Here is a 112,019-nt window from a genome sequence, read left to right as displayed (position 1 = left end):
GCCTATATATAAGGAGTGAAAACACGAAAACGGAGCGTTTCCCAAAAGTAGTGAATAAGGTATGATAACTCAGACTTATCATACCTTATCGAAAAAAGAGTTGGCTCGGTGTTGCGTGATAATTTTGGCATCTTAAGTAACAACTATGATGTCTCAACTTGCTGCCTACCCATTCATGTAGCCCCATGTGAGGATTAGACAGAAAGCGACTTGTCAGTACATTTACCAACCGCTACTCTGTCTTTTCCGCTGGCTTACTCTGTATGGTAAAACTCTACTTTCTGCAGTTCCTACTCCTTATTAGTACTGTTACCGCGCTAGCCCAGCGTCCCAAGCCGGCCGCGGTATCGCTTCCTCCAGCCGATACCGTCTACTTCGACCGGGACTGGGAGCGCACCGAAACTTTGGAGGAAGTGGCCTACGCGCGCATTGCCCGCCACGACGCCGCAGGCAAAACAGTGGGCACGGTGCGCGACTATTTCTACCCTTCCTGGCAAAAGCAGTGGGAAGGCAAGATGGTTAAAGAGCACCCCGACGTGCCTTCAGGGCTGTGCACGGGCTGGCACGAGAACGGAAAGCTGAGCTTTCGGGGTACCTACGTCAACGGCGCCCAGCAGGCTGATTTTCGCAGCTGGCACGAGGACGGGCGCGAAATCAAGTGCACGTATGCAGTGGAAGATGCCCTGCCGCTCAGCAGCGCGGAGATTCACTGCAGTAACTGCATGCACCTAAGCCGAAAGGTGTTTGAAGTCGACGTGCCCGAGGGCACGGTGGGTATCGTGTACAAGCTCGACATCCGCGACGGCCATCAGCCCGCTTCCTGGTCCACGGCCTTGAGCATGGCCGCGGCCCTGAGCAATCCGGCCACCGGTACGGTGGCCCTGTTGTCCATGGCCGCTTCCACTTTGTCGAAGCAGGACACCAAGCCGCCCACGACGTCCACCAAGTGCCACTGGTACATCACCACCAGTCCGGCGGCCATGGAGCAATTCCTGGCTACGAAAGGCTCAATAACCATTCCCAACTCGTGCTTGCGCATGGAAACCAACACGCCTCAGGAAACCCGGCCAATGTCGCTGCCCCCCGGGACACGCCGCTTCTTCGTATGCGTCAACAACGACAACTACACCACCGACGCCACGGCCACGCTCAGCGTGACCGCCCTGGTGAAGGCCTGCAATTAACGCTAAACCTCTGGGCGATTAATAGTGGAGCGTCAGGCCGGCGCCCCACTGGTAGTCACTGTCGTAGTTAGTGCTCAAGGACACGTACTTGCTGACCATGTAGCGGAAGGCGACATTGTATTCCCGGTCCGTGTTCACCAGCAGGTCGGCGAAGAAGTTATTGCTCAGCGGCAGGTCCGTGCGCTCCAGCTGCAGGCGCACCTTGCCGTTGCTGTCCAGGCGCAGCTCCGAGCGCACGAGCAGGGGCAGCAGGTAATACACGCCCACGTCGAACACCCGCCGGTTGTTTTTGGTGTTGCGCTCGCCCTCCGCCAGCAGCGTGCGGTTGTTACGGTAGTCAAAGCCGACGAAAGCGGCCAGAAACTGCCGGTTGTCGAGGTAGCGCAGCAGGTGGGTTTCGGTTTCGAAGTTGCCCTGGTAGTTCACGCGGCCCTCGAATTCGAGCGCGTTGCGGTTGTTGGACAGGGTGCTTTCCAGAAAAGCGCCCTGCGAGTGCGCCATCAGGTCGGCCCAGAGGTAAGGCTGGTTGTCTTCTTTTTTCAGCTCTTTGTAGTCGGTGCGGGCGTACTGGTTCTGCGGAGTGCCCTCGTAGCTCACGATGCGGGCCATGCCGGCCATCATGTGGTAGAGGATGTGGCAGTGGAAAAACCAGTCCTGCTCCTCGTTGGCGTCGAATTCGATGGTGACCTTGCCCATGGACTGAATGTCGAAGGTGTGCTTCATCGGCGAATAAGCACCCTGGGCATTCACGAGCCGGAAAAAGTGCCCGTGCAGGTGCAGCGGGTGGCGCATCATGGTGGTGTTGGTAAAGGTCATGCGCACGTTCTCGCCCTTGCGGATGGGAATCTTGTCGGCCTGCGAGAGGGTCTTGTTGTCAAACGACCACACGTAGCGCAGCATGTTGCCGGTCAGGGTCAGGTTGATTTCGCGCCACTGCTTGGTCGAATCCAGCGTAGTGGGGTTAAGGGCCCGCAACATGTTGTAGTTGAAGTCGCCGGCGCTGCCGCCCATGCCGCTCATCCCGGCCATGCCCGCCATACCGCCCATATCCTGCATGCTGCCCAGGCTTTTGCCGGCTTTTTCCTGGGCATTTTCGGGCCGGCTCTGCGGTGAGGGGGCCGTGGCAGCGGGCACGGCACTGTGCTGCATGTCCATGCCCGGCATCGACGAACCAGCAGCCGGACTGGCTGGCTTCGGGCCCTGGTGGCCCGCCATGTCCATGCCTTTCGTCTCCCCACTGCCCTGCTCTTTGGTCATGCCGGCGCCGCCCATGTCCATGCCGCTCATGCCTTCCATGCTGTTCATCTCCCGCATCATCTGGAAGTAGTTGATGCGGGGCAGGTCCGGGGCTTTCATCGGCTCGCCCTGCCCGATGAAGGTGGAGGTGTAGCCGGTGATGTCGTTGGCCGTGGCCCGAAACTCGGCCGCGCCCACAGCGGGCACCGTCACCAGCAGGTCGTAGGTTTCGGCCGTGGCTATTTCGAGCTTGTTGACGGGGAAGGGCTCCACGTTGATGCCGTCGGCGGCGATGACCTGCATGGGCCCGCCGGCGTACTGCAGGAAAAAGTAGGAGGAGGCGCTGCCGTTGATGATGCGCAGGCGCACCACTTCCCCGGGCTTGGCGTCCTTGAAATAACCCTTTTCCTGCCCGTTGGTGAGGAATTTGTTGTAGTAGATGTCGGTCAGGTCCATGGCCGGCATGCGCCCCCACTCCTGCTTGAGCTTGTCCTTGAAGTAGCCGGCGGCCAGGGCCTCCCCGTAGCTTTGGGTGGCCCCTTTCTGCACGGCGAACCACTCGCCGGTGCGCTTGAGGTAGCGCAGCACTTCCTTGGACTTGTGGTCGGTCCAGTCGGAGAGCACCAGCACGTACTCCTTCATCTCATACGGAATGCGCTTGGGGTGAATGACGATGGAGCCGTACACGCCGTCCTGCTCCTGCAGCATGGTGTGGGAGTGGTACCAGTAGGTGCCGCTTTGAATCAGGGGAAACGTAAACGTGTGGGTGCCACCGGGCTCGACCGGGGCCGTGTTGAGGTAGGGCACGCCGTCCTGCTCGTTGGGCAGCAGCAGGCCGTGCCAGTGGATGCTGGTTTCCATGTGCATCTGGTTGTGCACCCGAATCACGGCGGTGTCCCCCTCGTTGAAGGTGAGCGTGGGGGCCGGAATCTGGCCGTTGATGCCGATGGCCCGGCGGGTGCGGCCCGTGAAGTTGACCAGGCGCTCGTCCACGTACAGGTCGTACTCCACCCGCTTGCCCACGTAGCTCGTGCGAGGCGTCACGACCTTGCCCTGCAGCTGAGCAGCCGGGGGCGCAGACTGGGTCAGGTGAGGCTCGGCGCTTTTGCCCATGCGCATGCCCGGCGTGTGCTGCGCCCAGGCGGGCATGGCGGCCAGCAGGGCAGCCAGTAGAAAGAGTATTCGCATCGGTCGTTACTTGTCGCGTTTGGGGGTGCTGCGGGCCGGGTTGTTGTCCTCGAACCGGTACTTATCCATGGGGCTGCTGGGCATGGCCATTCCCGGCATGCCCGGCATGGCGCCCGTTCCGGGCTTCTCCATTCCCTTCATGTCGCCCATGCCGGGCATATCGTTCATCTGCTGGCGCGTTGTCGCGGGCTTTTGGCCGCCGGGGGGCTGCATGCCGGGCATGTTTCCCATGCCTTTCATAGTACCCATGGCGGGTTTGCTTGGGGAGGTGTTTTTCGAGCGGGCAGGACCCATGTCCATGCCGGGCATGTTGCCCATGTTCATCGGGGCGGGCGGCGCTTTGCGCGGGCTGCCTTGGCCGGAGGGGCGTTGCGTACGCATCCCGGGCATGTTCATCCCCGGCATATCGGCCATGGCTCCCGGCTGGGCGGCCCGTCCTGCCGGCTGCGGTTGGCCGCCGCGCCGTTGGGTGGGCATGTTCATGCCTTCCATTTGTTCCATGGGTTGACGGCGCTGGCCTGGCTGGGCGGCCTGCGGGCCGGGGCCCATGTTCATGCCTTCCATGCTGGCCGGGGAGGTACCTGGCGTAGCCACTGATGGTGGGCGAGTCCCGTCGCTTGGGCCAAGCTCCTCGTTGTGGGCGTCCGCTTCGGAAGCCGGCATGTCCATGCCGGGCATTGCATCCTCACCGCCGTGGCCGTGGCTTTTGTCGAGCAGGTTGCCCTTGGGACCCACGCCCTCCACGTACACCAGCTGCGCACCTCGGTGCCCGGCCACGGAAAGCGCGCCGGCCGCCGCCACGGCTGCCACCAGCACCAGCACTTCGTAAGCCCGGCGCTGAACCTTAAAATAAAACCCGATGCCGGCCAATAGCAGCGTGATGCCCGAGAGCCAGGTGGTGTAGCCGGCGAACTGCTCGTGGGCCGCGTACACGGCCGCTGCCCGGGGCGACAGGCCAATTGCCGCCGCATGAAACACGGTGCTGGCCGCCACCGCCCCGGCAAAGCCCCCAGCCATCACGGCCAAGGCAATCCAGCGCACCTGGGGCCAGTCCTTGAATACCAGCAGGGCCTGCAATGCCGCAGCCAGCAGTATCAGGACAATGGGCAAGTGCACCACCAGGGGGTGCAGATTGGGAAAATCTGAAAACATAGAGCCGAATGAGCCAAGGCCGGTACACGGAAAAACCCCGGCTGACCGCAAGCAGCAGTGCCGGGGCAAATCCCAATGGGTAATGGAGAGGCCGCGCTGACTACTGGTCCTAGCCAGGCGGTCGTTGCTTTCCCTGTTGGGTACCATACGTAGTCAAACCGCGACAATGTTTACACGCAAACGGCCGCACGGTTGCATAATTTCAAGCAACCTGGTCCTGACTACAGGCCGTCCCAGGAAACGCTAAAACGAAAAACGCCCGACCTACTGGGGCCGGGCGTTTTACACGAGCGTGGGCAGCTTACTTGGCCGCGCAGCAGCTAGGAGCTCCCGCCGTGCAGGCCGGAGTGCCGGCCTGGGCGCAGTTTTGCACCAGCGGGCAATCGGGGGTGCCCTTCAGTGGACAATCCGCCGCGGTCGGGGTTGGGCTGGTGAAGCCAAACAAGGCGCCGCCGGAGAGCAGCGCCGCGGCGCCGAACATCATCATCTTGCGTTTCATCGGTTCTGGTGGTTAAGATGGGCCCGCCGGGTACGGCCGCGGGGTAGTTCAAACAGCCACGGTCCGTACTCCGTGGGTGGCACTCACTAAAATGTCTAGGCCTTTTCAGCCTTGAAGCCGGCATCTTCTACGAGCGCCAGCACCTGCTCCTCGGTCACGTCGCCGGTCACGGTGAGCACCTTGTTGGGGTTGGCCGTGTCGACCTGCCAGGAGGCAATCGCCTTCTCGCCGTTGAGGGTGGGCGTTACGGCTTTGATGCAGCCGCCGCAGTTGATGTTGGTGTTGAATTGGAGCGTTTTCATGGGAGTAAATGCGTGGCGCCCGTGGTGGGCGGGTTCGGGATTAAAACACCCAAAAGTAGCGGCACGTGCCCGGGAAGGGGTACACAATTAGGCTTCAGGCTTGCATGATTTGTAGCCGCTAATCCACCCTTTGCCTGCCTGCCGCGTCGCACGCTTGCTTTAATGGTGGCCCATGCCCCCGCTTAGCAAGTGTTTGCCGATGACAAAGAGTAGGAGCAGCACCAGCCCGGCGATGAGCAAATAGCGTCCCCAGGGAGTTGGCAGAGCAGTTGCGTGGCCCGCGGCCACCGCTTGGGCATGCGCCTGCTTTTGCAGCCGCCATTTACCAATACGGCCCCAGGGCTTGTACACCGAAATGGCGGTGGCTGCCAGCAGCACGACCAGCGCGGCCGCGGCATCGGCCAGCAGCTGCAGGCGCAGCCCGCGCAGGTCAGTTGCCGAGAGGTCGGCTTTGGCGGCTACCTCGGCCAGGTAGGCGACGGGCTGCATGTGTAGCAGCAACAGCAGCGTGGCCCCTACCGTGAGCACCAGCTTGACCAGCACCCAGTAATGCTTGAACAAGCCCCAGGGCGTGCCCAGCGCCTGCACCACGCCGGTGGCCAGCGCGGCCAGGCTGGAGGGCACAATAACAAACTAGCCGCTCAGCCCCATGGCCAGGTAGGCCGTGCGCACCAGCAACGCATCAGAACTGGTCAGGCCGGTGATGGCCAGGGCCAGGAACACGGCCACGGCGCCGAGCCAGCCCACCGAGAACGTGATGTGGGCGGTGAGCATGAACTTGCGCAGGGCGGGAGCCATTGTCATCAGCGAGGCAGTTGGGGCGGGTGAAGGACCCCGCAAAAGTAGGGGTGTCGCCCAGGCCCGGCGTACAGAATTAGGCCGCGAACCAGCATAATTAACACACCGGGGCCCACGAAAAAGCCAGCCCGTACGCGACGAGCTGGCTTCCCATGGTATCGAGGATATTTAAGCAGCAATGCCCTGGCGGCAGGCCTGCTCGCAGCGGCGGCAGGCCTCGGCGCACTGGCGGCAGTGCTCGGAGTGAGCGCCGTGCTTCTCGCACTCGTCGGCGCAGGCCTTGCAGATTTCAGCGCACTCGCGTAGCAGATGGGCGGCGTGCTCCGAGCCGCGGGCAGTGAAGCGGGCGGTGAGGGCGCAGATGTCGGCACAGTCGCGGTCCAACAGCACGCAGCGGGCCATCATCTTCACGTTGTCTTCCTGCAGGCAGGCCGTAGCACAATGCTCACAGGCGGCGATACAGGCATTCAGGGCGTCGAGCAGGCTTTGGTTTTGTGTATGCATGGGAAAGGGGTGTAGGTGAACGAACAAGGCAACCCAACCGGGTCGCTGCCTAAGTATACCTTCTCTGTGGCCCAAGGTTTTACATATTAGTCTTCTTCCCTTGCATGATTTGGGGCCTCCTCCCCTACCACCGGAGCCCTTTCGGCCCGCAGCAGCCGACGATATGCGGAAGGCGAACAGCGGGCCAAGCGCCGGAATTGGCCGGAGAAGTGCGCCAGGCTGGTGTAGCCCAGGTGCCGGGCAATTAGGCCCACGCTCAGGGAGGAAGAAAGCAGCAGCTCCTGCGCATAAGCCAGGCGCTGACTCAGGATGTAGGCCGCCAGCGTCTTATCGCCCACCAAGCGGGCAAAGGCCGCGCTCAGCTGCCCGTACGTCAGGTCCAGCTCACGGGCCACCGCCGCCCCGAATGCCCGGTGCCGCAGGCTTTCGCCGGGCTCGCGCAACAGGCGGTTCACGGCCACGCTGACCCGTTCCACCAAGGTCTGGTGAAAGGTTTCGAGCAGCGCAAACCGGGCTGCTTCCAGCGTGGCCCGCAGGCGGGGCCAGTCCAGGTCTTCCGGCTCTCCGGCGACCGTGGCGGCCCCCAGGCGCACGTCGAGCACCTGCAAGCCCAGCCCTTCCAGCTCCTGCCGAACCACCCGGATACCGCGCGCGCACACCATGTGCTTGATGTAAAGCACAGTGGTGGGCGAAGCAGAAGCGGAGCGATTAGGCATCAGCAAGCGAGGTTAAGGCAGGTAAATGCCGCGCTGCCAGCATTCGGTGTAGTCCAGCACCATGTGCAGCAGGAAGCCCACGGCCCAGATGCGCGTGCGGGCGGGTAGCAGCAGTAGCACGTAGCCGCCGATGGCCCAGTAGGTGTGAAAGGTGTGGAAGTTGATGCTGCAGCGGCCCGGGTCGTAGAAGGGGGTGGCCCAGAGGTGGTCCAGGTCGAGCAGCAGGGCACTGGCCAGCACCAGCCACACCCGCCGCCAGTGGGGGCGGTGAAAGGCCAGGGCGTAGAGCCCTGGCACCGTGATATGCAGAAAGGCGTGCAGCATCGCCTAGCGGGTGGGCAGCACCGGATTCATATCCGAAGGCGGGGTGAGCGGCTGCGCGTCGAGTTCCTGCGGGTGGTCGTCCAAACCCGTTTCCTGGTGGGAGGCGAAGTACTGGGCCAGCGCTTTTTCGCCCACGAGCCAGAATACCACCGGCGTCACGATGATGTCGAGGAACGTGGACGAGAGCAAGCCGCCGAGGATGACGGTGGCTACCGGGTACAAAATTTCCTTGCCCGGCGCGTCCTTGGCCAGCGTGAGCGGCACCAAGGCCAGGGCGGCCACCAGGGCCGTCATCAGCACCGGCACCAAGCGTTCGAGCGAGCCGCGGATAATCATGGGGATGCCGAACTTCTCGCCCTCGTGCTCCACGAGGTGGATGTAGTGCGAAATCATCATGATGCCGTTGCGTGAGGCAATGCCGGTAAGGGTGATAAAGCCCACCAGCGAGGCAATGCTGAACGTGCCGCCCGTGAGCAGCACCGCCACCACGGAGCCGATGAGCGCCAGCGGGATGTTCAGCATAATCTGGCCCACCATGTAGGTGGACTTGAAGTGCGAGAACAGCACCAGGAAGATACCGGCCAGCGAAAACAGACTCAGCCACAGGATTTTCTGGGAGGCCGACTGCTGGCTCTCAAACTGCCCGCCGTAGGTGAGGTAATAGCCGGGGGGCAGCTTCACCTGCGAATTCACCTTGGCTTGAATCTCCTTGACCGTCGAGCCCAAATCGCGCTCGGCCACGTTCAGGGAGATGGTAATCCGGCGCTGGGTGTTTTCGTGGTTGACGGTGTTGGGGCCCGGCTCGTAGATGACCTCCGCCACCTGGCTGATCGGAATCATGGCGCCGGTGGGCGTTTCGATGCGCGTCTGGTTGATGGCGGCGATGTCGTTGCGCTGGGCTTCGGGCAGTTTCACCACCAGGTCGAAGCGCTTCTGGCCGTCGAGCATCTGCGAGACCACGGCGCCCTGGAACAGGGTTTCGAGGTCGCGCACCACTTCGCCGCGGGCCATGCCGTAGGCGCGCAGGGCCTCGTCCTTGGGCCGGATGAGCAGCTGGGGAATCTGGACCTGCTTTTCCACTTGTAAGTCGACCACGCCCGGCACGGTGCCGGCCACGGCACGCACTTCGTTGGCGTAGCGGCGCAGCTCCAGCAAATCGTTGCCAAATACCTTGATGGCGACCTGAGCCCGCACGCCGCTCAACAGGTGGTCGAGCCGGTGGGAGATGGGCTGGCCGATGTTCACGTTCACGCCGGTTATCAGGCTTAGCTTTTCCCTCATGTCGGCCAGAATCTCGTCGCGGCTGCGCATGGTTTTGCCTTCCTTCTCCAACTCCTCTTCCGTTTTGAAGGCCACTTCGATTTCCGAGTTGTTCACCGACTCGGCGTGCTCGTCCAATTCGGCGCGGCCGGTGCGGCGGGCGGTATAGGCCACTTCCGGAATCTTAAGCATCTGCTGCTCGCCCAGCGTGCCCAGGCGGTTCGACTCGGCCAGCGAGGTGCCGGCGGGCGCCGAGAAGTTGACCGTGAGCGAGCCTTCGTTGAAGGGCGGCAGAAACTCGGTGCCGAAGAACGGAATCAGCGCCATGGCCGCCACGAACAGCGCCCCGGTTACCCCAAGGATGGCCTTGGGATGCTGCAGGCCCCAACCCAACAGGCGAGTGTCTTTTTTCTTAAGCCAGCGCACCAGGCCCCCGTCGGTTTCGGGGTGGTCCATCTGCTTCATTTTGGGCAGCAGGTAGTAGCAGAGCACCGGCGTGACGGTGAGCGACACGAACAGCGAGGCCACGATGCTGGTGATGTAGGCAATGCCCAGCGGCGCAAAAATGCGGCCTTCCATGCCTTCCAGGGCAAACAGCGGCAGGAACACGAGCACCACGATGATGGTGGCGTACACAATGGAGTTGCGTACTTCGGAGCTGGCCTTATAAATAACCTTAAGCACCGGCTGCGGGTGTGGCAGCTGCTTGTTTTCCCGCAGGCGTCGGTACACGTTTTCCACGTCCACGATGGCGTCGTCGACCAGTTCGCCGATGGCAATGGCCAGGCCGCCGAGGGTCATGGTGTTGATGCTGATGCCGGCAAAGCGAAACACCAGCGCCGTGACCAGCAACGAGAGCGGGATGGCCACCAGGGAAATAAACGTGGTGCGCACGTTCAGTAGAAAGGCAAACAGGATGATGACCACCAATATGGCGCCGTCGCGCAAGGCTTCCTCGACGTTGCTGATAGATGACTCGATAAACTCCGACTGCTTGAACAAGCGCGTGTTCACCTGCACGTCCTTGGGCAAAGAAGGCTTCAGCTCCACCAGGGCTTTTTCCACGGCTGCTGTCAGGCCCACCGTGGCCGCGCCGGGCTGCTTCTCGATGCTCAGAATCACGGCGGGCCGGCCGTTCACGCTGCCGTCGCCCCGCTTGAAGCGGGCCCCGAACTCCACCTTGGCCACGTCGGCCACCCGGATGGGAGACTGCTCGCGGTAGCCGACAATGATGTTTTCGATGTCGGCCACCGAGCGCAGCCGGCCCAGGTTGCGGATGAGCACCTCCGAGCCGTTGCGGTCAAAGAAGTTGCCCGTCGTGTTCAGGTTGGACTGGCGCAGGGCTTCCTCCACCTGGTTTACCGTCAGGCCCGTGGCATTGAGCCGGGGCATATCGAGCAGGACTTGGTACTGCAAATTGTCGCCGCCGATGGGAATCACCTGGGCCACGCCGGGAATGCTGAGCAGGCGCTGGCGCACGGTGTAGTTGGCCAGCGTGCGCAAATCGGCGGCGTTGGTCTGTTTGCCGCCCGACAAGCCCACCAGCATAATCTGGCCCATGACCGAGGAAATGGGCCCCAGCACCGGCGTAATGCCCTGGGGCAGCTGCTCGCCCGTGGTCTGCAGCTTCTCGCTCACAATCTGGCGGGCCGTGAAGATGTCGGTGCCGTAGTCGAACTCCACGAACACCATGCCCAGGCCAATGGCCGAGTTGGACCGCACGGCCGACACGCCGGTGGCCCCGTTCAGGGCCGTTTCCACGGGCAGCGTCACCAGGGCCTCCACCTCCTCGGGCGCCATGCCGGGCGCTTCCAGAAACACGGTCACGCGCGGGCGGTCGAGGTCGGGCAGCACGTCCACCGGCAGCTGGCTGGCGGTGTAGGAACCGGCAATGATGAGGCCCACGGCGAAGGCCAGCATCAGCAGCCGGTTCTGCAGGGCAAAGCGAATTATCTTATCAAGCATGGGGTATTAGCGCAAAGTGGAAGGAGCCTCAAGGGCGACTTCGGTGTAGTCCGGCCGGTGGGCCAGTGGGGCGGACAGGGCACGCCCTGTTCGTCTTATTTCTTAACCCGGGGCGTGCGGGCCGAGGTGTGGGTGCTCATGATTTGCCACTGGCCGGCGGCGTTTTTGCGCAGTACCGACGTGGCCACCCCGCGGCGCACGATGGGCGCTTTGGCCTCTTTCTCCTTGGGGTCCTTCTTGAGGTTAATGGTATAGGTGTAGGTTTCCGTTGCGAAAGCATAAGGACCGTCTACCTGCACGGCGGCCTTGTAGTCGCTGAAGGTGAAGGCGCTGAACTCCTTGAGCTCCGGGGCCAGGTGGTGCTCGGCGTAGTGCCGGTAGGAGCCTTCCACTCCACCCGACTCGAACACCTGGGAGTTGGCCGTGAACAGGCGGTGCGTGCCCGTGGTATCGAGCTTTTGCACGGCCTGCTGGTACTTGCTTAGCACCGCCCGCACGGCCACCTCATCGGCGGAACCAGCCGCGGCAGTTGTCTGGGCTTGCGCCGTGGTGGCAGCAAAGGGAAGCGTGGCAGACAGCACCGCGAGAGCAAAAAGATTTTTCATGGGGAGGGAGAAAGAAGCCACCGCGGAGCGGGACTTATTGGTTGAGGTAAATGGATTTGAGCTGGTAGGTGCCGGCGGTGACCACCCGGTCGTTTTCGTTGATTTCGCCCTGCACCAGCACGGTCTGCTGGCCGTTCACGGCGCCGGGCTGCACGTAGCGAATCTTGAACCGCTCGGGCTCGGTGTGCACAAACACCACGGGCTTGCCGTTGAGGTCGGTGATGGCCGAGGTGGGCACCACCAGCTGGGGCTTGCCCCCGCCGGTCTGGCCCACGACCTGCACGTTCACGGCCTGGCCGGCGCGGTAGGCGCTGCCCTGCTGGGCGTCGAGCTCCAGCACCAGCTGGCGGGCCTGGTTCACCGGGTTCACCACGTTGCTGAACACCACCAGGCGGGCGGGCACGCCGGCCTGGCCCTGCAGGCCCTCCACCCGGAACACGGCCCCGGGCGTGACTTTGTCCAGGTCCTGGGCAAACACCTGGGCCTCCACGCGCAGCTTACCGGGGTTGATGACGCGAAACAGCTCGTCGCCCTGGTTGACTTGTTGACCGACAGCGAGATTAAACACGTCCACGGTGCCGCTCACGGGCGAGGTGATGCTCACGCGGCGCTGCTGGGCCTGGCCGTTGTAGATGCTGGCGTTCTGGCGGGCCTGGCGCAGGCGCAGCTCGGCGGCCACCACGTCCTTGCGGGCGGCGATGTCGGCGATGCTCTGCAGGCGGGCGTAGTCCTGCTGGGCGGCGCGCAGCTCGGCCTGGGCGTTGGCCCGCTCGGTGCTGAGCCCGATTTGCTGGGTGGCGTCCAGCGTTTGTTCGATGACGGCCAGGGTCTGCCCGGCCCGCACCGTTTTGCCTACCTGGGCCGCGAGGCTCACGATGCGCCCGGTCTGGGGAACCACGATGCGGCCCTCGCCCCCGGCCGCGGCCGACACCGTGCCGTAGAGCGTGGCCCGGCTGTAGGTGGTGGAGAAAGCAGCCAGGTTGGTGCGCACCTGAAACAGGAACTGGCTTTCCTTGGGCAGCAGTACCTCGTCGGAAAGGGCCACGCCGGTGCTGGCTTTAGCCGTGCCGCCGTGGTCTTCGCCACCGTGCGCCTGCACCAAACCCGGTGGAGGGAGCAGCACCGTCAGGACCAGTCCCGCGGCGGCCGTAGCGGCCAGGATTTTATGCTTGGTTTTCATATCGGGGTAGCATTAAGGGAAGGGGGTGCGGCGGCTGGCGGTCAACGCCTGCTCGGAAGTCTGGGGCTCGGGACGGCGGCGGCGCATGAGCAGGGCCGTGAGTACGATGCCGAGCACAAAGGCCCCGGCCAAGGCCAGGATGGTTTTCCAGGAGGAAAAAAGCCCGGTTGCCTCCGCGTGGGGAGCCGCGGCGACGGGCAGCTTCTCTCCTACTTTGATGCCTTCGAGCAAGAGCAAATCGGCTTTCTCACCCGCCACGATGTTGAGGGCGAAGCTGTAAGCCTTGTTGGCCGGAAACTGGCCTTCGACGAGGTACACGCCCGGCTCCTGCTCTTTCACGGCCCATTTCAGGTTGGCATCTTCCGGGTTGGTGAGCGTGAGCTTGGAGCCCTTAATCGGGGCGTTGGTAGCGTAATCGGAGAGGAACAGGCGCAAATCGGCGGGCTTACCCCCTTCCAGGGGCTCGTAGCGCAGCAAGGCCTCGAACTGTTCCGAGAGCGCGGCCACGGAGAAGGACGTGGCGCCCGCCGCCGTGCCGGCCTTGGGCCCGTCGCCGTGGTCCTCGCCCCCGTGGGCGTAGGCCGTGCCGCTCAGCACAAGCAGGCCCAGGAGCAAAATCAGGAGTTGTTTCATGTTATTCACCCCGCAGGTAGTTAAGTTCGATGAGGGCCTGGCGGTAGTCCCGAATGGTCGTCAGGTAGGTATTCTGGATGGCAAAGGCCTGGTTCAGGCTCAGGATGAGCTGCAGGTAGCTTACTTCGCCGGCCCGGAACAGGCGCTGCGACTGGCTGATGATGGCCCGCGACTGCGGCAGGCCGGTTTGCTCGTAGTAGCCCAGCGAGGCCGAGAACTTGCGCGTGTCGGCCAGGGCCTGCTGGTACTGACTACTCAACTCCAGGCGCTGGGCCTGCAGCTGGTAGCCGGCGGCCTGGGAGCGGGCCGTGGCCGCTTGCAGCTGGGAGCGGTAGGTCCAGAACCAGATGGGCACCGACAGGCCGAATTGAAAGCGGTATTTCAAGGCTGAATTCTCGAATGCCTGGTTCTGGTAGCCCACCGTGAGGGCCGGGGTGCGCCGGGCCCGCACCAGGCTGATGCCTGACTGGCTCAGGGCTACGTTTTGGGCAGCGGCGGCCAGCGTGGGGCTGCGCACCAGGGCCGTGCTGTCCTCGGTGGGCAGGCCCGCGAGCAGCGCCGTGCCCGTTTGGGCCAGCTCCGCGCCGCTGCGGCCCAGGTCGGTGCTGGTGGTCAGGGCTTCGCTGGGGCGGCCCAGCAGCAACGCCAGGCGGCGCTGGGCGGCCTGCCGGTCGGCGGTGGCTTGCTGCAGCAGCACGGTCACCTGCCGGGCTTCGGCGTCGGTGCTGATGCGCTGCAGCGAGGTGACTTCGCCGGCCGTAAACAAACGCTCGGTGGCCAGGCGCAGCACGCGAAACAAGCTGTCCTGGTAGGTGAGCTGCCGCACCTGGGCCTCGGCAAACTGCAGGGTCAGGTACGCTAGGCGGGTGTCGCGCAGCACGCTGGCCCGGCTCACGTCGCGGTTGCGCTCGGCCAGGGTAATGCCGGCCTGCGCCACGCGCCGCTGCTGGCGGTAGACGTTGGGCAGGTCGATGGTTTGCACCACGCCCGGGGCCCACATCTCGCCGGTAGGGGCCGAGAATAGAAAGTCCGGGTTGGCGGGCGCAAACGAGCCCCGCTTGAGGGCGCGCTGCTCCTCAATTTCCTGGGTTGACTGCCGCAGCCGGGGGTGCTGGCGCAGGGTCTGGGCTTCGGCGCTGTCCAGGCTGATGATGGTTTGGGCGCGCGCAGCTTCGAAACCGAATCCCAGCAAAAGGGCCAGAACCAGCAGGAAACGCACGCCACTTCTCAATTTCAGATACTTCATATAATCAGGTTAGAGCGAGCCAGCGGGCCGCCTACCGTTGCAGCGGCAGACGACCCGGACGAAGCGGGTCCGGACGCCCGGCGTCCGAAAAGCAGGCGACGTCTATGACTTTTTCACCAGGGCCATGCCGCACTTCGGGCAGCTGCCGGGCTTGTCGCTGGCCGAGCCTTCGCAGTTCATGGGGCAGGTGTAGGCGGCGGCCGTGGCCTTGCTGGCTTTGGCCGCCGCGTCGAGCTTTTCAAAGCGGGCGCTGAGCGAGCTGCCGTTGGCTTTCAGGCTCACGATGGCCGTGCGCAGGGTGGTGCCGGCGGGCACGGCGGCCACGAAATGGTCGCCGGTAGGGGTCAGCTTCACGCTGGTGGTTTTGCCCGCCGTGCTTAGCAGCATGGCCGTGCCGGTGGAACGGTCCAGCGGCATGGTTTTCTCGTTGGCGTCGAGCAGGTACACGTGCACCTCCCCGGCTTGCTGCACCAGTTCGAGGTGGTATTTGCCGGCCGTGCGGACCGTTCCGCCGTGGGGGGATTTGTGGGCGTGGGTTTCGCCGGCGGCTTTGTGGCCGTGGGCAGCGGTGCCGGGCTTGTGGCTGTGCTGAGCGGCAACGGTGAGCGGGGCGGCGAGCAACAGGGTGGCGGCGAGAATTTGCGAAATCTTCATGAGAGGGGGTTATGAGTAAAGTGGGTTGGAGTAGCCTTTGGGCTACATTTTGTCGGCGTTCTTATTGTGCCAGTCCTTGAAGGCCGCTATTTCCTTCTCCTGGGCATCTATTATCTGCTGGGCCATCTGCTTGAGCTTGGTGTCTTTGCCGTGGGCCAACTCCGCCTTGGCCATATCCACGGCGCTCTGGTGGTGCATGGTCATGAGCATGTTGAAGTTCATGTCCGGGTCTGCCACGCTTTTTGGCATCGGCATCATGGCGTCCATCGAGGCCTTCATCTTGCTGGTGAAGGGGTCCGTGGGGTCGTTGGGCTTGTAGTTGGTCGGGGCGTTATCGAGGCGGGTGGCCGCGGCTTCCAGCTCGGCGATTTCCTTTTGCTGGTCGGCTTTGATTTTCTCGGCCATCTGGCGCATGGTGGCGTCTTTGCCGTCGCGCAGCTGAATGTCAGCCATGACAACCGCGCCCTTGTGGTGCTCCAGCATGTGGTGGGCGAAGTCGTGGTCGGTGTTGCCCTTGGGCTTGCTGGCGTGCATCTTCTGCATCATCTCGTTCATGGCCACCAGCTGCGGCGAGTCGCCGGCCGCAGTGGCCCCGTCGTGGCCCATGGCCGAGTGGTCCATGCCGGCCATGTCACCGGAGGCGGTGCCCTCAGCGGTGGTCGTTTCGGTGGTAGTAGCCGTCGAATCGGCGGCCTTGTCGCTGTTGCAGCTGGCAACCAGCAGGGAGCCCGAGCAGAGGGCTGCGAGGAAAAAAGCTGACTTTTTCATGGGTGTGGTTGGGGAAAGTGGAAGAAAGAGAGAGGCAAGCTGGAAGGGGCCCAGCCCACACGCTAGGCCTTCACGTTGATGGTGAAGTCACCGGTGTGAATCTTACCGGCGTGGTTAAACTGCAGGAACACGCGGTAGAGGCCGGGCTTTTCGAAGTTGGTGTTGAAGCCGATGTTGGGGCCCTTGTCGGCCTGGTCGTTGGGGTGCACGTGCAGGTACTGCTCGGTGTCCTCGCTGATGACCACCACGTGGCCCAGCGCGCCGAGGTAGTTGGCGAGGTCAGTTACTGGCTGGCCGTCCTTGCTGATGTTGATTTTCATGCCCAGCAGCTGGCCCACTTTCAGGTCTTTGTCGAAGGCAAGGGTGGCCTGGTAGCCGTCCTTCTCCCACTGCATATCGTCGTTCTTGAACTTGACCGGCGCATACGCCGTGCCCTTCACCGTGAAGGGCTGGCGGCCGAGCTGGTGGCCTGAGCCCGTGGGCGTATAGTCCTGAAACAGCACGTAGTCGCCGCCCTTGGGGAAGGTGTACTTCACTTTGTAGTCGCCCTCAGCCGTGTACTCGGGGTGCTCGTGGTAGAACTGGCCCAGGTCCTTGCTGACGATGATGAGGTGAATCTTCTTCTCATGGACCACATCCAGGGGCACGGGAGCCGAGCCTTTGCCCGTTTCCACGGGCGTGAAAGCCAGCGTGGTGGGCTGCCCGGCCGTCACCTGCGTGGGCGTGGGCACCAGCTTCATTTCGTAGGTTTTGCCGTTGGCCACCTTGTCGTTGTGCTCCAGGTTCATGCCGCACTTGGGGCACTTGTCGCCCTCTTTGGTGCTGGTCACCTCGGGGTGCATGGGGCAGGCGTAGGTGTGGCCCCCGCCATGCTCGGCGGTGCCTTCGGCCGGGCCGTTGGTGGGCGTGGTCACGGTGTCGGTGGTTTTGCTGGACTCGGTTTCGGACGAGCAGCTGCTGGCGGTGAGCAGGCCAGCCAGGGCCAGCAGGGAAAGCGGTATGCGGTGCATAAAAGGGGAATGGGGTTGAACAGATGGGGAGACTATATCCAGTAGTCCGGGGCGCTGCTGCCGGGCGGCTAGGCCTGCCACTGCTGCCAGAGCACGAAGCCCAGCCCGGCAGCTACCGCGGCGTAGAGCAGGTAGGACAGCAGGCGGCGAACCGGGCCTTGGGGGGCGGGTGCGCCGGCTTCTTCGCAACAACTTTTCATTGTCAGGCGAGGGTAAAACCAGGAAGATGAAGGAGGGAGGGGGCAGCTAAGCGCCGGGCGGACACGACAATGCAAAGGCCCGCCCCGGACATAGCAGAGCTATGCCAGGGCGAGCCTTGGGCGCGTCAAATCAATCAGACCGTCAGGGACTGAATAAAGATGCGGATGTCGGGTATTTTGGGGGGCAGGTGCTCGCGGAGCACCAGAACGACCGAGTGGGTGCGGTCCCACTGTCCGGCAGCGGGCCGGAAAAAGAAGTCGCTGCTGGCCGGCAGCAAAGCCGGCGCAGACGTCATCAGCTGCTTTTCAGCCGGCGTGGTGAGCGACTTAAGGATAGCAGCCGAGTTGTCCTGGCAGCAGTCATCCTTGCCCGCGGGCTTGGAGTTGTGCTGGGCATTGTCCTGCTTGGTCTTGGTGGGTTGCTGCTTTGCCGTGGCATTGTCGTGACCGTGGCAGCCAGGGTGTGAAGGCTTCTGCGGCGGGGTGACCTTGGCCACCGGGGCCGCTTGCACTGGGTTAAGCGTGGCGCAGTAGCACTGGCCCACGAACACGTTGACGAAGACGAGCAGGAAGCTCGTCGCCAGCAAACGGCGGAAAGGGAACAGGCTACGGAACATGAGAGGCGTTAAGCAACCGCAAAAGTAGACTTCTCCACGAAAAGGCGGTACCGCCTATTTACCCCATTTCTAAATAAAGAGTTTCCGGCCTGTCCCCGCGGGTGGCCGCTCAATCTGAAAAAAAGGACCGCAAAGGGCCCCCGGGGCGTTTTAAGCGGCGGTTAAGCGAAAAGCCCCTGGTTGCTGACCGCAAAATTATGCAAGCCTGCGGCCGGATTATGTAAATCCATTACCGGCCCGCTACGTGCAAATTATGCAAGTTTCGGATGAGATTCCGTACTAACCCCGCCACGGGAGCGCCGTTCCTTTGTAAGGTGCTTTCTAGCCCGGGGAACATTGTGTTTCCCGGCCCAATGCAGCATCATAGCTGCTTATTTCTATGGAACCAACCACCAAGACCGAAACCCTCGACATTGAAGGCATGACCTGCGCCTCGTGCGCGTCCTTCGTTGAGAAGTCTCTGACCCGCACGCCCGGGGTGCAGCGGGCCGTGGTCAACTTCGCTACCGAAAAAGCGACGATTGAATACCTGCCCGCCCAGGCCACTCCTGCCACCCTAAAAGAGGCAGTTGTCAACGCCGGCTACGGCGTGACCGAGCGCGCGCCCGATACCAGCGCCGCCGACCGGCAGGCGGAAATTGACCAGCAGAAAGCCCTGGCTTACGTCAAGCTCAAGCGCCGCTTCTGGGTCGCCACGGTGCTGGCCATTATTATAATGCCGCTGAGCATGCTGATGCTCTGGCCGGCGATGATGGCCCGGGTGAACATGCAGGGGCTGAACTACGGGCTGCTGGTGCTGACGCTACCCGTGCTGCTGTACAGTGGCCGGGAGTTCTTCACCTCGGCTTGGAATGGCTTCAAGCACCGGGCCGCCAACATGGATACTTTGATTGCCGTGGGTACCGGCGCCGCGTTTCTGTATAGCCTCGCGGCCACCGTGGTGCCGGGCTGGTTTATGCGCCGGGGCATTATGCCCGAGGTGTACTACGACACGACGGCCACCATCATTGCCCTGATTCTGCTGGGCAAGGTGCTGGAGCTGCGGGCCAAAACCCAGACCTCGGCGGCCATCAAGGCCCTGATGGGCCTGCAGGCCAAAACCGCCCGCGTGGTACGCCCCGATGGGCAGGAAGTGGATGTGCCGATTGAACAGGTGCAGTTGAACGACCTCGTCGTGGTGCGGCCCGGCGAGAAGGTGGCCACCGACGGCGTTATTGAAGAAGGCCACTCGGCCGTGGACGAGGCCATGCTCACGGGCGAGAGCCTGCCCGTGGAAAAAAAGACCGGCGACCCCGTTTTCGGCGCCACCCTGAACAAGACCGGCTCCTTCCGCTTTCGGGTAACGAAAGTGGGCGCCGACACCATGCTCGCCCAGATTGTGAAGCTGGTGGAAGACGCCCAGGGCAGCCGCGCGCCTATCCAGCGGCTGGCCGATAAGGTTAGTGCCATCTTCGTGCCCACGGTAGTGGTCATTGCCATCCTCACCTTCGTGCTCTGGTTTGACCTGGCTCCGGTGGAAGCGCGCTTGCCGCTGGCCCTGGTCAACTTCGTGGCCGTGCTCATCATCGCCTGCCCCTGCGCGCTGGGCCTGGCCACGCCCACAGCCATCATGGTCAGCACCGGCAAGGGCGCCGAGCACGGCGTGCTGATTCGTAACGCTGAAGCCCTGGAAAAAGCCCACCAGGTCAACACCGTGCTGCTCGACAAAACCGGCACCATCACCCGCGGCGAGCCGGCCGTCACCGACTTCGTGCCCGCCGAAGGACAGGACGCTGCCCAGTTGCTACAGGTAGTGGCCGCCGTGGAGCGGCAGAGCGAGCACCCACTGGCCGAGGCCGTCGTGCGCTACGCCGACGCCCAGCAGGCTCCGGCCATTCCGGCCACGGGTTTCCAGGCCATTGAGGGCAAAGGCGCGCAGGCGTCCGTCAACGGGCAGGCCGTGCTCATCGGCAACTTTCGCCTGCTCAATGAGGCCGGTATTTCGCTCTCCCCCGCCGTGCGCCGGCAGGCCGACAAGCTGCTGGGCCAAGCCAAGACCGTGCTCTACGTCGCCGTGAACCAGCAGGCCGTGGGCCTCATCGGTGTGGCCGACACCGTGCGCGACACGTCGGCCGCCGCCATCAAGCGCCTGCAGGCCATGGGCATCGAGGTGGTGATGATGACGGGCGACAACCCCCAGACGGCGGCCCAGGTAGCCGCGCAGGTGGGCATCAAGCGCTACTTCGCCGAGGTGCTGCCCAGTGGCAAGGCCGGTAAAGTCAAGGAACTGCAGGCCGAGGGCCGCATCGTGGCCATGGTGGGCGACGGCATCAACGACGCGCCGGCCCTGGCCCAAGCCGACATCGGCCTGGCCATGGGCGGCGGCACCGACGTGGCCATGGAAGCGGCCGGCATCACCCTTATGCGCTCGGATTTACAGGGCGTGGTCACGGCCATCGAGCTCTCGCGCCAGACCATCCGCACCATCAAGCAAAACCTGTTTTTCGCCTTCATCTACAACACCCTGGGCATCCCCATCGCCGCTGGGCTGCTCTACCCCTTCTTCGGGCTGCTGCTCTCGCCCATGCTGGCAGCCGGGGCCATGGCCCTGAGCTCGGTGTCGGTGCTCACCAACTCGCTGCGTCTGCGCAGCTTCTCCCCCGCTAAAAACTAAGGTTATGGATACCGCCGAAATCATCGTGACGCTGACGGGCCTGGCCCTGTCAGCCTTCGTCATCTGGTACTTCTTCTTTTCCGCCCGCCAGACGGCCAGCGCCGTTTCCACCTCCAGCGGGGTGCAGGAAGTGGACATCACCGTCAAGGGTGGCTACTCCCCGGACGTGATTGAAGTCGAGCGCGGCAAGCCCGTGCAACTGAGCTTCTACCGGGATGAGGAAAACTCCTGCTCCGAAGAACTGCTCATGCCCGACTTCAGCATTCGCCGCGACCTGCCGGCTTTCAAGACGACTTTTGTGGAGCTGCTGCCCCAGCAGGCCGGTACCTTTACGTTCACCTGCGGCATGGGCATGCTGCGCGGTAGCCTGGTCGTAAAATAGATGCCGCTCATGAACTCCCAACTCCGCTCCGGCTTCTCCCTGCCAGCCCCCGGCACCCATCGGCTGCTGATTAAGAACATGGTCTGCCCCCAGTGCATCCGGGTGGTGAGAGAAGACCTGACGGCCCTGGGCCTGCAGGTGCACCGCGTGGTGCTGGGCGAGGCCGACGTGAGCACCGCCGACGGCCGGGAGCCGGACCTGGAGCCCGTGCGCACTACCCTGCTGGCCGCGGGCTTTGCCTTGCTCGAAGACCCGCGGGCCCAGCTGGTGGAGCAGATTAAGACCCTGCTGGTGACGCTCATTCATTACCCCGAGCCGGGGCCGCGCCTGCTCACCTACTCGGATTACCTGGTCCAGCACCTGGGGCGGGACTACCACTACCTGTCGCACCTGTTTTCGTCCGAGGAAGGCCTGACCATTGAGAAGTTTATCATCCGCCAGAAGGTGGAGCGGGCCAAGGAGCTCATCGGCTACGGAGAGCTGAGCATTGCCCAGGTGGCCGGGCAGTTGGGCTACAGCTCCCCGGCCCATCTCTCACGGCAGTTCGGGCAGGTGACGGGGCTTACCCCTACTGAGTTTCAGCGGCTCGGACCTGCCAGCCACGCCCGGCGCAGCCTGGACGCGCTGCTGTAGCCTGCGAAATTATGCAAGGAAAAAGGCCAGCGGTGTAAAAACCGGACGGGTAGGCCGGGCGTTTATAATGCTCACCATCAGACCCCACCGACCGTGCGCATGAACCGCTTATTCCGTTTGCCCATTTACTCCCTGCTTGTGCTGGTTTCCCTGTTTTCGGCCTGCAAAATGGACCACGACATGGACGACATGAAGCACGACAGTCCGCTGATGAAAATCATGATGGACATGATGACGCAGATGGACGCGCAGGCCAAGACCCAGGACCCCGACCACGACTTTGCCGCCCAGATGGTGCTGCACCACGACGCGGCCATCAAGATGAGCGAGGAAGAGCTCCGCGCGGGCAGCAACCAGGAGATGAAAACCATCGCCCAGGACGTCATCACCAAGCAACGCGCCGAAATCACGCAGTTCAACGCGTTCCTGAGCAGCCACCAGCCCATGCAGCCGCTGGTGCCGCAGTTCAACCAAATTCAGAAAACCAACATGGACCGCATGATGGCCGCCACCGACGCGCGCACCATGACCATGCGCACGGACGTGGACTACGCCGAGATGATGATAGACCACCACCAGGCGGCCATCGACAACTCGGAGGCGCTGCTCCAGCACGGCCGCAACGCCACGATGCGCCAGTTGGCCCAGGCCATCATCACCGACCAGCGCCAGGAGATTGCCACCCTGCAAAACTGGCTGACCCGGAACCGCTAGGCCTCGGCTTAGCGACGAAAAAAGGGCAGCTCTTGCGGGGCTGCCTTTTTGCTTTTAGGTGAGGATGGATGGCCGAGCGTATCACCCGGCGGTCCATGCCCAGGAAATGCGCTCGGTGGTCGGCCCCGTGGCAACAACATCCCTTATGCTCCCACCGGTTGTCTTTCACCTTCTACTATCCCTGTGCCTCGCGGCCAGCTTGGTGCTAACCGGGTGCCGCTCATCCGCTGTAGCCCCTCGGTTTGCCGCGGCCCCCGGGTACCGCCACCCGCTACCGGCCCAGCGCGTGGACACGGCGACGGTCGTCACGACCCCGGCGCGTCCCCCCGCCCCGCCGCGGCGGGTAGCACCGGAAGGGCGTCCTCCGGTCGCGGCCCCGTCGGACCAGGCGCCCAGAGCGAGCAAGGAGCCGGTGGGCCAACCAAGCCGGCGGTTCGCCCACGCCCCGGCCGGGGACACCGCACGCCGCGCCACCCAGCCGATGCCCCCGCGCGGGCTGCGCCGGCAATTCCCCACCAAGCTGTTCAGCGCCCAGACGCTGGTGCATTACAGCCTGCACTTTCTTTTCCCGGCCGTGCTGGCGCTGGTATTTTTCCCCGCGCTGTGGCAGGCCGCCTACCTGCTGATGCTGGCCACCATGCTCATGGACCTGGACCACCTGCTGGCCAAACCCATCTTTGACCCGCTGCGCTGCAGCGTGGGGTATCATCCGCTGCACTCTTTCTATGCCGTCCCGGTGTATGCGCTGCTGCTCCTGCTGCCGGCCCTGCAGCCGGTCGCCGTGGGCCTGCTTTTCCACCTGTTCACCGATACGGTGGATTGCCTGTGGAACTTCAGCCACTGCCACGAGTGCTACCTCAGCTCCCGTATTTACGCTTTGCGCAACCGGGTGAAGAAGCTACTGGGCCGTAAGGTGGCTGAGTGAACTGGGACGAGAAGATGTTGAATCGAAAACAACCTCAACTGACATCCTCTTTTTGCTTAACGGCGGAAGTCGCTTAGCACCGTAGGGTCCATTCGTGGGCCCACAAGCACCGCTAGCGGGTGTAAACCCAAGCCGAGGCGCAACACAAGCATGTCAGAACGCAGCACTGCCTGCTGGGGAGTGACATGGTACTGGCGTGCAGCGCGCCCTCGGCCAGAAATTCTACAATAGCTGGGGGCTCGTCCACTTGTCAAAAATGGGCATTGATAAGTGCTTCCGCAAGCTTCCGAAGCACTTAATTTTCTTGAATTGGTTGCTATAACATTCAATGGCAAAGGCAGCGCGACTAGATGGAATGGTGAGTTCACCGGTTTGCCGAAACCAGAACTAACTGGACCGCATTTAAGCCACACTTAGGATGAGCTACAATGTAAAGGTGTTGCACGAAGGCGCCGCGTCTGTCAACGTTAAACCTGCCGGGTGCAGGCTTTTAGGCCTGCCTGCGGCTCCTGGTGAAAATACGGCCGCAGCGAGGAAGGCAGCATCAGGGTTTGCATGGTTGCTGAAAGTACGGGTTTCGTAACCAAAATAACCGCACATGTAAGGAGCCAGCGCGGGAACTGCCTAGTCTTTCCGCGGACCGGGCCCGCCCCGTGGCGGGCAGGGCTTCCTCGACATCGACGTGCGCCCGCAACCCAAAGCCAGGGGCTGCGGCGTAGGTATCGTTGCCGTTCTAATATCTTCATCATGATGCGTTGTATTTGCGGGGTAGTATTCGTGCTGGGGCTCGGGTCAATGCGTGCCCAGGCCCAGCTACTCAGGGACAGCACCCGGGTCAGCGCGGACCGGCTGCTCGAATACTCGTTTGCCAACGACGCGTTTCTGCGCACGGATTACTACTACACCCAGGGCATGACGCTGCTGCTGGTAAGCCCGGCCCTGCAATACTCTCCCGTGAACCGGATTCTGGGGCCAGTGCCGGCCGGCAGCACCCTGCACCACGGCATTCGTCTGCACTACGACGGCTTTACGCCCTTGCGCATCCAAGACCCGTTTATCCGGGTCGGCGACCGGCCCTACGCCTCCTACATTTACGCCGACCTGCTGCGCGTGGCCACCCACCCCGGCCGGCGCCTGCGGCTGACCACGGCCCTGAACGTGGGCCTGCTGGGGCCGGGGGCGGGCGCCAAAGGCTTCCAAACCAAGTTTCACGAGCTGCTGGGCGCCCCCACGCCGCGCGGCTGGGACTACCAGGTGCAAACCGACGTGGTGCTGGGCTACGAGGCCCGGCTCGAAAAGCAGCTGCTGGCCCTGGGGCGGGTGGCCGAGCTTAACGGCGCGGCCAGTGCCTCGCTGGGCACCCTGCACACCTACGCGGCCGCGGGCACCACGCTGCGGGTGGGCTGGCGCCAGCCTACTTTTGAGGGGCTGGGCGTCGCCGGCCGGGCAGCCCGGGGCGGGCGCGGACGGGTGCAGGCCTACGCGCAGGCGCAGGCCGAGGGCCGGCTGGTGGGCTACAACGCCACGCTGCAGGGCGGGCTCTTTAATCGCCGCAACCCCTACGTGCTGCCCGCCTCGGCCGTGCGCCGGGCCGTGGCGCAGGGCACCGGCACCCTGGGGCTGGGCTACGCGGGCGTCCGCGTGGAAACGGCCCTGACCTGGGTTTCGCCCGAGTTCACGGGCGCCCGCACCCACCGCTGGAACACCATCAGCATCCGGGTTGCCTTTTAAAAGACACTCCTACCGCGGCCTTGGCCGGCGCAGCTTGATAAGTACTGCTGCTTTACGACAGCCCGCCCAGTGCCGCGCTGGCCGCCTGCTCATCCAGGTAGGGGGAGGAATAGCCGGCATCCGACTTGTTGATGAACAGGGCCGCGCCCCCTTGCAGGCTGTCGATGATGGACAGGTACTGGTCCAGGGGCAGGGCCGGGCATCCCTGGCTGCGGCCCAGCCGCCCGGTTTGCTTGATGACGGCCTCGCTGACGTAGCTGGCCCCGTGCACCACGATGGCGCGGGCGGCGGCGTTCGAGTTGAACCCCTCGTCCAAGCCCAGGAGGCGCAGCGAGCGGCCGTGCTTGCCCACGTAGGTGCTGCCCGTGACGTAAAAGCCCAGGCTGCTCATGTGGCTGTCCGGGGTGTTGGAAAACCGCGTGGCTTCGCGCTGCCCGGTTTGGTTGCCGTGGGCCACGAGCGTGCGAAACAGCACCTTGTTGGCCGCCAAATCCAGCACCCATAGCCGCTTTTCGGTAGAAGGCAAATCGAAGTCAATCACGGCCAGGCGCTGCGGTGCGGCCGGCGCCTGACCCTGCCGGCGCAGGTTCAGGTAGCCGGTGAGGGCCTGCTCGAACACGGAAAACCGCAGGCCCTGCTGCTGCGCGCCCAGGGCCGCGTAGCGCCGGCGAACGAGCGTGTCGTATGCCGCCACATGACCCGGGGATGCGCCCGTAGCTGCCACGGGAGCAGCAACGGGCGCACTCACCCGCAGCGGAGCCGGCGCCTGGCCGGCTCCCACCACCGAAGGAGTGATGGGGGCCGAGCAAGACGTAGTCAGCAGCAGTACGGTTAAAGCCGGCAGGGTCAGCCCGATCCAGCTAAACCATTGCTGCCGGCAATTGAGATTGATTTTCATACGAGTGGAAATGAAAGCAGGCAGGACAGCCAGTATCCAAAAAGCGCACCAATCTTATAGGCTTTGTCACGGTGCGAACGGCCTTGGGTTTCGCAATCCAGGCAAGTGCGTAGCTTGCGGCCTCCTGTGCCTTACTGCCCCGCCTTATGCCAACGCCCAGTCCGGACAAAACACCCGTTCAGCTTTTTGACTTGCTCGTGGAGCTATTGCTAACCACGGACATGCCGGAGGTGCTGGTGGCCAGTCGCCTCAAGCCTTTCGTGCAAGGAACGCGCCGGGAGCCGGAACGGCTGGGCCGCACCTACTTTATATGCAAGGGACCCTATTTCACGTTGACCGCCACGTTCGAGAAGCCTTCGTTCAGCCTCTACCAAATCACAGCCCGGCTCACGCCCCCAGCCTATGACCAGATAAAGGCGCATGCTCAAGCGCTGCCGTTGATGCCCCCAGCCGGGGCCGTCTGGAAAAACAGCTGGTTCGGCCTGTGGCCAAAACTGGACATGAGCCGGGGCGACGCCTTGCGGCCAGCAGTAACGGCCCGATTTATGGGACTGCTGCCAGGCCAGAAATTCATCGTCTTGACGCGGAGCTAGCCTCCGTCAGGGCATTTACTGCGCAGCATGACCACGGCGTTCAGGCCCTTGACCAGCACCCGCAACAAAGAACAGTTGGGCATACGGTCACGGGAGGGGTATCAAAAGATACGTCGCTGGCCTGGGTTGATGCCAACCTATTGACTGTACAACTGACCTAAAAGAACTAGCACGCCTACCACTAGGTAGATGCCCATGCGTTGCAGTTTGTGAGCGGGCTTATGGTGTTCACACATGCGGGCTGAACATGAAATACTGGGCTAGCGTTTCATCTTCCGTGCATCAGAATGGGAAAATACTTCCCCAAGTGCTGGTAAGTGGGAAAAATGTACTGCCCTGTCAAGGCTGCTTGGGCGTGGCCCTAGTTGCTTTTTGCCAAGTATCAAGTGCCTGCTGTTCGCGTTTCTGAGCTGCCAACCATTGTCTGGCCAGGGTTTTTTGCCTGGCTTCCCGACCGTACTGCAACTCGGCTTGGGCCAGTAGCGAACCACTTTTGTAGAACAAGGAGGTAAAGGCTGCAAATTCCTCATCTGCAGTACCTGCTTCTACGGACGTTGCCAGCGTGCGCCGTACTCGTTGTATGGCTTTTTGCAGCGCCCGTGTCTGGGAGGCCGAAGTTGCGCGGAAGTCCGCTCCTGGTCTATGCTGGCTTAAATCCAGCGCTTCAAGCTGCTTGAGGTTACGCTGACTGCGGTGCCGCAAGGTGTCAGCTGCCAGGCGTAGCCCCGCATCTTTGCCTTGGCGCAGCTGGGCCTGGGCCAGATCTAAGCCGCTGTGGTGATACACTTGCAGCAAGTGTGTGAAAATGTGGTCGGGGTTCTCGACCGCGCTATTGTTGAGCATCTCTTCTCGCAGGGCCACTACGATACTGCGGGCCGTCACGGGCTCTCCGGGCGGGTCGGAGTGAGTCACCAGTTCGCGGGCATCCCCATGTTGTGGAGCAGGAAGCGCAGCCGGCTTAGTCGTTTTCGGCGTCGGCTTTTGCTCACATTCGCTTAACGCCAGCGAGGTCAACAGCAGAAGGAAAGCAGGCAGTATGGAACGTAGGCGCATCATAAACGATACTGGTTGAAACTTTGGTAGAAGCAGCCATAACCTAAAAAAGCCCACCTCTTGAACGAGGCGGGCTCCTGTAGTAGGCTATTTTCTACTGCCCACCCTGCTCGTGGGCGTGCAGCGGCTCGTTGTGGCCGTGCTCGTGCGAGTGATGCAAGGCAGCCTCTTCGGCGTGCTTCTGCGCGTGGGAGGCAAATCCGTAGGCGGTGTAGCCGTGGTGGGCGGCTTTTTCGTGGTCGCCTTTTTTGAGGTGCTCAGCGGCGGCGCGGTGATTTTGCAGGGCGTGCTCAAAGTAATGGGCGGCCTTTTCATGGGCGGCAATGATTTTCTGGTGTTCTTCGGGATGGTCAGCCATGGGGGTAAGGACTAAGTGGAGGAATATGCAAATGCGCTTACGCGGTTGCGGAAGTAGCGTTGAGTTAGGCGTGAATATGCACCCAAGGGGAGAGAATGGCTCGGCTTTAAAAAAGGGTTGAGGTCAACCGTTAGGCCAACTCGTTTTTACCCCCGCCGGCGCCCCAGACTTAGTATAGTACCCCGTTATGGGGCTGCAGGGGCGCCGGCAGGTTCGTGTCGCCCAGCATCTGGCGCAGGTCGATTTCGATGGTGCGGCACAGCGCCGTCATGGGCACGTCGTTCATCTTATTTTCAAACGGGTTTTCGCTGATGTGGCCCACGAGCTCGATGGTGACGAACACCCAGGACACGAGCATGGAGAAGGGTACCGTGAGCCAATAATGGCCGTGGCCGAGCTTCTCGAACTCGCCCTGCACGCCCAGCGGTAACAGGGCGACAAACAGCCAGACGAAGACGATGCTGGAAAAGGCATACTGGCGCGGGAAGGGCGTGTTCTTTATTCGCTCGCAGCCGCCCTGCAGGTTGGTGAGCTCCCGGAGGTCTTCCACCAACGTGCGGTGCTGCAGCGGGTCGAACAGCCCCTCAGCGGCGCGCAGGGCCTGGGTTTGGAGCAGCAGCAGCTGGGCCGGTGGGTTGGCGGTAGCACGCAGGTAGTCGGATTCGGTCGGGTCCAGGAAGGGCGCTACGTCCTCGTCCCAGCGCTGGGGCTGGCGGCGCAGGTGCAGGCGCAGGGCGTTCACCCAGGCTATCTGCCGTCTTACCAGCTGGCGCTGGGTGTTTACCTGCTCCTGCGTGAGCGTACTGCGCGAGGGCTGCGTGTTGGCCAGCACCAGCATGGCCCAGCTGCGGCTGCGGTTGACGATGCCGCCCCACAGCTGCCGGGCCTCGTTGAAGCGGTTGTAGGAACTGCTGTTTTTAAAGCCCACGTAGAACGAGACGGCCACGCCCAAAATACTCACCAGCTGCCAGGGGACGTCCAGCCAGGTCATCTTGAGGGGCCCATGCAGAACGGCCAAACCTAAATCATAGACAAAGAAAATCAGCAGGTCCTTCCAAGAGTAGTCCCAGATAACACGCCAGTGAATGTGTTTTTGAACGTACATGCAAGCAGAAATTGAATGAATAAGGCAGTGGCTGGGGCATGGCGCCGGCAGCGAGCCCAACTATAGGATGCCCGCCAGCAGGTTGATGGTCAGGGCTACGATGCTGGTATTGAAGGCGAAAGCCAGCAGCCCGTGCAGCATGACCAGGCGGCGCATCCGCGTAGAGGAAACGGTCACGTCGGCGGTCTGCGCCGTCATGCCCACCACGAAAGCGAAGTAGGCAAAGTCCCAGTAGGAGGCCGGGGGCGCCCCCGCAAACTCCAGCCCGCCCAGGGTGTCGGGCGGGTCCGTGGCTTGGTTCTCGCTGAAGTAGATGTGCGCGTAACGCAGGGCGAACACCGAATGCACCAGCAGCCAGGCCCCTACGACCGCCCCGGCCGAAAGGGCCACGTGCACGGCCACTTCGCGCCCTTGCATGGTGGGTAAGTTCGTCAGCAGGAAGACCACGGCCAGCAGGGAGGCAGCACTGCCGACCAGCACCGCTACGAAGGTCCAAGTCCGGCCCGGGTCCTGGCGGGTGGCCATGCGCCGGATGTGAGCGGCATCGGCCCGGTGGGTGCCGGCCCACAGCAGGGCCAACGTCGCCAAACAAAACAAATTCCAGGCCGCCACCAGCCGGGTAGCCGGCAGCAGCGTTCCAGGCAGCAGGGCCCAACACAACCCCGCGGCCCCCGCCGCGAGCAGCAGGCGTTGGGGAGCCGTAAGGTTGAGCAGATGGTGCTGCAGGTGACGGTGGGCAAATAACCGGGCAAACGGCATGACGAAGAATCCGCCGGCCAACGTGCCGGTCAATGAAAGAAAGGGTTAGTAGTTGATGTGCACGCCGTAGCTCTCGTCCACCAAAACGTCTTTCCACTGAGCAATCAGGCGCTGGTAGGCCCGGCCCACAGGCCGCTGCTTGCGGTCAAGGTCATAGAGGCCCAGCGGGTTCACGCGGCCGTTGTTCTCGCGCAGGGCGGTGTCCCAGTCCACCTGGTCGAGCAGCGAGTACCACGTGAAGCCCACTAGCGGGATGCCGTCCTGTTTGAGGCGGTAGGCGTTGGCCCACTGCCGCCAGAGCCAGTTCACGGCGTCAGGCTCCCAAAGGTTGGTCTCGGTGTGCATCAGCGGCATGCGGTAGCGGTCGTAGTACTGCTTGGCAATTACGTAGTAGCCGAACACGTCCCCAGCGGGGTAGGTATGGCCGTCTGCGCGCACCATGCGCTCGTTGGTGCGGTAATAGTCCGTGCCCATGATGCACTTGGCCTTAATGTTCTGCTCGTCAAACCAGTGGTATTCGGCATCCGTCATGCCGTTTTTTAGCAGGAACTCGTGCATCACCACGCTCACCGGGTAGCCATAGGTTAAGTCCAGGCTCAGGAAGCGTTTCTGATTAAGGAAGTTGGCCAGGGGCCGGGCGGCCGGCGTTTCGGGGTGGAAGTACTCGGCTGACTCGCTCTGGATGAAGGTAGCCCCGGGCTGCACGGCCAGGATGGCCTGCATAGCCAGCACGTTGGCCCGACACACGTGCTTGAGCGCCGTCACGAAGGCCTGGTCGCTGGCCAGGCACTCGTTCCACCAGCCGTACTGGGCCGAAAACATGGTGGTGACGAAGATTTCATTGATGGGCGTGTAGAACTGCAGGTCCGGGAACCGGGTGGCAAAGGCTCCGGCGTAGGCGGCAAAGTGCTCCGGGAAGGCCGGGTTCTGGAAGTTGCCTAGCCAGTCGGGCAGGCCAAAGTGCAGCAGGTCGACCAAAGGCGTGATGCCCAACTCTTTCAGATGGGCAAACGTCTCGTCGGTGAAGGCCCAGTCGTACTGGTCGGGCCCCAGGTGCACGCGGTAGTACTGCGGGCCATAGCGCAGAAACTCAATGCCCATTTCCTTAACCAGGGCAAAATCCTCGCGCCAGCGCTCGTAATGACCGGTTTTTTCCAGCTCATCCACCCGCTGCATCGTGCCGTCGGGTAGTTTGATGGTGGGGTAGCTGTTCTCAATGCCGGTGGCAAACATGAAGGCGCTCATGGGTTTAGGATTACGGTTAACTGGAAAAGGAAGGGTGCGAAGTAAGGGGCGGTCAGGGACGGTTACAGAATGCTGAGCCGGCCGCCGTCCACCACCAGGGTGGTGCCGTTGATGTAGTGAGCCTCGGCCGAGGCCAGGTAGCAGATGGCGCCGGCAATGTCTTCGGGGTGGCCCACCTCCCCTTCAATTTTTTCCTTGCCGCTTTTCACGTTGGGATTGTTCCAGAGCATAGGCGTGTCCACGGCGCCGGGTGCCACGCAGTTGGTGCGCACGTGGCTGGAAGGGTACTCCTGGCTCATGCCCCGGGTAAAGGCTTCCAGGGCCCCCTTGCTGGCGGCATAGGGAATCACGTTGGCCGTGGTTTGCTGGCCGTGCACCGAGCTGATGTTGACGATTGCCCCGCCCCGCATGTGGGGCAGGCATAGCTTACTGAGCAGAAACACCGCCCGCAGGTTCACGGCCATGACCAGGTCCCACTCGTCTCCCGATAGCTCGGTAATCGACTTAAAAGTCATCATGGCCGCGTTGTTGACCAGCACGTCCACCCGGCCGTAGTCGGCTATTACTGTGCTCATGGCCGCTTCTATTTCGGCTGCCCGGCCTAAATCGACCCGGATGGCCCGGGCCTGGCCACCGCCTTTTGCAATGAGGGCCGCGGTGCCCTGGGCCGTTGCCTCGTCGCGGTCCAGGACCACAACGGTCCCGCCTTCCGCGGCTAGCTGCAGGCAGGCGGCCCGGCCGATGCCGGAGCCGCCCCCGGTCACGAGGCATATTTTGTTGGCAAAGCGCATGGCGTCAGCGTTTGGTGGAGATAGGATGGGCCAAAGTCCAGGCTTGCACCTGCCGCAGGTGGCGAAGCTGGTCGTGGTGGAAGTGGTGAACCAAGGCAATCAGGGGCGGGTCGCTGCCATAGGCGATGCCTACCTGCACCAGCAGCAGGCCGGTGCGAAGATGGGCGGAGAGGGCAGCGGCAAAGTCAGCGTCCGGGTTCCCCGTCGGTGGGCGGTAGTACCGGGTCGCTGAATCACCGGCGGCCTGCATGCCGCGGGAAAAATCCTGGTAGAGGAGAGTGTAGTCTTCGGAGGCATTGTAGTGGGTGCGCCCCGCCAGGCGGCCCAACGTCTGGCTTTCCTGCCGCCACTCCCGGCGCAGCGTATCGGCCAGCGCCCGCAAGTCCGGGTCCCGCCCCGTGGCTATTTCCACGGCCGCCAACTGCTGGGCACCGCGGTAGTGCTCCAGCAGCAGCGAGGCCACGTCGTGGTCGATGTTGCCCGAGCGGGCTACCGTACGCAGCCGCTGCTGTGCCCGGGCGGCTACGGCCGGGGCGGAGTTCAACGCTGGCTGAGCCGCGTCCGGCTGGCGCTGGTGCGTGTCGGCCGTGTGCTCCGGCTTATCCGGGGGCGCCTCCCGACACGCGCCCAGCAACAACAACATGAGCACACTCACAACGAAACGACGTATCATGCAGCGAGCGAATTAGCTTATCACAACCAAGGCACGAGCCAAGAAGTGACGGAAGCGTGAAAAAAGCGGGGACTTGGGTGCTACAGCGTCGTGCGCACGATGTTGCTGTGCCCCTCGTACACATCTTGCTGGTTGAAGTGCTGCACGTGATATTCCAGGGTGGTACCGGCCGGAAAAGCTTCCGCATCGATAAAGGGCGAGCGCGCGTTGGTCGCCATCTGCTGCCAGGCGTCCCCTTCCGTCCCTACCCGGCGATACACGTGCACCTTTTTCAGCATCTCCTTGGAAAAGGCGATGTGCCGGCCAGCCGGCACCAGGGTGAGTTCGATGAGAAGCTTATGCGAATCCATAGTAGGCAGGAAAAAAGGCCGGCTAGACGAGCATGCCCAGGATGAGAAACACTAGAAAGCCCAGGAAAAAAGTGGACGTAAGCCAGGGCGACTCCGGCTCCTCGTGGGCTTCGGTCAGCAGCTCTTCGGTCACCAGGAACAGCAGCGCGGCCAGGCCAAAGGAGAGCACCAGCTCCATGACGTTGTCGGAGGCACCCTGCAGTACGGTGATGCCGACGCCGGCCCCGACGACCAGTAGCCCCGACAGGGCGGCCACGACACTCACTGTCCGAATTTTAGTCTGCCCTTCCTGCTGTAGCTCCACGGCCGTGGCCAGCCCCAGCGACAGCACTTCAATGGTGAGGGCGATGGCCAGCAGCAGGCCTTCCTCGGCCCCGGCCGCGAAGCCGATGCCCAGCAGCAGGCCATCGATAAGGATGTCAATAGCCACGCCCGTGAGTAGGCCCATGGGCAGCGGGGCTCGGCGCTGGTCGGCGGCGCGCTCTTCTTCCGAGGTCCACATGACGTCCGGCGTGAAGTAGGGAATGGGATTGGCTTTCTGCTTGTCGGCCACTTTGCGGGTCCAGGAGCGCAGGGCCAGCATAACCCCCACGCCGACGGCAAAGCCCAGCCCCACTTCCAGCGGCCGGTGACGGGCTACAATGTCGGGCAGCAGCTCCACGGCCACCACGGAGAATACCACCCCGGCGGCAAAGTGCAGGATAGCGCTGCGTACAGCGGCCCCGGGCGGGCGGAGCACGGCCACCACGGCCCCGACTACCATGATGGCGGCGGGCACCAGGGAATATAGAAGCACCTGGGTCCAGGAGGGGGATACGTCCGGCGTAACGGCAAGCAGAAGGGCCCTTAACATGCCGACTACATGTTAAGGGCCCCGATGCCGGCCGCGTTCAGGCAGGCCTCCTTGAAGGCTTCGGCGTAGGTGGGGTGGGCGTGCGACATCAGGCCCACGTCTTCGGCCGCGCCGCGGAAGTGCATGACGCCCACGGCCTCGGCGATGATGTCGGCAATGCGCGCGCCAATCATGTGCACGCCCAGAATCTCGTCGGTCTGCGCATCGGTGAGCACCTTCACCAGCCCTTCGGTATCGGACCCGGCCACGGCCCGGCCGGAGGCGGAGTACGGGAAAGAGCCCACTTTGTACCCTTTGCCCTGCTCCTTGAGCTGCTCTTCGGTGTAGCCCACGCTGGCCACCTCCGGCCAGGTGTAGACCACCCCCGGGATGAGCAGGTAATTCACTTCCGGGTGCTTGCCGGCAATGAGCTCGGCCACGTACACACCCTCGTCGGAGGCTTTGTGGGCCAGCATGGCCCCGCGCACCACGTCGCCGATGGCCCAGATGCCGGGCACCGTCGTCTGCAGGTCGTCGTTGACTTTTACGCGGCCCTTCTCGTCCAGCTCCACGCCGGCCGCGGCCAGGTTCAGGCCGTCAGTATAAGGGCGGCGGCCTACTGAGACCAGGCAGTAGTCGCCTTCCAGCTGCAGGTCGGCGCCGCCGGCTGCCGGGCTGGCCGTGAGCTTCACCGCATCGCCCTCGCGCGTCACGGCCGTGACCTTGTGCGACAAATAAAACTCCAGGCCCTGCTTTTTCAGCGAGCGCAGCAGCTCCTTGCCCAGGGTCCGGTCCATGGTGGGAATGATGGCGTCGGTGTACTCGACCACCGACACCTTACTGCCCAGGCGGGCGTAGACGGAGCCCAGCTCCAGGCCAATCACCCCGCCGCCCACGATAATCAGGTGCTTCGGCAGCTCGCGCAGGGCCAGCGCCTCGGTGCTGGTGATGACGCGCTCCTTGTCGATTGTGATGAATGGCAGCGTGCTGGGCTTGGAGCCGGTGGCGATGATGATGTTCTTCGCCGTGAGTTGCTGTGCTTCCCCCCCGCCCCCTGCCGTGGGCATCACCTGCACGGTGGTCGCATCCACGAACGAGGCCACGCCATGAATGACGTTCACCTTGTTTTTCTTCATCAGGTACACCACCCCGTCGCAGACCTTCTTCACTACCTGGTCCTTGCGCTCCATCATGCGGGGCAGGTCGGCGCGTAGGTTGTCGGCGTCGATGCCGTGCTCGGCGAATTGGTGGGTGGCTTTTTGATAAAGCTCGGTGGACTCGAGCACCGCCTTGCTCGGGATGCAGCCCACGTTGAGGCAGGTGCCGCCCAGGGTGGGGTACTTTTCAATGATGGCCGTTTTCAGGCCCAGCTGCCCGCAGCGCACGGCGGCAATGTAGCCGCCCGGGCCGGAGCCGATAATGATAACATCGTAAGTGGTCATGGCGAAGAACGAGGTGGCAGGTCGATTAGAGGTGGGTTTCGTGCTTGGCGAAATCGCCGCGCTCCACCTGAATGGTGGCGTGCTGAATGGGGTGCTTGGTGGTGAGGTAGTCGTGGGTGCGGGTGAGCACGTCCTCGTGCAGAGCCTCGTCGGTAAGCACCACGTGGGCACTCAGGGCATTGACACCGGAGGTGAGCACCCAGGCGTGCAGGTCGTGCACAGCCGCCACGCCGGGCACCTGCAGTAGCCCTTGCCGCATGGCTTCCAGGTTCACGTCGGCAGGAGTGCCTTCCAGCAGCACGTTTACCGACTCCTTGAGCAGGGCCCAGGTGCGGGGCAGAATAAACAGGCCGATGCCAGCTGAGAGCAGTGGGTCGGCGTAGTACCACTTAGTGGCTATCATGATAGCGCCCGCAATCAGCACGCCCACCGACGTAAGCAGGTCGCTGAGCACCTCGAAGTAGGCACCCTTCATGTTCAGGCTCTCGCCCGAGCTTTTGCGCAGCAGGTATACCCCGTAGAGGTTGACCAACATGCCCACGCCGGCCACCCACATCATGGTGCCGCTCTCCACCTTGGGCGGGTTCAGAAACCGGAAATAGGCCTCGTAGAGGATGTAGATGGAAATCAGAATCAGCACCACCGCGTTGGTGAGGGCGGCCAGAATCTCGAAGCGGTAGTAGCCAAAGGTACGTTGCGGGGTGGCGGGCTTCTCACCGAAGCGAATGGCCAGCAGGGCCAGCCCCACGCCGGCCACGTCGGTGAGCATGTGGCCCGCGTCGGCCAGCAAGGCTAGGCTACCAGTCCACCAGCCGCCGATAACTTCGGCTATCAGGTAAGCCAGGGTCGTGAAGAAGACGATGGTCAGGGCGCGCTTGTTGCGCGAGGCGGCACTGCCGCTCATGCCGTGGGACCCGCTCATGCTTGGTCGCCGTTATGGTGGTGGGGGCCTTCGCGCAGCTCGCGGGGCATGGGCTCCACTACCGACAGGTTTTCTTTGGCTGCCGGGGTAGCGGGAACAGCGGGTAGTGTGCCGCCCGTGCCCGGTGTGGAATAGTCCATTCGCTGGATGCGCACGGCGTTGAGAATAGCGAGCAGCGCCACGCCCACGTCGGCAAATACGGCTTCCCACATGGTGGCCAAGCCACCGGCACCCAGGGCCAGCACGACACCCTTCACGATGAAGGCCAGCCAGATGTTCTGCCACACCACCGTGTGGGTAGCGCGGGCAATGCGGCGGGCGGTGGCAATCTTGCTGGGGTGGTCGGTCTGAATGACCACGTCGGCCGTTTCAATGGTGGCGTCGGAGCCCAGGCCGCCCATGGCAATGCCCACGTCGGCCAGGGCTACGACGGGGGCGTCGTTCACGCCGTCGCCCACGAAGGCCAGCTTGCGGCCTGCATCCTTATACTCCTGCACGTAGCGGGCCTTGTCTTCGGGCAGCAGCCCGCCGTGGGCTTCGTCAATGCCCAGTTCCTTAGCCACGCGTTGGGTAATGCTGTCCTTGTCACCCGACAGCATTACGATTTTGGTGATGCCGTCCGCCCGCAACTCCTGCACCGTGCGGGCGGCATCTTCCTTGGGGGCGTCGGCCACGGTCAGGTAGCCGGCGTATTTGCCATCCACGGCCGCTACCACGATGCTGTCCAGGATTTGGTCGACTTCGGGCGGGTAGGCTACGCTGAACTTGGTGAGCAGCTTCGTGTTGCCGGCTAGCACGTCGCGCCCGTCCACGCGGCCGCGCATGCCGTGCCCACTGATTTCCTCTACGTTCTCTACCGAGGCGCCCGCCGTAGCGGCGCCCGAGTGTAGCACCACGGCCTTGGCAATGGGGTGGGTGGACTTGGTTTCGAGCGCGCCGACCAGGCGCAGCAGCTGCGGGGCGTCGAGGCCCGGAGCGGGCTGCACCTGCTGCACCGCAAACACGCCCTGGGTGAGCGTGCCGGTCTTGTCCATCACCACCGTGTCAAGCTCCCGCATCAGGTCCAGGAAGTTGGAGCCCTTGAAGAGGATGCCCGCCTTGGAGGCCGCCCCAATGCCGCCGAAGTAACCCAGCGGGATGCTGATGACCAGCGCGCAGGGGCAGGAAATCACCAGGAACACCAGCGCCCGGTACAGCCAGGTGCGGAACACGTAGTCGTCGACCACGAAGTAGGGTACGACGATGAGCAGCACGGCCAGCACCACCACGATGGGCGTGTAGACTTTGGCGAACTTGGTGATGAACTGCTGGGTCTTGGCCTTGCGGCCCACTGCGTCCTGCACCATGGCCAGGATTTTGGCCAGCTTGGTGTCCTGGTAGCCGGCCGTCACGGCCACCTGAATCAGCGACTCCAGGTTGACCATGCCAGCCAGCACCACCTCGCCCATTTGCTTGGTCTGCGGCACGGACTCCCCCGTGAGGGCGGCGGTGTTGAAGCTGGCCGGTCCTTTGACCAGCGTGCCATCGAGGGCTACTTTTTCGCCGGGCTTGACCTCAATCGTGTCGCCGACCACTACTTGCTTGGGGTCGAGGACCACCGTTTGCCCGTTGCGGATGACCGTGACTTCGGTGGCCTGAATCTCTAGCAGGGCCCGGATGCTGCGCTTGGCCCGGTTCACGGCCGCATCCTGGAACAGCTCGCCCACGGTGTAAAACAGCATCACGGCTACTCCTTCCGGGTACTCGCCGATGGCAAAGGCCCCGATGGTGGCCAGGCTCATGAGCAGGAACTCGTTGAAGATGTTGCCCGAGGGGATGCTCTGAATGGCCGAGCGAATCACCTTCCAGCCCACCAGCAGGTAGGAAACGCTATACCAGGCTAGGCGCACGTAGCCGGTAAAAAAGCCCACCTTGTAGTAGTCAAGCGCGATGCCAGCCAGCAGCAGCGCGAAGCTGACGCCGGGCCACAGGTAGGGATTGGCTCCGGCGGGACCGTGGTCGTGGTCGTCCCCGCTGCCGTGGTCGTGGCCGGCGTGGTCATCGGCGGCCTTGCCGGCTAGGTCCACCACCTTTTTGCCGGCGGGGTGGTCGTGGCCGGCGTGGTCGTGACCCGGCACGTCGTGGCCTTCGGGGGCAGCGGCGGCTTCGGGCGTAAGCTGGTCGCGGTTGAGCGCGCCCACGTTTTCGAGCTTTACCTGCTTGGCGGTGTTGAGCTCTTCGTCGGTGTTGGGGGAGGTTGGGTCAGGCATATGAAAACAAGCGTCAGGTGAAAAAATAAGGCGGCCGATAGCTCAAGGCTACCAGTCCACGAAAAAGCCGGCCACGCCCACCAGTACGAGCACGGCGCCGGTGAAGCGGCGCTCGTAGCGGGCTAGGCTCGTCAAGTTGAAACGGCGCAGGCCGGTGTAGGCAACCGCTACCAACGCGCTCATGGCACCTATCGACACGACGAGGTAGGTAGTCATCAGAAGCGCCAGGGCCAGCGGGCCGCGCGTGCCGGCGGCCAGAAAAAAGGTCTGAATTTCCAGACAGGGCGCCAGAAACATCGTCGCGGCCAGCCCCAGCACCACCCGGCCCCGCGGGCGCACGAGCACAGGTCCTGCTCCCACGTCGGGGTGGGAGTGGCCGGCCCCGGAAAAAGCGTAGACCAAGCCGATGACCACCAGCAGCGCCGGGGCCGCTACCCCGGAAAACTGCGAGAACCGGGCCGAGAGGCGCCAGCCCAGCAGCCCCAGGCCCAGGCCCAGCAGCACCGTGCTCAGCACGTGGGCCGCCCCGGCTACCATCGTCACACCTACTGCCCGCCGCAGCGGCCAACGCTCGGCACGCGCCACGGCCAGCACCGGCGCCCAGTGGTTGGGAATCGCGGCGTGGAGCAGACTGAGTAGCAGAGCACCGGTGAGCAGGTTGAGCATGGGCAGCGTTTAGGAACGGGGCCAGAATAAGGTAATGGCAATGCCCAGCAAGGTGATAGCCCCGCCCAGCACATCGAACCGGTCGGGCCGGAAGCCGTCGAAGTACCAGGCCCAGGCGATGGACATCACGACGAAAATGCCCCCGTAGACAGCATAGGTTTTACCAAATGAGGTGGGCTGCCAGGTTGCTACCCAGCCGTAAGCCACCAGCAGCAGAGCGCCCAGCAGGCCCATCCAGCCGGGGCGGTCGGCTTTCAGCCACTGCCACAGCAGGTAGCCGCCCCCGATTTCGCAGAGGCCGGCCAGTACGAAGACGGTTAGTGGTTGCAGGTAAGACATCAGCAAGTAAGTGAGGCAACAGAGTTGAAGTAGGAGCCGGTATTGGCCTATTCCTCCTCTTCCGCGTTTTTCATCTTCGCCAGCAGCGAGTACGCGCCGTCGGTGACGAAAAGCGTCGTGGCCGGCACCGTATCGGGCAGCTTGATTTCGGTGTAGCCGTCTTCGCTGCGGCCCAGCGTAACGGGCACCATCCGGTAGCGCCCAGAGGCTTCTACGGCAAAGGCGTAGTTTTTTCCCTCGAAGCGCACCAGCGCCGCGTCGGGCAGGGTAGTCGCTTGGGTGCGGCCCGTTTCAATCGTTGCCCGCACGTAGAGGCCAGGCAGCAGCGCCGGGTCTTTTTCTTGGTCCAGGTGGCCGTGCACGCGCACGGTGCGGTCCTCCCCAATGGCTTTGCCCACCAGGTATACCCGGGCCGTGCGCTCGCGGCGGGTGCCGGTGGAGTCGCTGGCCAGCGTGAAGCGAATCAACTGCCCTTTCTGCACCCGGGCCACGTCGCGCTCAAACACGGTCAGCTCCACGTGCAGGTGCTCGGGGTCCACGATTTCAAACAAGGCGTCGGTGGCCGTCACGGCTTGGCCCACCGTTACGTTGACGGTGCGCACGAAGCCGGCGCGGGGCGCGCGCAGGACGGCCGTCGTCACTATCTTCCCACCTACCGGCAAGCCGGCCAGCCGAAGCCGGGCGGCTTGGGCTTGGGTTTGCACTTGCAGGGCCCGGTAGTCGGCCTGGGCCCGCTGGTAGTTTTTTTGCGGCGCTACTTCCTGCTCGTACAGCTCCTTCTGGCGAGCCAGCTCGGTGCGGGCGTATTCCAGGCGGCTGCGCGTTTCCAGGTAGTCCTGCTGCAGCGTCACAAACTCGGGGTTGCGGATGGTAGCCAGCACTTCGCCCTTGCGCACGCGGGCGCCCTGTAGCAACTCGGTATTCTCCACAAAGCCGCCGAGTGGGGCCGTGATGTTGACGGCGCTTTCCGGCGGCACGTCCAGCGTGCCCGTCACGGCCAGGCCCGCCCCCAAGGGTCGGTCAGCCAGGCGGGCCGTTTTCAGGCCGGCGGCCTGTTGCTCGGCGGCGGAAAGTGCCACTACATCGGAGGCTTCTTCGCCTTCCTCTTCGCCCGCTTCTTTAGCTTCGCCACCGGCTTCTTTAGCTTCGGAGTTGGGTGCGGCGTCTACGCCTTCTTTCTTATCGGCACCGCAGCCTGCCAGGGTCAGGCTGAGCAGCAGCACCAGGGATGCAATCTTATTCATGGGTTGAAATCAGGGAGATGAAGAATGCCTTACTGGGCAGCGGTGCCGAGCAGGTAGTCCAGGTCGATGGCGGTTTGGTTGTGCTGGAGCACGGCGTCGAGATAGGCCGTACGCACGCTCAGGGCGCGCTCCAGGTTGAGCAGCAGCTCAGAGTAAGTGGTTTCGCCGGCCTTGTAGGCCCGCTGGCTCAAACGCACAATGACGTCGGCCTGGGGCAGGCCGGTCTGCTCGTAGAACTGCACCCGGCGCTGCTGCTCGGCCAGGCGCAGGCGCAGCTCATCGAGCTGGGCGGCGGCTTCGGCCTGATAGCGCTGGTAGCTTGCCGTAGCCACCTGCTCCTGCAGCTTGGCGGCCTGCACCCGGGCTTTCTGAGGGCCGCGCAGCAGCGGGATGGCTAGGCCGGCCTGCACGCTCTGGAACCGGTCCCCGGCTCCGTAGGTCGTAGCTTGCCCGTCCATCTCGTAGGTGCCGCGCAAGGACTGGTTGGTGTAGCCCACCGTCACCTGGGGCAGGCCTTGGGCCTGTTCCAGGCGGGTTTCGGCACGGCGCTCGGCAATCTGCTGCTGCAATACCCGGGCCTGGGGCGTGGCGGCCAGTACCGCCGTGTCGGCCGTTCCCCCGGGGGCGGGCAGCAGGCGCAGGACGCTGTCGGCAATGGCCACGGGCCCGTTGGTTTGCAGCAAGGCCTGCAGCTGGCGCTGGGCAATGGCGTAGTCGGCCCGGGCCTGGGTGAGCAGGTTCTGGGTTTCGCCCTGCTGAATCAAGGCGTTGGCTGGCTCCAGGCGGGCCACTTCGCCGGTTTTGAAGCGCAACTGGGCGGCACGCAGAAACTCGGTGTAGATGCTGTCCTGCCCGCGCAGGGTGCGCAGGCGGTGGCGGGCGTGCACGGCCCGCTCGTAGCTCAGGCGCACCTGCCGGCGCAGCTCGGCCTGTACCTGGAAGAGCTGCTGCTCGCGGCCCCCAATCTGGGCTTGGCTCAGACCGGCCTGGGCCCGGTAGTAGCCGGGCAGGGCCAGTGTCTGGCCGATGCTCAGCACGTTATCCGATAGGGGCGAGTTGACCTGCCCGTAGGTGCTCAGGATGGTGGTGCGGCCCACGTCAAAGGCCGTGCGGCGCAAGGCCTGCTGGGCTTCCAGGGAACGTTGGGCCACCTGCACCGTACCATTGGCCTGCAGCGCCTGGCCCACGGCTTGGGTGGAGGTAAGCGGACCTTGGGCTCTTACCGGCGTGCTGCCCAGCACTAGTCCCGCCAGCACCAGCAGTAACACCACCGAAACCGGCACGGCGGTGGATGGTCGCGGCTTTTCTTCTCCCTTTGGTTCCGATTTTCGCTCCGACAGGGCGTAGAGCACCGGCAGCACCAGCAGCGTGAGCAGCGTGGCCGTGACCAGCCCGCCGATGACGACGGTGGCCAGGGGCCGCTGCACTTCGGCGCCGGCCGACTGCGACAGGGCCATGGGCAGGAAGCCCAGCGAGGCCACGGTGGCCGTCATCAGCACCGGGCGCAGGCGCACCTGGGTGCCCTCCAGTATCCGTTGATACAGGTCCGTTTGGCCTTCCGCTTTTAGCTGGTTGAAGTAGCCGATGAGCACGATGCCATTGAGCACGGCCACCCCAAACAGCGCAATAAAGCCCACGCCGGCCGAGATGCTGAAGGGCATGCCGCGCAGCCACAAGGCCAGCACCCCGCCGATGGCCGAGAGTGGAATGGCCGTGAAAATCAGCACCGACTGCTTCAAGGAACCGAAGGTGAAGAACAAGAGCACAAAAATCAGCAGCAGGGCCACCGGCACGGCAATGCTCAGCCGCTCCGAGGCCTGACGCAGGTTCTCGAACTGACCGCCGTAGGTGGTGTAGTAGCCGGGGGCGAACTTCAGCTGCTGGTCCACCTTGCCTTGCAGCTCGGTCACCACGCTTTCCACGTCGCGGCCCCGCACGTTGAAGGCCACCGTGATGCGGCGCTTGGCGTCGTCGCGCTGAATCTGGTTAGGGCCTTCCTGCAGGTCTACCGAGGCGACCTGCTCCAGGGGTATCTGTTCGCCGGCGGGCGTGGCAATGAGCAGCTGGCGCACTTGGTTGATGTTCTGGCGCAGCTCGGGGGCCAGGCGCAGCACCACGTCGAAGCGGCGCTCCTGCTCGAAAAGCTGGCCGGCGGTCTGGCCGGCGAAGGCAGTTTGCACGGTGCGGTTCACGTCGTCCGCGTTCAGGCCAAAGCGGGCCAGGCGGTTGCGGTCCAGCTTGACCACGATTTGCGGCAGGCCCGTCACCTGCTCTACGTACACGTCCTCGGCGCCCTCCACTTGCCGCACCAGGCGGGCGGCCCGCTCGGCGTAGGAAGCCAGCTGCTGCAAGTCTTCGCCGTAAATCTTGAGCACGACGTCCTGCTTTGCGCCGGAAATCAGTTCGTTGAAGCGCATCTGGATGGGCTGCTGGAAGCCGAAGGTAACACCCGGAATCACGCTCAGCGCTTCGGCCATCTTCTCGGCCAGCTCTTCCTGCGTTTTGGCGGAGGTCCACTTGCCTTTGTCTTTTTCCAGGATGACCATCACGTCAGCCGCTTCGACTGGCATGGGGTCGGTGGGGATTTCGGCCGCGCCGATTTTGGCCACTACTTCCTGCACTTCCGGGAACTGCTTTTTGAGAATGCCGCCCGCCTGCTGGCTTTTGTCGATAGTGTAGCTCAGCGATGAGCCGGTGAGCGTGCGCATCTCAATGGCAAAGTCTCCCTCCGAAAGCTGGGGAATGAACTCGCCGCCCAGGGTGCGAAACAAGAGCAGGGAACCGACAAACAAACCAACGGCCGCCGCCAGTACCACGGCTTTGCGGCGCAGGGCCCACTCCAATAGCGGGCGGTAGCCCTTCTCGAGCCAGCGCATCATCCGGTCCGAGAAGTTGGGCTTGTGCGCGGTGTTGCGGCTCAGGGCCAGCGCCGACATCATGGGCACATAGGTGAGCGATAGAATAAAGGCGCCGACAATGGCAAAGGCCACGGTCTGGGCCATGGGGCCGAACATCTTCCCTTCGATTCCGGCCAGGGCCAGCAGCGGCAGGTAGACAATCAGAATGATGATTTCGCCAAAGGCGGCCGAGGAGCGTATTTTCGAGGCCGCTTCGTACGTAGCCTCGTTCATCTGGTCCCGGGTCAGCTTGCCGTCCGCCCCTTCCGAGTGCGAAGCCAGGCCGACGTGGTTGTGCAGGCGGTGCACGATGGCTTCGACAATAATGACGGCTCCATCCACGACCAGGCCGAAGTCAATGGCCCCGAGCGAGAGCAGGTTGCCCGACACGCCGAACAAACGCATCATGGCAATAGCAAAGAGCATGGCCAGCGGAATGACTGAAGCCACCACGAGGCCCGCCCGCCAGTTGCCCAGAAAGAGCACCAGCACGAAGAGCACAATCAGGGCGCCTTCAATCAGGTTGGTTTTCACCGTGCCAATGGCCCGTCCCACCAGCTCGGAGCGGTCCAGGTACACATCAATGGTGACGCCCTCGGGCAGGGACTTGCGCACGGTTTCCATGCGCGTTTTCACGTCCTGGATAACGTCGTTGGCGTTGGCGCCCTTGAGCATGAGCACGATGCCGCCGGTCACCTCGCCCTCGTCGTTGCGGGTCATGGCCCCGTAGCGCACGGCCGAACCCAGGCGGATATCGGCCACGTCACGCACCAGCACTGGTAGACCACCTTCCGTGTTGCGCACGACAATGTTGCCCAGGTCGGCGGCATTCTCGGCCAGGCCCTCGGTGCGGATGAAGTAGGCCGTGGGCTTCTGGTCGAGGTAGGCGCCGCCGGCGTTCTGGTTGTTGGCGGCCACGGCGCGGTACACCTGGTCCACGGTTACATTAAGCGAACGGAGCCGGGCCGGGTCCAGGGCAATTTCGTACTGCTTGAGCAGGCCGCCGAAGCTGGCCACGTCGGCCACGCCGGGCGTGCCCAGCAGCTGCCGGCGTACTATCCAGTCCTGAATGGTGCGCAGTTCCCGGGCGTCATACTTCTTCTCGAAGCCGGGCTTGGCGCGCACCAGGTACTGGTAAATCTCGCCCAGGCCGGTGCTCACGGGAGCTAGCTCGGGCTGTCCCACGCCTTCGGGTATCTGGCTTTCGGCCTCCCGCAGGCGCTCGGCCACCTGCTGGCGGGCCCAGTAAATATCCACGCCGTCCTCGAAGACGATGGTAACCACGGAGAGGCCAAAGCGGGAAAACGAGCGCACTTCCTCACGGTTGGGGATGGTGGCCAGGCTCTGCTCGACGGGAAAGGAGACGAGCCGCTCAATGTCGCCGGCGGCCAGCGAGGGGGCCACCGTGTAGACGACGACCTGGTTGGTGGTAATATCCGGCACCGCGTCAATTGGCAGCCGGCTCAGGGAATAGCCGCCCCAGGCCACCAGGGCCAGGGTCAGAATCCCGATGATGAGCTTGTTGTGAATGGAAAAATGAATGAGCCGGTCAAACATACTGGCTGAGGGGTAAGGCTAGAAATCCAGAAAAAAGGCGGCCGGAGCCCAAGGGGCTCAACGACGGCAGGGTCCGGTGGGGCACAAAAAGGTGCGCAAGCGCCAAGGGGACCGGGCACAGCAGCGTGCCCGGTCCCGCGAGGGAACCGGAATCAATCGGATACTAGGCTTGAGGAGGCTGCCAGATGCTCCCCGCGCGCTCCCGGGCGGCAGGAGGCGCCAGCCGGGCAAACCGGCCCGGCGGAATAATGGTGGGGGAAGTCGCTGTCAGCACCATTACCGTGGCTGAGGGCAGCGAGGTGCCTGAGCAGCAGTTACACTGGCACAAGGGGGAACACCAGTCCAGGCGCGAGTGTGCTGCTGAATCGTGCTCCGAGGCCGTTACGTACGTTTCCGTGACGCTAGCCCGCACCGGTTCCGTGTCTGCGCAGGGCAGGCAAGCCAGAACGGCCAGGTAAAACGCAAAAAACACGGTGAACAAACGCATGCTAGCCAGAGGGGATGGTGCAAACCTACGGAATGTGCACCAATAAGGATACGGCCGGCGGCTAATTAGGCATTTGCCCGGACAAGGTCTGCGAAGCAATCAGCCACTGACCCTGTCGGCAGGTAAGCATCGAAACCGCCGTGTAGCAGCGCCGAGGGCGGCGCCGTGCTGTCCTAGAAACGGGCGCGGACAGACAATAAGTTTCCACCGCGAGCGCACGGGTCGAATCGCTCAACACGCTGACTTGATAGTCCTGCAGCAGCGGGCCGGGACGGCACCAGCCCCGGCAGCCGGTCAGCCGCACAAAGCGCGAGTGCACGGGCTTTTCGGCTTGGTCTACGGTCCAGGCCGAGGGCGTGAATGCTGTGAGGGCGGCCACGGAGTCGCCGTCCTGCCGGGCCTGGCGGTATGCGAGAAGGGTTTGTTGCACGTCGGCTTCCACCGAGCATAGCCGGCTTGGTTCTTGCGCGACCGGGGTGCCAGCAGCAGGGGCGCCGCTAGCGCCGGCAAGGCCAGCGCTAGAACCAGCAGAAAGGGAGTAGGAAAAGGCATGAATCAAGACGGATGGTAACGATAAGCACGGGCGTAGCCCGATAAGGTTTTCGCGAACCGGCAGGTGCACCTTCACCGGAGTGGTTCTAGCCACGACCGGCACAGGAAAACGAGATGTTGCCCCAGCTAAATTCCGGAAACCACAAGGACTAGTCCAACCGCATTCCGCCAGGTCACAGGGAGTCAGCCAAAGTTAGGCTCTGCGGAATCGGGCGCAGGACAGCCAAGCCTAGGTCACTGTCATTACCCGTGCCAACCTGTCCAGCCGCCAAGTGACCAATTATTTGCGAGATATTTACTGGACGAGCCCCCCGTTCGCCACTTTGTTTACTTTGGTCAGCTCTATGGCTCACTTCCCTTCTAATGACAACGCTTCTAGTCCCGGGCACCGCAGACCTGACAACCGGCTCCTTACTTCACAGCCTGGTTTGGGGGCGGACAGTCGCCAGGATTTCATCCTTAGCGTGGGCGTCCTCCTCCTCCTCATCTTGGTCATTGCCGAGGTGGTCGCTGGCTCCTGGGGAAATTCGGCTGCGCTGCTTGCCGACGCCGGCCGCAACCTCAGCAGCGGGGTCGGGCTGGGCTTAGCCTGGTGGTGCGGGCGCCCGGCCCAGCACCCGGGCCGGGAACGCTATCCGTATGGCTATAACCGCCTCCCTTTCCAAGTCTCACTCTACACGGCGTTGGGGCTATGTGCCCTGCTGGGCGTGCTGCTTCCCGAAACCATTGACCACCTGCGCCACCCCCGGCCGGTGAGCGGCCTGCTGGTCGGGCTGCTGGCCGGCGCAGGCGTGCTCCTCCACACCGCAACTGCCTGGCTGCTGGTACGGGGGCAGCACCGGGGGAACGGGCGCCGCGGCTACCAGTACCTGTTCACCGATGCCCTGGTCTCGTTGGGGGTAACGCTGGGCGGAGCCCTGCTTTATTTCACCGGCTGGCAGCGGGTGGACGCCTTCCTGGCCGTGGGGCTGCTGGGCGTCATTGCCTACGGCGCCTGGGGCCTGCTCAGCCCGACCCGGCTGCTGCGCGGCAGTGCCTTGGATGTGAATGCCGAGGAGGTGCGCGCCTTTTTGCTGGGGCAGCCCGGGGTGCGGAAAGTGAACAAGCTGCGCATCTGGTCCCTCAACCCGGTTGACACCGCCTTGAGCGTGCACCTGGTCCGGCCCCGCGGCGACGACAACGCCTTTGTCGAATACCTGCAGGAAGCCCTGCAGAAGGAGTTCAACATCAGCCGGAGCACGGTGCAGCTTGAACACGAGACCTACAGCTCGGACTCTCCCGGCGGGGAGTATTGACCGGCCTGGCGCATCAGGCGACGACGGTAATGAAGCAGCAGCCCTGACCTTTTTTATTTCTGGCTACCAGTGAGGGGCCTGACGCCAAGGACCTCGTCCGGCCCGGCGGCCGCCGGGTGCAGCTCCCGGCCGGTGCTTTTCGTTTGCTGGAATGCGGCCAAAGCCTCTTCCCAGCCCGGGGTTCCGTAGGCCCGCAGCAGCGGCACCAGGGCCGGGGCCAGGGCGAAGTGCAGCCGGGGGCTGGTGCAGGCCAGGGCGGGGTTGTCGGGGTTGCGCAAGACCAAGCCCGTGGCCACCAGCGGCAGCAGCACCTGCCCGCGCATGAGTTGAAACACGGATTCGTTGGCCGCCTCGCGCCAGCCGTACACCGTGCGCATGAAGTCGCGGATGCCGCGGGCCATGCCCTTGCGTTCGTCGCGGGCACTGGCCCAGGGGGTGTCCGGACCTATCCCGGCCAAGGCTAGCAGGGTCAGCCCCGCCAGCCTGCTGCGCAGCGGCGTGGGCAGCTCCAGGGCTTCCAGAATGCGCTGGGCTTCGGTGACGCGGGGATGATAGATTTCCATGGCTGGGCCTTGAAAGGCGGTGCAAGATTAGCGGCGGAAGCTGAAGCCCAGGAAATAGGTAGTGGGCGTGTCCTTGGTTAGGGCCAGGTTGATGCCCGTGTCGAGCTGCAGGTTCTCGCCCAGGCGCAGCACGGGCCCGCCGTTGAGCGTGGCGCTCCAGCCGCGGCCCCGGGTGTCCCAGGCCGTGGCAATCTCCACGAAGCCGCCCAGGGTCTTGTACAAATCGTGGCCCACGGTCAGCGTGGGGGCCAGCTCCAGGAAGTGCTCCCGGGCCTCGCCGTCGCGGTTGAGGGTGGCCTGAAACTGCGTGCCCAGGGTAAAATAGTGGGGCAGCTGCACCGAGAACGGGGTAACGATGCCGCCCTCCCAGGCCCCGTTGCCGCACTTGCGGCCCGTGGGCACCTTCACGAAGGGCATCAGGGCGAAAGCCATGGGACCGCCGTCGTTGCCCCACAGGTTGCGCTTGAGCCTCACGGTCACGTCGCCAAAGCCCGCCCGCCGGGTGCCGGCGTCACCCTCGCCCTCGGTCTGCACGGTATAGGATTCGACCACCACCTGCAGGTCCACGTTGTGGCTGAGCCCCATTTTCAGGTTGGCGTGGTTGAAGCCCAGTTCCTGCTGAGCCGACTGCTGCTCCACGAAGCGGGAACGACCCAGGCGCAGCACGTCGGTTTCCACCTGGAAGTGGCCGGCGTCAACCGAGTAAGCGCTTTCCGTGGCGTCGGGCCGGTCGGTGCTCAGCGGCCGCATTAGCGCCCGTGGCACGGGCTTGAACAGGGTGTAGACCCGCTTGCGGGCTCGCAGCGTGTCCACGCCGGCGGGGTCGGGGGCGGGCAGCCCGGTGGGGGCTTGCGCCAGCGCGGGCAGGCCGCTGGTCAGAAGCAGGCCTAGGCAGAGAAGTCGAAATGCACGCATAGAACACCGGAAAAAGAAGGCAAAGAGGGGGCAGCCGGGGACGGGTGCCCCAGAGAAATCAAACAGCAGCAGGCAATTAGCTTAGCCGAAGAAAGTCTGCACGAGCAGGTACACGTTCAGGGCGATGATGATGCCCGACACCGTCCACGCCGTGGCTTTGACCAGCGGCCCGTTGGCGAACACGCCCATTTTAAGCCGGCTGCTCGTGAAGAGCACCAGCGGCACCACGGCGAAGCTGAGCTGCAGCGAGAGGATGACTTGGCTGAGCACCAGCAGCTGGCCGGTGCCCTTCTCCCCGTAGATAAGCGTCACAATCAGAGCCGGCACCACGGCAATGCCGCGGGTGAGCAGGCGCCGCATCCAGGGCTTGAGCCGGAGGTTGAGGAAGCCCTCCATCACAATCTGCCCGGCCAGTGTGCCGGTGAGCGTGGAGTTCTGGCCGGCGGCCAGCAGGGCCACGGCGAAGAGCATGCTGGCGGCCCCGGCGCCGAGCACCGGCGTGAGCAGCTTGTGGGCGTCGTTGATGTCGGCCACGTTGTACATGCCCGTCTTGTGGAAGGTAGCAGCGGCCGTTACCAGAATAGCGGCATTGACGAAGAAAGCCAGAAACAAGGCCACCGTCGAGTCGATGGTGGCAAACTTGATGGCCATGCGCTTGCCGGGCTCGGTCTGCTCAATCTGCCGGGTTTGCACGATGCTGGAGTGCAGGTACAGGTTGTGGGGCATCACGGTGGCGCCCAGGATGCCGATGGCGATGTAGAGCATCTGCGGGTTGGTCACCACTTCGGGCCGGGGCACCAGCCCACCGAGCATGGCCATATAGTCGGGGTTCGAGACGATGATTTCGTACACGAAGCAGCCGAAAATGATGACGATGAGGCCGGCCACGATGCTTTCTATCACCCGAAAGCCCTTGTTCTGGAAGTAGAGCACCACCAGCACGTCGAGCACCGTGAGCACCACGCCCCACGTGAGGGGCAGACCAAAGAGCAGGTTCAGGGCGATGGCGGAGCCAATTACCTCGGCCAGGTCGCAGGCCGCGATGGCGATTTCGCAGAGCACCCAGAGCACCATGGCCACCGGCTTGGAGTAGTGGTCCCGGCAGGCCTGCGCCAGGTCGCGGCCCGTCACGATGCCCAGCTTGGCGGCCAGGTGCTGCAGCAGCATGGCGAACAAATTGGAAATTAAAATCACGGACAGCAGGGTGTAGCCGTAGCGGGAGCCGCCGGCAATGTCGGTGGCCCAGTTGCCGGGGTCCATGTAGCCCACGGCCACCATCAGGCCCGGCCCCCAGAAGGCAAACAGTTTGCGCCAGAACGAGGCGCTGGCCGGCGGCACCTTGATGGAAGCGTACACTTCGCGCAGCGAAGGCGCGTTGCGCGGCTTGCGCCAGCCGGGCTCCGCGGCTACTGGGGGCTGCAGGTCCGGCAGCGGCGCCGGGGGCACGAGTAATGTTTCCATAGCAGGAGGAGTAGGTTAAGGCCGCAAGGTAGGATATTTAGGATGCCCTAAAAATTTATTTAAGGTTCCCTAAATACTGTTTATGGCGTCGAATGGTTTGCCTCGCTACTTGGAAATCTTACATCATGGCTTTGCCATACTTACTATGAACAAAACTATCTGCTGTAGTAGGCAGTCATTCATGAAAGCCGGAGGAGTTTGACAACATCGAAATTCACCTTGTCCAGGCTACTTAGTGGGCCAGAAATTGCCAGTCCCAAACCGCTTAATATGTAGATGCACTGCTATTAAGGTGCTATGCTTAGTGTGACACTCTTTACGCAGGCATGTATAATCAGCTACACCATCTAAGGCTTAGCTCAATTATTTATAATCATTCCAGACAGAAATTATTCGTGTTATCTGTAATCATTCCAAATAAGATTCTACCTTTGCCTCGTCAACAACCCTAACGACAGGCTTCATGTCATTTAAACTCTTCCCTGTTGCGCTGCTTGCGCTCGCCTTTGGCTTTTCTTCCTGCGATAAAAACGAAACGGAAACGGCTCCCACCTTGCGTCCGAAGATGGACGCCAGCAGCCTGACCGCTTCCTCACGCTACACGGAGTCGTTCAAAGACGCCAGCGGTCAGTCGACGGTCGATTTGGGTACCGCGAACACGCGGCTGGACATGTTTACCGAGTTCAACACCTATATGTCGCAGGTGGCTGTAGCGCCGCCGGCAACTCCGGCTACGCTGGACGTGAACCGCCTCAACAGCTTGTACACCGGCAGCACCTTTACGGCACCGGCGCTCAACGCCTCCGGCCTGCAGCTGCGCAACGCCACGGCCGCTTCCTTCAGCGGCACGGATGCTGAACTGGTGCGTCGCTACGTCGACCAGCAGCTGGCCAAACTGGCCGTGGCCAGCCAGTCAGTCAACCAGGTTGCCACGCCCGGCTCGGCGGGCCGCCTGGGCCGCTATCTGGTCGATGAGAAGGGCGTAGAGGTCAACCAGGTTATTGCCAAGTCCCTTATCGGGGCGTTGCTGCTCGACCAGATTGACAACGTGCTGCTCACCGACAACGCGCTGAAAGCCAACAACAGCAAAGTGGTGGATGGCAAAGCTTACTCGGAACTGGAGCACAACTGGGACTTGGCCTATGGCTACCTGACCAGCAACGCCATCATGACCACGGACATTAACCTGACGCCCCGCGAACGGTTTCTGGCCGGCTACCTCAACGAAAAGAACGGTTCCGCCTCACCGGCTGTATACATGGCCTTGCTGAAGGGCCGCGCGGCTATCGTCAACAACGACGCGGCCGGCGTACAGGCCCAGGCAGCCATCATCCGCACCGAACTGGAAAAAACCATTGCCCTGTCGGCCGTCTCGTACCTGAGCAACTGGAAAGCGGCGGCGGACCCGGCTGTGAAAGCGCACGCCCTGGGCGAAGGGCTCGGCTTTATCTACTCGCTGCGCTTCTGCACCAAGTACGGCGCCACTGCAGCTTTTTCCGATGCCATTCTCAATCCGCTGACGGCTGGTACCAACGGGGCCTGGAGCCTGACCAATGCCCAGGCGGACGTGGCCATCAACGCCATCAAGACCAAGTTTAACCTACTGTAGTCCGGGGCCGCCTCACCAGCGGAACCGTTTGGCCAACCCGTCTGACAGCTCCGCTGCCAGGCGGGTTGGCCTTCGCTACGAAAATAGCATTCCATGAAAAAAACCCTTCTGTTCGCCCTGACCTTGCTGCTCCTTAGCGTGGGCATCTTCAGCTGCCAGAAAGACCCCGGTACCGATACGCCCGAGCCCGGCGCTGGTCCCGACCGCAAAGCCCTGCTCACGTACTGGGCCGACAGCCTGGTTAAGCCCGGCTACCAGCGTTTCAACACCAAGCTGACTACGCTCAAGGCCAAAACCACCGCCTTTACCGCCGCCCCCACGGCGGCAACACTGCTTGAGGCACGCCAGGCCTGGGCGTCCGCTTACGTGGAGTGGCAGAAGGTGGAGCTTTACGAGTTCGGACCCGCCGAGCAGGTCAGCCTGCGCAACCGCTTCAACATCTACCCGGCCGACGTGGCCGGCATCAACCGCAACATAAGCGCGGGAACCTACGACTTTGAGTTGTCCACGGCCATTCCCCAGCAGGGCTTTCCCGCCCTGGACTACCTGCTCAACGGCATCGCCACCAGCGACGCCGCCATCGCGCAACAGTACGCTACCTCGGCTGCGCACCGGCGCTACCTGACGGACGTGGTAGCCAAGATGGAGCAAACCTTCGGTACGGTCTACTCCCAGTGGAATGGCTCCTACCGCGACACCTTTGTGGGCAATACCGGCACCGACGCCAGTTCTTCGCTCTCGCGGGTGGTGAACGCCTACTCGCTGTACTTTGAGCGCTTCCTGCGGGCCGGTAAAATCGGCATCCCGGCCGGCACGATGAGCGGCACGCCGCTGCCCGAAAAGATGGAGGCCTACTACCACCGCGGCGCGCTGCCTCTGCAGCTGGCCACCACGGCCCACGCTACCGTGCAAGCTTTTTTCAACGGCCGCGCCGGGCAGCCCTCGCTGAAAAGCTACCTGGATGCCTTGGGCGCCAAAGACAGCCGCACGGGCCAGGGGCTGGCCGGCCTCATCAACACCCAGTTTGGCGTTTCCTTTCAGCAGCTCAGCTCCCTGGGCCCAGACCTGCACGCCACGTTTACCAGCCGCAACCCCGACGCCGTGGCGTCCTACAACGAGATGCAGAAGGCGGTGCGCCTGCTCAAGGTCGACATGACCTCGGCCCTGAGCGTCACGGTAACTTACGTGGACAACGACGGCGACTAATGCAGATCGCCCGGCTGCAACGCTACCTCCACGCCTACACCCCAGCCGCCCCGCTGGCTACGTTCCGGATGGCCTTTGGCCTACTGGTACTGGCCAGCGTGGTGCGTTTTTGGGCCAAGGGCTGGATAGCCGAGCTGTACCTGCAGCCCCGGTTCTTTTTCTCCTACTACGGCTTCGAGTGGGTGCGGCCGCTGGGCGTCTATACCTACGGGCTGTTTGCCTTCTGCGGGCTGTGCGCCCTGCTCATGGCCGTGGGCTATTGGTACCGCACGGCCGCGCTGGGGGTGTTTCTGAGCTTTACCTACATCGAGCTCATGGACAAAAGCACCTACCTGAACCATTACTATTTCGTGAGTTTGGCGGCGCTGCTGCTGGCGCTGCTGCCGGCCGGGCGCTACTTCGCTCTCGACACCCACCTCAACCCGGCCCGCTGGCGCAGCGAGGTGCCGCGCTGGACGGTGGACGCGCTGCGCCTGCTCATGGGCATCGTCTACGTGTACGCCGGGCTGGCCAAGCTCAACTCCGACTGGCTGCTGGAAGCCATGCCGCTGCGCATCTGGCTGCCGGCCAAAAACGACTTGCCCCTGATTGGCCCCCTGCTGGGGCAGGTGTGGGTGGCCTACGCCTTCAGCTGGTTTGGCGCGTTCTACGATTTGACGGTGCCCTTCTTTCTGCTCAACCGCCGTACCCGGCCCTGGGCCTACGCCACCGTGGTGGTGTTTCACGTGCTGACGGCGGTGCTCTTTCCCATCGGCATGTTTCCCTACGTGATGATGGTCGCCGCCCTGGTGTTCTTTCCCGCCGACTGGCACGAGCGGGTGCTGCAGCGCGTGCGCGGGCTGTTGCCCTTTTCCCCCACGGCCCCCTTGCTCTCCGCGCCGCTGCGCTACGGCCCGGCTCGCCGGCAGCTGCTGCTGCTGACCCTGGGCGTGTTCTTCGTGGTGCAGCTGGTCTTGCCCTTTCGCTACCTGCTTTATCCCCACGAGCTGTTCTGGACCGAGGAAGGGTACCGCTTCTCCTGGCGGGTGATGCTGATGGAGAAGATGGGCTACGTGCAGTTCAAGGTTGTGGACGGCGCGACGGGCCGCATCCGGCAGGTAGACAACCGCGCCCACCTGAGCGTGCTGCAGGAAAAGATGATGAGCACCCAGCCCGACATGCTGGTGCAGTTTGCCCACTACCTGCGCGACTACTACGCCGGCCAGGGAGTGACCAACCCCCAGGTGTACGCCGATGCCTACGTGAGCCTGAACGGGCGGCTGGGCAAAAGCTTTATCGACCCCACCGTGGATTTGGCCCGCGTCGAAGACGACCTGCGACCCAAGCCCTGGATTTTACCTTTCGACGATGAGATTACCGGTTTATAGCGCCGTGCTGGCGGTGAGTGTGCTTTCCGGCTTTACGGCCGTGGCCCAGCAGGTGAGCCTGCAGGGCCGCGTGCGGGAGGCGGGCACGGACCGCCCCGTGGTGGGCTGCGAGGTGTACGTGCGCGGCTCCCGCCAAATTGCCCGCACCGACTCGGCCGGCCTGTTCACGCTGGCCAGGCTGGCGCCCGGCCGGCAGCAGCTGCAGTTCTCGTCCATTGGACACGAGCCCTTCAAAGCCGTGGTTGAGGTCACTGCGGACGGCAGCGTGCAGGAGTTTACGCTGACCCGGCGCGAGCGGCAGCTCCAGGAGGTGGTGGTGGCGGCGCCCCAGTCGCGCTTCGGGCAGCAGCGCCTGCGCGAGGTGGAGGGCACGGCCATCTTCGCGGCCAAGAAAACCGAAGTCATCGTGCCCGACAACCTGGTGGCCAACCTGGCCACCAACAACGCCCGGCAGGTGTATTCGCGGGTGGCGGGGCTCAACATCTGGGAAAGCGACCAGGGCGGACTGCAACTGAGCATCGGGGGCCGCGGCCTGGACCCCAACCGCACCAGCAACTTCAACGTGCGGCAGAACGGCTACGACATCTCGGCCGACGCGCTGGGCTACCCCGAAAGCTACTACACGCCACCCGTGGAGGCCGTCAAGCGCATCCAGCTCGTACGCGGGGCCGCCTCGCTGCAGTACGGCACCCAGTTCGGCGGGCTGCTCAACTTCGAGCTGCGCGCGCCTGAGCCCGACAAGACCGTGGCGGTGGTGTCGCGGCAAACGGCGGGCTCGTTCGGCTTTTTCAACTCGTTCAACAGCGTTAGCGGCACGGTCAAGAAGCTGAGCTACTACGCCTTTGCCCAGTACAAGCGCGGCGACGGGTGGCGGCCCAACTCCGGCTTTGTCAGCAAAACTGCCTACGCCGACCTGCGCTACCAGTTCACGGAGAACTTCAAGGTCGGGGCCCAGGTCACGCACATGGACTACCTGGCCCAGCAGCCCGGGGGGCTCAGCGACCGGCAGTTTGCCGACAACCCGCGGCAAAGCAACCGGGCGCGCAACTGGTTTGAAGTCGATTGGAACCTGTTTAACCTCTCGGCCGACTGGAAGCTGAGCCCCCGGTCCAACCTGAATGTGACGACGTTCGGACTGCTGGCCTCGCGCAATGCCCTGGGCTTCCGGACCAACTTCGTGGAGCGGGCCGATGCCGACACCCAGCAGCGGGAGCTTATCACCGGCGACTTTCGCAACGTGGGCGCCGAAGCCCGCTACCTGACCCGCTACGGCCTGGGCGAAACCGCGAGCGGGGTATTGCTGGTGGGCACGCGCCTTTACCGCGGCTACAACCACAGCCTCCAGGGCGCCGGCCCGGCCGGCCGCCGGGCGGAATTTCGGTTCGAGGAGCCAGCGGCGGGGTTGAACGCGCCGTCGGCCTCGTCGGATTACCGCTTCCCGAACTACAACGCGGCCGTCTTTGCCGAGAACATCTTCTACTTTGGTGAGCATTTCTCGCTCACCCCCGGCGTGCGTGTGGAGTACATTCGTACCCGCGCCGACGGCTCCTACCAGACGGTGTCACGGGATTTGGCCGGCAACATCACCGACGTTCGAACCACCGACGAGCAGCGCACCAGCCCCCGCTCCTTCGTTATTGGCGGACTGGGGGCCTCTTACAAGCCGGTGGAGCAGCGCGAGTTCTACGCCAACGTGTCGCAGAACTACCGCTCCATCACCTTCGGCGACATGCAGATTGTCAACAACTCGCTCGTCATCAACCCCAATTTGCAGGACGAGCGCGGCTACTCCGCCGACCTGGGCTTGCGCGGCGAGCAGGGACAGTGGCTGACGTATGACGTGAGCTTGTTTGCCCTGGGTTATAACAACCGCATCGGCGAGGTGGGCACCTACGACCGGTTTGACCGCCCGTTCCGCTACCGCGACAACATCGGCCGGGCCCTGATTCTGGGCGTGGAGTCCTATGCCGAAGCCGACGTGCTGCGGGTGCTGCGTCCGAGCGCCGAGCCCGGTCGCTGGCGCTGGTCTACCTTCGGCAACGTGTCGGTGATTCGCAGCCGTTACACCCGGAGTCAGAACCAGGAAGTGGTGGGCAAGCAAGTGGAGTTTGTCCCCAACCTCAACCTGAAGGCCGGCATGCAGGGCGGCTTTGGCCCGGTGAAGGCATCGGTGCAGTTTACCTACCTCTCCGACCAGTTCTCGGAAGCCACCAACGCTCCCAATAGCCCGAACGATGCCCGCCCGGACCCCAGTCTGGCAGTCGTTGGCTTGGTACCGGCCTACCAGCTACTCGACGCCTCCGTGTCGTGGGAGCGGCGCTGGCTGAAACTGGAAGGCAGCGTGAATAACCTGACCGATACCCGCTACTTTACGCGCCGCGCCACGGGCTACCCCGGCCCCGGCATCCTGCCCTCGGATGGCCGCAGCTACTTTCTGACGGTGGCGGTCAAATGGTAGTGACGGACTAGCTTTAGCGCCATGCAAACGAAACAATCCCTTCCCCAATACGAACAGTTGCTGCGGGCCTGGCCGCAGCTGCGGGGTCACTTCCTGGGCCGTGCGCAGATTGCGGAAGCCGAGCTACAGGCCTTCTTTGACCGGGTCCTGCCCGCCCTGACGCCCGAGGTGTGGCCTGCTATCCGGCAGGGGCTGGTGCGCAGCCAGCTGCTGCATCTGGTAGCACCCGGCTTGGTGGCGTTTGGCGGTGCCCCAGCCCCAGCAGCATTTAAGCCCGAGGTGGCGCCGCAACATGTTGCGTTGTGGCAGCTGCTGCAAGCCCGGTTAGTCCTGCCACTTGGCAGCCTCTGGTCCACGCAGTGGTTGCGGCCAGCGTTGCCCGAGATTCCGGCGCGGCTGGTAGTGGAAGTCAATTGGGCCGAACTGCAATGGGCCACGCGGCTTATCCGTGATTCCGCCGAATTTCAGCTAACCGATGAAAGTAGCCCAGTAGATTCTGATGGCCGGGAATTTGTGCTGCTGCGGCCCGTGCAACGGGCTTCTCTCGTGCGCCGGGTGGCCGGCGTGACGACGGCGCGCCTGGAAAAGATGCTCGTAGACGTCGCCGAAACGCCCGGCTTGGTGCCTTCGGATGAAGCGTTGGTCCGGGCCGTTGCCGTGCTGGGCATGCGCTACCACCTGCACTCCGACCACCTGTTGCAATACGCCGCTCGCCGCAACGCGAGTCCTCGGTGGGAAGCCCTATTGGCCACTGCCGCGTAAGTCATGTGGATGCTGGCTTACCGCGTCCCAAGAACCAATCCAAATCGGATAGTTGACACGTAGTATAATTGGGCATCTTGCTCACCTTCTTGCTCACCTTCTTGCTCACCTCCCCGCCTTGGTCCGCTCCTACTTGGTTCTGCTTCTGCTACTGAACTACCTGCTGGTAGTGGGTGCTGGCTTGGTAGCACAGCCAGACCATGAGCCGGAGCGACCTTTTGCGTATGTGCACAGCCCGGACTGCCAAGTGAAAAACTGGTTGAAGGTAGGCTGTTTTGATGATTGCAACGGGGTGCAGTACCAGATGAAAAAGCAGGGGGAGCGACCGAGCCTAGTGGCGCTGCTGTCCACCCTGAAAGCAGTGGATGTGCATTGCCTGCCTCAATTTAAGGAACTGGTGGCTCCGGCCAGGTTTACGCGGCTTGTCGTCCCGGCCCGGAGCCGGGTGACGGGTGTGCCCGTGGGGCACCGGGGGCAGGTAGAATGGCCGCCTTGTTGGGGATAAGTCTTCTGTGGGTCTAAGGGGATAGCCAGCTGCCTATTAAGGAGCGGTCATTACCGTTTGCCCAAGGCCGGACTGCGGGGCCTTTGTGCCTCGTAACGGTTCCAATCAGGGGTTCTTTTCTCAACTTGCCGCATGTTGTGCTCTCGCCGGGCTTCCCGCGAGGCCCACCCGTGCGCTTCTCACTTGCACTTACCGGATGCCAAACTTTTCCTCGTTCGTTTCGCTGCGCCTGCCCCTAAGCCGGGCCGCGCTGCTTCTGTTTTTGCTCTTTCTGACCGTGGGGCGCGCGGGTGCCCAAGGCACTGCCACCCTGCGCGGCACGGTCACCGACTCCCTTTCCGGGCAGCCCCTGCCCGGGGTGAGCGTGGGCCTGGAAGGCCAGCCCGGCGGTACGGCCACCGACGCGCTGGGTCTGTTCAAGCTAACCAACTTGGCCGCCGGTACTTACCGGCTGCGCGTGGGCGCCCTGGGTTACCGGGGGCAGACCCTGCCGGTCACGCTGGCGGCGGGCGAAACCCGGACCCTTTCCCTGCCGCTGCCCACGGTGGTGCTCCGTCTGAGCGAAGTGACCGTGAGCCAGCCCCGCGACCCCAACCAGAGCCTGGCGGCCATCAGCCAGATTGACAAAGTGCTGCGGCCCGTGAACTCGGCCCAGGACCTGCTGCAGCTGGTGCCGGGCCTGTTCATTGCCCAGCACGCGGGCGGCGGCAAGGCCGAGCAGATTTTCCTGCGCGGCTTCGACGTGGACCACGGCACCGACTTCGCCGTGAGCATCGACGGCCTGCCGGTGAACATGCCCAGCCACGGCCACGGCTACGCCGACTTTCACTTCGTGATACCCGAAACGGTGGAGCAGCTCAAGGTCTACAAAGGGCCCTACACGGCGCGCTTCGGTGACTTTGCCACGGCCGGGGCGGGCGAGTTTCTGACCAAAACCCGCCTCGACGCCAGCCAGGTGAAAGTGGAAGTGGGCCAGTTCGACACCTACCGCGGCGTGGTCCTGCTCGACCTGCTGGGCAACGACAAGCGGCACTTGTTCTCCAAAAAGCCCGAAAGTGCCTACGTGGCGGCCGAATACATCTACACCAACGCCTACTTCGACCAGCCCCAGAACTTCAAGCGCTTCAACGGGCTGGCCAAGTACACCGGGCAGCTTTCGGACCGGACCTCGCTTACGCTGCTGGGCTCGCACTTCACCTCGAACTGGAACGCCAGCGGCCAGATTCCCGACCGGGGCGTGGAGCAGGGCATCATCTCGCGCTACGGCAGCATCGACCCGAGCGAGGGCGGGCAGACCGACCGCACCAACGCCTCGGTTATTCTCACTACGGGGCTGCCCGGCGACGCCGTGCTGCGCCAGCAGGCCTACTACTCGCGCTACAACTTCGGCCTGCATTCCAACTTCACGTTCTACCTCAACAACCCCGTGGACGGCGACGGCATCTACCAGACCGACAACCGCGACATCTACGGCTACACCGGCACCTACGAGCGCGAAACCCGGCTCGGGGCCCGCACCCTGCGCACCACGCTGGGCGTGGGCACGCGCATCGATGCCACCGACGTGACCCTGTTCAGCGCCGTGCAGCGCGTGGTGACCGACACCACCGTGAGCGGGCGCGTGAACCTGCAGAATTTTAACGCCTACCTCGACGAAACCCTGAACCTCACCGAGCGCCTGACCCTGAACGCGGCGTTGCGGCTGGACGTGTTCCGCTTCCGCTACCGCGACCAGCGCGACGCCGGCATTTCCGGGCGCACGGCCGCGGCCCGCGTATCGCCCAAGCTCAACCTCTACTACCAGCTCGGCGAGGGCGCGCAACTGTTCGTGCGCTCGGGCTTTGGCTTTCACTCCAACGACGCCCGCGCCGTGGTGCGCGACCCCGAGGCCAGCATTCTGCCCCGGGCCATCGGCTACGAGGCGGGCAGCACCTTCAAGCCCGTGCCCAGCCTGGTGGTGAACGTGGCCGCCTGGGCCCTGCACCTGCAGGACGAGCTGGTGTACGTGGGCGACGAGGGCGTGACGGAGAGCACGGGCCCCACCCGCCGGTTCGGTCTGGACCTGGCCGCCCGCTACCAGCTCACCACGCGCCTGTTTGCCGACCTGGACGTGAACTACAACCGCGGCCGGCAGGTGGACGCCCCCAAGGGGGCCAACTTCATTCCCCTGGCGCCCAGCCTCACCAGCATCGCCGGACTAACCTACAAGGCGGGCAAGGGCCTGAACGCCGGCCTGCGCTACCGCTACATCGACGACCGGCCCGCCAACGACGACGGCAGCATCACGGCCCGCGGCTACTTCCTGCTCGACGCGGTGGCCAACTACACCACCAAACGCTTTCAGGTCGGGGCCACCGCCGAAAACCTGCTCAACGTGGAGTGGAACCAGGCCCAGTTCGCCACGGAAACCCGGCTGCGCACCGAGCCCCTGGGCTCGTCGGTGGACGAGCTGCACTTCACCCCCGGCACGCCCTTTTTTCTGAAGCTCAACGCCAGCGTGTTCTTTTAGCCCCGGGCAGGGGCACTACGGCGCGGAACCCCGGGCTGCTTACCATCAAGAGCCGGCTCCTCCTGATTAGGAGCCGGCTCTTGATGGTAAGCCAGGCCCCGCTGGCACGGAGCAGTGGCTGTTCGAGGCCGGGTAGGTGCGGGGCCCGCGTGCGGGTGGCGTGGTTGAATTCGCGGTATCGGGAACCAGGGCATGATGCCGAAAAACGAGTCGGTAGTCAGCGCCCCGTTACTGCTTGCGGAATATCTTCTTGAAGAGGAGTACCAGTTTCTCGACCACGAACCCAATCAGCAATCCGCCCACCGCACAGGCCGAGGCCTTGGCCAGCCAGGCCACGATTGGGAGATGGGCCAGGGATTGTTGTAGGTTGTCCAGCAGATGACTGGTAAACGGGATGCCGTGGGCGATGATTTCGGCCCCCACCCAGAGCATGGCGGCCGTGCCCACGTAACTCAGGATGCTCAGGAAGCGCGGCATGAACTGCACGATGCCGCGCCCCAGCTTTTGCGCCGCGGGGTGGTACTTGTCCTGGGCCAGGTGCACGCCGAAATCGTCGGCTTTCACAATCAGTCCCACGAAGCCATACACGGCCACGGTGATAAAAATCGCCACCGCCACCATCACCACAATCTGGTTGACGACCGTCTGCCCGGTGACCTGGCTGTAGGCAATGGCCATGATTTCAGCCGACAGGATGATGTCGGTGCGCACGGCCCCCGCCACGCGCTGCTGTTCCAGCTCCTCGGGCGTAATCTGTTCCAGCTGCTCGCTTTCCGCAGCCACCGCGGCAGGTTTGCTGAATAGGGAATGCACCTTCTCGTACCCTTCGAAGCACAGATACGCCCCGCCGAGCATCAGAATGGGCGTAATGGCCCAGGGCGCAAAGTAGCCGAGCAGCAAGGCCGCCGGCGTGAGGATAAACAGTTTGTTGATGAGGGACTTTTTCGCAATCTGAAAAATGATGGCCAGCTCCCGGGAGGGGTCCAGGCCCACGACGTACTTGGGCGTCACCGCCGTGTCGTCGATGACAATGCCGGAAACCTTGCCGGTGGTTTTGGCGACTTGGGCCGGCACATCATCTAAACTGGCCGCGCTGGCTTTTACTAAGGCGGAAACGTCATCTAAGAGCGCAAAAAGACCTGATGCCATGAGTTATGTGTTCGTTACTTGAATCTCGTTTTCAGTGGGCTGTACATTGCTGCTTTGCTCGGCTTGCCAGCAAGCTATAGTTGTTTCGCTAGCGGTACAGACACTTCCCGGGCCGGGTGTAGTAGCTCCAAATCAGTTCGGCGGGCGGCTACCCTGCCCCGGGCCTCCTGCCCGCCGGGGAACTTACGTGGTTTGCGGGTTGGGGGCTGTCTTTGAAGTAGGCACCATTGCATCCAGTCGTGCTTGTTGCCCGCGGGAAGGAAGTATAGAAGTAATCCTCACGTGCTGCTTTGCCACTGTCATACACCAGTTCACGGACGGGAAGCTAATGTAATCTTTACGTGTCATTAACTGCCAAAACGGGGGTTAATGGCACGTAAAGATTACATTAATGGGGATTTGATTCGCTTGCAAATGCCCCGGTTAACGTTATCTTTACGTGTCATTAAGTGGGTAAAAGGCAGTTAATGCCACGTAAACGCATCATTATGGACTGGTACGCTTTGTCAGACGTGGCCGCAGTCAGGGAAATCGGCCGGAACCTGCAGCTTATGCGGCTGAATCAGGATATTTCCCAGCAGGAGCTGTCGGTTCAAACGGGCCTGAGCCGCTTCACCATCAGCCAGGTCGAAAACGGCCGGCCGGCCTCCACGCTCACGCTGGTGCAGCTGTTGCGCGCGTTGGGGCGGCTCGACGTGCTGGAAGTGCTGGAGGAGTCGGCCACCATCAGCCCCTTACAAGCGGCGCGCCTGGCACGCCAGCAGCGGCAGCGGGCCAGCCGCCGGGACGAGGACGCTTTAACAACCGAATTATGAGTGCGCTGATAACGGCCACGGTTTCCATTTGGGGCAAGCCCGTCGGGGCGGTGCTGTGGGACGAGAAACGGCGCCTGGGCGTTTTTGAGTACGAGCCAGCCTTTGTTCGCACGGGACTGGAACTGGCGCCGATTATCATGCCGCTGCCCGTGGGGCGTAAGTCGCGGAATTATGACTTTGCCACGCTTAACCGCGACACCTACCAGGGTCTGCCCGGCCTGCTGGCCGACAGCTTGCCCGACCGGTACGGGCGCCAGCTTATCGACGCCTGGCTGGCCGCCAAGGGGCGGGATGCGGCGTCCTTTACGCCCGTGGAGCATTTGTGCTACCTCGGCCACCGGGGTATGGGCGCGCTAGTGTACGAACCGGCCTCGCAGCCGGCGCTGGAAAAAGGCGCCTCGCTGGAAGTAGGCGAACTCGTCAAGTTTGCCCGGCAGGTGCTGACCAACCGGAAAGGCCTGCACACGTCGCTGGCCACCAACGCCGCCGAGGGCCTCGCGGAAATCATCAGCGTGGGCACTTCCGCCGGCGGCGCCCGGGCCAAGGCCGTGATTGCCTATAACGCCGACACCAAGGAAGTCCGTTCGGGGCAGGTGGACGCTCCCGAGGGCTTCGAGCACTGGCTGCTCAAACTCGACGGGGTGACCAACGCCAGCCTGGGCGACCCGGCCGGCTACGGGCGCATCGAGTACGCCTACCACCTGATGGCCCGGCAGGCGGGCCTGCAGATGACCGATTGCCAGTTGCTGGAAGAGAACGGCCGGGCGCACTTCATGACCCGGCGGTTCGACCGGGTAGATGGCAGCCAGCGGCTGCACATGCAAACGCTCTGCGGATTGGCGCACTTTGACTACAACAAGCCCGGGCTCTATACTTACGAGCAGGCCTTTCAGGTCATGCGCAAGCTCCAGTTGCCGCACCCGGCCGTGGAGGAGCTCTACCGGCGCATGGTGTTCAACGTGGTAGCGCGCAACCAGGACGACCACACCAAGAACATCTCCTTCCTGATGAACCCGGCCGGGGTGTGGAGTCTGGCTCCGGCCTACGACGTAACGTATGCCTACAACCCCGCGGGCGAATGGTCCAGCCACCACCAGATGTCGCTGGCGGGCAAGGTCGATGATTTTACGGAGGAGGATTTCCTGCAGCTGGCTAAGAACGTGCAGGTGAAAAAACCCCAGGAGATAATCCAGCGGGTGGTTGATGCGGTCGCCAGCTGGCCCACGTTTGCGGCCGAGGCGGAAGTGCCGAAAAAGCAGCAACAGGCTATTGCCAAGACCCACCGCTTGCAACTCTTTAACGGCTTTGCTCAGTTAAGCTCTTCGGCATCATAGAAGCTCGGTAGTTATTTTCTGAAGATGCCCGAGCAAGGACCGGGCAGGCACGCATCCCTTCCCGCTAACGGGCTCAGTGGGCTGAGTGCTGTACGCACAAGTCAGCTTTCAAATGCTTCGGAAACGCACTGCGGGGCATTCGTGCGTCATGGCACTGGGCTCAGCAAAAACACTAGGGCCAAAGACCAGCCCACCACCCGGCACTTGTTATGCCATCGTTTTCGCGTGTTGTACAGCAAATGAGGCAAAACTTCCGAAATAGAGAAGGGAGTCTATTTACGTGACAACTCTCAATTACTTAGCTCTCGTAAAAGTCGGGATAACAGGTTTCCTGTTGCCCCAACTTTTTTCTTCGTTACTTACCTTTCAATGGAGAGAGGCCCTCCTGGTGCAAGGTCTTGAGAACAAGTTTTTCACCCCAAACCCTCGTTATTATGTCTATCAAACCCGGACCAAAACCGAACAAGCAAGATGGCACCCCCGACGAAAGAAGGCGGGTTAGGCCGGAAAACGCCCCGAAGCATCCCGATTTGAAGCCTCACGAGCATAAGAAAGGCAAGTAGCAGGGGCACATCGGCAATCCGGTTAAAGCCCAATTATAAGGTTTCGACGCCCACCCTTTTCCGTCCACCATTTAAGAGCCCTGGCACCAATTCCTCAAAGGTTGGTGCCAGGGCTCTTGGCTTTTTGACTTTCGGGATGCCGACGTAATCCGCAAGAGCCGCCGCACGGCCAGCGTGTACTTCACCGACGGGGATACGCTGATGAAGTACCTGAATGAGAAAGACCAAGTGCAGGCGCGGGGCCTGGCCGAGGCGTTGCAGGTTGGCCCCTACCGCCCGGACCCGGACAGCCCCCATATGTATAGCCAGAACGTAGCGCTCTACCAGCGGCAGCGGGAATTGAGGGCCGAGCAGGTACAGGTAGCCCAGCCGGCCGAGTTTGGCGAAGGCCATACCCGTAACAATGTGCATTGGGGTGAGGGCGTCGGCAAGCAGGTCTTTATTGCCATTCCGCGTGACCAGCTGCTGGGCGGTGAGACTCCTTTGCTGAAGCCGAGCGGCATCATGCCGTGCATTGACCGGGAGCACCGCCTGGATTGGGTGAAGCAGGCCGAGCAGCAGCAGCAGCCCGACCAGGGCGTGAAAGAAGCCGTGGCCCGGGTCTTTGAGAGCCGCGTGGAGCACCTGCTGAAAGGCACTCTGGAGCGGCAGCAGCGCGGCCGGGAAATTGCCGAGTTGCTGAAGGTTCGCCGCTCCTTTGCTACGCCGGCCCTCGACCACCCCAGCTTGAAAAAGCTACCCACTCTCCCACTTCCTTCCATTACTTCCCCAGCAGGCAAACAGCGCCACCGAGGCCCCCGTTTCTAGCCCAGTTACGTATCTTGTAGTATGGAAAAGACCCCGTATTTCTCCGAAAACGAGCGAACCGAGCAGCAGCGCCGCGATGTGGTAAAGTTCGCCGTGGGGGTGTCCCTGAGCCAGAACCGGCACCCGTCGGCGCAACTCGTGGCGTTGCAGAACCGCTACATTGCCGGGGTGATTGACCTGGAGCAGTTGTCGGCCGTCCTTGATGCGGAGTACGCCCCCGCACCAGGCCCCGACCCCATGGCTAAGTACACGCCCGGCGAAGGACCCCAGGTTGAACCAGCGCACGAGTACAGCCCGTATTTGCACTTTGAGGAACGCATCGTTAGCCTCTAAGCACTCACCCTATCGAGCCTGGCCCCTTGCCGGGTTTTATGTGCTCTTTCCAGCCATAGGTTTCCAAGTATTTTCCCACCGAAAGCCATTCTACATCCCGATGCCAGACTACCAACCCGGAGATATCTGCAAATTCACTACTCCCGAGCAAGAAGCCCGTCATCCATTCGCAGTGATTGGAAAGCATGATAGCGACAACTATTTGGGATGCATGATTACGCATGGAGACCCCAGGATTTGGGTGGACAACATGCCAATGAGGCCCAGCTATTTTGTCGAGCGGGATGAGAACGGAAACGCTCATGAAGTCTTCTATTCCATAGAAAATGGCATTGGTTCACACTTTCTCAAGGTTGGCTTAGAAAAATGTACCGGCCTCGATGTGTATCGAGCCGGCCGACTAACGGAAGAAGGCCTTAGGGAGCTAACTGAAACCGTCAAAAAGACTGCCCCCGAGCTTTGGGAGGTGTACGTGCTATACTCTAGGGCTCAAAAGGAGCACAACATTCGAGTGGCTAAGAGCAAGGCTAGAAAGCTGAGAGAGAATAGGTAAGCACGCGAAGGGGAAGATGCCCGACAACCTGTGACCGGTTCGCGGAATCCGAAGGCAGGCCTGTATCTACCTCTTCAGTATGTCACCCATGAATCAGACAGTGAAGTAGAATGGCTGGCCACCTTCCAGTTCTATAGAATCAAGGTAGCCTAGCGGGAGCGGACAGGGAGAAGTACTATCTTCCTCTATCTATACCAGCCGAGAAACCAACGGACGGCCAACCGGCCTCCACGCGCCCGCACCGGGGGTAGGCCTTATCATGGAAAGGCAATCTGAGTAAGCTAAAAGCGCCCCGAACGACTGATACTCTTTAACAGCTGGTTCTGCAGCAGCTGGTCCCGATAGGCTCCTTCCACTGCCTGCCGCGCGGGGCCAGGCCGGCCCGCTTCGTGGATGAGGCGGTCGGCCTCCTGCCGCAGTTGCAGGGCTTTCACCATGTTGTCATTGGCCTGTCCCATGGCCCGGAGGCGCTCGGCCTCCGTCATGGAGTACCGTCCGGGGTTCTTCAGCGTGGCCATGAGCTCGACGCTTTGGGCCGTCATCTCGTCGGCAATCTTCTGGTAGTTGAAAGCCGTTTCAACGTTCTTTTTCTTGAGCACCTCCTCGTAAGCATAGGCCGACGCAAAAGCCTCTTCGCGCATGTTTTTATAGTCGCGGTAGGTGAAAGACTGACCCCCATTGCGGCCAATATCCAGCCCGGAGAAGGCCCGGTAAACGATTTCCACGTCCTGCTCCGTGCGGCCCTGCAAGGCCTGCCGGAGCCGGCGGGCCTTGCTCACCTGCGGCATGTAGTCCGCCTGAGCACCGGTGTTCATGGCCATTGCCCGCCCAAACAGCTCCAGCGGGTTGGCAAAGCGCAGGTCTTTCACCGACTGCACCTTGCGCAGGTCGGCCTGAATCTGCTGCTGAAGCATAAGCGTCTGGCCCGTGATGTTCTTGACTTCGCCGGTGATGTCGCGGGTAACGCCCGCAATCTGCCGGGCATCCTTGATGACCTGATAGTTCTTGATGGTCTCGGTCCACTGCTTAAGCTGCTTGGCAAACTGGCCGATGTGAATCCCCATGTGCGGAGGGTCGTTGACGACCATCTGAGCCGAGGCGAAGTAGGAGGTGGTGCCGGCCAGAACGGCTACCATCACGACAAACAATCCCTTTTTCATGGCTTAAGAGCTAAAATGAAGTTTAGTTGTTGGCCGTCGGCGCGCTGGCATCCGTCGCACCCGTGGTGATGAGCACGGGGTAGCCATCGGGCAGACGCACGTCGCGTAGCTTCTGACGGGGTGTCGACGCCCGGCCCACCATCGCGGCCGCCACCCGGCCCCCAACGCCCACTACCGAATTAGCAGCCGAGGCCGAGCGGTCAATAGCCAGGCCGACTTCCTGGGCGCCGATGGTACGGGCATCGTTGAGGGGATTGTCACCGGCCGGCAGGGGCTGGCGCTTCTGCGGGTCTATCATCAACCCAGGCAAGTAATGGTAGTCGTAGATGTCGGCGGCTACGCGGGTGGGGCCCAGCCGGGAGATGCGGATGGCCACGTGATTGGTCTCCACACTGGCCACGCCGGCAAACACCAGGTTTTTAGGAAAGGTCTGCCCGCTGATAACGGCATCTTCGACCAAGCGCAGCAGCACGACGGAACCGGTCCGAATCTTCTGCTCCCCGTTGATAACGGCCTTGTAGAAAATGTCCGGCAGCAGCTGCGCCTGGTTATCGGGAGCATACCGGAAGTTGCCGGCTTTAATGGTGCCGAAAGCATCGTATCCCGAAGCATTGCTTGCCGCGGCACTTGCTGCCCCGCCGGCCCGCAGGGCAGCCCGCCGGTCGAAGTAGCGTCGCCCGGTCATCTGTTCGTAGGAGGCGCGGGAGGCGGCAGGGGCCGCGTCGAGCATGTCCAGCACGTCGTCGTTTTGCTCGTAGGGCACCCCGTCGGGTGCCGTGCGGGGCCGGGCTCCGGTCCGCAAGCGCCGACGCGGGTCTGCACTGGCACTGCTACCCCGGTAACTGGCTTGCACCACCGGTATGCGTACGGCGCGGTAGGCACCGGTCTGCGCATCCACCGCCGTTACTTCCGTGGAATCAGGGGGCGGTAGCGCAGCGCGGTTGGCAGCGGCACGGGCCTGCCGCTCCGCGGCGGCCAAGGCCGTGCGGCGGCGCAGGGCGGCCTGCCCCACCGTATCGACCGCCATACCGCCAGCGAGCTGGTCGGGCGAGGGAACGGTGCCCGGCAGCAGCACCCCGGCCTGCCGTGCGGCCGCCTGCTTTTGCTCCAGCACATCCGTAGGCGCCGGGGCCGCTTCGGGCGTGGCCGGTGCAATCGTGGGCTCCAGATTTTGGGAGGTGGCCGCCACGGGGCTGGCCTGCTGGGCTACTTCCTGGGAAAGGGAGCGGGCGTAGAAAAACAGCGTCACCGCCGTCAGCAGGCCGATACCGACCAGCAGGGGCAACCAGTGCCGGCGGGCCAGCTCCCCCATCGAGGGGCGGGGCGTAGCGGGAGTAGCAGGTGCAGAAGCAGAGCCGGAAGCCGGCTGCGATTCAGTAGTGGAGTTGTCGCCGGCAGGATACACCGGCTGCATGTTGTGCTCGGACATGGGGGAAAGGATTAAATGGCAGCAGCCGTGTTGATGACTTTGCTCGGTACTTTCAGCACCAGCACCCGGGCCCCGAACTTCTCGCGGAGCGTGATTTCGAGGTGGCCCCGGTCGGTGGCCGCGTACAGCGGCACGGCGTAGAGCAGGTAGCCCGTGGCCCGGGCGGGGATGGTCTGGCTTTCGGCCCCGCCGGCAGGCGCCAGGGGCCGCCGGGCCTCGTTCTTTTTCTTGCCCAGAAACTTCTTGCGCGCGTTTTCCACCAGCTCGAAGTCGGTGAAGTCCACGGCGTAGTCAATGGTGGTGGTATTGCGCAGCTTCAGGCGCAGGTAGGTAAAGTCTTTGTCATTGCGCACGTTGGCCAGCGAGAGCACCAGGTCGTTGTCGGCCGTGCGCAGCCCGCTGGTATCGGCGTGCTTGGCGGTAGCCAGCTTGGCCAGGCGGGCCTCGGCCAGCTCCCGCTTTTCGTGGCCCTGGTCCAGGGCGAGCGCGTCGTCGACGCCGGCACCGTTGCGGGCCTTCCCACCAGCACTGACGCCCAGGGCCCCGCCGTCCTGAAAGTCGTAGAGCTGCAGCACCGGCCGGTGGGTGTACATCAGGTGTCCCATCCAATAGCGCGAGCCGTAGCGCACCAGAATGGGCGTGGGCGGCGGGTTGCGGCGCTTGGCCCGCACGAAGACGGCGTTGCTCTCAATCTTAACCAGGTAGTGTGGTGCCTGACCCACGTCGACCAGCGACACCGGCCCCGGAAAGACCAGGTACGTGGTGGAGGAGTCAGAAACGGCTATTTCCAGTTGCATTTTCGGCGCCACGTTCGCCGGATGCGGGGTCTGCACGCCGGCAGAACGTGTAGCAGTCGAAGCGAGGGTCTGCGCTTGTAATGTGACGGGTAACAGCGCCAGCAGCGCACAGGAAGCGAAGGAAAAGGGGAAACGCATAAGAAGTAGATGGAGGTAGCTTACTGAGCAGGTTGAGCCGCGGGGGCGGGCGTCGTCGGGGCTGGTTGCGTGAGGGGCACGCCGGCGGCTTCGGCTTCTTCGCGCAGCTTGCGCTGGCGGGCCTGCTCCTGGTCGCGCAGCTGGTCCTTTTCCTGCTGGGTGACGGGCGGGTTGTAGGCAATGAAGTCGAAGTCGGTGATGAGCAGCCCGAAGGGGTTGGCGTCGGAGCGGTCGGTTTCCACCAGGGCAAACTTGGCCCCCAGCGGCTTGCTCTGGCTTTGCTGGTCGCCGATAAACACCGTCTGCTTGATGTAGGCGCGGCCGGTGATGGGCCGGTGGTTCATGTCCAGGTGGATGCTGTCCACGGTCACGGCCTGGCGGGCGCCGTAGCGGATGTAATTCTGCAGCACCTGCCCGCGCTGGAAGCTCTCGAACAGAAAACGGCCGCCGCGCTCCTCAATCAGGGGCAGGCCCGCGTCAAGGTTGTGCTTGAAAGAGTACTGGTCGTGACCGAACATGGTCAGCAGAAACGTGCGGACCAGGTTGCGGGCCTCGAAAGAGGTGTGCCCCGTGCCGCGGCCCATCTGAGCTGAGAAGGAGCCGGTATCACTGACCACGTACACGCGCTGGCCGGTGGATTCGTAGGCGCGGTAGAGCAGCGCGCCGGAAGCTACCGTCACCACGCCCAGCAAGGCCAGCGCGGAGAGCGCCATCGTGCGCATCGTGATGAAAGTTTTGTTCAGGTCTTGGACTGAGTTCATGGGTAAGTCGAAGAAGTTGGAGGATGAAAGGGGCTTCGCCACTCGGCACTTTTTGCCCCACTGCCCCCTTAGAGGGGCAGGTAGACCATTTTGCGCGGGTCTGGCAGCCCCAATGGGTTTTGGTAGGGATAGAGGATTAGGCTTGGCTGCTGACTAGCGTTTGGGGTTGTTGCATAAGCGTACAGAACACCTCGAACAGTCACTCCCTGACCAGGCTTTACAAGTGTTTGAGCCTGCTGTGATTTCCCGGGAATGGCGGCTCCAGGCTCCAGTAGGGCGAAAGTGCCCAGCGTATCAGGTGCTGCAGGGGTGCGCAAGGCCAGGGCAGCAGGGATTTTCTCTCCCTTGGCATAGCCTGTTGGTCGCCATTCCAGTACTGCCTCGAAAGGCAGGCGGTAGCCAGGGGCTACGGTCGGGTAATCAGCTTTCACATGCCGCCAAAGGACCGGCAGCGCCATAATCCCAGGTTGTGCGGCTCCGGTTTGCTTGACCGATATCAGCTTCAGGTAGCCCTCTTTAGGCAACAGCTGCTCGACTGCGGGACGAAGATTAGCGGGTGACCCAAGAGGTAGTGCTGGTGGGCGCGTTGTGGCAAGATTCCAGGCTGCCTGCCGCGCTTTCGCTTCCGGTGAATTAGCCACTGCTTGGGCTACTTGCTGTAGGGTATCGGCGGCAGCTTCGTTGTCGGTTTTGCAAGCCGTAAGAAACGCCGAGGCGCTCAGCATGCTGAGGAGAAGGTATTTCATTGGAAAGAAGGGTTAGCGCCGACGGCGCGGGGGAGCCCCAGTGTCGGCTTGGGACATGGTGGGTAGGTCTGATGATGCGGATGGCGCTGAAGCGCTGGCCGAGGAGCCACTGGAATTGCTTCCACCCGATTTGTCTGGTCCGAAGCCCATTTTGCGACCTAGCGCGCCGCTTGCCCCACCGCCGTAGGCGCCGGGGAATGCTACGCCACTGACGGCCCCAGCCGCACCGGCCACAGCTCCGCTGAACATGCCCACGAATCCCTGCACCGCCGAGGAGCCAATCAGAAAACTCGTCAGCCAGGGCACCATGCAGTAGAGGATGACAAAGCCAATAGAGTTAACCAGGTAGGTTAAATCATCAGCATAAGCACTTGGGGTCAGGCCCGTGGGCATGAGCGCGTTGCCCGTGCCCGGACGCGTGGCCGCGTAATTAAAGTAGATAGTATCCAGCAGGGAGTAGGTCAGGGACCAGAATTGCACCGCCATGAAGTTTTGTAGCCACTGCTTGCCCAGCTGCGCAAAGGGGGGCAGGGCGGAGAGGCAAATGGCAATCGGGCCACCCACGTACAAAAAGGCGACGATGTACTGGCGAATCATGACCAGTAACTGCCGAATTAGCGCCACGGTACTGGTGGTAAATAATTCGGTAAGCAGGTTCATTAGCGAGAACCGCGTCAGCTTGTCGAAGGTGGAAGAGATGTTGCTTATCTGTTCGTTGACAAAGCCGGCCGTGTTGGTAGCTTGGTCAGGTTGAATAGCAGGGGAGCCAGCTGGATTTGTCAGGCTTCGCAACGACTGGGCAATAAACCCCGGCTCATCCGGCGCCACCAAGCTGGAAAAAGCCCCGATGGCCCCGCCAATCAAATCCATGAAGTCCCGGTAAAAGAATAGGATGAAGTACACGGACAGCGCCTTGAGCAGGGGCGAGAAGTCCATGCGTAGCTGCCCGCCCTGCAGGTAGCCCCGGCCCACGGTGTAGAGCAGCGCCACCGAGAGAAACGGCGGAATCAGGTAGTGCTGGCAGGCCTGCAGCACTTTGCGCAGGGCCCCGTCGGCGGCCGTGATAAAGTCGGTGTCCAGGTCCATCCCGACCAGCAGAAAAAGTGCACCACTCATGCCGACAGCGCCCCCTTGCGCTTCTGCTTTTCTTCCACGAACTGGTCGACGGCAAAGTCCAGTCGCTGCTCCGTGACCGTGGTATAAGTGGGCCGGCCGTCGGCGTCGCGCACCAGGTTGCCCAGCGCGTCGCGCACTTCCACGGGCCGCTGCCGCTGGTAGTGGCGCACGAGCTGGTTGAGGTAGTTGCGCTCGGCCGGCCGCGAGGTGAGCACGGCATCGAGTTGGGGCGAGGCTTCCAGCGCGTACACCTTGGCCTGGGCGCCCTGCTTGATGAAGAACTCCCGAAACGAGTCGGTGGAACGCACGGAGCGAATCAAATCCATCTCGTGGCCCGTGAGGCCCAGCGGCGCCTGCAGGCGGACGAGCGAAGCCTCGTTGGAGTGGCGCAGGATGATTTTGGTGCTGGAGTTGTCAATCAGCGTGTAGCCGATGGGCGAATCGATGATTTCCTGAATGCCCTGGGTGATGATGGTGATGCTGCCATTGGTTTTGCGGATGGTGCGGTACATCGAGACGATGAACTCCTCCAGCACGCCCGAGAGCAGCGCCCAGGCCTCGTCGAGGGCGATGTACTTCACGGCATCGGGGAACTGCCGGAACAGGTCCAGGCTCAGCTCGGTGATGAGCATGGCCACCACGGGATAGAGCGTGGGGTCAGTCTTCACCCGCGCTAGGTCAAAGCAGATAAGCGGGTACTGGCTCAGCTGGGCCTCGCGGGTGGAGTTGAGCACTTTGGCGTAGCGCCCGCCGGTCACGAATTCGCCGAGCACGAGGAAGAACTCGTGCATGTCGATGTACTTCATGTCGGTTTGGTACTGGGCCCGCTGCAGGGCCAGCACTGCCGTGCTTTCGTCGTTGGCTTCACCCTCCTCGGCTGTGGGCGTTTCCGCCTTCATCCACCGGTCAAAGCGCTGCACGTACTTATAAAAGCTTTCCATTCCCGGAAACTCCTCGTCCGACTGGCCCAGCCGCTCGTGCTGGTTTAAGTCGTGGTAGTAGCCGGTCAGAAAGCGCGAGAGGATGGTGCGCTCACTCTTGCTCAGGGCGCGGTCCTTGCCGCCCTTCCAGAGGGCCGCCAGCAGCGCCAGGTGAAAGTTGAGCTTCTCGTCCGAGTAGTGCCAGGGCCCGTTCTCCCCTTCGCGCGGCAGCAGAAAGGGGTTGAACTCAATCGGGTTCTGCGGGTCGTACTCGAAGTAGGTGTTCTCGAAGTCCGGCCCCATCAAACTCTGGAACACGTTGCGGTAGGTGCCGCCAATGTCGATGATAATCTGGCGGGCGCCGCGCTCGTAGCGCTGCACGATGAAGTTGCCGAAGGTGTAGCTCTTGCCCGAGCCGGAGGGCCCAATAACCAGGGCGTTTTGGTTGTCGAGGTCGGTGTTGAACAGGTTTACCTTGACCAGGTTGCGGAACCGGTCGCACAGATACTCCCCCGTGGGCTCCGGCCGGTAGGTGGTCGTCCAGTGGAAGTAGCAGGCGGCCCGGTCAGCCGAGGTGGTCAGCCAGCGGTCCGGCACTTGGTAGGCGTTGCCGGGCGCCAGGCCAAAGAACAGGGGCAGCGTCAGGTAGCTTTCCACCACGGCCTCGGCGCCGAAGATGGCCCGGAAGGCGGCCGTGGTCTTTTCCACGTGCTCGCGCCGGGCCTGGTCGTCCACGTCCCAAAGCAGCACGGACAGGTGCAGGCCCACGACCTGCTTGCTGCCCGAGCGCACTTCGGCCGTGAACTCGTCTATCTCCGCCGCTCGCAGGTGGTTGTCCTGCGTGGCCAGAAAGGAAAGCGAGTTGTTGATTTTCTTGTCGTTGTCGAGGCTCTTGAGCTCCGAGCGCGAGTCCTGAATCAGCATCGCCTGAGTGAGCACGTGCGGGCAGGACAGAAACGCCGTCAGCGGGTAGAGCATGGGCGAGGTGACCCCGTAGCCGTTGCGGACGGCGGGGTGAGCTTCACTCCCCTGCCCCACCAGCGAGACGATGCTCACCCGGTTTTCACCCACGGTGAAGGCGCCCGGCACGTTGCTGATTTCGCGGGTCAGGCCAGCGGGCTGCTGGTCGAACTCCAGGTTGAAGTACTGGGTGAAGACCTGCGGCAGCTGGGTCTGATTTAGCCGGCGGTAGTCCAGCCCCCCCAAGCCGCGCAAGCTCTGCAGCAGCTCGGTGGCGATGCGCTCGGCCGTGTCCAGGGTTTGCACGACCCCGGCAAAGGGGTTTTTGGCCAGCTTCTCGCCGGCGCGGTTCACCAGCGCGCTCAGCGCGTTGGGCCGTACCAGCTTGGTCTCGTCTGAGGGCGCGAAGGAGATGAACAGATACGCCCGGTGGAAGAGCACCAGCCGCTCGGCAAAGTGGGCGTTCATCTTGCCCTCGAAGTAGCCGGCGCGACTTTCGCCGCCGGTACTCTGGTAGGGCCGGTCGTAGTACACGTCGGTTTTCTGCACCACCGTGCCCACGGGCAGAGTGCGCAGGGCGCCGAGCAGGGCCGACTGGAAGTTGGCAAACTCTTCGGCCTGCCAGCTCTCCATTTCGGGGCATTCGAGCACGAAGCCAACGCCCACGCGGCCATCCCGGAAGATGACCTTGTCGTCCTGGTAGGCGTAGGCCGGGTGCAGGTCCGCGAAGTCAGCGGTGCGGTCCGGTGCTTTAGTGGTGGGAATGTTCATGCGGGGTGGGAAAGGCAGCAGAACCGGCCGCTGACAGCCCGGAGCGGGGCCGGCCCAGGGCGATGCGGCGCGGCTGCCGCCGGTGGAAGGATAGCCAGCTGAGCAAAAAACCCGGGGGCCGGTGCTTGGCCAGGTAGCGCAGGCCGTAGAGCAGCACGACGAGCACGACCAGAATCAGCAGGTAGAGAAAGCGGGGCACGGTAACCACCAGGCCCGCGACGCCGATGGCGAGGACAGCGGCCAGAAACAGGCCTACCACCAGCCCCAGGTCCGGCAGGTTCATGCCCAGCACCTGGGCCGGGCGCTCGATGCTTTTGAAGGAACGCATGGGCAGACGGGCTTAAGGGGTTACGCCACCTTCGCCGCCACCCATGGCGCTGGCCAGGTCTTCCTTGAAGTAGTTGAAGCCAAACCAGAGAATGACCCCGCCCATGAGCCAGCCCAGGGCCCCGAGCGCGTCCGGGGCGCCGCTGATAAACTTCTGCACGACGCGCACCAGGCCGATGGCCAGCACGATGATGAAAAGCACCTGCACGATGCTGATGACAATGGTCTGCACGCTGCGTAGGGCGCCCACGGCCCGGCCGCCGGCGCCGCTTTGCCCAAATACCAGGGTCGGGGAAGTGGCCAGCAGCAGGGCCATGGCCAGGCGTTCGGCACGGGATGGTTGATAGGTGTGGCCCGCGGCCAGCAGGCGCAGTCCGCCGGCTGCCGCTTGGGCTGCGCCCAGGTGCAGGCGCGTGAGCAAGGGAGTTTGCATGGAAAAGGAAGTAGGTGAATGGAAGGGAAAAGGATGAAAGGGAATGGTTGGGCCTCAGACCGTAGCCGGCGCGGTGCGGCGATTATCAAAGGCTTCGTTTATCAGGGCGCGCATTTTAGCGCGACGCTCGGCGGCGGTGAGCTCCACGCCCCGGTTGTGCTCATCGGTGGCCGTGGGCGCCGGCGCAGTGAGGTAGTTGTGCCGGGCACCCTCGGGTAAGCGGCCGGCTTCCGGCGTGGCTTCCTCCGCCTCGCTCGGGGCCTGAGACTGCGGAGCATCTTTTTCAGCTGCGGTTTCAGCGGTGGGCTCTACGGCATCAACTGGGCTCTCCGGGGCTACATCCTCTTCGGCAGCCGATGGCGCTACCAGGGGCGCCGGGTGAAAGTCAGCCAGTCGGTAGTGTCGGGTCCGGAGCGAGGGATGGTTGCCATCCAGGGGCGGCGGAACCACGGCGGCCCCGGCGCTGGCGGGCATGGCGAAGCGCCACCAGAGTACCCCCAGGGCCGCCATGAGCAGTAAGAGCAGCAACCACAGCATCGATTTCAAGCAGCGAGTCGAAGTTTTTTATGAGCAATTGCGGCAACTATACGGAGCACTTCCGTATAAGTTCTGCTTTAGGAGAAGTTTTGAAGAAGCTATGCCGAGGCTTTGGGGTTCTACCCCGTTCAGGTTCGGCATGGTTGAGTGCCCGCAGCAGCGGGGGGTAGTGCAGACGGCCGGACGGTTTGTTACCTTGCGCGCCCTCTAATTGCTGATGCATGACCACCTCTGTTCCCACTCCCCCGGCTGTCCCCCCAACAGAGCCGGTAAATGCGGGCTTTCCCGACCCCGCGCTCATTGTTTCCTATGCCACTGTCCTGCGCTATATCCGTCACCGCCTCAACGCCATGCTGCACGGGCAGCTCAAGCCCTGGGCCCAGCAGCACAAGTTCAACTACGCCCGGCTGATTGAAATAAAGAAGCTGGAGGAAGAAACCCAGGCCGTGCTATTGCAGCGCCTGATGACCCACTTCCAGTTTCCCACCGAGCTGCTGCGCATCATCGTGCACCAGTCGCGCCGCCACTTTTTTATGTTCACCTCGGCCGAAAACGTGACCCGCTTCAAAGCCGAGCTTAACCTCTTCGACAACCCTCCCTTCGACGCCCCGGCGTCAACACCCTCATCCCCTAACTAGCGGAAAGGCTCTGGAGCCCGACCGCTCCACGTTGCTCTTTTCCCTATGCCTGCTTCCGTTGCTTCCCGCCGCCCGGCGAAACCTGCGACTACCCCGGCCGCTCTGGGCCCCCAGCTGCCTAACCCGGCCCTGGCAATTGATTACGACGAGGCGCGGCGCTACGTGCAGCTGCGGCTGCGCAGCCTGCCCCACGGCGGCCTGCGCGCCACCTGTACCGCTTTTGGTTTTCCCTACACGACTAGCGTGGGCCTGAAAACCGGCAGCCTGCAGCGCGAAGAATACCGACTCGTGCAAAAGCACCTGCGCGTGTTCGGCTTCGAGACCGAATTGGTGCGCCTGTACGTGAGCGGCCAGCTCTGCGAGCACTACCTGTTTGCCGATGCAGCCCTGCTGGCCACCTTGCGCGAGCAGCTGGCTGCCCACGAGGAACTGGTCAGCTAGCTGCTCCTCCCCTACTGCTTTATGGATTTGATTCCCGCCCCGGCTTCCGGCGGCGCGGCTGGTTTGTACCCTTTCCTTTCTACTTCTATGCCCGCAACTCCTCCCCCGCACGACAACGACCCGCAGGAGCTCGACCGCTTCAAGCAATCCATTGACCTGGTGGACTACGCCACCCGCCGCCACGGCTATGACGTGAAAAAGGCCGGGCCCCGCGGCCACTGGCACCAGCTGGAAAAGGACGGCGAGATGCTCATCGTCTCCCGCAAGGGCGACCACCAGGTGTACCTGAACCCCGGCGACGACCGGGACTCCGGCTCCATCATTGACTTCGTGAAAACCCGCGAAAACCAGACGCTGGGCCAGGTCCGCCAGACCCTACGTCAATATCTGGGCGAGCCCGAGCAAGGTTGGCAAGGCGCCACTTCTCCCCCACTGCCCGCTCCTGCCGCCTACGCACCGAAGCCCACCGGGCCGGCCGAGATGGAAACGGAAGCCGAGCGTCGAGCCCGCCTCGTCGCGGCCGTGATGGGCACGCATGCTGCCCTGACGGACCGCAGCTACCTGCATAACCGCCACCTCTCGGATGAGACCATCGACAGCCCGGCCTTTCAGGGGCGCGTGTTCACCAGCCAGCAGGGGAACTTCCGTAACACGGCCTTTCCTCTCTACAACGAGCACGGCATTGCCACCGTGGAGCAACGCAACGATGACTACAAGCACCTGCTGCAGCTGCCTAAAACCGGGGTGTGGGTGTCGCATCCCACCGAGGGCAAGGACACGCCGGTGGAGCGCCTGGTGGTTTCGGAGAGCCCCGTGGACGCCATGAGCTACCACCAGCTACATCACCGTGGCGCGGAAGGCCAGCCTAACACGCTGTATGTGGCCACTAGCGGCACTGTCACCGAGCGGCAGGTGGAGCTGATTCAAAAGCTCATCGACAAGCAGGAGCCCCGGGAAGTGGTGCTGGCCAACGATAACGATGCCGCCGGCCGGCGCTTCAACATCAACTACCTCAACGAGCTGCAGGTACCGCGCCGGGCCCGCGAAGTTGCCGATGGCCAGGTCGCCTACGACGAGGCGCCCCGCCCGGTGGAGTGGCACGCCACGGCCGCCGGCAAGTACCACACTGCCCTGCGCGTGGAGTTTCACCACGCCACCCGCTCCGAGGGCACCGAGCACCTGAGCCAGCTCACCGCGCAGGTGCAGAGGCTAAAGCCGGCAGCAGATGATGCGGTAGCCTTGGAAGTGCAGCGGGCCACCCGGCAGGAAACCGTGGTGCGCCTGGTTGTGCCCAATGCCGACAGCCAAGCCCTCGAAGAGCTGGCCCGCACCCTGCACGCCCAGCGCGAAATGCAGCGGGGTCAGCTGGAGCACGGACCTCTGGAGCCCGGCCGCCAGCCCGAGAACTTCATTCGCACGGAGTACGCCATCAGCAAGGACTTTAACCGCGACCTGGAGCTGTTGAGCCAGGGCCTCTCCCGCGAGCAGGTTGACCAGCAGGCCCGTGCCGACGAGCTGACCAAGGAGCAGCAGCGCCAGGAAAAAGACCGTCAGCAGCAGGAGCAGCGCCAGCAAACTCAGCAGCGCGAGGCCGAGCGTGAGCAGGCGGCCAATTCCCCGGAGGCCCAGCGCCGGGAGGCCGAACAGCAGCGCCAGGCTGCTACGCTCGTAGCCGCGGCCACGGGCGACCCCGCCCTGCAGCGGGCCGTGCAGCTAACCGTAACTGAGCCCACCCCAGCAGACGAGGCTACTCCAAGCCAGGCTCGGCAAATGCGTGAGCTGCTGCGCAAGGCCGGCGCTGACGTGGAGCTGCGTGCCGAGACGGACCCCACCAGCGGCCAGCTGCGCAGTGAGCTTGATGTACGTTACCATCCCCACGCCACCCCTGGCGGTATGCGCCAGCTCAGCCAGACCCTGGATGCGCTGGATAATTCGCCGCTGGTTACGCTCACCGAGCCCGCCGAGGAGCAGACCGAGCGCCGTCGGCTGGCCGCTGCGCCACCGGAGCAGTCGGTTACCAAAACGGCCATCATCCGCATCGACGAGCCCGAGCCCCGGGCGGGTACTGCCGGAAAGGCGGAAGCCGTGGCCGAGCAGTTGCGCGAGGCAGGCCTTAATACTGGTTCGCTACGCAGCGCGACGGACCCGGCCACGCACCAGCGTCACAGCGAAGTAGAAGTGAGCTACCGGCTCGACCAACCCAACCTGGCCCGGGCCAGTGCCGCCCTCGACGACGTAGCCCGCCAGCCCGGCGTGCAGCTGCACGAACATTCCGGCGACCGGGCCGAGCGGCACCGTCTGGCGCCTACGGGCATTAGTGCCAGTGGCCTGGCCGAACGGACGGCCGGTCCGGAGCGGTAGAGATTGTTCGCCTAGACGAGCGAATTCTCTTGAAATACGGTCTGATTCTTTAGTTTTGCGGGCGAAGCAAGCTGCCTACCATGCTGGCGAAAACAGGTTATTCTTCTTTTCAAGCGCCATTCGGTCTGCTGCAAGCAGGCCGGACCCTGGCCCCGGCCGCCCTTTCCCCGCTGCCGATTTCCGAGCGCCCGGCCTTGTTCGTGGGTCCGCATCGAGGCTAATCCAACTTCCTGGTAAACACCCCCCGCAGCTGGCTGCGGTTGCCCGCGGCTTGCTTGTAGCCGGCGGGTCGGGCTGTCATTTTCCGGACGCTGCTGTCGCGGCTGTCCCGGAACCCTCGTTGCATCCTTTTCCACCCCATTACCCCGTTATGCTATTTACCGGTCACCGGCATTTTTCTGGTTTTTGCCCCGACATGAAGGGGATACTTTTAGAGCTCATCCGCGACACGTACACGCCCTTGCTGCAGCTGCCACCGCGCCTCCCTGAAGAATCCTGGATGCTGGCAGTCGGCAAGGCCGACCCCGTGTTTTTCTACCTTTATGATGGGGTAGGCCAATTACAGATTGGCGAAGCCTCCCGGGAAAGCCTGCTGCAATGTTTAAAGCAGGAACTCGGTGAGCCCGAATAAATCGGTTCTCCAACAAGCAGCAGTGCCCGACAGCCCCGTGCCTGTCGGGCACTGCTGTTTTTTATTCAAACGGCGGAACAGCAGCCTAAATCAGAGGGCAGGGGCAGTGGGGAAGAAATGTTTCAGTAAGGGCAAATAAATCGATAATTGTTGCTTAAATAGAAACAAAAAGGCTTTGTTTTGCGTTTAATAAGTAAGGAAACGGTTTTAAAGACAGTCACTTAACCCTTACTTAGCGATGAAAAAGCAAGCCCGCCCCACCGCCGAAAAGACCACCCGCCCCGACGTGTACCAGATTGTGACGGACCGCGTGATTGCCGCCCTCGAAGCGGGCCAGATTGCCTGGCGCAAGCCCTGGCACGCGGCCTACGGGTTGCCCCGCAATTACGTCAGCGGCCGGGCCTATACCGGCATCAATGCCTTTCTGCTGCATCTGGTGGGCGGCACGCCGTTCTTTCTCACTTTCCGGCAGGCCCGGGAGCTGGGCGGCAACATCCGCAAGGGCGCCAAAGGCATACCCGTGATTTACTACAACGTCACGACCCGCACCGACCAGCAAACCGGTGAGGAAGAGAAAACGCCCTTCATCAAGTACTACACCGTCTTTTCCGTCGACGATGTGGAAGGCGTGGAAATCACCCTGCCCGAGCAGCGCCAGGACCGTGCCCACCAGCCCCTGGCCGCTGCCGAAGCCCTGGTAGCCAATTGGACGAGCGGCCCCCGCATCGAGCACGGCGGCGCGCAGGCTTACTACGCCCCCGGTCCCGACCTGGTGAACCTACCCCGCCCGGAAACCTTCGTTAGCGGCGAAGCCTACTATTCGACCCTGTTTCACGAGCTGACCCACGCCACCGGCCACGCCAGCCGCCTGGACCGCCCCGACCTGGCCGAAGCCCTGCGCCACGGTGGCCGCCCCGGCTACGCCCGCGAGGAGCTGACCGCCGAGATGGGGGCCGCCTTTCTCTGCGGCCACGCCGGCCTGAACCTCAGCGCCACGCTCGAAAACACGGCCGCCTACTTGCAGTTTTGGCTGGAGCAGCTGCGGGGGGACAAAAAGCTGGTGGTGCAGGCCGCCAGCCGCGCCCAACGGGCCGCCGAGCTGATTCTGGGCAACGAAACCCCGGAGGATACTGAACCCGACCCCCAGCCAGGCCCCGCCGTCGCGGCAGGGGTGGCAGCCCGGGAGGAAGAAGCACCACAGCCCGCCCCCCGGGTGGAGGCCGGCGCCGTGGCGCCCCGCCCTACCCTGCCGGCCTTGCCGCCGGTGGTGCTGGGCCAGGAAACCCTGCCTTCCCTGACCACGGTGGTCGTGGCCACGCAGCGCATCGAACTGACCCGCCTGCTCGAGCATCCCGCTTTTACCGAGGAGCAGCGCCGCACGGCCACGGGCCGGATTCTGACCGAAACCGACCCCGCCCGCCTGGGCCGCTGGCTGACCAACATCATACAGTGGGTGGCCGACTGGGAAGAGCACACCCTGGCCGAGGAGGCACGGCAAAACCCGCGCCCCTACCCGGCCGATGACTGCTAACGCTCTGTAGTCACCCCCTTCCTTGTTTGCTTTTATCGGCGGGGCCGGGGGCGGTGGGGTACCGCCCTACCGGCGCTGGTCTGCCGTTTTACCTTCTTTTTGAATCTCATGCCTCCCTCCCCTCCCCCACTGCCCCCTGGTGCCGCCGCGCTTTCCCCACGGCGCTTTACGGACCTGCTGCGCCACGGACGCTACACCTTCACCGAGCGCGAGCTCATGGAGCACCTGCGCATGACCTACCGCACCATCAAGCAGCGCGAGGCCGACCCCTCCACCCTCACCATTGCCGAGCTGCTGCGCGTGGCCGACTTGCTCAACAAGCCCGTGCAGGATATTATCGCCGTGGTGCTGGCCGAAGTGCAGGCCCCTGCGGCTAGCCCGGCAGATGGAAACAGTGAGCCGTGAAAAGTGTCAAGTTTTTACATGTAAAAACTTGACACTTTTGCGTACTTGTGCTCCTGTTATTCCTTCCGCTATGACCGGTTCCATCATGCAGCGCGTCCGCCAGCAAGTCCAGGCCTTCGAGCCGGGCGAGCTGCTCACGTATGCGGATTTGAGCACCGACCCGGCTTCTTTCGGGGCCGTCGCGGCGGCCCTGAGTCGCCTGAGCCGGGAAGGCGTGCTCAAACGCTACGCCAAGGGCCAGTACTACCGGCCAACGCCCAGCCGGTTTGGCGCGCTGCAGCCGTCCGCAGCGGCCGTATTGCGGACCCTAACCGCCGCAGAAGGCTCCGTTTCGGCCTACCCGGTCGGGACGGCCCTCTACAACCAACTGGGCCTCACTACCCAGGTGCCGGCTGAATGAGTAGTTGCCTCTCCCAGGCTGCGGCGCACCCGGCCCCCGCGCGTTGCCTTTGTCGTGCGCCCGGCGCCGGAGCAGGCTAGCGACGTGCCGCTGCTGCAGTGGCTGGAGGTGCTGCGCGATTTGCGCCGCATTCCCGATGCCCGGCCCGACGAGGTTTTGGCCCGGGTGCAGCGCTTTGTCAAAGGCCTCTCCCCTGACCAGCGCCGCCGCCTCGTGGAATTGGCCCTGCGCCAGGCTCCGCCCCGCGCCCGCGCCGTGCTAGGGGCCGTGCTGGAGCAGCAGGCCGACAAAAAGGGCGCTGCCCGGCTGCGGGCTACGCTCAACCCCCTGACCACCTACCGTCTCGGCCTCAGCGCTGCCGCCTTACCCAACTGCGCCGCATGGAACATCCAATAAATCCTGACCGGTATCCACGGGCTTAGAAGGGGCTGATGCATGCATGTTGCTGCTTGCAAGCAGGCGTAATCAATTGTATGCGCGTCTGTCAATTTCTCGTGCCAAACGTTCGTTAATCGAAAATAAAAGCTGAAAATGTCGCTTTAACCGCAAATAATTAACATCATCAGCCTGCGGCAGCTCCTTAATGGAAAAAAATGCACAGTGGCCGTTACTGGTGTTCGGTAGGTCAGACCCGGCGCTAAACCGCCGGATTCGGCAGGCTCGGCTCGCCAGCGGGAGCAGCAGCTGGAAGCGTCGGACGCCTTTACCGAAGTGAGTTCGCAGCTGCGCTGGTAGCGGGCCGCTTGACGGTGCGCTCCTCCCCTCCCCTACCTGCCTTTGGCGGGCGGGCCGTGCTGCAGGTAGTAATTGACCGCCTCGTCCACCAATTCTTTCAGATACACCCGCCGGCTGTGATGCATGAGCTCCTCGTGGATGTAGGCCAGGGCGGCCCGCTGGGTTTCTCCTTCCAGGCGAATCAGGGACGGCTGCAGCCCCGAGTAACTGCCTTCCATGGAAGCGGGAGCCTGCACTTTTGGGGGCCGGCCCCTCCCCTTCCTGGGCGTGGCAGCAACCGCGGCCGGCTGCGGCCTGGCTGATGGCGCAGGTGCGAGCACCGGGGCTGCAGCAACTTCTGGAGCGGGAGCTACTGGCGGCGTAACCACCGGCGCTGGTTCCGGGGCCGCGACGGGCTCAGCAGCAGCCGGGGCGGCCGGCATGTGACCGGGCTGCCCCCGCAGCATGGACATCTTCTCGTCTGTGGAGATTTTCAGGCGTTGAATCTTGGCCATTACGCTACGAGTTCAGAGGTGAGTTGGGCACGGGCAATCAGTTCGTCGCACAAGGCGCGCACTTCGGCTTCCACGGAAGCATCGGCCCCCACTGCCCGCCGGTAGGCCGGGTTGAGGTAGCTGTAGCGGGTTGACAGACGCTTGTAGCAGCCGAGCTGGCGCAGAGACGCCTGCAGGCGTGGCAGGCCCAGGGCGTCGGTGAATTCGTCCATGTCCTTTTCCTCTTTCAGGTTGGTGCGGTGCGAATGCACGCCAAAGAACTGGAACTCTAGCCCCTGCTCCCGCGAGAGCCGGGAGATTTCCTGCAGCAGCTGCATAAAGGAAATCGTGGCCAGGCGCTCGGCGTCCGAGGCACCTACGGGCACCAGCACCACGTTCGCGCCGCTTAGCACGTCAATCATGGCCGTGTCGTCCGAGCGGCCGGGCACGTCAATGAACACCACGTCGTAGTCGTCGCCGACCTCGTCGAGTCGGTCATATACCTGGCCCATGCCCACGGATTCCAGCGTGTAGGGGAAAGCGGGCTCTGAGAGCGTGCCAGCGAGGCGCTCCTGCTCCACGCTGGGCTGGTCGTTAGTGAGGCGCACCCCGGCCAGGGTTTGCTGGGAGTCGGCATCGACCACGAGCACCCGGTAGCCGTAGTCGGCCGAGAGCGCGCCGGCAAGCACGGTGATGAGGGTACTCTTACCAATGCCGCCCTTCTGGTTGGCAACGCAGATGATTTTCATAAAGCAGGGGAACTAACGGGTAAAGCCACGGAGGGCGCAAGCAGCTTGCAAATAAAGCAGCTTGTTTCTCAATTTTCAAGCTTACTCGGAAACTTGTTTTTTTGTTTCCTAGAAAATAAGATTACAAATTAATAAGTAAACAAAATTTCTTATTTCCTTGATTTCTTACTTCCTTATTTTTAAATTTCCAAAAATTATAGTTTACAAACTTCTCAGTAAACATTAATCAAAAGCTCTTAAGAAACTTATTTCCTAAAATACTGAGAAACAAAGTGCCATACGGGGCGTAATGTTCCCAGGATGCGGGGTTTCTAGCTTTCCTGATTTACTTGTTTCTTAAGAAATAAAATATGCTTTTTGCAACTGTTCACTTTCCTCTTGGAAGCACTGAGCCGGATTTAGCTGCCCAGCAGACCGGAAAGGATTGGTCATGGGCAGTAGGGTTAAGAGGTTACTCTACATACCCACGTGACCCAAAGGAGAAAGCTTACCCAGGTCGTAAGGCGGTCAGCACCTGCGAAGGTTTGCCACCAACTCAATGAGGCCCTATCAGGGTAGTTAGCAATGAGGCCCTATCAGGGTAGTTAGCAAGAAGACTACCATTTAATTGTGCTAACGCACTGATTAAATGGTAGTTATTTATCAACAGAGTTGATAAATGTTAATCCTGGGAGGTATAACACTAAAAACCAGTCAGTAAGAATTAAAACAGTATGCACGACCACGAACAGCAGTCCATACCGCGAGTGTCCAGCGGCCCAGCGGTGAAGCACGTCACGGTCAGCGGCCCGGCGCACCGATTGGTAGGAGCGGAGTCAGCCCGGCTGGGTTTGACCCGCACGGAGTACGCCGACGCGGCCATTCGATACTTTGCCGAGAGGAGCCTGAACCCGGTGGAGGCGCAGGCCCGGGAAGGGCAGCTTATCATGGCGGAGGTGAAGCGGCTGGGCGACCGGGTGTTTTCTTACCTGCAGGAGCAGGAGCGGGGCTTGCTGCTGGAAATGGTGCGCTCCCAGCTCCGTCAGCAGGCCGTGCAGGAGCAAACTCTCCGGGTGGTGGAGAATTTATTAGCTCCGGAAGGTGGGGAAGCGTTGCTTAAAATTCAGCGGAAAAACCAGGAGCGCATCGCCGAAGCTACGGCTGCCGGCTTGGCTGCACTGGACATAAAGGCGTTAAATAAAGGGCGTAAAATCGGAAATTAAGGATATGCACGCCAAGCTAATTAACCCTAAAAGCAATGGTAAAAACGCCTATAATAATCAAGGCAGCGCGGCCCAGGCCTTGAATTACTTGACCCACGAAGCCCGGAAAGAGGGCCTGGAAGCTCGCTTCTTTGATGAGCAGCAGGACGAACTGGACCGCGATTCGGTGCTGGCGGCTCTGGACCACAACGTGAAAGGGCTAAGGGCTAACGAAGCCAAGTTCTACTCCCTGGTGCTTAGTCCTAGCCCGGAAGAGCTGGCGCACATCGGGGGCGGGGATGAAGCGAAGCTGCGCGCCTTTACCCGGGAAGTTATGGCGGCCTACGCGGCGGGCTTCCACCTGAAAGACGGTGGGGCAGTGGGGAAAGAGGACCTGGTATGGGGTGCCATCATTCACCACGAGCGCAGCCACCGCGGCACGGACCCGGCCGTGAGGGAGGGAGAGGCTAAGACGGGGCAGCCACGTCCCGGACTGCAGGCCCACATCCACGTGGTTGTATCAGCCCGGGACCGGGCCCAGCGCGTCACGCTCAACCCGGGCGGGCGCGTCAGCCGGTTCAGTCTGCGCGACTGGCAGGACGAGGCCCGGCAGGTATTTGAGCGGCAGTTCCAGTACAAGGGGCCCGCTCCCCAACAGAAAAAAGCTCCCGTTATTTCCGCGCCCGACCCGAAACGTAACGCACGGATAGCGCAGCGCGTCGACCAATTGAACCGGCAGGCGGACCCAAGCCAGCGCCTGGATGCGGAGCGGGTGCAGCGCATCGCGCAGGAGCGGGGTTACGACCCCATTTTCTACGACCGGCTACGCCGGCTGGAGGGGCGAGCCCGGCAGGGGCAGCCCCTGGACAACGCCTATCACCTGCTGGCCACGGGTCGCGAGGAGCCGGCTCGCCCGAATCCAGGGCACCAGGTACGACAGGCCCTGCATAGCCTGCAGCAGACGCTACGCGCCACCGCCGGGCCCGAACGTGTGGCCACCCAGGACATTGGGGAGCAGCCCCGCCGCGGGCGCCACCAGTGGGAAGCAGAACTGTAGTTCCCTAATGTGAATGCTTAAACCAACCCATCTATGAGCATGATGAGTGCCCCCCGGCAGCCGAGTAGCCACCGCCTGACCGGTCTGTATATCGCCCTTGCCTTTGTGCTGGTGTTGCTGGCCGGCGGCGAGTATTACCTGCTGTCTCACCCCTTGTTTTTTGCCGAGGCGGTAACCCCGGCTGCCCCACCGTCAGGGCTGGGCGCTTCCATTACCTCCCGCCTGCTCTTAGGCATGGCCACGTTTTACCAGCGTTTTGGCCTGCTCATCCGGGCCGGTGTGCTCTTGGCCGCAGGCCTGCTGGCGGTGCTGCTCAAAGCCCCGCCTGCGCGGCCCGGGCAGCAGCGCTGGCAACCCACGCAGCTGGAGCTGCGGCGCATTCAGCTGGCAGCTGCGGCACTGGTGGTGCTGAGTGGGGCCCTGTTGCTGTCCATGGCCACGTTTTCGGCCGGCACGGTGGCCTGGCTGTACCCCACGGCAGCCTTGCTGGCGTTGGGCGCTGGCCTGGCTGCCGGCATAGTGCGGGCCCTGCATAAAACGGAGCGGTTCGGGCTGCGCACCGAGCGCCGGCAGCAGGCTTCTGAGCACGGCTTTAGCCTGGCTACGACGGACGGGGGCTGGATTAACATTCCCAATCCGTTCCGGGGCACGCTGGTGCTCGGCGGGGCCGGGGCGGGCAAGTCGTACTCAATTGGGGAGCCCCTAATTGAGCAGTTCACCGAGAAGGGGTTTGCCGGCCTCATCTACGACTTTAAGTTTCCGGTGCTGGCCGAAGCCGCGCAGAAAGCCTTTGTGCTGGCCGACGCCAAAGCCGCGGCGGCAGGGGAGGAGCGAGCTGCAGTGCAGCTGCATATCATCAACTTTAAAGACCTGGAACGCAGCGAGCGGGTAAACCCGCTGCGGGCCGACAAGATGCCGGTGGTGGCCTATGCCAACGAGTACGCCCGCGCCATCATGGCCAACCTGAACCCGGAGAGCATCAAAAAGATGGACTTCTTTGACACCAGCGCCAACGCGTTTCTAACGGCCATCATCTGGTTTTACAAGAAGAACTTCCCCACGTTCTGCACCTTGCCTCACGTGGTGAACACGGCGCTGCACCCGGACTTTACCCACGTGCTGAGCATGCTCGACACCGACCCCGAATGCGGGGACATGGTGCGCTCCATCACCACGGCCGTAAAGCAGCGGGCCGAGAAGCAGGTGGCCGGCGTCATTGCCTCGCTGCAGATTGTGCTTACGCGCATCAACTCGCCGGAAATTGCCTGGGTGCTCACGCCCGACGAGGCGAGAGGGGAGGGGTTTTCGCTGGAGTTAAACGACCCGCAGGCGCCCAAGGTGCTGGTAGTGGGCAACGACCCCACGCTGAAGGAAACCTTCTCGCCGGTCATCAGCTGCATCGTGGCCGTGGCCCTGAAGCTGATGAACCAGCAGCACAAGCACCCGAGCTACGTGTTCCTCGACGAGGCGGCGACCATCTACGTGCCCAACCTGGAGGTGATACCGGCCACTGCGCGCAGCAACAAGGTGGCCATGATTTACATGACCCAGGATTTGAGCCAGATGATTGATGCCTACGGCCGGGACAAAATGCAGGTGATGGTGAGCAACCTCAACAACCAGTTTTTCGGCAAGGTCAACTCACTCGAAACGGCCAAGTTCGTCTCGGAGCTCGTGGGCAAGGAAGACCGGGAGATGGTGTCGGCCAGCCTAGGCCGGAGCCAGAGCGGGGGCAGCCGCGGCGCGGGCAGCAATGCCAGCCAGAGCGTGAGCTGGCAGGAGCGTAACTTGGTCCGTCTACAGGACACCATCACGCTTGAAACCGGGGAGTTCATCGGCCAGACGGTGGAAACGGAGCAGCCTTTCTTCCAAGGCAAGGTGGAGCGCCAGGCGACGCCCGGCTCGTACCCCCTGCACCCGCTTGCCACCTTCGAGGGAGGGCCAGCGCCACTACTGGGCGAGGCCTCGGTGGGGGAGGGGCGGGAGCAGGATTGGCTTAGCCAGCGGCGTGCGGCCCGCCAGGCAGGTAGCAGCCCCGTGACAGGCCCGGTGAATGCTCTTCAAGCGGTGATTCAAGCTAATTTTGAGCTTATCCGGGAGGACGTGGCCAGCATTGTGGGACAGTATGCCAACACGCTCAAACCTGGCCAGATGCCTGATAATGAACCCATGCTTTAAGGGCCGCCGGGGCACCATAATGCCGGCTTTTTTGTTTAATTTGTACTCTCGATTCCCCGTTTACGTACTGTCCTTTATGAACACGCAAGCTTCTCACATCCCGCAGTTTGGTCCCCGCGAACAGACCCGCGAGCAGCGGCAGTTTATCATAAACCAGTCGCTGGGCATCACCCGCAGCCAGGGCGCCTACCAGGAGCCCGAGTGGCTGGCCGAGCTGCACGCGCAGTACGTGGCCGGCCAGATTGATTTGGCTACCGTGGGCGCCCGTCATGACGAGCACCTGCGTCAGGTGCAGGCCCGCAACGTTGAGCATGCGCTGGCTCACGTAGCCTAACGGCGCATCTTTCTTACCTGAAACTGCATTAGCCCGGCCTCGGTCGGGCTAATTTTTTAGCCCTATTCCAGCGAGCAGCCCGGCTCTCGTATTTACAGGTACGATGGATAAGTTTACTGACCCCCACACCGGCGTCTTTTACAACAAGCTAGGCATAACAGATGCCGAAGAATTAGAGCAGGCGACCAAGGATGCCTCGCTGCGCCGCTTGCAGGAGTTGGCCGCCGGCTACGGGCCCCAAGGCGACACCTTTGACGCTCCGCGACTGCGGGCCGTGCACCAGCACTTGTTTCAGGACACGTTCGAATGGGCCGGCCAGACTCGCCGGGAAGCCGGCTTTCAGGGCGTCAAGGCAGCGGACCTGCCCGGCACTACCGCCGTGCCGATGCATTTTGCTCCATTCGAGCGCATTGACGAGCGGCTCAACGTGCTGGGCGAGCAGCTCAAGCTTGAAAATAACCTCAAGGGCCTACCTACGGCCGAGGCTTTTGCCGAGCGGGCTGCCTACTACTTCGACCACTACAACCACGTGCACGCCTTCCGCGAGGGCAACGGCCGCACCCTGCAGGCCACCTTCGCCGAAATAGCCTACCAAGCCGGCTACCAGGTCGACTTTAACCGGGAGCACACCCAGTTGAACCCCGCCCGGGACCAGGGCATCGTGAGTTTGCACGGCGCAGGGCACCGGGAAAAGGACTTGCAGGCGCTGCGTGACTTATTTGCCCGCAACACAACGCCGTTGCCCGGGCCGGAAGCCGAAGCGGCCCGTCATCCCAGCCAGGCTCGACTGTTGACGGAAGGGCCCACACCGGCTGTTCGGCAAATAGAGCAGCTACGCGAACTGGTGGCCGCTACCCCGGCCCTGCAGCAGTTGGTAGCCGGTGTAGACTACCGGCGCCCCCAGCGTGCGGACGCCCTGCTGAGCCAGGTGCTCGACATTGACCGCAATCCGCAGGCGGGCGTGGCCCGGCACGGGGCGGGCCTCCGGGAGCTGCTGCAGGAGGTTGTGCAGGATACACGATTTCAAGACCCGGAGTCGAAGCGCGAGGCCGCCCGCTTTGAGGCCGCGCTTTCTGTATTACACCCGCAGCAAATTAAGACCGTTGCGGCTACTCCGGCTGTGTCTTCCACCAATCCACCCCCAGCGGTGACGGCCGCATTCGTGCACGCCGCCAAAGCGCTAGTCGACGGATTGGAGGAGCAGGGCTACCCCGGGCCAGCTGATTCGCTGTTGCGGGCCGCTAAAGCCGTGGAGAAGTCTGCCTACCTGGGTGGCGCCAACCTGCAGGCCGTGGTCGAGGCATTAACCAGGGCGGAGAAGATACCGGCATTAGCCGAGGAGGCCGCTGCCCTTCGAGGAGTAGGACGCAGTTTGCAAGAAGTGCAGCGTTCGGTTGCCCCGGCTAAGCCCGGCCAAGAAAACGAAGGACCGGAACGGTAAGCAACTGCCAGGTCCGCATTCCACCCGAAGAACAGGCCATGAACTTATACATTGAAGCCGAGTACGAAGCTGCCAGCTGGGAGTTGGAACAGCTGCTCGACCAATGGCCCGCGCAGGCAGAGCGCACGCTCACTCTGCTGGCGGCTATTGAGGAGTTTTTTCGGCAGGGCGCTTGCCACTGGGCCACGCCAGTACCCCCGCAACTGCCCGCAGGGCCAATTAATGAAGCACGTCGGGCCAGGGCCTGGGCCCACCGCGAAAATCCTACGCTGGCCCGGCAGTACCTGCTCAACCTGGCCCAAGCCCAAGCGGCCCTGGCCACCCGGGAAAATCAGGCGGGCAGCCGGTAGTCCACAACCGACCGCCGCTAACTGCTACCTTGCCACGGATGAAGGACGATGAACTACAGTTCCTGCAGGAACAACTAGAGGCTACCGAATTGCTGCCTTGCGCTACCTGTAAGCAGGAAACGCTACACGCCCATCTGGAGGTCTTGGAGCGCTATGCTCACGCTACGGAGATGCTGATGGAATGCACCGTCTGCGGCACAAGGCGCACATGGATGCAGATGGAGAGGTGAAGTGTCGGAGCGCAGTTACCCGACCGGGTCGTGCTCGTGGATAATAGGTTCCAGCCGGGCTTCCAACTCGTCCAGGCTCAGTTCTCCGGTCTCGAACAGGCGCAGCTGGGCCCGCTCCCACGCCCCTGGTTCCAGCGGGGTTTTCTGCGTCAGGGCCAGGGCGAAGGCGACGGCTTTTTGCCGGCAGCCGGGGTCATTAAATGGAGTAGGGGCAAGCATTAGGCAAGCGGCGTGATTCTGTTGGAAAAACGATGCCCGGCCCGCGAGGGATTCAGCAAGAAATACGGGTTTTGGGCGGGAAACCACGGATGCCCGCACGCACGTAGCAACCTCGCCTGGCAAGGGGCGTAGCCTTTAGTATCTGCTGAATCCTTGCTGCCACCATGTCTAATAAACTATCAGTCCTGCTGCTGTTGGCGTGTCTGGCCCCGGGCAGCGTGGCGCAGGCATGCACCGTGTGCCGGCCGCAGGTGGAGGCGGGTATCTACAACGCCACCTATTCGGCCAACGCGCTGGTGCTGCTCTTGCCCGTGCTGCTGCTGGTGGCTGGCAGCCTGCTGCTCTTCTACTCCCCAACTCTTGCCTCATGGAAAACGTCTCCTCCCCGGCGCGGCACCACGCCCCACTCGTGGCCGCCGGCATCCTGATGGGGGCCGGTCTGGGCGGCTTCGTCGACGGCATCGTGCTGCACCAGATACTGCAGTGGCACAACATGCTATCCAATAAGCTGCCGCCCGACACCCTGGTCAACGCCAAGGTCAACATGTACTGGGACGGGGTATTTCACGCCGCCGTGTGGGTGATGACGGCCCTGGGCCTGCGTTTGCTCTGGAGCGTGGGCCACCGGCGCGACGTGCCCTGGTCGGGCCGCACATTCAGCGGCAGCCTGGTGCTGGGCTGGGGCTTGTTCAACGTCATTGAGGGGCTCATCGACCACACGCTGCTGGGCCTGCACCACGTCTACGAATACACGGCCGACCACCTGCCGGCCGACCTGGGTTTTCTGGCCTTTGGCCTGCTGCAGCTGCTCGTCGGCTGGCTGCTGATTCGCCGGGGTCAAGCCGATACCACGCCAGCCGCCCACGCGGTCGGCTAATTTCCCGTCACCACTAACCTGCTATCCGATGGAAACCTTCTTTCGCTTTATTGCTTCTCCCGCCGGCCGCTGGACCCGCGCCCTGGCCGGGGGCACCCTGCTCACCGCGGGTCTAATGCAGGGCCGCAAAGGCCTGCCGCTGGCCGCTGCTGGGTTGGTGCCGCTCGCGGCGGGCGCGTTTGACCTGTGCCTGCTGGCCCCGCTGACCGGGCTGCCGCTGCAGGGAGAAGCGTTGCGCCAGCAGCTGGACGACGCGGCGCCAGCGTCCTGGCGTTAGCGCCGGGCAGCTTCCCAGGCTTGCGCGGCGTCTTGTTTATCCACGCCGGTAAAGTCACCGCGCAGGGCTTTGAGGGCATACTTCTCTGCGTCGATTTCCTTGCGCGAGCGGTAGCCGAGCTTGCGGAAGATGGGCAGTGGCGGGCACCAGCCCTGCAGCGCGTGCCAGAGCAAAAACGAAGAAACCACCGCCGGCAGCACCAGCCAGCGGCGGTCGGCCGTGCGCCCGGCCGCAAACCCGAACAGTGAGAGCGTGGAGGCGTTGGCCATCAACGTGCGGTCGATGTCCCATTCTTTATCCAGCTCCTCAATGCGTCTATCGAGCGCGGCGGGCCCAGCCTGCGCGCAGGCCTGCACCCGGGCGCGGGCCTCGCGGTCCAGCTCGGCGTTGGTAGCGGCGGAAGTACTGCGGCGGCTGGGGTCGTGGCTGCTCATAGCGGATAGGTGAACGAGGTGGCGGATACCGGCTCTACGCCCCGCCTACCCCTTCTGTTGCCCCTAAGTGCTTGGCCTTACCAGCTGTCGGCTCTTCGCTACCGCCGCGCCTGCCGTACAGGCGCAGCGGGGTTGTAGTCGATGCCACCGAACAGGTAGAGCATGACCAGGCGCGAGTAGCGGAAGGTCAGCGGCATGAAGAGCACGATGGCCAGGGCGGCGCTAACGATGTATACCCAGGTGTCGGGGTCGTGGCCCAGCACATAGACAGCCAGGCCCACGGCCACCACGATGGCCACGGAAAAGGCGTAGCTCACGTACATGGCGCCCCAGAAAAAGCCGGGTTCCGGCTCGTAGTGCTGCCCGCACACGGGGCAGTAGTCGTGCATGTCCTGGAAATGCGCCAGGTTCAGGGCAGAGGTTTTAAATACGGGACCCTGGTGACAGCGCGGGCAGCGGCCCGCGGCGCAGGCCAGCAGGGAGGAAGAGCGAGAAGCCATAGCGAAATCGGGTAAAAAGGGTGAAACCAGTGGGCCGGGCACAGCCGCCGGTCAATTCCGTCGTGGGCGCTGCTTCCGGCAGGCAGTACATGCGGGCGCGGATAACCAGCGCCGAGAGCACCGTCAGGCCCCCGATGGCCACGAGCGGGGCGGCCAGGCCCAGCGTATCAGCCAGCACGCCGGTGAGCAGGGCGCCCACGGCGTAGCCCGCGTCGCGCCAGAGCCGGAAAATGCCCACGCTGTGAGCCCGCTGGGCGGTGGGGGCGTACTCGGCAATGGCCGCCAAAAAGGTGGGGTAGACCAGCGCCGTGCCCGCGCCGAGCAGGGCCGCCAACAGCACGAATACTGGGTAGGAGGAAGTGAAGAGCATGGCCAGCAGCACCGCGCCCTGCAGCAGCATGCCCCAGAAGAGCAGGTCTTTCTTGCAGTAGCGGTCGGCCAGCGGCCCGGTCACCAGCTGGCCCAGGCCCCACACGGCCGGGTACACGGCCGCCACCGTGCCAATCTGCGTCAGGGTAAAGCCCTTGGTGGCCAGCAGCAGCGGCAGCAGGCCCCAGACCATGCCGTCGTTGAGGTTATTAACCAGCCCGGCCTGCGTGACCGAGCCCAAGTTGGGGTGGCGCCAAGTTACGTCCCAGAACGAAAGGGGCGGACTCGTGGGTCCGGCCGGGGCCTGGGCCGCTTCCAGCGCGACGTGGTGGCGGGTATCACGCACCCATAGGGAGCTTAGCAGTCCCAGCACGGCCAGTGCAATGCCCAGGTAAAAGGGGTAGGGCCGCAGGCCGTACTCGGTGGCCAGCCAGCCCGAGGCGAAGGCCGTGGCGGCCACAGCCAGGTAGCCCGCCGACTCGTTCAGGCCCATGGCCAAGCCGCGCTGCTTGGGACCCACTAGGTCTATTTTCATGACCACCGTACTCGACCAGGCCAGGCCCTGATTGAACCCCAGCAGCACGTTGGCGGCAATCACCCAGCCCCAGGACGGGGCCCAGAGCAGCAGTAGCGGCACGGGAAGGCCAAACAACCAGCCGAGCAGCAGCAGGTTCTTGCGCCCCACCCGGCCCGCCCAGGCCCCGGCGTAGTAGTTGGCCGCGGCTTTGGTGAGGCCGAACACCACGATGAAAGAGAGAATGGCCGAGCGGGCCACCAAGTGAAACTCCTGCTCCGCCAGCTGGGGCAGAATGGAGCGTTCCAGTCCTACCATGCCGCCTACAAAGGCATTGACCAGCACCAGCAGGGCGAACTGGGGCCAGTTTTCGCGCAAGCCCAGGCGGGTCGGCGGGGTTGGGGTGGTTAGCGGAGTCATGGGGCGCAGCAGTTAAGCTAGATCGTAGGGCAGGTTGCGATGCTTCCAGTCGGGAAATCCTTCCTCCAGCCGCTGGGCCATGTACCCCCGCGCCGTCAGCAGCTGCACGGCCTCGTCTGCAAACACGCAGAAAGGACCGCGGCAATACGCGACAATGGGGCTGGTGCGCGGCAGCTCCTGCAGCCGGCCCAGCAACTCCTCCAGGGGCATGGACAGTGCCTGGGGGAGGTGGCCCTGGTTGTATTCCTCGCGGGGGCGCACATCCAGCAGCACCACGCCTTCGTCCGCGAGCTTGCCGAGCAACTCGTCGATGGTCACGGTTTGCAGCACGTCACGCTGCAGGCGAAAATCCTGGACCACGCGGGCAATGCTTGCTTGCCGGGTCAGGCCGTAGGTGCGTAGCAGCTGCCAGGCAGCGTACACGTCGGGGTTGGCGAGGCGGTAGCGCAGGTAGTGGCCGTCGCGTTGGGCGCTGACCAGCTGCACGCCCTTGAGCACCTGCAGGTGCTGGGACGCGTTGGCGACCGACAGGCCCGTTTCCCGGGCAATGTCTTCGACGGCAAACGCCCCTTGGGCCAGCAAATCGACGATTTCCAGTCGGCGGGGGTTGGCCAGGGCTTTGGTTAGGTCGGCTAGCTGGCCGTAAACCGAATCTTTGTACGCTCTTTTTTCCATGATTGCGAGAAGGCTGGCGGCAAAGCTAGCAGGCTTGTTCAATTATTCAATAAAGTTATTGAATAAACGGGCGTGCCCTCCTTATCCGTTTGCAAAACTTACATCTGCACATTAGTTCTGCACATTAGTGACCAGCGGGGAGAGCAGTCTAAAACCCGTAATCAACCGCCACGGTCAGGTGCTGTAAGTCTACTTTGTTGACGGCCCGCGCCGGCAGATAAGTGGCCCGGTCCGCCCCCCACTTGGCCGCGAGCAGCGTGCGTAGGCGTAGTCCCTGGGCCGCGCCGCTGAAGGCGTGGGTCATACTTAGGTTGAGCTGGTGGAAATCGGGTAGGCTGTACTTGTTGAGCCGGGCCTGCCGCGAGAGGTTGTAGTAGCCGTAGCCAGCTTCCAGCCGGGGCACATGCGGCCGCTGCCAGGCCACGGTGGTTCCAAAGGCGTGCACGTCGCCGGCGCCCTCGATGCGCTCCCGGGGCAGGGTGGTGTAGAAGGGCTCCCGCCCCCACTCGCGGGGAAAGAGGTAGCGCCCGTGGGCTGTCAGGCGAGTGTAGTGCGCGGCACCCTGCCAGGCCCGCCGCTGGTACGCCACACGCCCGCTCAGAGCCCGGGCCTGCTCCCCCGGGTTGAGGTAGCGCTGGCTTACCGGCTGGTCCCGGTCCTTGGCCAGGCCACGCTGCCAGAGCAGCAGGCTGCTGGCCGTCCAGGTGCCGGCCGGGCGGGGGAAGGCCACCGTGCTTTCCAGCAGGCTGGTGGCCAGCAGGTGGTCGGCGAAGTACTGCCAGGCCTGCACCGAGCCGCCGTGGCCCAGGGTGCGGCGCAGCCCCAGCACGGCCAGCCCGTGGGTGGGCACGTGCCCGAGATAATCGGCCCGGCTGCTGTCCGTGGACACGCCCATGGAATAGCGCCCCACCGCTTCGCCGAGCCGGTACCAGCGGTCAGTGGAGCGCGGGGCCACGTGGGTCAGCCAGCCGCCCTGTAGGGTGGTGGCCTTACCTGCCTTCCCCACGGCCCATAGGCCCTGCACGAAGTTGGGGCTCAGGCGCGAGTCCTGGGAGTTGAGCAAGGGCGTGTCCAGCTGCTGGCGGCCGTAGGTGAGCTGTAGGCCCGGCCGGGGCTGCCAGCGCACCCACAGCTCTTCCACCTGGTGCAGAATCTCGCGGTGGTGCGGGTGTTCCAGGTCGAAGAGGCTGAGCTCGTAGCGGCTTTCCGGGCGGCCCGGCTCGGCGGCCAGCGCACTGGAGTACAGGTTTTTCAAAAAGAACCCTTCCACGCCCAGCTGCAGGCCGTGCCAGGTTTTGGTTTCGTAGCCTAGTCCCGCCCCGACGCCGTGGGCGTAATAGTCCGGGGCAGCGCCGCGGTTGCGGGTGGCCATGAACACGGTGCGCACGTGGGCCCGGAACTCCCCCTTGCGCAAGGCCTGGGCCAGCGACCGGGCCGCTAGTGAATCGGCGGCTGCTTCCCCGGCCGGAGCGTGAGTTGTCGGGTGCAGCAGCGTATCGGGCCGTACGGATTGGGCAACAGCGGGCCGGGCGCCGGCCAGCAGCGCGGCTCCGAGCAGAAACCAGCGAATCATTGGAAACGGAAAAGGGAGCCGGAAGCCGGGCGGAGAACGGTTAGTGAGGCAGCTTTTCGCGCAGGGCACTGTAGGTCCAGGTGCCGGCCAGCGCGGCCAGAATCAGTACTGCGGCCGAGGCCACGCCGCTGCCCAGCTGGGCAAACAGGGGGCCCGGACACGCCCCGGTCAGGGCCCAGCCCAGCCCGAAGATGATGCCGCCAATCCAGGTACCGTGGTTGTATTGCTTGTCGGCGAGGGTGATAGTCTCGCCGTTAATGGATTTGACGTGGTTGCGTTTGATGAGCTGGATGGAAATCAGACCCACCACAATGGCCGAGCCGATGATGCCGTACATGTGGAACGACTGGAAGCGGAACATTTCCTGAATCCGGAACCAGCTGATGACTTCGCTTTTGGTCAGGATGATGCCGAACAACACGCCCAGCACCAGGTATTTGAGGTTTTTCATGGAGGGGGAGGTTAGAACATCAAGGGATAGAAGACCCAGGTCATGAGCAGGCCGCCGATGAAGAAGCCGATAACGGCCACCAGCGACACCCACTGCAGGTTCGAGAGGCCCGAAATGGCGTGGCCCGAGGTGCAGCCGCCGGCGTAGCGCGTGCCGAAGCCGACCAGGAAGCCGCCGAGTACCAGGAATACCCAGCCCTTCCAGTTGGAGAGGTTTTCGAGGGCAAACAATTCCTTGGGCAGGAGACCGGAGAAGTCGGTCAGGCCCATCTGCGCCTGCAGGTCGCGCACGGTTTCGGGCGAAATGGCAATGGTGTCGGGGTGGCCCAGCACTTGGTAGCCCAGGAAGCCGCCGATGCCGATGCCAAGCACAAAAAACAGGTTCCAGAGCTCGGCGCGCCAGTTATAGGTCAGGAAGGGAATGCCGGCGGGCACGCAGGCCGCGCAGACGTGGCGCAGCGAAGAGCTAATGCCCAGGGCCTTGTTGCCGATGAGCAGCAACGCGGGGACAGTCAGGCCGATGAGCGGGCCGGCCACGTACCAGGGCCAAGGCTGGCGAAGGAAGTCAAGCATGAATTAAGAAAGTCAAAGCGAAAAGGGAAGAAATAAGGGTGCCGGCCGACCGGCACAAGGGCCGGCCGGGAACATCACCCAGAAGCGGTAAAAAAGGGCCAGACGCTTAGCGTACCAGCTTTTCAGGCCAGTCGAGCACCCCGCCGAGCAGGTTGCTGACCTGGCCAAAGCCGGCTTTGGTGAGCTGGCTGGCCGCGGTGGCCGAGCGGGCCCCGCTGCGGCAGTACACGTAGGTGGGCTTGGTTTTGTCCAGGGCGGCCACGCGCCGGGCAAAGTCGGGGCTGGTGACGTCGATGTTCACGGCCCCGGGCAGGTGGCCGGCGGCAAACTCGTCGGGGCGGCGCACATCGAGCAGCACCGCGCCGCGCTCGCGCACGGCGGTCGAAAACTGGGCGGGGGTAAGGTTTTTATAGGCGGGCGCGGTGCCCTGAAACAGACCAAACATGGCAAAAAGGGAAAGCAGGAATGCGAAATGAGACATGGGTAAGGCGTAAGCGCTACCGGAGAGCTCCTTTTTAGGACCCTCTCCGGTTTTGCTGTTAGGGGTTAGTGGCCGGCCGCAGCCGACTGGAAGGATTTCACGGCCTCGCTCAGGTCGAGCACGTCCGTACCGGGCAGCGCGTCGGCCACGATACTGGAGCCTGCCGCCGAGCGGTAGCCACCGGCGCAGTGCACCACCACGGGCTTGCCCTGAGGAATTTCCTGGGCCCGCTCGCGCAGCTCGGGCAGCGGGATGCTCAGCGAGCCGGCGAAAATGGGCTCGTCGCGGTGCTCCGCCGCGTTGCGGATGTCCACGATGGTGTACTGCTCCGGGTGCTGACGGAAGGCGGCCACGTCCAGCTGTGGCATGGTCGCTTCGGCAGCGGGCGTGCCGACCAGCGCGCCCTTAATCAGCGCTTCGTAGCCGATTTTGGCGGTTTTCTGAATCAGGTCCTCCAGCGTTGCCTCATCGGCGGCTAGGAGGTAGAAGGACTCCTCCGGGCCCACAATGGAGCCCAGCCAAGTTTCGAACTTGCCGCCCTGCTGGATGTTGATGGCGCCGGCTACGTGACCTTTTTTAAACTCGGCCTCGGGGCGGGTGTCGATGATGACGGCCCCGGCTTCCAGGGTGGTGCCGGGCGCCAAGCGTTTAACCTCTTGCACGCTGGGCGCATAAGCGGGGGCGCCCTTCTTGTTCAGGTCCACGTCGTAGCCGAAGTACTTGGGGATAAAGGGCTGGTCGGCGAGCAGCTCTTTTACAAACGCCTCTTCGCTCAGATCGCGCAGCATGGGGTTGCCGAACTTCTCGTCGCCGATGGTGCTGCTGCTGCCCCCGGCCAGGGCCTTGCCGCAGAGCGAGCCCGCCCCGTGGGCCGGGTACACCAGGACCGTATTTGCGAGCTTCATGAGCTTATCGCGCAGCGAGTGGTACATCTGCTTGGCCAACTCCTCGCGCTTGGCCGTCATATTGCCGGCACTCTCGCGCAGGTCGGGGCGGCCCACGTCACCGATGAAGAGCGTGTCGCCGGTGAAGACGGCCTCGTCCTTGCCTTCGCGGCGGAGCACGATGCTCAGCGAGTCGGGCGAGTGGCCGGGCGTGTTCAGGGCCCGGAAGGTGAGCTGGCCTACGGTAAACTCCTGGCCCTCGTCGAAGGCTTCGTGGGCGTAATCCGCGCCCAGCAGCTTGCTTACCCGGATGACGGCGCCGGTGGCCTGGGCAATTTCCAGGTGGCTGCTCACGAAGTCGGCGTGGGGATGGGTTTCGATGACGCTCACGATTTTCGCGTCATTCGCCTTCGCGAAGTCGTAGTAGGGCTGCGGGTCACGGGCCGGGTCGATGAGCACAATCTGGCGGGCCGACTCGCTGAGGATGGCGTAGGAGAAATGGGCCAGGCCCTTGTCTTCAAACTGTTCGATTTTCATGGGAAAAGCGTTTAGGAGGTGGGGAAAGTCGATGGAAATGAGGGGTTATAAGAAGGCAGTGGGAAAGAGAATCAGGGGGTAAAGACCAGCTCGCGCAGCAGGATAAAGGTGCCCATGGCCAGCGTGAACCAGCCGAAGGCGGGCTTGAGCTTGGCGCCGGGAATGAAGCGGGCGAGGTAGGTTCCGAGTACGATGCCGCCGAGGGCAAAGGCCAGGAAGCCGGCCAGGAAGGTCCAGGCAATGGGGGTGCCGGCGCTTAAATCGCCGGTGAAGCCGATGAGCGAGTTCAGGGCGATAATGGCCAGTGAGGTGCCCACGGCCAGCTTCATGGGCAGGCGGGCGCCCAGTACTAGGGCGGGAATAATCAGGAAGCCCCCGCCGGCGCCTACGAAGCCCGTGAGGGTGCCCACCACCAGGCCAATGCCCAGAACAAGGGGGTAATTGAATGCGTGTTTGGTATGCAGTTCCTCGTCCAGCACCTCTTCGGCCTGCTTGCTGCGAATCATCGACACGGCCGCGACAACCATCAGCACCGCAAACGCCACCAGCACCAGCAGGTCTTTGGTAAAGACTAGGCTGCCCACGGTGAACAGCTCGTGGGGAATGGCGGGCATGAGCAGCTTGCGCACGGCAAACACGGCCGCCAGCGAGGGTAGCAGAAACACCAGCGCCGTTTTCAGCGACACCAGCCCCTTGCGGAAGTAGCCCCAGGCGCCGACTACGGAGGTCGAGCCCACCACGAACAGCGAGTAGGCCGTGCTCAAGACCGGGCTCACGCCCATTAGGTACACCAGCACGGGCACGGTGAGGATGGAGCCGCCCCCGCCCATGATGCCCAGGGAAAGGCCGATGAAGATTGCCGCGAAATAGCCGAAGTAGGGAAGCATGAGGTACGGGTGAACGTATGAATTTATGATAGGTTGTTCATGTGTTTGGCCAAAAAAAAGGCCGCCCGTCCTACAGGAAGGTGCACGCCGCTAGGCACTGAATCACGTCGATGACCTCGCGCATTTTCAGGGCGTAGTAGATGTTCTTGCCTTCGCGGTGCGAGCTCAGGATGCCCTTGAGCTTCATGCCCGACAGGTGATGCGAGAGCAGGCTTTGCTCCACGTTGAGCTTGTCGCTGATGTCGGTCACGGACAGGCTTTCGTGATTGGAAAGCAATTGCACGATGGCGATGCGGGTGGGGTGCGCCGTGGTCTTGAGAATGAACGCCACCTTCTCCATCTTCTCAGTGGTCAGGTTCAGTTCAGCGTCGGGGGCAGCGGGGAGTGTCATAACTGGGTGCAAACTTATGAACAGTTGTTCATTTATACAAGTGTCGTACCCCAGTTAGTTCCACTGCTTTCATTTTCCTTTCCCCAAGCCTGGTAAAAACCTGCTTTCCCAGCCCCTGTTAGCAGTTGTTGGCTTGTTTTCTTCAAGTTGTTAGTGAACTTAAGCCGGCAAATTTTTGGTTGGGAGGGGCGTTATCGGGCCCCTGCGGGCTGCAACCCCGCCGCTGATTCGGGGCCTTTGGGCTGCTACATCTGGCCTCGTATCATAATTGTGCGCACCTTTGCGCCCTGTAATTCGCACCCATGTCCCGTCTGTTGTCCCATTTGCTGTTGCTGATTTATGCGGGGGTCTACCTGCATTGCCAGCCGCTGTCCATGCGGACCCAGGGAGCCGAACCGGGGGCTGGTACGCGCCAGGAGCAGCCCCGCGCCGGGCTGTGCAAGAAGAAGCTGCAGACAGTGCAGGCCGACCCGCAGGCCGACCACGCGCCGGTAGTGAAAGCCAAGCTGCTGCCCTTGGACCTGGCGTTGGGCAATGACTTCCCGGCCCTGTACTTCGGGTTGCTGTTCCCGGCCGACAAGCCGACCCTTAACCCTGCCCGTGGCCCGAATGCTGGCCCCGAGCAGTCCTTTGCCAACCACCCCAATAAGGCTCCGCCCGTCCGCTTTTCTTAGGAAAATGCGCAGTGGAGCCGGGTTTGTACCCGGTTAATTGCCCCGTGATGTGGGGGCGATAACCGGGTTTTTTTATGCCCTAACTGGCCTGCCGCCTAGTGCGGCCCCCTTCTGCTGCTCCAGCCACCGGACAGCCCCGCCTTTTCCTGAGAGCCCCAGCAAATCTGCCTGTAAACTGGCCGGCTGCGCCCTAGTGCGCCCGGCCCGGATTTCTGTCCTGACTTCTCTCAGCCCATGTTTTTCCCTCTTGTACCACCTGCCCGGCTCCTGCCGCCGGGTAGCCGGCGGCTGGTCGTGGCCCTGCTGTTAGCGGGCCCGCTCAGCCAGGCGCAACCGGCCCCGGTACCCCCGGCCGCCGGCCGCCCCCTCACCTTACCCCAGGCCCTGGAGCTGGCCCGCACCCAAGCCCCGCACCTGCAGGCCAAAGCCTACCAGGTGCAGGCCGCCGAGGCCGACCTCACCCAAACCAAGACCCAACGCCTGCCCTCCGTGCGGCTTAGCGGGCAGGTGAGCTACGGCTCCACCAACTCCGTGGCCGGCACGATGCTGCCCGTCGGCACCATCATTCCCAGCAGCGGCTCGCTGAGTGGGGTCAACTCCTACAACGCCGTATTCGGCAGCATGGGCACGGCCCTGGCCGAGTGGAGCCCGGTCACCTTCGGGCAGTACCCGGCCCAGCGGGCCCGCGCCGAAGCGGCCCGCGGCTACGCCCAGGCCGATGCCGACAACGAACTCTTCACCCAGCAGCTGCGCGTAGCCCAGACCTACCTTGACTTGCTGGCCACCCAGAGTTTGCGCCGGGTGCGGGAGCAGGACGTGCGCCGGGTGGCCGTGCTCCACAAGACCATCACCCGGCTGACCCTTCATGGCCTGCGCCCCGGTGTGGACAGCACGCTGGCCCGCGCCACCGAGGCCCAGTCCCAGCTGGCGCTCCTAGCCGCCCGCGAGCAAGAATCCGACCGTCAGGCCCGCCTGTCCACCCTGCTGGGCCAGCCCGGTGCCACCTGGCAGCCCGATACGCTCTACAATCAAACGCTCCCGCCCGCGTTGGTGCCGCCGGCCGCCACCCACCCCACGCTGGGCCTGCAGCAGCGGGCCATCGGCCTGGGGCAGGCTCGCGAAACGGTCATTCGCCGTCAGTACCGGCCCCGGCTTTCGCTGCTGGGCGCCACCTGGGGCCGGGGCTCCGGCCTGGGCACTAACGGCCAGACCGACTACGGCTTGGGCGGGGCCGCACCCACCCGCTTCAACTACGCCGTGGGCGTGGGCGTGGTGTTCGACCTGCTCGACTGGCCCCACGTGCAGGCCCAGGCCAAAGCCGAAAACCTGCGCACCCAGGGCCTGCAAGCCGAGTACCGCCAGCAGCAGCTGGAGCTTAGCAACCAGGCCACCCTCGCTGAGCAGCGCCTGCAGCTGGCCGCCGAGCGCGCCCGCCAGGCGCCCTTGCAGCTCGCGGCCGCCCGCCAGGCCTACCGCCAGAAGCTGGCTCTTTACAACTCGGGGCTGGCCACCGTGGTCGACCTGACCCAGGCCCTGTACGCGCTGCAGCAAGCCGAGCAGGACCAGGTGCTCACGGCCAACGCCGCCTGGCAGGCCGTGCTGTTGCAAACCGCCGCCGCCGGCGACTTCTCTTTCTTTTTCACCCACGTAACGCCCTAGCCGCATGTACGAACTCATCCGGTCGGCCCTGCAGCGGCCCCTCACCGTGGTGGTGGCCATGCTGGCCATCCTCTTTTTCGCTTTCGCTGCCGTGCGCGACATTGCCGTGGACATCTTCCCGAGCATGGACGTGCCGGCCATCTACGTGGCCGAGCCCTACGGCGGCCTCTCGCCCGAGCAGCTCGACGGCTTCATGGCCAACCAGTTTCAGAACAACTTCCTGTTCGTGTCTGGGGTCAAGAAGATTGAAACCAAGAGCATCCAGGGGCTGACCCTCATCAAGCTCTCCTTCTATCCCGGCACCGACATGGCCCAGGCCGCGGCCGAGGTGGCTACCCAGGTGTCGCGGGCCACGGCGTTTATGCCCACCGGCACGCTTCCCCCGCAGGTGGTGCGCTTCGACGCCAGCTCCCTACCCGTGGGCCAGCTGGTGCTGGAAAGCGAGAAAAGCTCCCTGACCCAGCTCCAGGATCTGGCCGCCAGCCGCATCCGACCCATGTTCACCACCATTCCCGGCGTCACGTCCACGGCCCCGTTCGGCGGCAACATCCGCACCATCGTGGTCAAGGCCGACCCGGCCAAGCTGCGCGGCTACCAGCTTACGCCCGACGACGTGGTCAAGGCCATCGTCAGCAGCAACCAGCCCTCGGCGGCCGGCAACGTGAAGATGGGCGATTTGGCCTACATGGCCCCGGTGAACTCGCTGATTGAGAATCCGGCCGACTTTCTGGACGTGCCCCTGCGCACCGGCGCCGGGCCGGGGGTGTACCTGCGCGACGTGGCCACGGTAGAAGACGCCGCCGACGTGACGACGGGCTACGCCGTCATCAACGGAAAGCGCGCCATCTATATGCCCGTCATCAAAAAGGCTGACGCCTCGACCCTGAAGGTGGTGCAGCAGGTCAAGGACAAGCTGCCCACCCTGCGGGCCCTGCTGCCCGAGGACGTTAAGCTCAGCTACGCCTTCGACCAGTCCACCTACGTGGCCAACTCGCTCAAAAGCCTGGTGACGGAGGGAATTCTGGGGGCGGTGCTCACCGGCCTTATGGTGCTCTTGTTTCTGCGCGACTGGCGCAGCGTGCTCATCGTCGTAACCACCATTCCGCTCTCGGTGTTGTCGGCCGTGATTCTGCTCAAGCTGTTCGGGCAGACGCTCAACATCATGACCCTCTCGGGTCTGGCCCTGGCCATCGGCGTGCTGGTGGACGAGGCCACGGTGACCATCGAGAACATTCACCAGCACCTGGAGCGGGGCAAGCCCAAGGCCCAGGCCATCTGGGACGCGGCCCGCGAAATCGCCCTGCCCAAGCTGCTGATTCTGCTCTGCATCCTGGCCGTGTTCGCCCCGGCCCTCATCATGGAAGGCGTACCGCGGGCCATGTTCCTGCCCCTGTCGCTGGCCGTGGGCTTTGCCATGGTTGCCTCGTTCCTGCTCTCGCAAACGCTGGTGCCGGTCATGGCCAATTGGCTGATGAAGGACCACGCACCAGCCGCTGGCCACGACGACCCGGCTGGGAAACCCGGCTTTTTCGCTCGCTTTCAAGCCGGCTACCAGCGCCTGCTCGTGCGGGCTCAGGCCCGGCAGCGCGGCGTGGTGTTGGGCTATTTGGTCCTATCCGTGCTGGTGGTGGGCGCAGGGTTTGCCTTCATCGGTACCGACATTTTCCCCCAGGCCAACAGCGGGCAGTTCCAGCTGCGGCTGCGCGAGAAGGTGGGCACCCGCCTGGAGAAAACCGAACAGACGGTCGCGGCGGTGCAGGCGATTATCAACCAGGAAGTCGGCCCCGAAAACGTGGAAATCTCCTCCACCTTCGTGGGCACTCAGCCGGCCAGCTTCGCGGTTAACTCGGTGTTCGTCTTCACCGCCGGCCCCCACGAGGCGCTGATGCAGGTGGCCCTGAAAGAGGGCGTGCACGTGAATTTGAGCCAGCTCAAGGAGCGCCTGCGTGGGCGCATCCGGCAGGCCCACCCCGGCCTGCAGCTGAGCTTCGAGCCCATCGAGCTGGTGGAAAAGGTGATGAGCGACGGGGCGCCTACTCCCATCCAGGTAAACGTGGGGGGCAAAAACCTGAAGGAAGCCGCCGGCCACGCCCGCAAGGTGCTGGCCGAGCTGAAGCGGATTCCCTTCCTGCGCGACGTGCAGATTGCCCAGCCCCTGCAGTACCCGGCTTTGCGCATCGACGTGGACCGGGAGCGGGCCGCCCAGTTCGGGCTCACCAGCCAGGAAATCACCCAGTCGATAGTCGCGGCTACCTCGTCCTCCCGCTTCACCAGCAAAAACCTTTGGCTCGACCCCAAATCGGGCTTAGGCTACCAGGTGCAGGTGCAGCTGCCCGAGGACCAGCTCACCCAGCTCCAGGACTTAGAAGCGCTGCCCGTCAAGCCCGGCCAGGCCCGCCCCACCATTGGGGAGGTGGCCACGGTGTCGGCCCGCATGATGCCCGGCCAGATTGACCGCCAGGGCCCGTACCGCCTAGTCAGTATCACCGCCAACGTGCAGGACCGGGACCTGGGCACCGCCGCCCAGGCCGTGCGTAATGCCCTGCAACAAGTTGGGGAGCCCCCGCGGGGCGTCGTAGCCAACCTAGTGGGCCAGCCCCAGCTGCTGGCCGACACCATGAGCAGCCTGCAGACGGGCCTCGGCATGGCCATCGTGGTGATTTTCCTGCTGCTGGCGGCGAACTTCCAGTCGTTCCGCCTCTCGCTGGTGGTGCTCTCGGTGGTACCAGCCGTGGTGGCCGGCTCCCTGCTGCTGCTGCTGGCCACCGGGGCCACCCTCAACCTGCAGTCCTACATGGGCATGATTATGAGCGTGGGCGTTTCGGTGGCCAACGCCATCCTGCTCATCACCAGCGCCGACCACTTGCGGCACGAGCACCGCGACGTGGCGCTGGCCTCCCGCCTAGCCGCCGATACCCGCATCCGGCCTATTCTGATGACCAGCATTGCTATGATTGCCGGCATGTTGCCCATGGCCTCGGGCCTGGGCGAGGGCGGGGACCAAATTGCCCCGCTGGGCCAGGCCGTCATCGGCGGGCTCATCGCCTCCACGCTGGCCTCGTTGCTGGTCTTGCCCCACGTGTTTGGCTGGGCCATGCGCCGGGTGGGCTACGAATCCGGGTCCCTGCTGCCTGCCCGCACCCGGCAGGCCGCTTAATCTTCACTTTTTTGCCTTACTACCTATGAATGCCTTTTTGAAATTAATTGCCCAATCGCCCCGCTACACGTTCCTGCTGGCGGCGGGCCTGCTGCTGAGCGGAGCGCTCAATAGCTGCTCCTCCGGCGCTTCGGAGCCCACGGTCGAAAAGCCTGCGCCGGTCGCTCCGGCGGCCGTCACCACCTTCCGGCTCACTTCCGCTCCGGCCGTGCGCCGGCTGCGCTTGCCCGCCGAGCTCAAGCCCTTTGAGCAAGTGGATATCTTCCCCCGCGTGGGCGCCTTTGTGCAGCAGGTGCTGGTAGACCGCGGCTCGCGCGTCACCAAGGGCCAGACCCTGGCCGTGCTCGAAGCCCCGGAACTGGCTGCCCAGCTGGCCCGGGCCCGCTCACGCTGGCAGGCCGCCCAAGCCAAGCTCTCCGGTACCCGGGCCAGCTATGAGCGGCTGCTGCGCACCAGTCAGGAGCCGGGCACCATCTCGCCCAACGACCTGGAGCGGTCCCGCGCCGAGATGCAGGCTGACCAAGCCAATGTGCAGGCCGCCTATTCCGAGCTGCAGGCCAGCCGGGAACTGAGCAACTACCTGGTGGTGCGCGCCCCGTTCAGCGGCATCATCACGGCCCGCAACGTGTCGGCCGGGGCCCTGGTGGGGCCGGGTGGCGGCCAGCCGTCGGCACCCATGTTCTCGCTGGAAAACAGCCGCACCCTGCGCCTGGAGGTGGCTGTGCCCGAAGCGGCGGCTGGCCAGTGGCTACAGCCAGGCGCTAAGGTGCCCTTTACGGTGCCGGCTTTTCCCGGGCAGACTTTTACCGGTGTGTTCCGCCGCAACGCCAGCCGCCTGAGCCAGACCGTGCGCTCGGAGCTGGTGGAGATGGATGTGCCTAATGCCGACGGGCGCTTGAAACCCGGCATGTATGCCCAGGTGCTGGTATCCCTGCCCACCGAAGCGAAAGCCGTCGCCGTGCCGACCTCGGCCGTGTTTGCTACCCCGGACGCGCCCAAGCAGGCGCAGGTGGTGCGTGTACAGCAGGGCCGGGCCGAGTGGGTGTCCGTGCGCAAGGGCCAACTGCTGAGCCGGGATACGGTGGTCGTATTCGGCCCGCTGGCGGCCGGCGACGAGCTGGTGCGGGAGGCCGGCGAGCAGTTGCCGGATGGCCAGTCCGTTACGGTAGCCAAGGCCAAGCCCGCCGGGATATGATATATGAACGTTTTTTCATTTGTTTGTTGTTGCTGACGTAAATCCTCTGACTATGAATCGTAAATCCCTTTTCCAGTGGCTGCCTTTGGCCCTGTTCGCTCTTGTGTTGTTCACGGCCCTGCGTACTCCGGTACTGGGCGGCATTCAGCGCGGCCTGCTGGCCACGGGCCTGTGGAAGGCCGATGCGCCCGCCACTGATGCTGCACCGACTGCCACGCCCGTGTCATCCACCAGCGGTAGTGCCTACCTGCACAACCTGCCGCTGGTCACGCTCGACGGTAAGCAGTTTAATCTGAGCGATTTGAAGGGCAAGGTGGTGTTCGTGAACCTGTGGGCCAGTTGGTGCCCGCCCTGCGTGGCCGAGATGCCTGGTATTCACGCGTTGTACAAGAAGATGGACCCCAAGAAAGTGGCCTTCGTGATGCTGTCGCTGGATGAGAACCCGGCCAAGGCCCAGGCCATGCTCAAGCGCCAGGGCTACACCTTCCCGGTGTATTTCCCCGTCGGTTCGCTCGCCCCGCCGTTTGATTCCAACTCGATTCCCTCCACGGTGATATTAGGTCCGGATGGGCAGGTAGCCGCCCGCCACGACGGCATGGCTGAGTACGACACGCCGGAGTTTAAAGCCGCCCTGGAAAAGCTGGCGCGTTAATCTCAATTTCTTTCAAAGCCCTGACTGGTATCAGTCAGGGCTTTTTACTGGCCTAAAATCTATCAGGACGAGATGATGCTTTCAGAGCTGCCAGGCAAGCTTAAATGAAGAAGCGACCCTTAAAGTAAAGCTTCGTACGAGTGGCAAGGGCAAAACGGCCGCGGCGCTTAGCGCAGGCCCTGCATTTTCAGAAACAGACCACCCGGGTTTTTAGTGGCTTTGATTTTGTCGGTCTTCAGCTTGTAGATGAAAGCAAACAAAGCATCGACATGCTTGGCCGACTGCAGGATGTCCTGCACCAGCTTGGGTTCGGCAATACCGAGGGTCTCCAGGTGCTTGCGCGCCAGCTGCACCTTGGCATCGTCGGCCTCCAGCTCGAAGGGGATGGGCAACTGCTGGGGTACCTGGGTGTTGACGTAGAACTTGATGCTCTGGTAGGAGCGTCCTTTCTTGAGCAGCTCGTACTTGATGCGCAGGTCGGTGTGCTCGTTGATTTGATTGGTGGCCACGTCGAGCACGTACTTCTGCAGGGCCGAAATCTGGGAGTACTGCTCGGGCTCCTTGCCGGCGGGGTCCTTGAGCTTGAGCATGCCCTTGAACTCGTCCAGCGAATAGGTTTTGGTTTCCCCGATATCCTTCCACTGCGAGGCCAGCTGGTAGATGCGCTTGGCGTACTTGCTGCTCAGGCTGAAGGCAGCCTGCAGGCGGTAGGAAGTGAAGTTGCTTTTCAGGTCAATCAGGAAGGGTCGCATGCGCTCGGATATCTCCAGCTCAATGGTGCCCTCTCCCTTGCGGTACAGCGCTGAGGCCAGCAGACTCACCTGCAGCAGGGTCTTGCCGTTCTCGATGTGGTAGACGCGGCTGTTGAGGTTCTCAGTGGATTCGAGCAGCTGCTTGTAGTTCCAGGTGCGGCCAGTCATCTCCATCAGCTCCTGCACCCGGATTTCGTAGATGGTGCCGGCCTGGTCCTGCTTGGTGAGCTTGGAGAGCAGCGAGAAGACGATGTCCATCTCGCAGGCGCTCATCTCGTAGCGGGCCGTCGTCAGCGCGTTATGCTGCCGAATTTCTATCGGGACGGTGGATTCGGATGCGGCCATACGCAGCGAGTGTGGTGATACAAAGCAAACATACGGCTTAAATCGGAAACTAATAGAGCCAAATCCTGAATCTATGAGTAAGGGGAAACGCGGCAGCTTCGCCGGCTTATAAAAGCTATTAGTTAGACTTATGAAACCTATTAGTTAGCCCGCCGCGAGTTTTTGGCGAGGCTTATAAAAGCTATTAGTTAGACTTATAAAAGCTATTAGTTGGCGGCCTGCCAGCACAGCGCTCCAGAAGGCATGAATCACCTGCGACTTATAAAATCTATTAGTTCGCGAACAGCAGGCTTTATGATAGCCCTGCGATTTGACCCTATTAGTTAGCTTATGAATCCTATTAGTTTGGCTTATGAAAGCTATTAGTCAGCTTATGAAATCTATTACCCCACTTATAAAACCTATTAGTTGGCTTATGAAATCTATTACTAAAGCCACCTAAGATGCTGAGGTACAAAAAGTTGCGAGCCCTGCAAATACCTTAAATACTTAAAATACTCACAAGCTTGTTGAAGCTGGAGTACAAAAGCTTTTAAAGTGGTGGTTTAGGCCGATACCCGAACGAAAACAACAAAAAAGGGAGTCTAAATAAGCACAAAATCGCATTGCACTTTTTAAAGATTTTTTTACCTTTTTCTACTATTTAGAACATTCTTACTACCTCCAAAGGTACTTAAAAACTACGCTGAAAGCTCACGGAGGGCTCATTAATAGATTTTATAAGTCTCACAGATTTGCTTCGCCAGCATCTTCAGCGGCAACTGCAGCAGGCCAGCAGGGAGCAACTGACCAGGAAAATGGTGCCCACAAGACCCCCAGGGCTTATAAAATCTATTTTTTAGCTGGCCCAACAGCCTACCGTCGAGCTAAGCATTTTCGTGAACTAATAGGTTTTATAAGCCGGAAAGTGAGTTAGTAGCACCTGGCAGGCGGTTATTCAACGCGATACTAAGACCTTACTGAGGAGTTAACCCGGCGGCCCTAACCATAGCAGGTGTAGCGGCAAGGGCTAAAAAAGGGCTCCTGCGTACCCGAAAAGGGTATTAGGCCGTAGGTAGCATCGATTTGCCCTGTTTCATTTGCCTTAGAATTACCCTCTGTCACCGTCCTGGCCAGTTGCTTAAGCGCCTTTTGCTGCGAAGGCCCCAGGGCCTGTTATCAAAGCGTAGCTTCCTCTCTGCCGCATGCTCGTCGACCTGAACGCCCTGCACACCCTGCCCGATGTCATTCATGCCCTGCCGTTTCACCTCTACGATGATGTAAAGCGCCAGCCGGCCCGCTGCGAGCTGGTGGTACACCCGACCCACGGCTGGGCCGTGGCCACGGAGCTGGAGCAGGGAGCCGTCGGCAGCCTGCTGCAATGCCCGGTCACGCTCGCGGCCAAGGTGTGCCAGCAGTACAGCATTGCGCCCGGCGCGCTCTCGCTCTTTACCCGCTACGCTTATTCTTCAAGCTACGAAAACGTGTACGCCGTGCGCTTTGGCCACGGCGAGCGGGACTTGTTCAACGATGTCCGCTTCCTGGCCCCGCGGCGGGACATGCTCAGCCCGGAGGACGTCGTGGCCTTGGTGCAGGTCCTGCTGCAGGGCCAAGCCCCGGCACCTAACTGGCGGGCTCTGGCCATACCGGCTGCGTAGAGCAGGCCCGTGCTACTCAATAGCCCTTGAAATCATCCAGGCCAATTAACCTAGCTCAGCACCTTTACAATGGCTCCTGCACTCAGTAGGGCAGGGCCATAACCAAAACCTACCACCCATGAATGAAAAAGAAGAAGTAGCATGTGTGTCCGAAGCAGCTGCGCTGCCCTTTCCAGACCTTAGTTTGACCGTTTCCTACGCTGATGCGCTGCTTTATGCCCAGGGCAGGCTGAAAATGCTCGGCAGTGGGGAATTGAAGCCGTTTTGTGAGACGCACCAGCTCACCTACACCAACATCGTCAACCTGAAAAATGGCAAGCTCAAGCGCGAGGAGCCCCGCCTCGTGCAGCGTGTGCTCGTTA

At 63.0% G+C, this 112,019-nt stretch carries 110 protein-coding genes; 44 read left to right on the top strand and 66 right to left on the bottom strand.

The annotated features are described in order from the left end of the window. The first annotated feature begins 263 nt into the window (after positions 1-263). Positions 264-1,184, top strand: a complete 921-nt coding sequence (locus LGH70_RS22185) for a toxin-antitoxin system YwqK family antitoxin (RefSeq protein WP_226190074.1) — start codon at positions 264-266, stop codon at positions 1,182-1,184. 18 nt (positions 1,185-1,202) lie between these two features. Here the strand turns inward: LGH70_RS22185 and LGH70_RS22180 are convergent, their stop codons facing one another. The 19 genes from LGH70_RS22180 to LGH70_RS22095 form a co-directional block, all read right to left on the bottom strand. Continuing rightward, the gene (locus LGH70_RS22180; RefSeq protein ID WP_226190071.1) at positions 1,203-3,608 is read right to left on the bottom strand and encodes a multicopper oxidase domain-containing protein; all 2,406 of its coding nucleotides are present in this window, start codon (positions 3,606-3,608) and stop codon (positions 1,203-1,205) included. Positions 3,609-3,614: 6 nt separating this feature from the next. Continuing rightward, entirely contained in the window at positions 3,615-4,760 is a 1,146-nt protein-coding gene (locus tag LGH70_RS22175; RefSeq protein ID WP_226190069.1) for a DUF2231 domain-containing protein, read from the bottom strand. A gap of 301 nt (positions 4,761-5,061) precedes the next feature. Beyond that, a complete protein-coding gene (locus LGH70_RS22170) occupies positions 5,062-5,259 on the bottom strand; it encodes a hypothetical protein (protein ID WP_073289192.1) in 198 nt (65 codons plus the stop codon). A gap of 95 nt (positions 5,260-5,354) precedes the next feature. Then, on the bottom strand, positions 5,355-5,561 hold the full coding sequence (locus LGH70_RS22165) for a heavy-metal-associated domain-containing protein (RefSeq protein WP_111480615.1): 207 nt from the start codon (positions 5,559-5,561) through the stop codon (positions 5,355-5,357). Positions 5,562-5,720: 159 nt separating this feature from the next. Beyond that, a complete protein-coding gene (locus LGH70_RS22160; protein WP_226190068.1) occupies positions 5,721-6,185 on the bottom strand; it encodes a hypothetical protein in 465 nt (154 codons plus the stop codon). A gap of 9 nt (positions 6,186-6,194) precedes the next feature. Then, on the bottom strand, positions 6,195-6,365 hold the full coding sequence (locus tag LGH70_RS22155; protein ID WP_226190067.1) for a hypothetical protein: 171 nt from the start codon (positions 6,363-6,365) through the stop codon (positions 6,195-6,197). Between the two features lie 162 nt (positions 6,366-6,527). Then, complete coding sequence (locus LGH70_RS22150; RefSeq protein WP_111480614.1) at positions 6,528-6,863, bottom strand: four-helix bundle copper-binding protein; 336 nt, start codon at positions 6,861-6,863, stop codon at positions 6,528-6,530. Between the two features lie 86 nt (positions 6,864-6,949). Continuing rightward, the gene (locus tag LGH70_RS22145; protein WP_133257231.1) at positions 6,950-7,579 is read right to left on the bottom strand and encodes a helix-turn-helix domain-containing protein; all 630 of its coding nucleotides are present in this window, start codon (positions 7,577-7,579) and stop codon (positions 6,950-6,952) included. Between the two features lie 12 nt (positions 7,580-7,591). Further along, the gene (locus tag LGH70_RS22140; protein ID WP_111480612.1) at positions 7,592-7,903 is read right to left on the bottom strand and encodes a DUF6122 family protein; all 312 of its coding nucleotides are present in this window, start codon (positions 7,901-7,903) and stop codon (positions 7,592-7,594) included. A 3-nt stretch (positions 7,904-7,906) separates the two neighbouring features. Continuing rightward, positions 7,907-11,128, bottom strand: a complete 3,222-nt coding sequence (locus LGH70_RS22135; protein ID WP_226190066.1) for an efflux RND transporter permease subunit — start codon at positions 11,126-11,128, stop codon at positions 7,907-7,909. A 95-nt stretch (positions 11,129-11,223) separates the two neighbouring features. Then, entirely contained in the window at positions 11,224-11,733 is a 510-nt protein-coding gene (locus tag LGH70_RS22130; protein WP_226190065.1) for a YybH family protein, read from the bottom strand. Positions 11,734-11,767: 34 nt separating this feature from the next. Beyond that, positions 11,768-12,913: an efflux RND transporter periplasmic adaptor subunit gene (locus tag LGH70_RS22125; protein ID WP_226190064.1), complete on the bottom strand. Its 1,146-nt coding sequence runs from the start codon at positions 12,911-12,913 to the stop codon at positions 11,768-11,770. 12 nt (positions 12,914-12,925) lie between these two features. Then, entirely contained in the window at positions 12,926-13,546 is a 621-nt protein-coding gene (locus LGH70_RS22120; protein WP_226190063.1) for a hypothetical protein, read from the bottom strand. Between the two features lies 1 nt (position 13,547). After that, positions 13,548-14,792: a TolC family protein gene (locus tag LGH70_RS22115; RefSeq protein ID WP_226190062.1), complete on the bottom strand. Its 1,245-nt coding sequence runs from the start codon at positions 14,790-14,792 to the stop codon at positions 13,548-13,550. A gap of 102 nt (positions 14,793-14,894) precedes the next feature. Continuing rightward, a complete protein-coding gene (locus LGH70_RS22110; protein WP_226190061.1) occupies positions 14,895-15,446 on the bottom strand; it encodes a heavy metal-binding domain-containing protein in 552 nt (183 codons plus the stop codon). A 42-nt stretch (positions 15,447-15,488) separates the two neighbouring features. Further along, positions 15,489-16,214: a DUF305 domain-containing protein gene (locus LGH70_RS22105; RefSeq protein WP_111480605.1), complete on the bottom strand. Its 726-nt coding sequence runs from the start codon at positions 16,212-16,214 to the stop codon at positions 15,489-15,491. Between the two features lie 62 nt (positions 16,215-16,276). After that, a complete protein-coding gene (locus LGH70_RS22100) occupies positions 16,277-17,224 on the bottom strand; it encodes a DUF8832 domain-containing protein (protein WP_226190060.1) in 948 nt (315 codons plus the stop codon). 68 nt (positions 17,225-17,292) lie between these two features. Continuing rightward, positions 17,293-17,424, bottom strand: a complete 132-nt coding sequence (locus LGH70_RS23700; RefSeq protein ID WP_262898883.1) for a hypothetical protein — start codon at positions 17,422-17,424, stop codon at positions 17,293-17,295. 134 nt (positions 17,425-17,558) lie between these two features. Then, positions 17,559-18,041, bottom strand: coding sequence for a hypothetical protein (locus LGH70_RS22095; protein ID WP_226190059.1), 483 nt, complete (start codon positions 18,039-18,041; stop codon positions 17,559-17,561). Between the two features lie 379 nt (positions 18,042-18,420). On the opposite strand from LGH70_RS22095, the gene LGH70_RS22090 reads away from it, so the two are divergent. The 6 genes from LGH70_RS22090 (at position 18,421) to LGH70_RS22065 (ending at position 25,079) form a co-directional block, all read left to right on the top strand. Beyond that, positions 18,421-20,694 carry a heavy metal translocating P-type ATPase gene (locus tag LGH70_RS22090; protein WP_226190056.1) on the top strand — a complete coding sequence of 758 codons (2,274 nt, stop codon included), beginning with the start codon at positions 18,421-18,423 and terminating at the stop codon, positions 20,692-20,694. A 4-nt stretch (positions 20,695-20,698) separates the two neighbouring features. Continuing rightward, complete coding sequence (locus tag LGH70_RS22085) at positions 20,699-21,076, top strand: cupredoxin domain-containing protein (protein WP_226190055.1); 378 nt, start codon at positions 20,699-20,701, stop codon at positions 21,074-21,076. 9 nt (positions 21,077-21,085) lie between these two features. After that, on the top strand, positions 21,086-21,709 hold the full coding sequence (locus tag LGH70_RS22080) for a helix-turn-helix domain-containing protein (RefSeq protein WP_226190054.1): 624 nt from the start codon (positions 21,086-21,088) through the stop codon (positions 21,707-21,709). 99 nt (positions 21,710-21,808) lie between these two features. Then, positions 21,809-22,423: a DUF305 domain-containing protein gene (locus LGH70_RS22075; RefSeq protein ID WP_226190053.1), complete on the top strand. Its 615-nt coding sequence runs from the start codon at positions 21,809-21,811 to the stop codon at positions 22,421-22,423. 286 nt (positions 22,424-22,709) lie between these two features. Beyond that, complete coding sequence (locus tag LGH70_RS22070) at positions 22,710-23,348, top strand: DUF6122 family protein (protein ID WP_226190052.1); 639 nt, start codon at positions 22,710-22,712, stop codon at positions 23,346-23,348. A 747-nt stretch (positions 23,349-24,095) separates the two neighbouring features. Continuing rightward, the gene (locus LGH70_RS22065; RefSeq protein WP_226190051.1) at positions 24,096-25,079 is read left to right on the top strand and encodes a lipid A deacylase LpxR family protein; all 984 of its coding nucleotides are present in this window, start codon (positions 24,096-24,098) and stop codon (positions 25,077-25,079) included. Positions 25,080-25,131: 52 nt separating this feature from the next. Here the strand turns inward: LGH70_RS22065 and LGH70_RS22060 are convergent, their stop codons facing one another. Continuing rightward, entirely contained in the window at positions 25,132-25,977 is an 846-nt protein-coding gene (locus LGH70_RS22060; RefSeq protein WP_226190050.1) for a murein L,D-transpeptidase catalytic domain family protein, read from the bottom strand. A 146-nt stretch (positions 25,978-26,123) separates the two neighbouring features. Here LGH70_RS22060 and LGH70_RS22055 point away from each other — a divergent pair, with 146 nt between their 5' ends. Beyond that, positions 26,124-26,570 carry a hypothetical protein gene (locus LGH70_RS22055; RefSeq protein ID WP_226190047.1) on the top strand — a complete coding sequence of 149 codons (447 nt, stop codon included), beginning with the start codon at positions 26,124-26,126 and terminating at the stop codon, positions 26,568-26,570. A gap of 339 nt (positions 26,571-26,909) precedes the next feature. On the opposite strand, the gene LGH70_RS22050 is transcribed toward LGH70_RS22055, so the two are convergent. The 17 genes from LGH70_RS22050 to LGH70_RS23930 all read right to left on the bottom strand — a co-directional run bounded on the left by LGH70_RS22050 (position 26,910) and on the right by LGH70_RS23930 (position 45,539). Beyond that, entirely contained in the window at positions 26,910-27,626 is a 717-nt protein-coding gene (locus tag LGH70_RS22050) for a DUF305 domain-containing protein (RefSeq protein WP_226190045.1), read from the bottom strand. Between the two features lie 91 nt (positions 27,627-27,717). Beyond that, a complete protein-coding gene (locus tag LGH70_RS22045; protein WP_226190043.1) occupies positions 27,718-27,981 on the bottom strand; it encodes a hypothetical protein in 264 nt (87 codons plus the stop codon). A gap of 169 nt (positions 27,982-28,150) precedes the next feature. Beyond that, entirely contained in the window at positions 28,151-29,086 is a 936-nt protein-coding gene (locus LGH70_RS22040) for a bestrophin family protein (protein ID WP_226190041.1), read from the bottom strand. A 60-nt stretch (positions 29,087-29,146) separates the two neighbouring features. Further along, positions 29,147-29,878, bottom strand: a complete 732-nt coding sequence (locus LGH70_RS22035) for a DUF1345 domain-containing protein (protein ID WP_226190039.1) — start codon at positions 29,876-29,878, stop codon at positions 29,147-29,149. A 12-nt stretch (positions 29,879-29,890) separates the two neighbouring features. Beyond that, positions 29,891-31,090, bottom strand: a complete 1,200-nt coding sequence (locus LGH70_RS22030; protein WP_226190037.1) for a family 1 glycosylhydrolase — start codon at positions 31,088-31,090, stop codon at positions 29,891-29,893. Between the two features lie 62 nt (positions 31,091-31,152). Continuing rightward, positions 31,153-31,881 (bottom strand): SDR family NAD(P)-dependent oxidoreductase, encoded by a 729-nt coding sequence (locus LGH70_RS22025; RefSeq protein ID WP_226190035.1) that lies wholly within the window; start codon positions 31,879-31,881, stop codon positions 31,153-31,155. Between the two features lie 4 nt (positions 31,882-31,885). Continuing rightward, the gene (locus LGH70_RS22020) at positions 31,886-32,554 is read right to left on the bottom strand and encodes a DUF305 domain-containing protein (RefSeq protein ID WP_226190033.1); all 669 of its coding nucleotides are present in this window, start codon (positions 32,552-32,554) and stop codon (positions 31,886-31,888) included. 80 nt (positions 32,555-32,634) lie between these two features. After that, entirely contained in the window at positions 32,635-32,904 is a 270-nt protein-coding gene (locus tag LGH70_RS22015) for a hypothetical protein (protein ID WP_226190032.1), read from the bottom strand. A 22-nt stretch (positions 32,905-32,926) separates the two neighbouring features. Continuing rightward, positions 32,927-33,700, bottom strand: a complete 774-nt coding sequence (locus LGH70_RS22010; RefSeq protein WP_226190031.1) for a ZIP family metal transporter — start codon at positions 33,698-33,700, stop codon at positions 32,927-32,929. 62 nt (positions 33,701-33,762) lie between these two features. Beyond that, a complete protein-coding gene (gene lpdA / locus LGH70_RS22005) occupies positions 33,763-35,178 on the bottom strand; it encodes a dihydrolipoyl dehydrogenase (protein WP_226190030.1) in 1,416 nt (471 codons plus the stop codon). A 25-nt stretch (positions 35,179-35,203) separates the two neighbouring features. Further along, a complete protein-coding gene (locus LGH70_RS22000; protein ID WP_226190029.1) occupies positions 35,204-36,100 on the bottom strand; it encodes a cation diffusion facilitator family transporter in 897 nt (298 codons plus the stop codon). Then, the gene (locus LGH70_RS21995; protein WP_226190028.1) at positions 36,097-38,349 is read right to left on the bottom strand and encodes a heavy metal translocating P-type ATPase; all 2,253 of its coding nucleotides are present in this window, start codon (positions 38,347-38,349) and stop codon (positions 36,097-36,099) included. The genes LGH70_RS22000 and LGH70_RS21995 overlap by 4 nt, the downstream gene beginning before the upstream one ends. 48 nt (positions 38,350-38,397) lie before the next feature. After that, positions 38,398-39,015, bottom strand: a complete 618-nt coding sequence (locus LGH70_RS21990; protein ID WP_226190027.1) for a hypothetical protein — start codon at positions 39,013-39,015, stop codon at positions 38,398-38,400. A 9-nt stretch (positions 39,016-39,024) separates the two neighbouring features. Further along, entirely contained in the window at positions 39,025-39,354 is a 330-nt protein-coding gene (locus LGH70_RS21985; RefSeq protein WP_226190026.1) for a YnfA family protein, read from the bottom strand. A gap of 47 nt (positions 39,355-39,401) precedes the next feature. Then, positions 39,402-40,598 carry an efflux RND transporter periplasmic adaptor subunit gene (locus tag LGH70_RS21980; RefSeq protein WP_226190024.1) on the bottom strand — a complete coding sequence of 399 codons (1,197 nt, stop codon included), beginning with the start codon at positions 40,596-40,598 and terminating at the stop codon, positions 39,402-39,404. Between the two features lie 29 nt (positions 40,599-40,627). Next, entirely contained in the window at positions 40,628-45,052 is a 4,425-nt protein-coding gene (locus tag LGH70_RS21975; protein WP_226190022.1) for a CusA/CzcA family heavy metal efflux RND transporter, read from the bottom strand. Positions 45,053-45,215: 163 nt separating this feature from the next. Then, positions 45,216-45,539 carry a DUF6660 family protein gene (locus LGH70_RS23930; protein WP_431357434.1) on the bottom strand — a complete coding sequence of 108 codons (324 nt, stop codon included), beginning with the start codon at positions 45,537-45,539 and terminating at the stop codon, positions 45,216-45,218. A gap of 1,016 nt (positions 45,540-46,555) precedes the next feature. Here LGH70_RS23930 and LGH70_RS21970 point away from each other — a divergent pair. Further along, the gene (locus LGH70_RS21970) at positions 46,556-47,386 is read left to right on the top strand and encodes a cation diffusion facilitator family transporter (RefSeq protein WP_348533756.1); all 831 of its coding nucleotides are present in this window, start codon (positions 46,556-46,558) and stop codon (positions 47,384-47,386) included. Positions 47,387-47,439: 53 nt separating this feature from the next. On the opposite strand, the gene LGH70_RS21965 is transcribed toward LGH70_RS21970, so the two are convergent. From LGH70_RS21965 to LGH70_RS21955, 3 genes are all read right to left on the bottom strand, one after another. Then, positions 47,440-47,949: a hypothetical protein gene (locus tag LGH70_RS21965; protein ID WP_226190018.1), complete on the bottom strand. Its 510-nt coding sequence runs from the start codon at positions 47,947-47,949 to the stop codon at positions 47,440-47,442. 27 nt (positions 47,950-47,976) lie between these two features. Further along, entirely contained in the window at positions 47,977-48,864 is an 888-nt protein-coding gene (locus tag LGH70_RS21960) for a transporter (protein ID WP_226190017.1), read from the bottom strand. An 81-nt stretch (positions 48,865-48,945) separates the two neighbouring features. Continuing rightward, a complete protein-coding gene (locus LGH70_RS21955; RefSeq protein WP_226190016.1) occupies positions 48,946-50,325 on the bottom strand; it encodes an Nramp family divalent metal transporter in 1,380 nt (459 codons plus the stop codon). 565 nt (positions 50,326-50,890) lie between these two features. Between LGH70_RS21955 and LGH70_RS21950 the strand changes: the two genes are divergently transcribed. From LGH70_RS21950 to LGH70_RS21925, 6 genes are all read left to right on the top strand, one after another. Next, the gene (locus LGH70_RS21950) at positions 50,891-51,934 is read left to right on the top strand and encodes a DUF4856 domain-containing protein (protein WP_226190015.1); all 1,044 of its coding nucleotides are present in this window, start codon (positions 50,891-50,893) and stop codon (positions 51,932-51,934) included. 93 nt (positions 51,935-52,027) lie between these two features. Beyond that, the gene (locus tag LGH70_RS21945; protein WP_226190014.1) at positions 52,028-53,140 is read left to right on the top strand and encodes an imelysin family protein; all 1,113 of its coding nucleotides are present in this window, start codon (positions 52,028-52,030) and stop codon (positions 53,138-53,140) included. After that, complete coding sequence (locus LGH70_RS21940; RefSeq protein WP_226190013.1) at positions 53,140-54,507, top strand: HTTM domain-containing protein; 1,368 nt, start codon at positions 53,140-53,142, stop codon at positions 54,505-54,507. Before LGH70_RS21945 ends, LGH70_RS21940 begins: the two co-directional genes overlap by 1 nt. Beyond that, a complete protein-coding gene (locus LGH70_RS21935) occupies positions 54,488-56,965 on the top strand; it encodes a TonB-dependent receptor domain-containing protein (protein WP_226190012.1) in 2,478 nt (825 codons plus the stop codon). Before LGH70_RS21940 ends, LGH70_RS21935 begins: the two co-directional genes overlap by 20 nt. Before the next feature lie 21 nt (positions 56,966-56,986). Next, the gene (locus LGH70_RS21930) at positions 56,987-57,727 is read left to right on the top strand and encodes a DUF6577 family protein (protein WP_226190011.1); all 741 of its coding nucleotides are present in this window, start codon (positions 56,987-56,989) and stop codon (positions 57,725-57,727) included. A gap of 701 nt (positions 57,728-58,428) precedes the next feature. After that, positions 58,429-60,741 (top strand): TonB-dependent receptor, encoded by a 2,313-nt coding sequence (locus tag LGH70_RS21925; protein WP_226190010.1) that lies wholly within the window; start codon positions 58,429-58,431, stop codon positions 60,739-60,741. Positions 60,742-60,969: 228 nt separating this feature from the next. Here the strand turns inward: LGH70_RS21925 and LGH70_RS21920 are convergent, their stop codons facing one another. Next, entirely contained in the window at positions 60,970-61,890 is a 921-nt protein-coding gene (locus LGH70_RS21920; protein ID WP_226190008.1) for a DUF808 domain-containing protein, read from the bottom strand. A gap of 467 nt (positions 61,891-62,357) precedes the next feature. Here LGH70_RS21920 and LGH70_RS21915 point away from each other — a divergent pair, with 467 nt between their 5' ends. From LGH70_RS21915 to LGH70_RS21895, 5 genes are all read left to right on the top strand, one after another. Next, positions 62,358-62,705, top strand: a complete 348-nt coding sequence (locus tag LGH70_RS21915; protein WP_226190006.1) for a helix-turn-helix domain-containing protein — start codon at positions 62,358-62,360, stop codon at positions 62,703-62,705. Beyond that, complete coding sequence (locus LGH70_RS21910; RefSeq protein WP_226190004.1) at positions 62,702-64,039, top strand: type II toxin-antitoxin system HipA family toxin; 1,338 nt, start codon at positions 62,702-62,704, stop codon at positions 64,037-64,039. The genes LGH70_RS21915 and LGH70_RS21910 overlap by 4 nt, the downstream gene beginning before the upstream one ends. Positions 64,040-64,776: 737 nt before the next feature. Beyond that, positions 64,777-65,409, top strand: coding sequence for a hypothetical protein (locus tag LGH70_RS21905; protein WP_226190002.1), 633 nt, complete (start codon positions 64,777-64,779; stop codon positions 65,407-65,409). Between the two features lie 21 nt (positions 65,410-65,430). Further along, complete coding sequence (locus LGH70_RS21900; protein ID WP_226190000.1) at positions 65,431-65,742, top strand: antitoxin VbhA family protein; 312 nt, start codon at positions 65,431-65,433, stop codon at positions 65,740-65,742. A 100-nt stretch (positions 65,743-65,842) separates the two neighbouring features. Beyond that, a complete protein-coding gene (locus tag LGH70_RS21895) occupies positions 65,843-66,295 on the top strand; it encodes a hypothetical protein (protein WP_226189998.1) in 453 nt (150 codons plus the stop codon). A 281-nt stretch (positions 66,296-66,576) separates the two neighbouring features. On the opposite strand, the gene LGH70_RS21890 is transcribed toward LGH70_RS21895, so the two are convergent. The 10 genes from LGH70_RS21890 to LGH70_RS21845 form a co-directional block, all read right to left on the bottom strand. Further along, positions 66,577-67,455, bottom strand: coding sequence for a hypothetical protein (locus LGH70_RS21890; RefSeq protein ID WP_226189997.1), 879 nt, complete (start codon positions 67,453-67,455; stop codon positions 66,577-66,579). Positions 67,456-67,477: 22 nt separating this feature from the next. Beyond that, entirely contained in the window at positions 67,478-68,884 is a 1,407-nt protein-coding gene (gene traM, locus LGH70_RS21885; protein ID WP_226189996.1) for a conjugative transposon protein TraM, read from the bottom strand. A gap of 11 nt (positions 68,885-68,895) precedes the next feature. Beyond that, positions 68,896-69,681, bottom strand: coding sequence for a DUF4138 domain-containing protein (locus tag LGH70_RS21880; protein WP_226189995.1), 786 nt, complete (start codon positions 69,679-69,681; stop codon positions 68,896-68,898). Between the two features lie 158 nt (positions 69,682-69,839). Further along, positions 69,840-70,580 carry a conjugal transfer protein TraK gene (locus LGH70_RS21875; protein WP_226189994.1) on the bottom strand — a complete coding sequence of 247 codons (741 nt, stop codon included), beginning with the start codon at positions 70,578-70,580 and terminating at the stop codon, positions 69,840-69,842. 68 nt (positions 70,581-70,648) lie between these two features. Then, positions 70,649-71,326 carry a hypothetical protein gene (locus LGH70_RS21870; RefSeq protein WP_226189993.1) on the bottom strand — a complete coding sequence of 226 codons (678 nt, stop codon included), beginning with the start codon at positions 71,324-71,326 and terminating at the stop codon, positions 70,649-70,651. Positions 71,327-71,338: 12 nt separating this feature from the next. Beyond that, on the bottom strand, positions 71,339-72,412 hold the full coding sequence (locus LGH70_RS21865; RefSeq protein ID WP_226189992.1) for a hypothetical protein: 1,074 nt from the start codon (positions 72,410-72,412) through the stop codon (positions 71,339-71,341). Positions 72,413-72,438: 26 nt separating this feature from the next. Further along, entirely contained in the window at positions 72,439-75,093 is a 2,655-nt protein-coding gene (locus tag LGH70_RS21860; protein ID WP_226189991.1) for a VirB4 family type IV secretion system protein, read from the bottom strand. After that, positions 75,074-75,421: a hypothetical protein gene (locus LGH70_RS21855; RefSeq protein WP_226189990.1), complete on the bottom strand. Its 348-nt coding sequence runs from the start codon at positions 75,419-75,421 to the stop codon at positions 75,074-75,076. The genes LGH70_RS21860 and LGH70_RS21855 overlap by 20 nt, the downstream gene beginning before the upstream one ends. Before the next feature lie 12 nt (positions 75,422-75,433). Beyond that, complete coding sequence (locus tag LGH70_RS21850; protein WP_226189989.1) at positions 75,434-75,853, bottom strand: hypothetical protein; 420 nt, start codon at positions 75,851-75,853, stop codon at positions 75,434-75,436. Positions 75,854-75,907: 54 nt separating this feature from the next. Next, entirely contained in the window at positions 75,908-76,399 is a 492-nt protein-coding gene (locus tag LGH70_RS21845; RefSeq protein ID WP_226189988.1) for a hypothetical protein, read from the bottom strand. Positions 76,400-76,611: 212 nt separating this feature from the next. Here LGH70_RS21845 and LGH70_RS21840 point away from each other — a divergent pair, with 212 nt between their 5' ends. The 8 genes from LGH70_RS21840 to LGH70_RS21805 all read left to right on the top strand — a co-directional run bounded on the left by LGH70_RS21840 (position 76,612) and on the right by LGH70_RS21805 (position 83,193). Then, the gene (locus LGH70_RS21840) at positions 76,612-77,028 is read left to right on the top strand and encodes a hypothetical protein (RefSeq protein WP_226189987.1); all 417 of its coding nucleotides are present in this window, start codon (positions 76,612-76,614) and stop codon (positions 77,026-77,028) included. A 45-nt stretch (positions 77,029-77,073) separates the two neighbouring features. After that, on the top strand, positions 77,074-77,469 hold the full coding sequence (locus LGH70_RS21835) for a hypothetical protein (RefSeq protein ID WP_226189986.1): 396 nt from the start codon (positions 77,074-77,076) through the stop codon (positions 77,467-77,469). A gap of 87 nt (positions 77,470-77,556) precedes the next feature. Further along, on the top strand, positions 77,557-79,830 hold the full coding sequence (locus LGH70_RS21830; RefSeq protein WP_226189985.1) for a toprim domain-containing protein: 2,274 nt from the start codon (positions 77,557-77,559) through the stop codon (positions 79,828-79,830). Between the two features lie 370 nt (positions 79,831-80,200). Continuing rightward, positions 80,201-80,461 carry a hypothetical protein gene (locus LGH70_RS21825; protein WP_226189984.1) on the top strand — a complete coding sequence of 87 codons (261 nt, stop codon included), beginning with the start codon at positions 80,201-80,203 and terminating at the stop codon, positions 80,459-80,461. Between the two features lie 238 nt (positions 80,462-80,699). After that, positions 80,700-81,992, top strand: a complete 1,293-nt coding sequence (locus tag LGH70_RS23695) for an ArdC family protein (protein WP_262905441.1) — start codon at positions 80,700-80,702, stop codon at positions 81,990-81,992. 108 nt (positions 81,993-82,100) lie between these two features. Beyond that, a complete protein-coding gene (locus LGH70_RS21815; protein ID WP_226189982.1) occupies positions 82,101-82,397 on the top strand; it encodes a hypothetical protein in 297 nt (98 codons plus the stop codon). Positions 82,398-82,467: 70 nt separating this feature from the next. Beyond that, complete coding sequence (locus tag LGH70_RS21810) at positions 82,468-82,797, top strand: DUF6088 family protein (RefSeq protein WP_226189980.1); 330 nt, start codon at positions 82,468-82,470, stop codon at positions 82,795-82,797. Positions 82,798-82,851: 54 nt separating this feature from the next. Beyond that, entirely contained in the window at positions 82,852-83,193 is a 342-nt protein-coding gene (locus LGH70_RS21805) for a hypothetical protein (protein WP_226189978.1), read from the top strand. 371 nt (positions 83,194-83,564) lie between these two features. On the opposite strand, the gene LGH70_RS21800 is transcribed toward LGH70_RS21805, so the two are convergent. Together LGH70_RS21800 and LGH70_RS21795 are read right to left on the bottom strand one after the other, a co-directional pair. Beyond that, on the bottom strand, positions 83,565-83,750 hold the full coding sequence (locus tag LGH70_RS21800; RefSeq protein WP_226189976.1) for a hypothetical protein: 186 nt from the start codon (positions 83,748-83,750) through the stop codon (positions 83,565-83,567). A gap of 275 nt (positions 83,751-84,025) precedes the next feature. Next, positions 84,026-84,754 (bottom strand): ParA family protein, encoded by a 729-nt coding sequence (locus LGH70_RS21795; RefSeq protein ID WP_226189975.1) that lies wholly within the window; start codon positions 84,752-84,754, stop codon positions 84,026-84,028. Between the two features lie 713 nt (positions 84,755-85,467). Between LGH70_RS21795 and LGH70_RS21790 the strand changes: the two genes are divergently transcribed. The 6 genes from LGH70_RS21790 to LGH70_RS21765 all read left to right on the top strand — a co-directional run bounded on the left by LGH70_RS21790 (position 85,468) and on the right by LGH70_RS21765 (position 91,295). Beyond that, a complete protein-coding gene (locus LGH70_RS21790; protein ID WP_226189974.1) occupies positions 85,468-85,956 on the top strand; it encodes a hypothetical protein in 489 nt (162 codons plus the stop codon). A gap of 4 nt (positions 85,957-85,960) precedes the next feature. Continuing rightward, complete coding sequence (locus LGH70_RS21785; RefSeq protein WP_226189973.1) at positions 85,961-86,992, top strand: DUF5712 family protein; 1,032 nt, start codon at positions 85,961-85,963, stop codon at positions 86,990-86,992. 39 nt (positions 86,993-87,031) lie between these two features. Beyond that, the gene (locus tag LGH70_RS21780) at positions 87,032-89,170 is read left to right on the top strand and encodes a type IV secretory system conjugative DNA transfer family protein (RefSeq protein ID WP_226189972.1); all 2,139 of its coding nucleotides are present in this window, start codon (positions 87,032-87,034) and stop codon (positions 89,168-89,170) included. Positions 89,171-89,246: 76 nt separating this feature from the next. Then, a complete protein-coding gene (locus LGH70_RS21775; RefSeq protein ID WP_226189971.1) occupies positions 89,247-89,504 on the top strand; it encodes a hypothetical protein in 258 nt (85 codons plus the stop codon). Positions 89,505-89,607: 103 nt separating this feature from the next. Further along, positions 89,608-90,945, top strand: coding sequence for a Fic/DOC family protein (locus LGH70_RS21770; protein WP_226189970.1), 1,338 nt, complete (start codon positions 89,608-89,610; stop codon positions 90,943-90,945). 38 nt (positions 90,946-90,983) lie between these two features. After that, a complete protein-coding gene (locus tag LGH70_RS21765; protein WP_226189969.1) occupies positions 90,984-91,295 on the top strand; it encodes a hypothetical protein in 312 nt (103 codons plus the stop codon). Between the two features lie 245 nt (positions 91,296-91,540). On the opposite strand, the gene LGH70_RS21760 is transcribed toward LGH70_RS21765, so the two are convergent. Continuing rightward, on the bottom strand, positions 91,541-91,744 hold the full coding sequence (locus LGH70_RS21760) for a hypothetical protein (RefSeq protein WP_226189968.1): 204 nt from the start codon (positions 91,742-91,744) through the stop codon (positions 91,541-91,543). Positions 91,745-91,908: 164 nt separating this feature from the next. Between LGH70_RS21760 and LGH70_RS21755 the strand changes: the two genes are divergently transcribed. Genes LGH70_RS21755 through LGH70_RS21745 form a run of 3 tightly spaced genes read left to right on the top strand, consistent with a single transcriptional unit; the run spans position 91,909 to position 92,898 of the window. Then, the gene (locus LGH70_RS21755; RefSeq protein WP_226189966.1) at positions 91,909-92,172 is read left to right on the top strand and encodes a hypothetical protein; all 264 of its coding nucleotides are present in this window, start codon (positions 91,909-91,911) and stop codon (positions 92,170-92,172) included. After that, a complete protein-coding gene (locus LGH70_RS21750) occupies positions 92,112-92,621 on the top strand; it encodes a DUF2243 domain-containing protein (protein ID WP_226189964.1) in 510 nt (169 codons plus the stop codon). The genes LGH70_RS21755 and LGH70_RS21750 overlap by 61 nt, the downstream gene beginning before the upstream one ends. A 28-nt stretch (positions 92,622-92,649) precedes the next feature. Continuing rightward, positions 92,650-92,898, top strand: coding sequence for a hypothetical protein (locus LGH70_RS21745; RefSeq protein ID WP_226189962.1), 249 nt, complete (start codon positions 92,650-92,652; stop codon positions 92,896-92,898). Here LGH70_RS21745 and LGH70_RS21740 read toward each other — a convergent pair. From LGH70_RS21740 to LGH70_RS21690, 11 genes are all read right to left on the bottom strand, one after another. Continuing rightward, a complete protein-coding gene (locus tag LGH70_RS21740; protein WP_226189960.1) occupies positions 92,895-93,332 on the bottom strand; it encodes a hypothetical protein in 438 nt (145 codons plus the stop codon). The two genes, LGH70_RS21745 and LGH70_RS21740, sit on opposite strands and share 4 nt — an antisense overlap. A 98-nt stretch (positions 93,333-93,430) precedes the next feature. Next, entirely contained in the window at positions 93,431-93,832 is a 402-nt protein-coding gene (locus LGH70_RS21735; protein WP_226189958.1) for a DUF983 domain-containing protein, read from the bottom strand. Next, entirely contained in the window at positions 93,756-95,135 is a 1,380-nt protein-coding gene (locus tag LGH70_RS21730; RefSeq protein ID WP_226189956.1) for an MFS transporter, read from the bottom strand. The genes LGH70_RS21735 and LGH70_RS21730 overlap by 77 nt, the downstream gene beginning before the upstream one ends. A 12-nt stretch (positions 95,136-95,147) precedes the next feature. Continuing rightward, positions 95,148-95,810 (bottom strand): ArsR/SmtB family transcription factor, encoded by a 663-nt coding sequence (locus tag LGH70_RS21725; protein ID WP_226189954.1) that lies wholly within the window; start codon positions 95,808-95,810, stop codon positions 95,148-95,150. 148 nt (positions 95,811-95,958) lie between these two features. Then, positions 95,959-97,383, bottom strand: coding sequence for an OprD family outer membrane porin (locus LGH70_RS21720; RefSeq protein ID WP_226189952.1), 1,425 nt, complete (start codon positions 97,381-97,383; stop codon positions 95,959-95,961). A 40-nt stretch (positions 97,384-97,423) separates the two neighbouring features. Further along, the gene (locus LGH70_RS21715) at positions 97,424-97,834 is read right to left on the bottom strand and encodes a DUF6691 family protein (RefSeq protein WP_226189951.1); all 411 of its coding nucleotides are present in this window, start codon (positions 97,832-97,834) and stop codon (positions 97,424-97,426) included. An 11-nt stretch (positions 97,835-97,845) separates the two neighbouring features. Next, positions 97,846-98,406: a YeeE/YedE family protein gene (locus tag LGH70_RS21710; protein ID WP_226189950.1), complete on the bottom strand. Its 561-nt coding sequence runs from the start codon at positions 98,404-98,406 to the stop codon at positions 97,846-97,848. A 106-nt stretch (positions 98,407-98,512) separates the two neighbouring features. Next, entirely contained in the window at positions 98,513-98,887 is a 375-nt protein-coding gene (locus LGH70_RS21705) for a rhodanese-like domain-containing protein (protein ID WP_226189949.1), read from the bottom strand. Positions 98,888-98,952: 65 nt separating this feature from the next. Continuing rightward, a complete protein-coding gene (locus LGH70_RS21700; RefSeq protein ID WP_226189948.1) occupies positions 98,953-100,308 on the bottom strand; it encodes an MBL fold metallo-hydrolase in 1,356 nt (451 codons plus the stop codon). A 71-nt stretch (positions 100,309-100,379) separates the two neighbouring features. Continuing rightward, a complete protein-coding gene (locus LGH70_RS21695; RefSeq protein WP_226189947.1) occupies positions 100,380-101,195 on the bottom strand; it encodes a sulfite exporter TauE/SafE family protein in 816 nt (271 codons plus the stop codon). A gap of 70 nt (positions 101,196-101,265) precedes the next feature. After that, entirely contained in the window at positions 101,266-101,586 is a 321-nt protein-coding gene (locus tag LGH70_RS21690) for an ArsR/SmtB family transcription factor (RefSeq protein WP_226189946.1), read from the bottom strand. Positions 101,587-101,888: 302 nt separating this feature from the next. Between LGH70_RS21690 and LGH70_RS21685 the strand changes: the two genes are divergently transcribed. The 5 genes from LGH70_RS21685 (at position 101,889) to LGH70_RS21665 (ending at position 108,923) form a co-directional block, all read left to right on the top strand. Further along, positions 101,889-102,260 carry a hypothetical protein gene (locus tag LGH70_RS21685; RefSeq protein WP_226189945.1) on the top strand — a complete coding sequence of 124 codons (372 nt, stop codon included), beginning with the start codon at positions 101,889-101,891 and terminating at the stop codon, positions 102,258-102,260. A 234-nt stretch (positions 102,261-102,494) separates the two neighbouring features. Continuing rightward, the gene (locus tag LGH70_RS21680; RefSeq protein ID WP_226189944.1) at positions 102,495-103,919 is read left to right on the top strand and encodes a TolC family protein; all 1,425 of its coding nucleotides are present in this window, start codon (positions 102,495-102,497) and stop codon (positions 103,917-103,919) included. 4 nt (positions 103,920-103,923) lie between these two features. Further along, positions 103,924-107,076 carry an efflux RND transporter permease subunit gene (locus LGH70_RS21675; RefSeq protein WP_226189942.1) on the top strand — a complete coding sequence of 1,051 codons (3,153 nt, stop codon included), beginning with the start codon at positions 103,924-103,926 and terminating at the stop codon, positions 107,074-107,076. Positions 107,077-107,101: 25 nt separating this feature from the next. Continuing rightward, on the top strand, positions 107,102-108,271 hold the full coding sequence (locus tag LGH70_RS21670; RefSeq protein WP_226189940.1) for an efflux RND transporter periplasmic adaptor subunit: 1,170 nt from the start codon (positions 107,102-107,104) through the stop codon (positions 108,269-108,271). A gap of 52 nt (positions 108,272-108,323) precedes the next feature. After that, positions 108,324-108,923: a TlpA family protein disulfide reductase gene (locus LGH70_RS21665; RefSeq protein WP_226189938.1), complete on the top strand. Its 600-nt coding sequence runs from the start codon at positions 108,324-108,326 to the stop codon at positions 108,921-108,923. Between the two features lie 167 nt (positions 108,924-109,090). Here LGH70_RS21665 and LGH70_RS21660 read toward each other — a convergent pair whose 3' ends face one another. Further along, the gene (locus tag LGH70_RS21660) at positions 109,091-110,020 is read right to left on the bottom strand and encodes a replication initiation protein (RefSeq protein WP_226189937.1); all 930 of its coding nucleotides are present in this window, start codon (positions 110,018-110,020) and stop codon (positions 109,091-109,093) included. A gap of 1,184 nt (positions 110,021-111,204) precedes the next feature. Here LGH70_RS21660 and LGH70_RS21655 point away from each other — a divergent pair. Both LGH70_RS21655 and LGH70_RS21650 read left to right on the top strand, forming a co-directional pair. Further along, positions 111,205-111,657 carry a hypothetical protein gene (locus tag LGH70_RS21655; RefSeq protein ID WP_226189936.1) on the top strand — a complete coding sequence of 151 codons (453 nt, stop codon included), beginning with the start codon at positions 111,205-111,207 and terminating at the stop codon, positions 111,655-111,657. A gap of 118 nt (positions 111,658-111,775) precedes the next feature. Beyond that, a partial coding sequence (locus LGH70_RS21650; protein WP_226189935.1) for a hypothetical protein occupies positions 111,776-112,019 on the top strand: 244 nt, incomplete at its 3' end.

Source organism: Hymenobacter nitidus (genome assembly GCF_020447315.1).
Taxonomy (GTDB): domain Bacteria; phylum Bacteroidota; class Bacteroidia; order Cytophagales; family Hymenobacteraceae; genus Hymenobacter; species Hymenobacter nitidus.
Note: the sequence above shows the minus strand (reverse complement) of the source record. Positions and strands in the feature narration are given on the sequence as shown.

Bases quoted from the DNA above. Each gene is read 5' to 3' on its own strand.
- LGH70_RS22185 (WP_226190074.1), top strand. From the start codon at position 264: ATGGTAAAACTCTACTTTCTGCAGTTCCTACTCCTTATTAGTACTGTT.
- LGH70_RS22180 (WP_226190071.1), bottom strand. From the start codon at position 3,608: ATGCGAATACTCTTTCTACTGGCTGCCCTGCTGGCCGCCATGCCCGCC.
- LGH70_RS22175 (WP_226190069.1), bottom strand. From the start codon at position 4,760: ATGTTTTCAGATTTTCCCAATCTGCACCCCCTGGTGGTGCACTTGCCC.
- LGH70_RS22170 (WP_073289192.1), bottom strand. From the start codon at position 5,259: ATGAAACGCAAGATGATGATGTTCGGCGCCGCGGCGCTGCTCTCCGGC.
- LGH70_RS22165 (WP_111480615.1), bottom strand. From the start codon at position 5,561: ATGAAAACGCTCCAATTCAACACCAACATCAACTGCGGCGGCTGCATC.
- LGH70_RS22155 (WP_226190067.1), bottom strand. From the start codon at position 6,365: ATGACAATGGCTCCCGCCCTGCGCAAGTTCATGCTCACCGCCCACATC.
- LGH70_RS22150 (WP_111480614.1), bottom strand. From the start codon at position 6,863: ATGCATACACAAAACCAAAGCCTGCTCGACGCCCTGAATGCCTGTATC.
- LGH70_RS22145 (WP_133257231.1), bottom strand. From the start codon at position 7,579: ATGCCTAATCGCTCCGCTTCTGCTTCGCCCACCACTGTGCTTTACATC.
- LGH70_RS22140 (WP_111480612.1), bottom strand. From the start codon at position 7,903: ATGCTGCACGCCTTTCTGCATATCACGGTGCCAGGGCTCTACGCCCTG.
- LGH70_RS22135 (WP_226190066.1), bottom strand. From the start codon at position 11,128: ATGCTTGATAAGATAATTCGCTTTGCCCTGCAGAACCGGCTGCTGATG.
- LGH70_RS22130 (WP_226190065.1), bottom strand. From the start codon at position 11,733: ATGAAAAATCTTTTTGCTCTCGCGGTGCTGTCTGCCACGCTTCCCTTT.
- LGH70_RS22125 (WP_226190064.1), bottom strand. From the start codon at position 12,913: ATGAAAACCAAGCATAAAATCCTGGCCGCTACGGCCGCCGCGGGACTG.
- LGH70_RS22120 (WP_226190063.1), bottom strand. From the start codon at position 13,546: ATGAAACAACTCCTGATTTTGCTCCTGGGCCTGCTTGTGCTGAGCGGC.
- LGH70_RS22115 (WP_226190062.1), bottom strand. From the start codon at position 14,792: ATGAAGTATCTGAAATTGAGAAGTGGCGTGCGTTTCCTGCTGGTTCTG.
- LGH70_RS22110 (WP_226190061.1), bottom strand. From the start codon at position 15,446: ATGAAGATTTCGCAAATTCTCGCCGCCACCCTGTTGCTCGCCGCCCCG.
- LGH70_RS22105 (WP_111480605.1), bottom strand. From the start codon at position 16,214: ATGAAAAAGTCAGCTTTTTTCCTCGCAGCCCTCTGCTCGGGCTCCCTG.
- LGH70_RS22100 (WP_226190060.1), bottom strand. From the start codon at position 17,224: ATGCACCGCATACCGCTTTCCCTGCTGGCCCTGGCTGGCCTGCTCACC.
- LGH70_RS23700 (WP_262898883.1), bottom strand. From the start codon at position 17,424: ATGAAAAGTTGTTGCGAAGAAGCCGGCGCACCCGCCCCCCAAGGCCCG.
- LGH70_RS22095 (WP_226190059.1), bottom strand. From the start codon at position 18,041: ATGTTCCGTAGCCTGTTCCCTTTCCGCCGTTTGCTGGCGACGAGCTTC.
- LGH70_RS22090 (WP_226190056.1), top strand. From the start codon at position 18,421: ATGGAACCAACCACCAAGACCGAAACCCTCGACATTGAAGGCATGACC.
- LGH70_RS22085 (WP_226190055.1), top strand. From the start codon at position 20,699: ATGGATACCGCCGAAATCATCGTGACGCTGACGGGCCTGGCCCTGTCA.
- LGH70_RS22080 (WP_226190054.1), top strand. From the start codon at position 21,086: ATGAACTCCCAACTCCGCTCCGGCTTCTCCCTGCCAGCCCCCGGCACC.
- LGH70_RS22075 (WP_226190053.1), top strand. From the start codon at position 21,809: ATGAACCGCTTATTCCGTTTGCCCATTTACTCCCTGCTTGTGCTGGTT.
- LGH70_RS22065 (WP_226190051.1), top strand. From the start codon at position 24,096: ATGATGCGTTGTATTTGCGGGGTAGTATTCGTGCTGGGGCTCGGGTCA.
- LGH70_RS22060 (WP_226190050.1), bottom strand. From the start codon at position 25,977: ATGAAAATCAATCTCAATTGCCGGCAGCAATGGTTTAGCTGGATCGGG.
- LGH70_RS22055 (WP_226190047.1), top strand. From the start codon at position 26,124: ATGCCAACGCCCAGTCCGGACAAAACACCCGTTCAGCTTTTTGACTTG.
- LGH70_RS22050 (WP_226190045.1), bottom strand. From the start codon at position 27,626: ATGATGCGCCTACGTTCCATACTGCCTGCTTTCCTTCTGCTGTTGACC.
- LGH70_RS22045 (WP_226190043.1), bottom strand. From the start codon at position 27,981: ATGGCTGACCATCCCGAAGAACACCAGAAAATCATTGCCGCCCATGAA.
- LGH70_RS22040 (WP_226190041.1), bottom strand. From the start codon at position 29,086: ATGTACGTTCAAAAACACATTCACTGGCGTGTTATCTGGGACTACTCT.
- LGH70_RS22030 (WP_226190037.1), bottom strand. From the start codon at position 31,090: ATGAGCGCCTTCATGTTTGCCACCGGCATTGAGAACAGCTACCCCACC.
- LGH70_RS22025 (WP_226190035.1), bottom strand. From the start codon at position 31,881: ATGCGCTTTGCCAACAAAATATGCCTCGTGACCGGGGGCGGCTCCGGC.
- LGH70_RS22020 (WP_226190033.1), bottom strand. From the start codon at position 32,554: ATGATACGTCGTTTCGTTGTGAGTGTGCTCATGTTGTTGTTGCTGGGC.
- LGH70_RS22015 (WP_226190032.1), bottom strand. From the start codon at position 32,904: ATGGATTCGCATAAGCTTCTCATCGAACTCACCCTGGTGCCGGCTGGC.
- lpdA (WP_226190030.1), bottom strand. From the start codon at position 35,178: ATGACCACTTACGATGTTATCATTATCGGCTCCGGCCCGGGCGGCTAC.
- LGH70_RS22000 (WP_226190029.1), bottom strand. From the start codon at position 36,100: ATGAGCGGGTCCCACGGCATGAGCGGCAGTGCCGCCTCGCGCAACAAG.
- LGH70_RS21995 (WP_226190028.1), bottom strand. From the start codon at position 38,349: ATGCCTGACCCAACCTCCCCCAACACCGACGAAGAGCTCAACACCGCC.
- LGH70_RS21990 (WP_226190027.1), bottom strand. From the start codon at position 39,015: ATGCTCAACCTGCTCACCGGTGCTCTGCTACTCAGTCTGCTCCACGCC.
- LGH70_RS21985 (WP_226190026.1), bottom strand. From the start codon at position 39,354: ATGTCTTACCTGCAACCACTAACCGTCTTCGTACTGGCCGGCCTCTGC.
- LGH70_RS21980 (WP_226190024.1), bottom strand. From the start codon at position 40,598: ATGAATAAGATTGCATCCCTGGTGCTGCTGCTCAGCCTGACCCTGGCA.
- LGH70_RS21975 (WP_226190022.1), bottom strand. From the start codon at position 45,052: ATGTTTGACCGGCTCATTCATTTTTCCATTCACAACAAGCTCATCATC.
- LGH70_RS23930 (WP_431357434.1), bottom strand. From the start codon at position 45,539: ATGCGTTTGTTCACCGTGTTTTTTGCGTTTTACCTGGCCGTTCTGGCT.
- LGH70_RS21965 (WP_226190018.1), bottom strand. From the start codon at position 47,949: ATGGAAATCTATCATCCCCGCGTCACCGAAGCCCAGCGCATTCTGGAA.
- LGH70_RS21960 (WP_226190017.1), bottom strand. From the start codon at position 48,864: ATGCGTGCATTTCGACTTCTCTGCCTAGGCCTGCTTCTGACCAGCGGC.
- LGH70_RS21955 (WP_226190016.1), bottom strand. From the start codon at position 50,325: ATGGAAACATTACTCGTGCCCCCGGCGCCGCTGCCGGACCTGCAGCCC.
- LGH70_RS21950 (WP_226190015.1), top strand. From the start codon at position 50,891: ATGGACGCCAGCAGCCTGACCGCTTCCTCACGCTACACGGAGTCGTTC.
- LGH70_RS21945 (WP_226190014.1), top strand. From the start codon at position 52,028: ATGAAAAAAACCCTTCTGTTCGCCCTGACCTTGCTGCTCCTTAGCGTG.
- LGH70_RS21940 (WP_226190013.1), top strand. From the start codon at position 53,140: ATGCAGATCGCCCGGCTGCAACGCTACCTCCACGCCTACACCCCAGCC.
- LGH70_RS21935 (WP_226190012.1), top strand. From the start codon at position 54,488: ATGAGATTACCGGTTTATAGCGCCGTGCTGGCGGTGAGTGTGCTTTCC.
- LGH70_RS21930 (WP_226190011.1), top strand. From the start codon at position 56,987: ATGCAAACGAAACAATCCCTTCCCCAATACGAACAGTTGCTGCGGGCC.
- LGH70_RS21925 (WP_226190010.1), top strand. From the start codon at position 58,429: ATGCCAAACTTTTCCTCGTTCGTTTCGCTGCGCCTGCCCCTAAGCCGG.
- LGH70_RS21920 (WP_226190008.1), bottom strand. From the start codon at position 61,890: ATGGCATCAGGTCTTTTTGCGCTCTTAGATGACGTTTCCGCCTTAGTA.
- LGH70_RS21915 (WP_226190006.1), top strand. From the start codon at position 62,358: ATGCCACGTAAACGCATCATTATGGACTGGTACGCTTTGTCAGACGTG.
- LGH70_RS21910 (WP_226190004.1), top strand. From the start codon at position 62,702: ATGAGTGCGCTGATAACGGCCACGGTTTCCATTTGGGGCAAGCCCGTC.
- LGH70_RS21900 (WP_226190000.1), top strand. From the start codon at position 65,431: ATGGAAAAGACCCCGTATTTCTCCGAAAACGAGCGAACCGAGCAGCAG.
- LGH70_RS21895 (WP_226189998.1), top strand. From the start codon at position 65,843: ATGCCAGACTACCAACCCGGAGATATCTGCAAATTCACTACTCCCGAG.
- LGH70_RS21890 (WP_226189997.1), bottom strand. From the start codon at position 67,455: ATGAAAAAGGGATTGTTTGTCGTGATGGTAGCCGTTCTGGCCGGCACC.
- traM (WP_226189996.1), bottom strand. From the start codon at position 68,884: ATGTCCGAGCACAACATGCAGCCGGTGTATCCTGCCGGCGACAACTCC.
- LGH70_RS21880 (WP_226189995.1), bottom strand. From the start codon at position 69,681: ATGCAACTGGAAATAGCCGTTTCTGACTCCTCCACCACGTACCTGGTC.
- LGH70_RS21875 (WP_226189994.1), bottom strand. From the start codon at position 70,580: ATGAACTCAGTCCAAGACCTGAACAAAACTTTCATCACGATGCGCACG.
- LGH70_RS21870 (WP_226189993.1), bottom strand. From the start codon at position 71,326: ATGAAATACCTTCTCCTCAGCATGCTGAGCGCCTCGGCGTTTCTTACG.
- LGH70_RS21865 (WP_226189992.1), bottom strand. From the start codon at position 72,412: ATGGACCTGGACACCGACTTTATCACGGCCGCCGACGGGGCCCTGCGC.
- LGH70_RS21860 (WP_226189991.1), bottom strand. From the start codon at position 75,093: ATGAACATTCCCACCACTAAAGCACCGGACCGCACCGCTGACTTCGCG.
- LGH70_RS21855 (WP_226189990.1), bottom strand. From the start codon at position 75,421: ATGCGTTCCTTCAAAAGCATCGAGCGCCCGGCCCAGGTGCTGGGCATG.
- LGH70_RS21850 (WP_226189989.1), bottom strand. From the start codon at position 75,853: ATGCAAACTCCCTTGCTCACGCGCCTGCACCTGGGCGCAGCCCAAGCG.
- LGH70_RS21840 (WP_226189987.1), top strand. From the start codon at position 76,612: ATGACCACCTCTGTTCCCACTCCCCCGGCTGTCCCCCCAACAGAGCCG.
- LGH70_RS21835 (WP_226189986.1), top strand. From the start codon at position 77,074: ATGCCTGCTTCCGTTGCTTCCCGCCGCCCGGCGAAACCTGCGACTACC.
- LGH70_RS21830 (WP_226189985.1), top strand. From the start codon at position 77,557: ATGCCCGCAACTCCTCCCCCGCACGACAACGACCCGCAGGAGCTCGAC.
- LGH70_RS21825 (WP_226189984.1), top strand. From the start codon at position 80,201: ATGCTATTTACCGGTCACCGGCATTTTTCTGGTTTTTGCCCCGACATG.
- LGH70_RS23695 (WP_262905441.1), top strand. From the start codon at position 80,700: ATGAAAAAGCAAGCCCGCCCCACCGCCGAAAAGACCACCCGCCCCGAC.
- LGH70_RS21815 (WP_226189982.1), top strand. From the start codon at position 82,101: ATGCCTCCCTCCCCTCCCCCACTGCCCCCTGGTGCCGCCGCGCTTTCC.
- LGH70_RS21810 (WP_226189980.1), top strand. From the start codon at position 82,468: ATGACCGGTTCCATCATGCAGCGCGTCCGCCAGCAAGTCCAGGCCTTC.
- LGH70_RS21800 (WP_226189976.1), bottom strand. From the start codon at position 83,750: ATGGAAGGCAGTTACTCGGGGCTGCAGCCGTCCCTGATTCGCCTGGAA.
- LGH70_RS21795 (WP_226189975.1), bottom strand. From the start codon at position 84,754: ATGAAAATCATCTGCGTTGCCAACCAGAAGGGCGGCATTGGTAAGAGT.
- LGH70_RS21790 (WP_226189974.1), top strand. From the start codon at position 85,468: ATGCACGACCACGAACAGCAGTCCATACCGCGAGTGTCCAGCGGCCCA.
- LGH70_RS21785 (WP_226189973.1), top strand. From the start codon at position 85,961: ATGCACGCCAAGCTAATTAACCCTAAAAGCAATGGTAAAAACGCCTAT.
- LGH70_RS21780 (WP_226189972.1), top strand. From the start codon at position 87,032: ATGATGAGTGCCCCCCGGCAGCCGAGTAGCCACCGCCTGACCGGTCTG.
- LGH70_RS21775 (WP_226189971.1), top strand. From the start codon at position 89,247: ATGAACACGCAAGCTTCTCACATCCCGCAGTTTGGTCCCCGCGAACAG.
- LGH70_RS21770 (WP_226189970.1), top strand. From the start codon at position 89,608: ATGGATAAGTTTACTGACCCCCACACCGGCGTCTTTTACAACAAGCTA.
- LGH70_RS21765 (WP_226189969.1), top strand. From the start codon at position 90,984: ATGAACTTATACATTGAAGCCGAGTACGAAGCTGCCAGCTGGGAGTTG.
- LGH70_RS21760 (WP_226189968.1), bottom strand. From the start codon at position 91,744: ATGCTTGCCCCTACTCCATTTAATGACCCCGGCTGCCGGCAAAAAGCC.
- LGH70_RS21755 (WP_226189966.1), top strand. From the start codon at position 91,909: ATGTCTAATAAACTATCAGTCCTGCTGCTGTTGGCGTGTCTGGCCCCG.
- LGH70_RS21750 (WP_226189964.1), top strand. From the start codon at position 92,112: ATGGAAAACGTCTCCTCCCCGGCGCGGCACCACGCCCCACTCGTGGCC.
- LGH70_RS21745 (WP_226189962.1), top strand. From the start codon at position 92,650: ATGGAAACCTTCTTTCGCTTTATTGCTTCTCCCGCCGGCCGCTGGACC.
- LGH70_RS21740 (WP_226189960.1), bottom strand. From the start codon at position 93,332: ATGAGCAGCCACGACCCCAGCCGCCGCAGTACTTCCGCCGCTACCAAC.
- LGH70_RS21735 (WP_226189958.1), bottom strand. From the start codon at position 93,832: ATGGCTTCTCGCTCTTCCTCCCTGCTGGCCTGCGCCGCGGGCCGCTGC.
- LGH70_RS21730 (WP_226189956.1), bottom strand. From the start codon at position 95,135: ATGACTCCGCTAACCACCCCAACCCCGCCGACCCGCCTGGGCTTGCGC.
- LGH70_RS21725 (WP_226189954.1), bottom strand. From the start codon at position 95,810: ATGGAAAAAAGAGCGTACAAAGATTCGGTTTACGGCCAGCTAGCCGAC.
- LGH70_RS21720 (WP_226189952.1), bottom strand. From the start codon at position 97,383: ATGATTCGCTGGTTTCTGCTCGGAGCCGCGCTGCTGGCCGGCGCCCGG.
- LGH70_RS21715 (WP_226189951.1), bottom strand. From the start codon at position 97,834: ATGAAAAACCTCAAATACCTGGTGCTGGGCGTGTTGTTCGGCATCATC.
- LGH70_RS21710 (WP_226189950.1), bottom strand. From the start codon at position 98,406: ATGCTTGACTTCCTTCGCCAGCCTTGGCCCTGGTACGTGGCCGGCCCG.
- LGH70_RS21705 (WP_226189949.1), bottom strand. From the start codon at position 98,887: ATGTCTCATTTCGCATTCCTGCTTTCCCTTTTTGCCATGTTTGGTCTG.
- LGH70_RS21700 (WP_226189948.1), bottom strand. From the start codon at position 100,308: ATGAAAATCGAACAGTTTGAAGACAAGGGCCTGGCCCATTTCTCCTAC.
- LGH70_RS21695 (WP_226189947.1), bottom strand. From the start codon at position 101,195: ATGCTTCCCTACTTCGGCTATTTCGCGGCAATCTTCATCGGCCTTTCC.
- LGH70_RS21690 (WP_226189946.1), bottom strand. From the start codon at position 101,586: ATGACACTCCCCGCTGCCCCCGACGCTGAACTGAACCTGACCACTGAG.
- LGH70_RS21685 (WP_226189945.1), top strand. From the start codon at position 101,889: ATGTCCCGTCTGTTGTCCCATTTGCTGTTGCTGATTTATGCGGGGGTC.
- LGH70_RS21680 (WP_226189944.1), top strand. From the start codon at position 102,495: ATGTTTTTCCCTCTTGTACCACCTGCCCGGCTCCTGCCGCCGGGTAGC.
- LGH70_RS21675 (WP_226189942.1), top strand. From the start codon at position 103,924: ATGTACGAACTCATCCGGTCGGCCCTGCAGCGGCCCCTCACCGTGGTG.
- LGH70_RS21670 (WP_226189940.1), top strand. From the start codon at position 107,102: ATGAATGCCTTTTTGAAATTAATTGCCCAATCGCCCCGCTACACGTTC.
- LGH70_RS21665 (WP_226189938.1), top strand. From the start codon at position 108,324: ATGAATCGTAAATCCCTTTTCCAGTGGCTGCCTTTGGCCCTGTTCGCT.
- LGH70_RS21660 (WP_226189937.1), bottom strand. From the start codon at position 110,020: ATGGCCGCATCCGAATCCACCGTCCCGATAGAAATTCGGCAGCATAAC.
- LGH70_RS21655 (WP_226189936.1), top strand. From the start codon at position 111,205: ATGCTCGTCGACCTGAACGCCCTGCACACCCTGCCCGATGTCATTCAT.